Annotated in this window: 98 protein-coding genes and 1 tRNA gene; 77 read left to right on the forward strand and 22 right to left on the reverse strand. The window is 66.5% G+C overall.

The window, feature by feature from the left end; all coding sequences use genetic code 11:
• Positions 1–517: 517 nt before the first annotated feature.
• Complete coding sequence (gene argF, locus VFY73_RS05980) at positions 518–1459, reverse strand: ornithine carbamoyltransferase (protein ID WP_329717009.1); 942 nt, start codon at positions 1457–1459, stop codon at positions 518–520.
• Between the two features lie 17 nt (positions 1460–1476).
• Positions 1477–2679, reverse strand: coding sequence for an aspartate aminotransferase family protein (locus tag VFY73_RS05985; protein WP_329717010.1), 1203 nt, complete (start codon positions 2677–2679; stop codon positions 1477–1479).
• Between the two features lie 226 nt (positions 2680–2905).
• Between VFY73_RS05985 and VFY73_RS05990 the strand changes: the two genes are divergently transcribed.
• Positions 2906–3244, forward strand: a complete 339-nt coding sequence (locus tag VFY73_RS05990) for a DUF3579 domain-containing protein (protein ID WP_329717011.1) — start codon at positions 2906–2908, stop codon at positions 3242–3244.
• 243 nt (positions 3245–3487) lie between these two features.
• Here the strand turns inward: VFY73_RS05990 and rpsT are convergent, their stop codons facing one another.
• On the reverse strand, positions 3488–3784 hold the full coding sequence (rpsT, locus tag VFY73_RS05995; protein ID WP_329717012.1) for a 30S ribosomal protein S20: 297 nt from the start codon (positions 3782–3784) through the stop codon (positions 3488–3490).
• 154 nt (positions 3785–3938) lie between these two features.
• On the opposite strand from rpsT, the gene murJ reads away from it, so the two are divergent.
• Positions 3939–5495 (forward strand): murein biosynthesis integral membrane protein MurJ, encoded by a 1557-nt coding sequence (murJ, locus tag VFY73_RS06000; protein WP_329717013.1) that lies wholly within the window; start codon positions 3939–3941, stop codon positions 5493–5495.
• Positions 5496–5550: 55 nt separating this feature from the next.
• On the forward strand, positions 5551–6420 hold the full coding sequence (locus tag VFY73_RS06005; RefSeq protein ID WP_329717014.1) for a SirB1 family protein: 870 nt from the start codon (positions 5551–5553) through the stop codon (positions 6418–6420).
• Between the two features lie 12 nt (positions 6421–6432).
• On the opposite strand, the gene VFY73_RS06010 is transcribed toward VFY73_RS06005, so the two are convergent.
• Positions 6433–7761 carry a GNAT family N-acetyltransferase gene (locus VFY73_RS06010; RefSeq protein ID WP_329717015.1) on the reverse strand — a complete coding sequence of 443 codons (1329 nt, stop codon included), beginning with the start codon at positions 7759–7761 and terminating at the stop codon, positions 6433–6435.
• Positions 7762–7915: 154 nt separating this feature from the next.
• Between VFY73_RS06010 and VFY73_RS06015 the strand changes: the two genes are divergently transcribed.
• The 9 genes from VFY73_RS06015 (at position 7916) to VFY73_RS06055 (ending at position 16194) form a co-directional block, all read left to right on the forward strand.
• Positions 7916–8977 carry an AI-2E family transporter gene (locus tag VFY73_RS06015; RefSeq protein ID WP_329717016.1) on the forward strand — a complete coding sequence of 354 codons (1062 nt, stop codon included), beginning with the start codon at positions 7916–7918 and terminating at the stop codon, positions 8975–8977.
• Positions 8977–9651, forward strand: a complete 675-nt coding sequence (gene hda, locus VFY73_RS06020) for a DnaA regulatory inactivator Hda (RefSeq protein ID WP_329717017.1) — start codon at positions 8977–8979, stop codon at positions 9649–9651. Before VFY73_RS06015 ends, hda begins: the two co-directional genes overlap by 1 nt.
• Positions 9648–10346: an HAD family hydrolase gene (locus VFY73_RS06025; RefSeq protein WP_329717018.1), complete on the forward strand. Its 699-nt coding sequence runs from the start codon at positions 9648–9650 to the stop codon at positions 10344–10346. The genes hda and VFY73_RS06025 overlap by 4 nt, the downstream gene beginning before the upstream one ends.
• 112 nt (positions 10347–10458) lie before the next feature.
• Entirely contained in the window at positions 10459–11766 is a 1308-nt protein-coding gene (locus VFY73_RS06030; RefSeq protein ID WP_329717019.1) for a class I SAM-dependent methyltransferase, read from the forward strand.
• Between the two features lie 113 nt (positions 11767–11879).
• The gene (pcnB, locus tag VFY73_RS06035) at positions 11880–13514 is read left to right on the forward strand and encodes a polynucleotide adenylyltransferase PcnB (protein ID WP_329717020.1); all 1635 of its coding nucleotides are present in this window, start codon (positions 11880–11882) and stop codon (positions 13512–13514) included.
• On the forward strand, positions 13511–13999 hold the full coding sequence (gene folK, locus VFY73_RS06040; protein ID WP_329717021.1) for a 2-amino-4-hydroxy-6-hydroxymethyldihydropteridine diphosphokinase: 489 nt from the start codon (positions 13511–13513) through the stop codon (positions 13997–13999). The genes pcnB and folK overlap by 4 nt, the downstream gene beginning before the upstream one ends.
• Before the next feature lie 59 nt (positions 14000–14058).
• On the forward strand, positions 14059–14421 hold the full coding sequence (locus VFY73_RS06045; RefSeq protein WP_329717022.1) for a DMT family protein: 363 nt from the start codon (positions 14059–14061) through the stop codon (positions 14419–14421).
• 101 nt (positions 14422–14522) lie between these two features.
• Positions 14523–15170 carry a DUF47 domain-containing protein gene (locus VFY73_RS06050; RefSeq protein ID WP_329717023.1) on the forward strand — a complete coding sequence of 216 codons (648 nt, stop codon included), beginning with the start codon at positions 14523–14525 and terminating at the stop codon, positions 15168–15170.
• Between the two features lie 13 nt (positions 15171–15183).
• Positions 15184–16194 (forward strand): inorganic phosphate transporter, encoded by a 1011-nt coding sequence (locus VFY73_RS06055; protein ID WP_329717024.1) that lies wholly within the window; start codon positions 15184–15186, stop codon positions 16192–16194.
• Positions 16195–16198: 4 nt separating this feature from the next.
• Here VFY73_RS06055 and VFY73_RS06060 read toward each other — a convergent pair whose 3' ends face one another.
• Both VFY73_RS06060 and VFY73_RS06065 read right to left on the reverse strand, forming a co-directional pair.
• Positions 16199–16642, reverse strand: coding sequence for a hypothetical protein (locus VFY73_RS06060; protein WP_329717025.1), 444 nt, complete (start codon positions 16640–16642; stop codon positions 16199–16201).
• A gap of 67 nt (positions 16643–16709) precedes the next feature.
• Entirely contained in the window at positions 16710–17255 is a 546-nt protein-coding gene (locus VFY73_RS06065) for an N-acetyltransferase family protein (RefSeq protein WP_329717026.1), read from the reverse strand.
• A 230-nt stretch (positions 17256–17485) separates the two neighbouring features.
• Here VFY73_RS06065 and rpsP point away from each other — a divergent pair, with 230 nt between their 5' ends.
• The 6 genes from rpsP (at position 17486) to VFY73_RS06095 (ending at position 21570) form a co-directional block, all read left to right on the forward strand.
• A complete protein-coding gene (rpsP, locus tag VFY73_RS06070; RefSeq protein ID WP_329717027.1) occupies positions 17486–17746 on the forward strand; it encodes a 30S ribosomal protein S16 in 261 nt (86 codons plus the stop codon).
• Positions 17747–17778: 32 nt separating this feature from the next.
• Positions 17779–18396, forward strand: coding sequence for a ribosome maturation factor RimM (gene rimM, locus VFY73_RS06075; RefSeq protein WP_329717028.1), 618 nt, complete (start codon positions 17779–17781; stop codon positions 18394–18396).
• Between the two features lie 23 nt (positions 18397–18419).
• Positions 18420–19190: a tRNA (guanosine(37)-N1)-methyltransferase TrmD gene (trmD, locus tag VFY73_RS06080; RefSeq protein WP_329717029.1), complete on the forward strand. Its 771-nt coding sequence runs from the start codon at positions 18420–18422 to the stop codon at positions 19188–19190.
• A 146-nt stretch (positions 19191–19336) separates the two neighbouring features.
• Positions 19337–19690, forward strand: coding sequence for a 50S ribosomal protein L19 (gene rplS, locus VFY73_RS06085; protein WP_329717030.1), 354 nt, complete (start codon positions 19337–19339; stop codon positions 19688–19690).
• A gap of 135 nt (positions 19691–19825) precedes the next feature.
• Positions 19826–20557, forward strand: a complete 732-nt coding sequence (locus VFY73_RS06090; protein WP_329717031.1) for a CoA pyrophosphatase — start codon at positions 19826–19828, stop codon at positions 20555–20557.
• 23 nt (positions 20558–20580) lie between these two features.
• Entirely contained in the window at positions 20581–21570 is a 990-nt protein-coding gene (locus VFY73_RS06095) for a CobD/CbiB family protein (RefSeq protein ID WP_329717032.1), read from the forward strand.
• Between the two features lie 104 nt (positions 21571–21674).
• Here VFY73_RS06095 and rsgA read toward each other — a convergent pair whose 3' ends face one another.
• Together rsgA and VFY73_RS06105 are read right to left on the reverse strand one after the other, a co-directional pair.
• Positions 21675–22586 carry a ribosome small subunit-dependent GTPase A gene (gene rsgA, locus VFY73_RS06100; RefSeq protein ID WP_329717033.1) on the reverse strand — a complete coding sequence of 304 codons (912 nt, stop codon included), beginning with the start codon at positions 22584–22586 and terminating at the stop codon, positions 21675–21677.
• A 309-nt stretch (positions 22587–22895) separates the two neighbouring features.
• Positions 22896–24158, reverse strand: coding sequence for a M48 family metallopeptidase (locus VFY73_RS06105; protein WP_329717034.1), 1263 nt, complete (start codon positions 24156–24158; stop codon positions 22896–22898).
• A gap of 68 nt (positions 24159–24226) precedes the next feature.
• Between VFY73_RS06105 and orn the strand changes: the two genes are divergently transcribed.
• Complete coding sequence (gene orn / locus VFY73_RS06110; RefSeq protein ID WP_329717035.1) at positions 24227–24787, forward strand: oligoribonuclease; 561 nt, start codon at positions 24227–24229, stop codon at positions 24785–24787.
• A gap of 30 nt (positions 24788–24817) precedes the next feature.
• Here orn and VFY73_RS06115 read toward each other — a convergent pair whose 3' ends face one another.
• A complete protein-coding gene (locus VFY73_RS06115) occupies positions 24818–25192 on the reverse strand; it encodes a copper-binding protein (RefSeq protein ID WP_329717036.1) in 375 nt (124 codons plus the stop codon).
• Between the two features lie 129 nt (positions 25193–25321).
• Between VFY73_RS06115 and argB the strand changes: the two genes are divergently transcribed.
• From argB to tatC, 15 genes are all read left to right on the forward strand, one after another.
• Positions 25322–26230 (forward strand): acetylglutamate kinase, encoded by a 909-nt coding sequence (gene argB / locus VFY73_RS06120; RefSeq protein ID WP_329717037.1) that lies wholly within the window; start codon positions 25322–25324, stop codon positions 26228–26230.
• Between the two features lie 134 nt (positions 26231–26364).
• On the forward strand, positions 26365–27285 hold the full coding sequence (locus VFY73_RS06125; RefSeq protein ID WP_329717038.1) for a DMT family transporter: 921 nt from the start codon (positions 26365–26367) through the stop codon (positions 27283–27285).
• On the forward strand, positions 27285–27971 hold the full coding sequence (locus VFY73_RS06130; protein ID WP_329717039.1) for a pyrimidine 5'-nucleotidase: 687 nt from the start codon (positions 27285–27287) through the stop codon (positions 27969–27971). Before VFY73_RS06125 ends, VFY73_RS06130 begins: the two co-directional genes overlap by 1 nt.
• Complete coding sequence (gene slmA, locus VFY73_RS06135; protein WP_329717040.1) at positions 27971–28663, forward strand: nucleoid occlusion factor SlmA; 693 nt, start codon at positions 27971–27973, stop codon at positions 28661–28663. Before VFY73_RS06130 ends, slmA begins: the two co-directional genes overlap by 1 nt.
• A gap of 1 nt (position 28664) precedes the next feature.
• On the forward strand, positions 28665–29327 hold the full coding sequence (pdeM, locus tag VFY73_RS06140) for a ligase-associated DNA damage response endonuclease PdeM (RefSeq protein ID WP_329717041.1): 663 nt from the start codon (positions 28665–28667) through the stop codon (positions 29325–29327).
• A 162-nt stretch (positions 29328–29489) separates the two neighbouring features.
• Positions 29490–31346 (forward strand): bifunctional metallophosphatase/5'-nucleotidase, encoded by a 1857-nt coding sequence (locus VFY73_RS06145; RefSeq protein ID WP_329717042.1) that lies wholly within the window; start codon positions 29490–29492, stop codon positions 31344–31346.
• Between the two features lie 63 nt (positions 31347–31409).
• The gene (locus tag VFY73_RS06150) at positions 31410–32300 is read left to right on the forward strand and encodes an ATP-binding protein (protein ID WP_329717043.1); all 891 of its coding nucleotides are present in this window, start codon (positions 31410–31412) and stop codon (positions 32298–32300) included.
• Entirely contained in the window at positions 32297–32746 is a 450-nt protein-coding gene (locus VFY73_RS06155; RefSeq protein WP_329717044.1) for an NUDIX domain-containing protein, read from the forward strand. Before VFY73_RS06150 ends, VFY73_RS06155 begins: the two co-directional genes overlap by 4 nt.
• Positions 32747–32770: 24 nt before the next feature.
• Positions 32771–33163: a phosphoribosyl-AMP cyclohydrolase gene (hisI, locus tag VFY73_RS06160; protein ID WP_329717045.1), complete on the forward strand. Its 393-nt coding sequence runs from the start codon at positions 32771–32773 to the stop codon at positions 33161–33163.
• 8 nt (positions 33164–33171) lie between these two features.
• Positions 33172–33537, forward strand: a complete 366-nt coding sequence (locus VFY73_RS06165) for a phosphoribosyl-ATP diphosphatase (protein WP_329717046.1) — start codon at positions 33172–33174, stop codon at positions 33535–33537.
• Positions 33534–33923: a hypothetical protein gene (locus tag VFY73_RS06170; protein WP_329717047.1), complete on the forward strand. Its 390-nt coding sequence runs from the start codon at positions 33534–33536 to the stop codon at positions 33921–33923. Before VFY73_RS06165 ends, VFY73_RS06170 begins: the two co-directional genes overlap by 4 nt.
• A gap of 23 nt (positions 33924–33946) precedes the next feature.
• Positions 33947–34294, forward strand: coding sequence for a histidine triad nucleotide-binding protein (locus VFY73_RS06175; protein ID WP_329717048.1), 348 nt, complete (start codon positions 33947–33949; stop codon positions 34292–34294).
• A 109-nt stretch (positions 34295–34403) separates the two neighbouring features.
• Entirely contained in the window at positions 34404–34646 is a 243-nt protein-coding gene (gene tatA, locus VFY73_RS06180; RefSeq protein WP_329717049.1) for a Sec-independent protein translocase subunit TatA, read from the forward strand.
• 66 nt (positions 34647–34712) lie between these two features.
• Positions 34713–35222, forward strand: coding sequence for a Sec-independent protein translocase protein TatB (tatB, locus tag VFY73_RS06185; RefSeq protein ID WP_329717050.1), 510 nt, complete (start codon positions 34713–34715; stop codon positions 35220–35222).
• A complete protein-coding gene (gene tatC, locus VFY73_RS06190) occupies positions 35219–35989 on the forward strand; it encodes a twin-arginine translocase subunit TatC (RefSeq protein ID WP_329717051.1) in 771 nt (256 codons plus the stop codon). The genes tatB and tatC overlap by 4 nt, the downstream gene beginning before the upstream one ends.
• Positions 35990–36062: 73 nt before the next feature.
• Here the strand turns inward: tatC and VFY73_RS06195 are convergent, their stop codons facing one another.
• Positions 36063–37244 carry a trypsin-like peptidase domain-containing protein gene (locus VFY73_RS06195; RefSeq protein ID WP_329717052.1) on the reverse strand — a complete coding sequence of 394 codons (1182 nt, stop codon included), beginning with the start codon at positions 37242–37244 and terminating at the stop codon, positions 36063–36065.
• Positions 37245–37267: 23 nt separating this feature from the next.
• Here VFY73_RS06195 and VFY73_RS06200 point away from each other — a divergent pair, with 23 nt between their 5' ends.
• Both VFY73_RS06200 and pdxA read left to right on the forward strand, forming a co-directional pair.
• Positions 37268–38017 (forward strand): Nif3-like dinuclear metal center hexameric protein, encoded by a 750-nt coding sequence (locus VFY73_RS06200; RefSeq protein WP_329717053.1) that lies wholly within the window; start codon positions 37268–37270, stop codon positions 38015–38017.
• On the forward strand, positions 38014–39045 hold the full coding sequence (gene pdxA, locus VFY73_RS06205) for a 4-hydroxythreonine-4-phosphate dehydrogenase PdxA (RefSeq protein ID WP_329717054.1): 1032 nt from the start codon (positions 38014–38016) through the stop codon (positions 39043–39045). The genes VFY73_RS06200 and pdxA overlap by 4 nt, the downstream gene beginning before the upstream one ends.
• A gap of 82 nt (positions 39046–39127) precedes the next feature.
• Here pdxA and mscL read toward each other — a convergent pair whose 3' ends face one another.
• On the reverse strand, positions 39128–39553 hold the full coding sequence (gene mscL, locus VFY73_RS06210; RefSeq protein ID WP_329717055.1) for a large conductance mechanosensitive channel protein MscL: 426 nt from the start codon (positions 39551–39553) through the stop codon (positions 39128–39130).
• A 301-nt stretch (positions 39554–39854) separates the two neighbouring features.
• Here mscL and petA point away from each other — a divergent pair, with 301 nt between their 5' ends.
• The 11 genes from petA to VFY73_RS06265 all read left to right on the forward strand — a co-directional run bounded on the left by petA (position 39855) and on the right by VFY73_RS06265 (position 52665).
• Positions 39855–40451, forward strand: coding sequence for a ubiquinol-cytochrome c reductase iron-sulfur subunit (gene petA, locus VFY73_RS06215; RefSeq protein WP_329717056.1), 597 nt, complete (start codon positions 39855–39857; stop codon positions 40449–40451).
• Positions 40452–40482: 31 nt separating this feature from the next.
• Positions 40483–41910 carry a cytochrome bc complex cytochrome b subunit gene (locus tag VFY73_RS06220; RefSeq protein WP_329717057.1) on the forward strand — a complete coding sequence of 476 codons (1428 nt, stop codon included), beginning with the start codon at positions 40483–40485 and terminating at the stop codon, positions 41908–41910.
• Positions 41911–41935: 25 nt separating this feature from the next.
• Positions 41936–42700 carry a cytochrome c1 gene (locus VFY73_RS06225; protein WP_329717106.1) on the forward strand — a complete coding sequence of 255 codons (765 nt, stop codon included), beginning with the start codon at positions 41936–41938 and terminating at the stop codon, positions 42698–42700.
• Positions 42701–42838: 138 nt separating this feature from the next.
• Positions 42839–43450, forward strand: a complete 612-nt coding sequence (locus VFY73_RS06230) for a glutathione S-transferase N-terminal domain-containing protein (protein ID WP_329717058.1) — start codon at positions 42839–42841, stop codon at positions 43448–43450.
• Between the two features lie 25 nt (positions 43451–43475).
• The gene (locus VFY73_RS06235; protein ID WP_329717059.1) at positions 43476–44033 is read left to right on the forward strand and encodes a ClpXP protease specificity-enhancing factor; all 558 of its coding nucleotides are present in this window, start codon (positions 43476–43478) and stop codon (positions 44031–44033) included.
• A gap of 88 nt (positions 44034–44121) precedes the next feature.
• A tRNA-Thr gene (locus tag VFY73_RS06240) sits at positions 44122–44197 on the forward strand.
• A gap of 358 nt (positions 44198–44555) precedes the next feature.
• Positions 44556–45587 carry a M23 family metallopeptidase gene (locus tag VFY73_RS06245; RefSeq protein WP_329717060.1) on the forward strand — a complete coding sequence of 344 codons (1032 nt, stop codon included), beginning with the start codon at positions 44556–44558 and terminating at the stop codon, positions 45585–45587.
• Between the two features lie 236 nt (positions 45588–45823).
• Complete coding sequence (gene secA, locus VFY73_RS06250; RefSeq protein ID WP_329717061.1) at positions 45824–48559, forward strand: preprotein translocase subunit SecA; 2736 nt, start codon at positions 45824–45826, stop codon at positions 48557–48559.
• Positions 48560–48614: 55 nt separating this feature from the next.
• Positions 48615–49178 (forward strand): GNAT family N-acetyltransferase, encoded by a 564-nt coding sequence (locus VFY73_RS06255; RefSeq protein WP_329717062.1) that lies wholly within the window; start codon positions 48615–48617, stop codon positions 49176–49178.
• A 94-nt stretch (positions 49179–49272) separates the two neighbouring features.
• Positions 49273–50538, forward strand: coding sequence for an HlyD family secretion protein (locus VFY73_RS06260; protein WP_329717063.1), 1266 nt, complete (start codon positions 49273–49275; stop codon positions 50536–50538).
• Between the two features lie 6 nt (positions 50539–50544).
• Positions 50545–52665: a peptidase domain-containing ABC transporter gene (locus VFY73_RS06265; protein WP_329717064.1), complete on the forward strand. Its 2121-nt coding sequence runs from the start codon at positions 50545–50547 to the stop codon at positions 52663–52665.
• 528 nt (positions 52666–53193) lie between these two features.
• Here the strand turns inward: VFY73_RS06265 and VFY73_RS06270 are convergent.
• Positions 53194–55326: a tetratricopeptide repeat protein gene (locus tag VFY73_RS06270; protein ID WP_329717065.1), complete on the reverse strand. Its 2133-nt coding sequence runs from the start codon at positions 55324–55326 to the stop codon at positions 53194–53196.
• A gap of 290 nt (positions 55327–55616) precedes the next feature.
• On the opposite strand from VFY73_RS06270, the gene VFY73_RS06275 reads away from it, so the two are divergent.
• From VFY73_RS06275 to VFY73_RS06310, 8 genes are all read left to right on the forward strand, one after another.
• Complete coding sequence (locus VFY73_RS06275) at positions 55617–57203, forward strand: clostripain-related cysteine peptidase (RefSeq protein WP_329717066.1); 1587 nt, start codon at positions 55617–55619, stop codon at positions 57201–57203.
• A gap of 198 nt (positions 57204–57401) precedes the next feature.
• On the forward strand, positions 57402–57734 hold the full coding sequence (locus VFY73_RS06280; RefSeq protein ID WP_329717067.1) for a hypothetical protein: 333 nt from the start codon (positions 57402–57404) through the stop codon (positions 57732–57734).
• A complete protein-coding gene (locus VFY73_RS06285; protein ID WP_329717068.1) occupies positions 57731–57928 on the forward strand; it encodes a hypothetical protein in 198 nt (65 codons plus the stop codon). The genes VFY73_RS06280 and VFY73_RS06285 overlap by 4 nt, the downstream gene beginning before the upstream one ends.
• Before the next feature lie 114 nt (positions 57929–58042).
• Complete coding sequence (gene argJ / locus VFY73_RS06290) at positions 58043–59272, forward strand: bifunctional glutamate N-acetyltransferase/amino-acid acetyltransferase ArgJ (protein ID WP_329717069.1); 1230 nt, start codon at positions 58043–58045, stop codon at positions 59270–59272.
• A gap of 88 nt (positions 59273–59360) precedes the next feature.
• Positions 59361–60188 carry an ABC transporter substrate-binding protein gene (locus VFY73_RS06295; RefSeq protein ID WP_329717070.1) on the forward strand — a complete coding sequence of 276 codons (828 nt, stop codon included), beginning with the start codon at positions 59361–59363 and terminating at the stop codon, positions 60186–60188.
• Between the two features lie 48 nt (positions 60189–60236).
• Positions 60237–60935 carry an amino acid ABC transporter permease gene (locus VFY73_RS06300; RefSeq protein ID WP_329717071.1) on the forward strand — a complete coding sequence of 233 codons (699 nt, stop codon included), beginning with the start codon at positions 60237–60239 and terminating at the stop codon, positions 60933–60935.
• A 288-nt stretch (positions 60936–61223) separates the two neighbouring features.
• On the forward strand, positions 61224–61931 hold the full coding sequence (locus VFY73_RS06305; protein ID WP_329717072.1) for an amino acid ABC transporter permease: 708 nt from the start codon (positions 61224–61226) through the stop codon (positions 61929–61931).
• Entirely contained in the window at positions 61928–62662 is a 735-nt protein-coding gene (locus VFY73_RS06310) for an amino acid ABC transporter ATP-binding protein (RefSeq protein ID WP_329717073.1), read from the forward strand. Before VFY73_RS06305 ends, VFY73_RS06310 begins: the two co-directional genes overlap by 4 nt.
• Before the next feature lie 80 nt (positions 62663–62742).
• On the opposite strand, the gene VFY73_RS06315 is transcribed toward VFY73_RS06310, so the two are convergent.
• The 5 genes from VFY73_RS06315 to VFY73_RS06335 are packed head-to-tail and all read right to left on the reverse strand — an operon-like array spanning position 62743 to position 64936.
• On the reverse strand, positions 62743–63159 hold the full coding sequence (locus VFY73_RS06315; protein WP_329717074.1) for a polymer-forming cytoskeletal protein: 417 nt from the start codon (positions 63157–63159) through the stop codon (positions 62743–62745).
• A gap of 1 nt (position 63160) precedes the next feature.
• Complete coding sequence (locus VFY73_RS06320; protein ID WP_329717075.1) at positions 63161–63541, reverse strand: hypothetical protein; 381 nt, start codon at positions 63539–63541, stop codon at positions 63161–63163.
• Positions 63516–64091 (reverse strand): polymer-forming cytoskeletal protein, encoded by a 576-nt coding sequence (locus tag VFY73_RS06325; protein WP_329717076.1) that lies wholly within the window; start codon positions 64089–64091, stop codon positions 63516–63518. The genes VFY73_RS06320 and VFY73_RS06325 overlap by 26 nt, the downstream gene beginning before the upstream one ends.
• A gap of 49 nt (positions 64092–64140) precedes the next feature.
• Entirely contained in the window at positions 64141–64575 is a 435-nt protein-coding gene (locus tag VFY73_RS06330) for a polymer-forming cytoskeletal protein (protein ID WP_329717077.1), read from the reverse strand.
• A gap of 31 nt (positions 64576–64606) precedes the next feature.
• Positions 64607–64936, reverse strand: coding sequence for a hypothetical protein (locus VFY73_RS06335; protein WP_329717078.1), 330 nt, complete (start codon positions 64934–64936; stop codon positions 64607–64609).
• Between the two features lie 376 nt (positions 64937–65312).
• Between VFY73_RS06335 and VFY73_RS06340 the strand changes: the two genes are divergently transcribed.
• Positions 65313–66632, forward strand: coding sequence for an MFS transporter (locus VFY73_RS06340; RefSeq protein WP_329717079.1), 1320 nt, complete (start codon positions 65313–65315; stop codon positions 66630–66632).
• 49 nt (positions 66633–66681) lie between these two features.
• Here the strand turns inward: VFY73_RS06340 and ugpQ are convergent, their stop codons facing one another.
• From ugpQ to ugpB, 5 genes are all read right to left on the reverse strand, one after another.
• The gene (gene ugpQ / locus VFY73_RS06345; RefSeq protein WP_329717080.1) at positions 66682–67458 is read right to left on the reverse strand and encodes a glycerophosphodiester phosphodiesterase; all 777 of its coding nucleotides are present in this window, start codon (positions 67456–67458) and stop codon (positions 66682–66684) included.
• Positions 67459–67462: 4 nt separating this feature from the next.
• Complete coding sequence (locus VFY73_RS06350; RefSeq protein WP_329717081.1) at positions 67463–68530, reverse strand: sn-glycerol-3-phosphate import ATP-binding protein UgpC; 1068 nt, start codon at positions 68528–68530, stop codon at positions 67463–67465.
• Between the two features lies 1 nt (position 68531).
• Positions 68532–69386, reverse strand: a complete 855-nt coding sequence (gene ugpE / locus VFY73_RS06355; protein ID WP_329717082.1) for a sn-glycerol-3-phosphate ABC transporter permease UgpE — start codon at positions 69384–69386, stop codon at positions 68532–68534.
• A gap of 105 nt (positions 69387–69491) precedes the next feature.
• On the reverse strand, positions 69492–70373 hold the full coding sequence (ugpA, locus tag VFY73_RS06360; RefSeq protein WP_329717083.1) for a sn-glycerol-3-phosphate ABC transporter permease UgpA: 882 nt from the start codon (positions 70371–70373) through the stop codon (positions 69492–69494).
• Positions 70374–70423: 50 nt separating this feature from the next.
• Positions 70424–71734 (reverse strand): sn-glycerol-3-phosphate ABC transporter substrate-binding protein UgpB, encoded by a 1311-nt coding sequence (gene ugpB, locus VFY73_RS06365; protein WP_329717084.1) that lies wholly within the window; start codon positions 71732–71734, stop codon positions 70424–70426.
• Between the two features lie 323 nt (positions 71735–72057).
• On the opposite strand from ugpB, the gene VFY73_RS06370 reads away from it, so the two are divergent.
• From VFY73_RS06370 to VFY73_RS06470, 21 genes are all read left to right on the forward strand, one after another.
• A complete protein-coding gene (locus VFY73_RS06370) occupies positions 72058–75975 on the forward strand; it encodes an FAD/FMN-binding oxidoreductase (RefSeq protein WP_329717085.1) in 3918 nt (1305 codons plus the stop codon).
• Complete coding sequence (locus VFY73_RS06375; RefSeq protein WP_329717086.1) at positions 75975–76448, forward strand: HIT family protein; 474 nt, start codon at positions 75975–75977, stop codon at positions 76446–76448. Before VFY73_RS06370 ends, VFY73_RS06375 begins: the two co-directional genes overlap by 1 nt.
• 43 nt (positions 76449–76491) lie before the next feature.
• Entirely contained in the window at positions 76492–77859 is a 1368-nt protein-coding gene (locus VFY73_RS06380; protein ID WP_329717087.1) for a hypothetical protein, read from the forward strand.
• A 19-nt stretch (positions 77860–77878) separates the two neighbouring features.
• The gene (locus VFY73_RS06385) at positions 77879–78289 is read left to right on the forward strand and encodes a DUF971 domain-containing protein (RefSeq protein WP_329717088.1); all 411 of its coding nucleotides are present in this window, start codon (positions 77879–77881) and stop codon (positions 78287–78289) included.
• Between the two features lie 39 nt (positions 78290–78328).
• Positions 78329–79060: a bifunctional demethylmenaquinone methyltransferase/2-methoxy-6-polyprenyl-1,4-benzoquinol methylase UbiE gene (gene ubiE, locus VFY73_RS06390; RefSeq protein WP_329717089.1), complete on the forward strand. Its 732-nt coding sequence runs from the start codon at positions 78329–78331 to the stop codon at positions 79058–79060.
• A 56-nt stretch (positions 79061–79116) separates the two neighbouring features.
• Positions 79117–80103 (forward strand): VirK/YbjX family protein, encoded by a 987-nt coding sequence (locus tag VFY73_RS06395; protein ID WP_329717090.1) that lies wholly within the window; start codon positions 79117–79119, stop codon positions 80101–80103.
• A gap of 25 nt (positions 80104–80128) precedes the next feature.
• The gene (gene galE / locus VFY73_RS06400; protein ID WP_329717091.1) at positions 80129–81145 is read left to right on the forward strand and encodes a UDP-glucose 4-epimerase GalE; all 1017 of its coding nucleotides are present in this window, start codon (positions 80129–80131) and stop codon (positions 81143–81145) included.
• A 125-nt stretch (positions 81146–81270) separates the two neighbouring features.
• Complete coding sequence (locus VFY73_RS06405) at positions 81271–81792, forward strand: hypothetical protein (RefSeq protein ID WP_329717092.1); 522 nt, start codon at positions 81271–81273, stop codon at positions 81790–81792.
• Between the two features lie 14 nt (positions 81793–81806).
• Positions 81807–83372 (forward strand): ubiquinone biosynthesis regulatory protein kinase UbiB, encoded by a 1566-nt coding sequence (gene ubiB / locus VFY73_RS06410; protein ID WP_329717093.1) that lies wholly within the window; start codon positions 81807–81809, stop codon positions 83370–83372.
• 67 nt (positions 83373–83439) lie between these two features.
• Positions 83440–84894, forward strand: a complete 1455-nt coding sequence (locus VFY73_RS06415; protein WP_329717094.1) for a sodium:solute symporter family protein — start codon at positions 83440–83442, stop codon at positions 84892–84894.
• A 95-nt stretch (positions 84895–84989) separates the two neighbouring features.
• Positions 84990–85319 (forward strand): FmdB family zinc ribbon protein, encoded by a 330-nt coding sequence (locus VFY73_RS06420; protein WP_329717095.1) that lies wholly within the window; start codon positions 84990–84992, stop codon positions 85317–85319.
• Between the two features lie 36 nt (positions 85320–85355).
• Positions 85356–86027, forward strand: coding sequence for a DUF502 domain-containing protein (locus tag VFY73_RS06425; protein ID WP_329717096.1), 672 nt, complete (start codon positions 85356–85358; stop codon positions 86025–86027).
• A gap of 145 nt (positions 86028–86172) precedes the next feature.
• Entirely contained in the window at positions 86173–87963 is a 1791-nt protein-coding gene (aspS, locus tag VFY73_RS06430; protein ID WP_329717097.1) for an aspartate--tRNA ligase, read from the forward strand.
• Between the two features lie 168 nt (positions 87964–88131).
• A complete protein-coding gene (gene nudB / locus VFY73_RS06435; RefSeq protein WP_329717098.1) occupies positions 88132–88623 on the forward strand; it encodes a dihydroneopterin triphosphate diphosphatase in 492 nt (163 codons plus the stop codon).
• A complete protein-coding gene (locus VFY73_RS06440) occupies positions 88620–89432 on the forward strand; it encodes an endonuclease/exonuclease/phosphatase family protein (protein WP_414654414.1) in 813 nt (270 codons plus the stop codon). The genes nudB and VFY73_RS06440 overlap by 4 nt, the downstream gene beginning before the upstream one ends.
• Positions 89429–90715: a cardiolipin synthase ClsB gene (clsB, locus tag VFY73_RS06445; protein WP_329717100.1), complete on the forward strand. Its 1287-nt coding sequence runs from the start codon at positions 89429–89431 to the stop codon at positions 90713–90715. Before VFY73_RS06440 ends, clsB begins: the two co-directional genes overlap by 4 nt.
• A 138-nt stretch (positions 90716–90853) precedes the next feature.
• Positions 90854–91312, forward strand: a complete 459-nt coding sequence (locus tag VFY73_RS06450; RefSeq protein WP_329717101.1) for an MOSC domain-containing protein — start codon at positions 90854–90856, stop codon at positions 91310–91312.
• A 6-nt stretch (positions 91313–91318) separates the two neighbouring features.
• Positions 91319–91840 (forward strand): class IV adenylate cyclase, encoded by a 522-nt coding sequence (locus tag VFY73_RS06455; RefSeq protein WP_329717102.1) that lies wholly within the window; start codon positions 91319–91321, stop codon positions 91838–91840.
• Positions 91841–92013: 173 nt separating this feature from the next.
• Positions 92014–92727, forward strand: coding sequence for an MgtC/SapB family protein (locus tag VFY73_RS06460; RefSeq protein WP_329717103.1), 714 nt, complete (start codon positions 92014–92016; stop codon positions 92725–92727).
• A gap of 26 nt (positions 92728–92753) precedes the next feature.
• Entirely contained in the window at positions 92754–93134 is a 381-nt protein-coding gene (locus VFY73_RS06465; RefSeq protein WP_329717104.1) for a polyhydroxyalkanoate granule-associated phasin, read from the forward strand.
• A 103-nt stretch (positions 93135–93237) separates the two neighbouring features.
• On the forward strand, positions 93238–96053 hold a 2816-nt coding region (locus tag VFY73_RS06470; protein WP_329717105.1), incomplete at its 3' end, for a KAP family P-loop NTPase fold protein.

Here is a 96053-nt window from a genome sequence, read left to right on the forward strand (position 1 = left end):
TCGCCCAGGAACGCGTAGCGACCGGCACCCTGGCCACGGGCGTGGTCCAGCACCGATTGCACCGCCTCGCGGTTGGCGTGCAGGTCGGTGATCAAGGCGAGTTTCATGAGCCGATTGTCTCCAGCGCACCATGTTGCCGAGCGGGCCTGACGTCAACCTGAGCCTTCGGTGTCGTGCTCACGCGACTGGAGCAATGGGTGTGCCGCGCGGTCTGGGAGGCCGAGGCTGGCGGTAGCCAACCCGCCTGGGCGGTGTATCGGCCGGCCAATCGAAACGACGGCCCAAGGCCGCTTCACGTCTGCAAAACTGACATGAGCCACCAAAACAGAACGCCGGCACGGCGGGCCGCAGGAATGGCTGTTAGCCAATCCTGCCAAGCAAAAGGTACTCCATGAGTGCCTTTTGTACGTGCATCCTGTTCTGGTGTCGGCCCGCCGCCTTTGGCGACTTCACATCGCAAGCGATGTGAGCCGACCCCGAATCGACTGCTGGCCCTAACGGGCCATCGGCTCGGCCTTCAGCCGATCCGACCGAGCAAAAGGTACTCCATGAGTGCCTTTTGCACGTGCATTCGATTCTCAGCCTCGTCCCACACGACCGATTGGGGCCCGTCGATCACCTCGGCGGAGACCTCCTCCCCGCGGTGTGCCGGCAGGCAGTGCATGAACAGGGCATCGGGCTGGGCGACGGCCATCATGTCGGCGTCGACACACCAGTCGGCGAAGGCCTTCAGGCGGGCTTCGTTCTCGGCCTCGTAGCCCATGCTGGTCCAGACGTCGGTGGTGACCAGGTGGGCGCCGCGGCAGGCCTCGAGCGGGTCCTTGAAGACCTTGAAGCAGCCGGGGTCGCTGATGCCCGCCACTTTCTGGTCGACCTCGTAGCCGCCCGGCGTGCTCACATGCACCTTGAAGCCCAGGATCTCGGCCGCCTGCAGCCAGGTGTTGGCCATGTTGTTGCCGTCACCGACCCAGGCGACGACCTTGCCCTTCAGGCTGTCCATGTCATAGCCGCGGGCGTTGATCGGGGCGCGGTGTTCGAGGTAGGTGAACAGGTCGGCCAGGATCTGGCAGGGGTGGTACTCGTTGGTCAGCCCGTTGATCACCGGCACCCGCGAGTTCGCGGCGAAGCGCTCGATCTTGGTCTGTTCGTAGGTGCGGATCATCACGATGTCGACCATGCGGCTGATCACGCGGGCCGAGTCTTCGATCGGCTCGGCGCGACCGAGCTGGCTGTCGCCGGTGGTCAGGTGCACGACAGAGCCACCCATCTGGTACATGCCAGCTTCGAAGCTGACGCGCGTGCGGGTGCTGGCCTTCTCGAAGATCATCGCCAGCGTGCGGTCGACCAGCGGCTGGTACTTCTCGTAGTTCTTGAAGCGCTGCTTGATGACGCGGGCGCGCTCGAACAGGTAGGCGTATTCCTCGGCCCGGAAGTCCTTGAACTGCAGGTAGTGCTTCATGAGGCTGTAGCCCGGTTTCATGGCGACGTGGCGGGGGCTTCGGCGAGGAAGGTTTTGATCAGCGGCGCCAGCAGCGCGACGATCTCGTCGGCCTCGGCGATGGTCAGGATCAGCGGCGGCACCAGGCGGATCACGCTGTCGGCGGTGACCGACAGCAGCAGCCCGGCTTCCATCGCGCGGGTCAGGATCGCACCGCACGGGCGGTCCAACTCGATGCCGAGCATCAGGCCCGCGCCGCGCACTTCCTTCACACCGGGCAGACCCTCGAATTCACGCTCCAGCGCTGCCTTCAGGTGCGCGCCGACCTTGGCTGCGTTGTCCAGCAGGCCATCGGCGATCATGATCTCCAGCGTCTCGATGCCGGCGCGCATCGACAGCGGGTTGCCGCCGAAGGTGGTGCCGTGGTTGCCGGGACCGAGCACGTTCTTGGCCTTGTCGCCGACCACGATCGCGCCGACCGGCACGCCCGAGCCCAGGCCCTTGGCCAGCGGCATCACGTCTGGCACGATGCCGGCCCACTGGTGGGCGAACCACTTGCCGGTGCGGCCGATGCCGCATTGCACCTCGTCGAGCATCAGCAGCCAGTCGCGTTCGTCGCACAGCGTGCGCAGCGCACGCAGGTAGTCCCAGCGCGCGGCGTGGATGCCGCCTTCGCCCTGGATGGTTTCGAGGAACACCGCGACCACGTTCGGATTGCTGTCGGCGATCTGGCGCACCGTATCGATGTCGTTCAGCGGCACACGCACGAAGCCCTCGACCAGCGGCTCGAAGCCGGCCTGCACCTTGGGGTTGCCGGTGGCCGACAGCGTGGCGATCGAGCGGCCATGAAAGGCCTTCTCGAACACGATGACTTCGGGCCTGGCGATGCCCTTGTCGTGGCCGAACTTGCGCGCGATTTTCAGCGCACCTTCATTGGCCTCCAGCCCGGTCGAGCAGAAGAATGCGGCCGAGAGACCCGACAACTCGCAGAGCTTGGCGGCCAGGCGTTCCTGCAGAGGGTTCTCGTAGTAGTTCGAGCAATGGATGAGCTTGGCGACCTGGTCCTGCAGCGCAGGCACCAGTTTCGGGTGCGCGTGGCCCAGCGTATTGACGGCGATGCCGCCCAGCCCGTCCAGATACTGCTTGCCGTTCGTGTCCCAGACACGGCAACCTTGGCCGTGCGACAGGGCAATCGGCAGGCGGCCATAGGTGTTCATCACATGCGGCATCGAGGCGGTCATCGCTCAGCTCCTGGCGTGCAAAAGACAAGGGCCGGTCGCGTCAGCTCGGTCGCGCGCCAGCCCTCGATCGATTCTAAAGGGGGGCTGTGAAGCAGGCCGGCGCCAGCGTGATCCATGTCCGCTCGCGAACGCTTGATTGCTGCGGCGCAACAACTCCGAGGCACAATACGCCTTTCGCCGCCGACGCCAAACGCTGCTGTCACTGGTGTCGCACACGCCCCTGCCGATGTCTTTGCCCAAGCCCCGCGAAGTCTTCATCCAAGGCCTGACCCAGGATGGCCGAGCGTTTCGACCCAGTGACTGGGCCGAGCGCCTGGCGGGCGCCATGTCGTGCTTCCGCCCGGGTGGTGTGGTGGGGGGGCCGGGCGCCCACATCGGCTATTCGCCTTACTGCGTGCCGACCGTGATCAACGGCGTCAAGTGCGTGATCGTCAACGAGGCGCTGCGCGAGATCGAGCCGATGGCCTGGGACTTCGTGATGAACTTCGCCCGCGACAACGGGCTGCAGGTGGCCGACGCCTGCTTGCTGCCGGATCCGCCGCCGAAGGCTCGTCCGGGCATGTGAGCCGGCGTACCGGCCATAGCGGAAAGGGCTCGACCGCATGGTGGGCCGTTGCATCCGAAGATCGTGTGCCCATGCTGGGCGCGTCGCGCAGGGTGAGCGAGCAAACGAGCGCGAAGCGCCTGTTGCCCAGGCGGCGTAGATGAACGCTGATCCCTGTCCTGATCAGGAGGGGAGGCCGTTGATCGAGCCCAATGAAAAAGGGCCCGCACTGCGAGCCCTTTGCATCCCACCAGGAAAAAGGCTTCAGGCGGCCAGCGCCTTGACCTTGGCCGACAGGCGGCTCTTGTGGCGAGCGGCCTTGTTTTTGTGGAACAGGCCCTTGTCGGCGATCGAGTCGATCACGCTCTGGGCGGTCTTGAACATCTCGGTGGCTTTGGTTTTGTCGCCGGTGGCGACAGCCTTCAGCACGTTCTTGATCGAGGTGCGGAATTTCGAACGCAGCGACGAATTGGCAGCGTTCAGCTTGACGTCTTGGCGGGCGCGCTTGCGGCCCGAGGCCAGGCGCACGGTGCGCTTCTTGGCTTTGGAGGAGGTGGCCATGGGTGTTTAAGGTTTTCCGGTGGGAAAAGACTGTCGAGTATAGCATTTTCGGCCGAGTGACCGCAAGAAGGCGGGGCGCATGGCGTCAAGTCGTATTGACCCGGTGGCTACAATCCGCCGCCTTTCCCGCCTGGAGCAAGCTGCTGGCCCGCCCATGAATCTCTTGAAGGCCGCATCGACGGTGTCGCTGTGGACGCTGTTGTCGCGGGTGACCGGCCTGGTGCGTGACCAGCTGATCGCCAGCCATTTTGGCGCTGGCGCCCTGACTGACGCCTTCCAAGTGGCGTTCCGCATTCCCAACCTGCTGCGCCGCCTGTTCGGCGAAGGGGCTTTTTCAGCCGCCTTCGTGCCGATTCTCGCCACTACCCGCGCCAAGGAAGGGGACGATGCCACGCGATCGCTGGTCGACGCGGTCGCCACCGTGCTGTTCTGGGCTCTGCTCGCGACCTGCGCGGTCGGGGTTGTCGGTGCGCCCGTGATCGTCTGGATGTTCGGTGCTGGCTTGCAAGAGCTGGATCTGGCGGTCGTGATGACGCGCTGGATGTTCCCGTACATCGGCTGCATGTCGTTGGTGGCGCTGTCGGCCGGCATCTTGAACACCTGGCGGCGGTTCGCGTTGCCGGCGGCGACGCCGGTGCTGCTGAACCTGTCGATGATCGGCGCGATGCTGTTGCTCGCGCCATGGTTCAAGCAGCGCGGCATCGAGCCGATCCACGCGTTGTCGGCCGGCGTGATGATCGGCGGCATCCTGCAATTGGCGATCCAGATCCCGGCGCTGCGTGGCATCGGCTGCCTGCCCCGCATCGGCTTCAGCCCGGCGGCATGGCGCCGGGCCTGGCACCACCCCGGCGTGCACCGTGTGCTCACGCAGATGGGACCGGCCTTGCTCGGGGTGTCGGTGGCGCAGTTGTCGCTGCTGATCAACACGCAGATTGCGTCGCACCTGGGGCCGGGTGCCGTGTCGTGGCTGTTTTTCGCCGACCGCCTGATGGAGTTTCCGACCGCGCTGCTGGGCGTCGCGTTGAGCGTCGTGCTGATCCCGGGCCTGTCAGCCAGGCTCGCACAGAACGACGATGCCGGCTACTCGGCCCAACTCGACTGGGGCCTGCGGCTGGTGGTGCTGCTGGCGTTGCCGTTCGCGGTGGCGATGGGGCTGTTCGCCAAGCCGCTGGTGGCCGTGCTGTTCCACTACGGCCAGTTCAGCCCCAACGCGGTCGAGATGACGATGCGGGCGCTGCAGGGTTATGGCTGCGGCTTGATGGGCATCATCGGCGTCAAGGTGCTGGCGCCCGGCTTCTTCGCCCAGCAGGACATGCGCACGCCGGTGCGCATCGCGGTGGCGGTGCTGGTCTTCACCCAGTTGATGAACCTGGCCTTCGTCCCGTGGCTGGGCCACGCGGGCCTGGCCCTGTCGATCGGATTGGGGGCGCTGGTCAACGCCGGCTGGCTGCTGTGGGGCCTGCGCCGTCAGGGCCACTACCGGCCGGGACCGGGCTGGTTCGCCTTCATTGCGCGCGTGCTGCCGGCCAACGTGCTGCTGGGCGGGGGGTTGTTCTTCGCGTCCACCGCGCTGGATTGGCTGGGCATGCAGGCCCAGCCTGGTTTGCGCGTGGCTTGGCTGGCCGGTGTGATCGCGGCTTCGGTGCTGGGTTACTTTGGCGTGCTGCGGCTCAGCGGCGTGGACCTGCGCCAGTTTGCACGGCGGGCCTGAACCCCCGGCAGCGCCCGCCCTGGGTCGGACGGGCCAAAAGTCCTACACTCAGGCCATGAGTTTCCCGCTGCGCCTGGAAGCCATCAGCCCGTTGGAGTATTTCGCGTCGCTGGTGGCCGAGGACGAACATTTCGCGCTGCTGGAGGCCGCCGTCTCGCTGGGGCAGGACGCCGAGCCTGACCTGGACACCCAGGCGGTGCTGGACCAGATCGAAGCCTTGGGCGACAAGCTCAAGCGCCGCCTGCCGGCCGATGCCAGCGCGATGCACCGGCTGCGCACGCTGAACCGCTACTTCTTCCGCGAACTGGGCTTCGCCGGCAATGTCAACGACTACTACGACGCCGGCAACAGCTACCTGCACCAGGTGTTGGCCAGCCGGCGCGGCATACCGATTTCGCTGGCGTTGGTCTACATCGAGCTCGCCGGCCACGCCGGCTTGGTGGCGAGAGGCGTGTCGTTCCCCGGCCACTTCCTCGTCAAGCTGCGGTTGCCGAACGGTGAGGCGGTGATGGATCCGTTCAATGGACGTTCGCTGTCGCGCGAGGAGCTCGAAGAGCGGCTGGAGCCGCTGCGCCGCAAGCAAGGGCTGGTCGGCGACTTCGAGGTGCCGTTGGGGCTGTTCCTGCAGTCGGCCGCGCCGCGCGACATCATTGCCCGCATGCTGCGCAACCTGAAGTCGATCCACCAGCAGTCCGAAGACTTCGCGAGCCTGCTGGCCGTGCAGCACCGCCTGGTCTGCCTGCTGCCCGACGCCTGGGACGAGCGGCGAGACCGCGGCCTGACCTTCGCCGAGCTGGGCCAGCCCGACGCGGCCGCCGAAGACCTGACGGCGTACCTCGACCATGTGCCCGATGCGGTCGACGCCGAGCCGATGCGCCAGATGCTGGCCGAGCTGCGCGACACGCCCCGGCCGCTGTTGCACTGAACGCGAGCGCGCTCAGGCCGCCTCGGCCGCGCCTTGTTCCTTCTTGAACGGGCTGCGCTGCGGCGGCTCGTCGTGCGCGGCGGTGCGCACCAGCGCGCTGACCAGCAGGTTCAGTGCGGACACACGGTGGCGCACCGCGCAGGCGAGCGGCTCGGGCTGGCAGCCCAGCTTGGCTTTCGGCTCCAGGGCCGTGCGGCCGAGCGACAGGCGCTGTGCACGAAAGCCGATCGCGTCTTCGACCGTCGACTGCAGCAGCGTCAGGTAGACCGGCGCCTCGGCATTGGTCGCGCGGTCGTAGCCGATGTAGTAGCCGATCGCTGTCGCACCGTCGGACACGCTGGTGACGAAGCCGACCAGCCGGCCCTCGCGCTCGGCAACACGGCAAACGAAGCGTGGCCCCAGCGCCTCGGCCAGGGCCGGCAGGTAACTGGGCTCCAGCGTCGCCAGCCGCAGCGACTGGCCATGGTGCACCTGCTCGTACAGCGCATGGATCTCGTCCTGCCGCGCCTGCATCTCGGTGGCGTCGATGACCCGCAACGCGATACCGGCGGTCGCGCAGTCCTTTTGCAGCTTTTTCGCGTTGCTGCGGTAGCCCGAGGTCAGGCTGGCCAGGTAGTCCTCGAAACGGGTCCACTCGGGCTTCAGGCTCAGCACCATGTCGGGCTCGGTCTCGACGCTGCGGTAGCCCAGGAGGCGCAGCGATTCCTTGGTGACGGCCTCGCCGGCCGCGTAGTCCTTGACCATCACGACGTCAGACTCGCCCAGCAGCTTGTCGGCACGGCGCAGGCGGTAGGCCGCCTCGCCGACGCCTTGCCACACCAGCGCTGCGTCCACTCCCGGTGCCAGCGCGATCGCTCGTGCGCCCCAGACCAGCAGGTTGCCGCACAGCAGCAGGTTCTCCTGCAGGCCCGCCACCGGCTTGTCCAGCAGGCTGCGTTTGGTGCGTGGCTTGCGCAGCTGCTCGCCATCGACGTTGACCCGTTGGAACAGCATGATCGCAACCGGCTTGCATGTGCTGTCGTAGGCCATCGCATAGCGCGGTTCGACGTTCCCGGGCCCGTGTTCCTCCAGAACCCGCAGATAGGGCCGCGAAAGAAACACTGTCTGTGCCGCCAGCGCATCCCAGTGCTGCGGGTTGACGAAGTCGATCCGGTCCGACAGCACCAGCCGCAAGCCCGAGGTGGTTCGCCGCGCCAGGCGGCGCTCCTTGAAGGTGGTCCCCGCGGCAGCCGGGCTGGGTGCCTGGACTTTCAGCCTCTTCAGCGCCGCGCCGGCGCGCCGGATCGATCCCATCGCGCTCTTGAGGCTCTTTTTCGCTCGGCTGGCAGGCACATCGGACATCGCGCTCGTCACAACTGTTTCAGATGCGTGGGAATCTACCCGATCGCGGTGCCGGGCCAAGAGCCACGCCACGGCCGGCGCCGACACCTAAAATCCGCCCGCCGTGGCCCGGTCCCCCGGCCTTGGCAACCGAAGGCCCTACGATGACCCCCCCATGACCTTGACCCCCGCCCAGCGCCAAACCCTCAGTTGGTTGCTGATCGCCACCGTCGCACTGGCCGTGCTGTGGGCATTGGCGCCGGTGTTGATGCCCTTCATCCTGGGTGCCGGCCTGGCCTACGCTCTGCACCCCGCGGTCGAGCGCCTGGCTGCGCGCCGTGTTCCGAGGGTGCTGGCCGTGTCGCTGGTCGTTGTCGGCACCGTGGTCATCGTGCTGGCGGTGCTGCTGCTTGTCGTGCCCATCCTGGCCAAGGAGGTGCCGCTGCTGAAAGCGCAGATTCCCCTGCTGGCCGATCGGATGAACCGCAGCCTGTCGCCCTGGCTGGCGCAGTTCGGCATCGACGTGTCGCTGGACGTGGCCGGCATCAAGGCGATGGTGCTCAGCGCGCTGGATGGCAATCTCGAAGAGTGGACAAGCACCTTGCTCAGTTCGGCGCGCATCGGCGGCAGCATCGTGCTGGCGGTTCTCGGCACTGCGCTGCTGGTGCCGGCGGTGTTGTTCTACCTGCTGATGGACTGGCCGCACCTGATCGCGAAGACCCTGTCGCTGGTGCCGCCGCGGCACCGGGGGCAGGTCGACAACTTCCTCGAAGAATGCGACGGCGTGATGGGCCAGTACCTGCGCGGCCAGGCGCTGGTGATGTTGATCCTGGCCGCCTACTACACCGTGGCGCTGGCGCTGGCCGGCTTCGAACTGGCGCTGCCGGTGGGCGTATTCACCGGCCTGGCGATCTTCATTCCCTACCTGGGCTTTGGGTTGGGATTGGTGATGGCCCTGGTGGCCGGCGTGCTGCAGTTCAGCGGCTGGTACGGGGCGATCGCCGTGGCAGTGGTCTACGGTGTGGGCCAGGTGGTCGAGAGCTTCTTCCTGACGCCGCGGTTGGTTGGCGAACGCATCGGGCTGCCGCCGCTGGCGGTGATCTTCGCGTTGCTGGCCTTTGGCCATTTGTTTGGTTTTGTCGGCGTGCTGGTGGCCTTGCCGCTGGCGGCTGTCGGACTGGTGGCCGGCCGGCGCATCACGGCCGCCTACCTGGGCAGTGCCTTGTACCGAGAATGATGAAACAGATCCCGTTGCCGATCGGCGTCGACGCGGAACCCGATTTCGACAACTTCGTGGCCGGCGACAACGCGGCGGCCGTCGATGCCATGCGTCGGCTGGCCGTCCCGTCGGCGCCGTTCTACCTGTGGGGGCCAGCCGGAGCCGGCAAGACGCACTTGCTGGCGGCGCTGGCGCGCCAGATGCGCGCCGAAGGTGCGCGGGTGGGCTGGTTCGATGCCGACACGCCCTTGCCCTGGGACTTCGACGAAGGCTGGTGGCTGGTCGTGATCGACGGTGCCGAGCGACTCGATGCCGAGCGCCAGCATGCTGCATTCGCACTCTTTGTCGAGGCCGCCACGCACGGCGCGCAGATCGCCGCGGCGGGTCGCTTCCCGCCGGTCGACCTGACCGTGCGCGACGACCTGCGCACCCGACTGGGCTGGGGCCAGGTGCATGCGTTGAAACCGCTGACCGAAGCCGGTACCCGCGCCGCGCTGCGCCGCGAGGCCGACCGGCGCGGCATCTTCTTGTCTGACGAAGTGATGGACTACCTGTTGACCCGATTTGCCCGCGACCTGGGCTCGTTGATGGCCCTGCTCGCCCAGCTCGACCGTTTCTCGCTTGCCGAGCGCCGCGCAGTGACGGTGCCGCTGCTGAAGAAGATGGTCAATGAAGAGGGCAGCCACGCATGAGCCACACAACGCCCACGGCCCGCAAGCTGGCTCTGTTCGACCTCGACGGCACCTTGCTGCCCAATGACTCCGACCACGCGTTTGCCGAGTTCATGGTCCAAATCGGCTGGGTCGACAGCGTGGCCTGGCGCGAACGCAACGACGTGTTCTTTGCCCAGTACCAGGCCGGTACGCTGAATCTGGCCGAGTACCTGGACTTCGCGACCTCCGCCTGGCGCACGCGCCCCGTGGACGAGGCCGAAGCCGCGCGGGAGCGCTTCATGCGCGAGGTGATCGAGCCCGAGTTGCATCCGAGCGCGCGGGCGCTGGTCGACGGCCACCTGCAGGCCGGTGACCTGGTGGCGGTGGTCACCGCGACCAACGAATTCGTCACCCGCCCGATCGCCAGCGCCTTCGGGGTCCAGCACCTGCTGGCGGTCGACCTGGAGCGCGACGACAATGGCCGGGTCACCGGCCGTGCACGGGGCGTGCCGACCTTCCGCGAGGGCAAGGTCGTGCGCGTCGAAGCCTGGCTCCAATCGCTGGGCCACCAATGGGGGGACTTCGAAGAGGTGCTGTTCTACAGCGATTCGACCAACGACCTGCCGCTGCTGGAGCGCGTGCAGACGCCGATCGCGACCAACCCGACCCCGGCCCTCGAAGCCATCGCCCGCGAGCGCGGCTGGCGCATCCTGAAGTTGCCTTGGTGTGCGTAAGTACCCGATGTCACCAAGCTGGGCCAAGATGGCTGCTTGATTCAATTGGCGTCATGGATGCGTGGCAGTATCGAGCGGAAATGACTCGTTGTCAGTTGCTCCTATGAAAACAATGCACACGCTGGAGACTTTGGGGAGATTGACCCGCGCCGCGGCGCGGCGTGCGCCGTGGCGATTCTGGCCACGCATCGTGCCAGCGCGGGAGGTTCCTGACCGCTCTGCGTTGGCTGTCGACGTGCAAGCCCTTATTGCCAGTCTTGATCCCCAGGAGCTGCGGGCCCATGCCGATGCCTATTTCTCGGGGATGACGCTGGCCAGCCCTCAGTGTCGCAAGCCTTTCATGGGGCCGGCAGAGAGCGTTCAGTTGTGTTCGCAGTTGGGTTTGCTGTTCGAAGCCGCGGCCCTGTCCAGAGATGCGGACGTTCTGGATTTCGGATGCGGCACTGGCTGGCTAACGATTGCGTTGGCGCGGCTGGGCTGCAACGCGACCGGGCTGGACATCTCGCCGGCCGCTGTGAACCTGGCGCGCCGCGCTGCTGAGCGCGAACTCGACAAGACGGACGGCTCCGCAACTTTTGCTGTCTATGACGGCATGAGTCTGCCGTTTGCCGATGCAACATTTGATCGCGTCGTGTGCTTTGATGCCTTCCATCACGTGATCGATCAGCGCGCCACGATCGCGGAGTTGGCAAGGGTATTGAGGCCGGGCGGACGCATCGCCTTTGTCGAACCGGGGCCGCATCACTCGACGACGCCGCAGTCTCAGCACGAAATGCTGCAGTTTCGTGTGATCGAGAACGACGTGTCGATGTCTGCCATTGCCCAGTACGCAGCGCAGAGTGGTCTGAAGCCTCCCGAAATGCTGGTGCAATTTCAACGGCCGGTGAGGATGCCGTTCGATCAATTTGCACGCTGGACGACGCAAGGCGTTGGCAGCCACGAGGCCCGTCGCTTGGTGCAAGGTCTCATCTCGGTGATGACCGATGGGCAGTGCTTCTACCTGTGCAAAGGAGACGAGCGTCACGACAGCCGACGAGCTGAAGGGCTTCGGGCTCATCTCACGCTCATCGAAGCCGCGCGCGACGCTGATCGCCGACTGCTACGGTTTCGTATCGCCATCCGCAACGACGGGTTCGCGCATTGGTTGTGCACCGAGCGCCGCTGCGGGGAAGTCCGACTCGGTGTCATGAAGATTGGCGCCGACGGCCGCGTGCTGCAACAGGACTACGCGCGCTTTTCATTGCCCGCCGACGAGGTTGCACCGGGTGCAGCGGTCGAAGTATCCGGAAGCGTTCGCCTGCCGGCCGATACGTCAGCAGCGTACAGCCTGCGGTTCGACCTTGTTTCCAGACGGGTGGCTTGGTTTGCCCAACAGTCGCCTGACACGGCGGTGGATTGGTCACCCGCGGGCGCCGGCTGAGGCCCCGTCGCGGCCGGCCGCGACGAGTCGGTCCAAGGAAGCGATTGGAATCTCGGTCGCTCGATCTGTCGAGCGAACGCTTCACTGATAATCACGCCTCTTACCGAAACTGCATGATCCGCAAATTCATCGACAAGCTGTTGGGCAAGCCCGCCGCCGGCGACAAGCCGGCCGCCGGTGCCAAAGTGGCGCGCATTCCGCTGGGCAAGCGGGTCGAGGTGCCAGCCGCCGAGCACGGCATCGACCCGACGCTGCTGGACGAGCGCGCCGTGCGCGTCGTCACCACGCTGCAGGACGCCGGCTACGAGGCCTACATCGTCGGCGGCGCCGTGCGTGACCTGCTGGTGGGGCGTCGGCCCAAAGACTTCGACGTGGCGACCAACGCGACGCCCGAACAGGTCAAGGGCCTGTTTCGCCGCGCTTTCATCATCGGCCGGCGCTTCCGCATCGTCCACGTGATCCACGGCCGAGGCCGCGACCATGAGGTGATCGAGGTCTCGACCTTCCGCGCCTACATGGACAACGCGGCGGCCGAGCAGGTCGAAGGCAACGAGAAGACCTCGAAGGAGGACATGGCCGGCAAGAGCCATGTCGTCGACGCCAGCGGTCGCGTGCTGCGCGACAACGTCTGGGGCCCTCAGATCGAGGATGCCGTGCGGCGCGACTTCACCGTCAACGGCATGTACTACGACCCGCGAAGCCAGATCGTGGTCGACTACCACCACGGCCTGAAGGACGCGAAGGGGAAGACGCTGCGCATGATCGGTGACCCCGAGACGCGCTACCGCGAAGACCCGGTGCGCATCGTGCGGGTGATCCGCTTCGCGGCCAAGCTGGGCTTCACGATCGAGCCGAAGACGCTGAAGCCGCTGCGCACGATGTCGAGCCTGCTGGCCAACGTGCCGGCTTCGCGGCTGTTCGACGAGATGATCAAGCTGCTGCAGACCGGCCATGCGCTGGCCAGCCTGGCCGAGCTGAAGAAGCACGGCCTGGACCGCGGCGTGTTCCCGGTGCTCGAAGCGGTGCTGGCCAATGCGCCCGAAGGCAGCGCACGTGAGAAGTTCGTCCACCTCGCGCTGGCCGACACCGACCGCCGCGTCGCGGAAGGCAAGGCCGTGGCACCCAGCTTCATGCTGGCCTGCATGCTGTGGCACGACGTGGAGGCCAAGTGGGCCAAGCTGCGCGAGCAGGGTGAGCACCCGATGCCGGCGCTCAGCCAGGCGATCGACGCGGTATTCGACGCGCGCATCGGCGACATCTCGGGTCGCGGCAAGCTGGCCACCGACATGCGCGAGATCTGGCTGATGCAGCCGCGCTTCGAGCGACGCAACGGCAACGCGCCGTATTCGCTGGTCGACCAACCTCGTTTCCGCGCGGGTTTCGACTTCCTGCGCCTGCGCGCCGATGCCGGCGAGATGCCTGTCGACCTGGCCGAGTGGTGGGAAGATTTCTCGCTCGGCACCGACGCCGAACGCGAGGCTCTGGTAGAGGCGGTGCGCGAAACCAGCCGGCCCAAGCGGGGCGCTGGTGGTGCGGGCCCGCGCCGGGCCGCGGCAGCGCCGGCTGCCACGGTGGCGGCGGCCCCTCAGGGCGACGATGCTGCTGACGACGTACCCGCCGGCGCCGAAGGTGGTGATGCACCTCGCAAGCGTCGCCGTCGGCGCCGCAAGCCGTCGGGCAACCGTGGCGGAGCGGACTCGGGTGGCGCGCCGCTGCCGGTGCCATCGCCGGGCCACGACGTCGATTGAGCACGACACCGGTACGCGCCTACGTTGGCCTGGGCGCCAACCTGGGCGATGCGCGGGCCCAGGTCGAAGCAGCTTTCGAAGCACTGGCCGCGTGCCCCGGGCTGCAGCTGGCGGGCCGTTCGTCGATGTACCGCAGCGCGCCGGTGGACGCTGGCGGCCCGGACTATGTCAACGCCGTCGCGGCGCTGGACTGCCGGCTCACCCCATTGGCGTTGCTGCATGCATTGCAGGCGATCGAAACCCGCTTCGGCCGCGAACGCCCGTACCCGAACGCGCCCCGCACACTGGACCTGGATCTGCTGCTGCACGGCGACACCTGCCTGGCCGCACCGCAGTTGACGCTGCCACACCCGCGTCTGCACCAGCGGGCGTTCGTGTTGTTGCCACTGGTCGAACTGGCCCCCGACCTGTCTTTGCCGGGCCAGGGGCCGTTGCAGCGGCTGCTGCCGGCAGTGGCTGATCAGGTCATAGAGCGCCTGCCCTGAAGCGGCGGAGCCGAACGCCGGGCCCAAGACCACGCCAGGCCCTTCGCCGAAAGCCTCCAATGAGTCAACTCACTGCATTGCCGATCTCGGTCCAGGCCTTTGGCTTGCTGGTGCTGTCGAACCTGTTCATGACATTTGCCTGGTACGGCCATCTGAAACACCAGGCGGGTCAGGCCTGGTGGATGGCGGCGCTGGTCAGCTGGGGCATCGCGCTGTTCGAGTACCTGCTGCAGGTGCCCGCCAACCGCATCGGCTACGCCGGCGGCCTGAGCCTGGCGCAGCTGAAGATCGGCCAGGAGGTGATCACGCTGGCGGTGTTTGTCGTCTTTGCCAGCGCCTACATGGGCGAGCCGCTGAAGCTCGACTACCTCTGGGCGGGACTGTGTCTGGTGGGTGCCGTCTATTTCATCTTCCGAAACTGATCGCCATCCCGGCTGCCTACAATCGCGCCCGGACACACCGATGACGCTTCGGTGACATATCTGTGAACGCACCCCGCGCGTCACCACGAGGAGAGACCCGAATGCTTTTCGGCAAACTGTTGCCCAAGGATGGCAACTTCTTCGAGCTGTTCAACCAGCACGGCAAGTACATCTCTGAAGGCGCCCGCGCCTTCATGTCGATGCTTCAGTACTACAGCACCGCCGATCTGCGCGAGAAGTACGCGAGCGAGGTGGATGTCGCCGAGCGCGGCGCCGACAAGATCACCGCCGAGGTCAACCGGCTGCTGCACCGCACCTTCATCACGCCGATCGATCGCGAGCAGATCCACGGCCTGATCAACGCGATGGACGACATCACCGACCTGCTGCAGGACAGCAGCGAGGTAATGGCGCTGTACGACGTGCGGCATGTGACCGAAGACGTGTTGCGCCTGGGCGAGATCTCGGTCAAGTGCTGCGAGCGGGTGCAGCACGCGGTGTCGCTGCTGCCGCGCCTGAACCAGGCCGAAGTCGCCGAAGCCGCGATCAAGACCTGCGAAGAGATCGACCGCCTCGAATCGGACGCTGACCGCGTGATGCGCAGCGCGATGTCGCGCCTGTTCCGCGAGGAAGAAGACGTGCGCGAGCTGATCAAGCTGAAGGCGATCTACGAGCACCTGGAGACGATCTCCGACCGCTGCGAAGACGTCGCGAACCTGATCGAGGGCATCGTCCTCGAGAACTCCTGAGCCCCGGCACGACATGGATGCAGTGTCCGTCTCGTTCTGGGTGGTGGCGATCCTCGTCCTGCTGGCGATCGCGTTCGACTTCATGAACGGTTTCCACGACGCGGCGAACTCGATCGCCACCGTCGTGTCCACCGGCGTGCTGAAGCCTCAGCAGGCCGTGTTGTTCGCCGCCTTCTTCAATGTGATCGCGATCGCGATCTTCCACCTGAGCGTGGCCAAGACCATCGGCAAAGGCATCGTCGAGCCGGGGGTGGTCGACCACCACGTGGTGTTCGGCGCGCTGGTCGGCGCGATCACCTGGAACGTGATCACCTGGTGGTACGGCATTCCGTCATCCAGCTCGCACGCGCTGATTGGTGGCATCGTCGGTGCGGTGATGGCCAAAGCCGGCGGCGCCAAGCTGATCGCCGGCGGCATCCTGAAGACCGTGGCCTTCATCTTCATCTCGCCGACGCTCGGCTTCGTGCTGGGTTCGCTGATGATGGTGGGCGTGGCCTGGGTCTTCCGTCGCACCTCGCCGCTGCGGGTCGACCGATGGTTCCGACGTCTCCAGCTGGTCTCTGCCGGGCTGTACTCGCTCGGTCACGGTGGCAACGACGCGCAGAAGACCATCGGCATCATCTGGATGCTGCTGGTCGCGTCGGGCTACGTGGCCGTCGAGGCCACGGCGCCGCCGGCCTGGGTGATCTGGGCCTGTTATGTCGCGATCGGCCTGGGCACGATGTTCGGCGGCTGGCGCATCGTCAAGACCATGGGCCAGAGGCTGACCAAGTTGAAGCCGGTCGGCGGGTTCTGCGCCGAGACCGGCGGCGCGATCACGCTGTTCATCGCCACCGGGATGGGGATTCCGGTGTCGACCACGCACACGATCACCGGCGCCATCCTCGGCGTGGGGTCGGTGCGCAGTGCATCCACCGTGCGCTGGGGCCTGGCCGGCAACATCGTCTGGGCCTGGGTCTTCACGATCCCTGCGGCGGCCTTTGTCGCCGGCGCCTTCTACTGGCTCAGCCTGACCTTGTTCTGATCGATCAGCGCGCAGCAGCGGCTTCGGACTGCTGCTGCCACTCGAAGAACTTCTGGCCGCCAAAGGCGATGGTGCCCATCAAGACCATGCCGCCCAGAAGCAGCGCAGTAATGACGCCCAGCACCGCGCCCCAGCCACTGGGGCGTTGTGCATGACCAGCCGCAAAGCGTGCTGTCCAGCGCTCGTCCGGCGTCAGGCCGATGACGATCGCGCTCAACATCGCGGCAGACAATGACAAGCCCAGCCATGGAATCAGGGCCCACGACAGCATATCGTCCTGGCCGAGGCTGCGCATGCGCAGCACGCCGACCACGCCGATCAGCGTCGGCGGCCAGAACGCCCAGGCCCACGGGTCGCGGCCGCCGTGCAGGTAGAGCCGGTGCAGGCCCAGGCCGCCACCGAGCAAGGCGATCCAGGTCGCCAGTGTTTTCGATTTCGCGCTGCTCATTGGCGCATCCTCCGGCCGGTGGCCGGCTCCGAAAGGCAATGAGCTTCAGCGGGCGGCCGGGCGGGACTCATCGGTCAGCCTCGGGTGGCTGGCTGTCACCCAGGCCCAGCGCCTTTTGCATCACCACCACGTCGAGCCAGCGCTCGAACTTCCAGCCGGCGCTTTTCATCGTGCCCACATGCTGAAAGCCCAGCCGTCGGTGCACGCCGATCGAGCCGGCGTTGGCACTGTCGCCGATCACGGCCAGCATCTGGCGCGCGCCGGCGGCTTCGCAGCGCCCCATCAACTCGGCCAGCAGCAAGGTGCCCAGTCCCTTGCCGCGGGCGTCGCGGTGCAGGTAGATCGAGTCCTCGACGCAGAAGCGGTAGGCCAGCCGCGGCCGGAAGTGGTTGGCATAGGCATAGCCCAGCACCTGGCCCTCCACTTCGGCCACCAGCCACGGCAGGCCTTTGGCCAGCACGTCAGCGCGGCGCTTGGCCATCTCGGCATCGCTCGGCGCTTCCAGTTCGAAAGTGCCGGTGCCGGTGAGGGCGGCCTCGCCGTAGATGGCGGCAATGGCGGGCAGGTCAGCGTCGGTGCTGGGGCGGATCAGCGTCGTGGCAGTGGCGGGCATGGGTGGCGCGGTTCGGTGGGAAGAGCAGGGTGCTTTCGCCGTTGAGGGTAAGCGCTTATAATCTCATGTTTCGGTCACGGTCGACCCCATCCGGGTGCGGCGTATCTACGGGGCCGAAGTGCGCCCACCGGGTCGGCTTGAAAGGCCAGCCGGGTGGGCAAGCAGACCGGCTGGCTCAGTGGTGTCTCCTGGGTTTTCAGCGGTCGCCCCACTTTTCAAGGAAACGACAAATGGTCGTGATTCGTCTGTCCCGTGGTGGTGCCAAGCACCGTCCCTTCTACAACATCGTCGTTGCCGACTCGCGCGAGCGCCGTGATGGCCGCTTCATCGAGCGCGTGGGTTTTTACAACCCGATGGCGTCCGAAGGCGAAGAAGGCCTGCGCGTCGCGCAAGACCGCGTGACTTATTGGGCCGGCGTCGGCGCCCAGCTGTCGCCGACCGTGCGCCGCCTGGTCGACACCGCCAAGGCCAAGGTCGTCGCCCCGGCCTGAGGGCTCGAGCGACTGCCAGCGGGGTGAGTGCCTTGTCTCAAAGTCTGCCGGTCGCCAAGACCACCGACTTCGACGACACCCCCGCCTGGCCCGACGATGCGGTCGAAGTCGGCTGCATCGTTGACGCCTGGGGCATCCAGGGCGGGATCAAGGTCAAGCCTTTCTCGTCGGATCCTCAGGCCTTGTTCTCTTCCCGTCGCTGGTTCCTGCAACCACCGGTGGGGCCGGCTCCCAAGACGAGCACGGCCAAGCTGCCGCGGGTATTGAAGATCACCCAGGTGCGCGAGCAAGGCGCTTTGGTGGTGGCCAGGGTCCAGGATGTTGACGACCGCAACGCCGCTGAGGCCTTGCGCGGTGCGCGCATCTTCATCTCCCGCCAGAGCTTCCCGACCGCCAAAGAAGGCGAGTACTACTGGATTGATCTGATCGGTCTGGCCGTCGTCAACCGCGAAGGCACGGCACTCGGCACCGTGATCGACCTGCTCGACACGGGTGCCCATTGCGTTTTGCGCGTGCAGCGGCGCCCGGATGCGCCGGCCGACGCCAAGCCCGACGAGGCCGAGCGCCTGATTCCTTTCGTCGACGCCTATGTCGACAAGGTCGACCTGACCGAGCGCCGTATCACCGTCGACTGGGGCTTGGACTACTGACGCCGGCTCCCGTCGTTTTGTCCATGCGCTTCGACGTCATCACCCTTTTCCCCGAGCTGTTCGCCCCTTTTCTGGTGCAGGGCGTGACCCGGCGTGCCTTCGAGTCGGGCCAGGTCGATGTGCAGTTCTGGCCATTGCGCGACTATGCCGAGGGTAACTACCGTCGCGTCGACGACCGGCCTTTCGGTGGTGGCCCTGGCATGGTCATGCTGGCTGAACCGCTGGAGCGGGCGTTGGCCGCCGTGCAGGCGGCGCGGGGCGCGCCGGCGCCCCTGATCCATTTCAGCCCGACCGGGCGGCGCATAGACCAAGCGCTGCTGCGCGAGATGGCCACGGGCCCTGGTGCGGTGCTGTTGTGTGGCCGCTATGAAGGCATCGACCAGCGCTTCCTCGATCGCCATGTCGACCAGGAGTTGAGCCTGGGTGACTTCGTGCTGTCCGGCGGCGAACTGCCGGCACTGGCCCTGCTGGACGGCATTGCGCGCCTGCAGGAGGGTGTGCTGTCCGACGCCCGCTCGCACCAGCAAGACAGCTTTGAAGAGGGCCTGCTCGACTGCCCGCACTACAGCCGGCCGGAGCTGCTGGACAGTGCCGAAGGGCCGCTGCCGGTGCCGCCGGTGCTGCTGTCCGGTCACCATGCCGACATCGCCCGCTGGCGTCGGGAGCGCTCGTTGGAGTTGACTGCCCGACGCCGGCCCGAGCTGATCGCAGCGGCACGTGCTGCTGGGCGGCTGAGCAAGGCCGACGAGCGTTTTCTGGCGCAGCTGCCGCCACTCGATCCAACTTCGATATAATCAAAGGCTTTTCGATCCTCTGCCGGGCAGCAGTGACCTCGCGAGCCGCCGTGCCCAATGGCTTCAACGCCAAGGGCTTCAACGGTTTCTCATGGGTGTCGCCTACTCAGTCCAAGCGCGCCGGCACGATCATTTTGGAGAACCCTGTGGACCTGATCCAAACCCTTGAGCAAGAAGAAATTGCTCGCCTGAACAAGACGATCCCGCCGTTTGCCCCCGGCGACACGGTGATCGTCAGCGTCAACGTCGTCGAAGGCACCCGCAAGCGCGTGCAGGCCTACGAAGGCGTCGTGATTGCCAAGCGCAACCGCGGTCTCAATTCCAGCTTCATCGTTCGCAAGATTTCGAGCGGCGAAGGCGTGGAACGTACCTTCCAGCTGTACAGCCCGCTGATCGCGTCGATCGAAGTCAAGCGCCGCGGCGATGTGCGTCGTGCCAAGCTGTACTACCTGCGTGAGCGTTCCGGCAAGTCGGCCCGTATCAAGGAGAAGCTGGCCTGATCTTTTGGTCAGCCTGCCGCGAAGTGGCAGGTCGTGCGAGGCGCGAAGCCAGTTTTCGACGGAGTCAAAAGCTGGCCCATTTCTGAAAGCCGCCCTCGAGGCGGCTTTTTGCTTCCTGGCGTAAGCTCGCCCGCCATGCCCTCTGACGAGTCTTCCATCACCGCCCGCTCGCCCCGAACGTCGATCCGCGACCCGCACCTGATCCCGGTGGTCGCTCATGATGCTCACCTGTCGCCCGTGGCGATGGACCGCCTCAGGCCCGATGCCCTGCGCCAACGCCTGGCGCAAATAGGCGATTGGCAACCACCCATCAGCGGCGATGGCGCGCGGCCGGAAGGGCTCAGCGAGCGCCAAGCCACGGCGGCTTCGGTGCTGGTGCCACTCGTGCAGCGACCGGGCGAGTTGCACGTGCTGCTGACCCGCCGCACCGACCACCTGCACGACCACGCCGGCCAGATCAGCTTTCCGGGCGGCCGCGCCGAGCCCAGCGACGCCGACGCGGTGGCCACTGCGTTGCGCGAAGCTGAAGAAGAGGTTGGCTTGAAGCACGAGATGGTCGAGGTCATCGGCCAGTTGCCTGTCTACACGACAGTGACCCGCTTCGTTGTCACGCCGGTGGTTGGGTTGGTCCGTCCGGACTACGTCCTCGCCCTCGACAGTTTCGAAGTGGCCGAGGCGTTCGAGGTGCCGCTGCACTTCCTGATGAACCCGGCCAACCACCAGCACCACGAGTTCGAGTTCGGTGGTGCGCGGCGCCGTTTCCTGTCGATGCCCTGGCGCCCCGGCCATGGCGACCCGCGCGAATACTTCGTCTGGGGCGCCACCGCAGCGATGTTGCGTAACCTCTACCACCTGCTTTCGGACTGACCCTCTGGGTATCATCCGCGGCGATGAGTTTCTTCGCCGTTCTTTTCGCGCTGCTGATCGAGCAGGTCAAGCCGTTGCCGCGCGACAACTGGGTTCACGACACGCTGGCCGATTGGGTCGGCTGGACCGGGCGCAACTTCGACGCCGGCAAGCCGCAGCATGCACGGGTGGTCTGGTTCGTCACCGTGATCGTGCCGGCGCTTTTGGCCTGGGGGATCCACTTCGGGATCGCCCATTTCAGCGTCATCGCAGCTCTGGTGTTCGATGTCGCGATCGTCTACCTGACCCTCGGATTTCGCCAGTTCAGCCACTACTTCACCGACATCCGCGAGGCGCTGGAGCGTGGTGACGAGGACCAGGCGCGGCGGCTGCTGGCCGAATGGCGGCACCTGGACGCGAGCGAACTGCCGCGCACCGAGCTGCTGCGCCATGTGCTCGAACACGCGTTGCTGGCTGCGCACCGCCATGTCTTCGGTGTCTTCTTCTGCTACGTGGTGCTGGCCGCGCTGGGCCTGGGCCCTGCCGGCGCGGTGGCCTACCGAATGGCGGAGTTCGCCAGCCGCTACTGGGCCTTCAAGAGCCGCTCGCTGGGTGTCGCGGTGAACGAGAACCTGAAGGACCTGTCCCAACGTGCCTTCAGTGTCATCGACCACGTGCCGGCGCGCCTGACGGCGTTCGGCTTCGCGGTGGTCGGCAACTTCGAAGAAGCCGTGGCCGGCTGGCGGCGCGACGCCGAGCTGTGGAAGCACGCCAATGAAGGCATCATCCTCGCGGCGGCCGCAGGAGCGGTTGGCGTGCAACTGGGTGGGGGCGCGGCACCCGGGGTCACGCCGGACCGTTCGAAGACTTTCGTCCAGGGCGGCGACGCCGAAGCCGCCGAAGCGGCTGGTTCCACGCCGGGAATTCCACCCCAATTGGGCCACTTGAGCAGCGTGGTGGGCCTGGTCTGGCGCTCGGTGGTGCTGTGGATGCTGCTGCTGGCGCTGATGAAGCTGGCCAACCTGCTTGGCTAGCCAAGCAGGTTGGCCTTCGGCCGACTGTGGCGCTTCCCCGGCCCCTTCCGAGCAGGGGCTCCAGCATGAGCATTGAAGGGTGTGTCGGCGCAGCAGCGCAAGATCTAACCCTTGCGCTGCCCTTGGTCCAGTTCGTCCCACAGCCCTTCGTACAAGCGCACGCGCGTCGGCGCGATCGCGCCGCGCTCGGCGGCCGCACGCACGCCGCAGCCGGGTTCGTGGCGGTGGGTGCAGTTGTAGAAGCGGCAATGACCCAGATGGGCACGGATGTCCGGCATCAGCTCGGCCAAGCGCTGCGGCGTGACATGCATCAGGCCGAATTCTTGGAAACCCGGTGAGTCGAGCAGCGCGCCGGTCCTGCTGTCGTCCAGCCAGTACCAGGTCGTGGTGGTGGTCGTGTGTCGCCCGGCATTCAGTGCCTGCGAAATCTCGCCGACCTGGGCATCGGCGCGCGGCACCATCAGGTTGATCAGTGTGCTCTTGCCCATGCCACTGGGGCCCAGAACCAGCGTGGCTTTGCCAGCAAGCAAAGGCGCCAACGTGGAGCGCGCCGCATCGGGGGCCGTCTTCAACGCGGCCTCGATGACCGGGATGCCCATCGCCCGGTAAGGTTGCAGGCGCTCGCGGGCCAGCGCGGCGGTGGGCAGGTCGATCTTGTTCAACAGCAACGCACTGGCGATGCCGGCATCCTCGGCCGCGATCAATGCACGCGTCAGCTGCGATTCGCTGAACATCGGCTCTCCGGACAGCACCACCAGCAGCAGGTCGATGTTGGCGGCGAAGGACTTGGTGCGCCACTCGTCCTGCCGTGCCAGCAGGTTGCGGCGCGGCTCCAATGCTTCGATCACCGCTTCGTCGCCCGAGACCTGCCAGCGCACCCGGTCACCGACGACGCATTGGCTTTTCTTGCCGCGGGGGTGGCCGATCAGGCGCCGGCCTTCCGGCGTCTCGATCATCACGTGGCGGCCATGGGCGCCGACGACCAGGCCGATGTCGAGTTCTGCGAATTTGCTCATCGTGCGCCTAGTGTCCTGTCCCGCAAATAACAGCCATTGAGATTCGACCAGATGGTGATGATCGTGCGTTCGGGCGGGTGGGCAGATACCGAGCGTATCTGCCCTGATGGCCGGGCGCGCGAGGGCGCCATCTGGTCGAACCTACTTTCGACATTTCTGGCGGGCCGAATCCGGGGCGCTCGCAGCGCCGCCAAGCCAGGCTGATACCGCCAGGTATCAACCTGGCTCGTCGTCTCGCGATCATTCCCATTGCGGACCGTCGCAATGACAGCTATTTGCGGGACAGGACACGGCGCGGCCGGGCGGCGCTCAAGTCTGCAACGCGGCCAAGCGCTCGCTGGCCGGCGGGTGCGAGTAGTAGAAGCGGGCGTACACCGGGTCCGGCGTCAGCGTGCTGCCGTTGTCTTCGTGCAGCTTCAGCAGTGCCGAGGCAAGATCGGCGCCGTCGGTCTGGGCGCGCGCGTAGGCGTCGGCTTCGAATTCGGCGCGGCGAGACCAGCGTGCCGACAGCGGCGAGGCGAAGAACAGGAAGGGCGGCGCTGCCAGCATGAACAGCAACAGCGCCAGTGCGTCGTTCGCCGCCTGCAGGTTGGGCTCGACACCCAGGCCGACGTAGAACGCGGGCTGGCGCGCCAGCCAGCCCAGCAGGGCCATCGCCAGCAGGCCGACGCCAAACGAACGCAGCGTCATCACCAGCACGTGCTTGTGGTGGAAGTGACCCAGCTCGTGTGCCAGCACCGCTTCGACCTCACGCACGCCCAGGCGGGCCAGCAGGGTGTCGAACAGCACCACGCGTTTGGCCTTTCCCAGGCCGCCGAAGTAGGCGTTGACGTGGCTCGAGCGGGTGCTGCCGTCCATCACGAACAAGCCGTTGGCCGTGAAGCCGCAACGGGCCATCAGCGCCTGCACACGCTCGGCCATTGCCGAGTCGGCCAGGGGCTCGAAGCGGTTGAACCAAGGCGCGATCCAGATCGGGTACACCACCTGCATCAGCAAGATGAAGCCGACCCATAGCGCCCAGGCCCACAGCCACCAGAAGTCGCCGGTGGCATGCATCACCCACAGCACCAGGGCGATCATCGGCAGACCGATGGCAATCGACAACGCGGTGCCTTTGGCCAGGTCGGTGAAGAACAACTTCGGCGTCATGCGGTTGAAGCCGAAACGTTGCTCGATGCGGAATACCCGCACCCATTCCAGCGGCAGGTCGATCAGGCCACCGATCAAGGCGAAGGCGGCAAAAAGCCCCAGCTGGTACACCAGGTCGCCGAACCGAGGTTGCAGTGCGTCGCGCACCAGCGTGTTCAGCGCGTCCAGCCCGCCGAGCAGCGTCCAGGCGAGCAACAGAACCGCGCCGACGGTTTCGGTGGTCATGCCGTAGCGCAGGCGCGCCAGCGTGTAGTCCGCCGCGCGCTGGTGGGCGCCCAACGGAATCGTCGAATCGAACGGGGCCGGCACGGCGCCGCGGTGGGCTTGTACGCTGCGCGCCTGGCGCCCCGCGAGCCAGAATTTCACGGCTTGCGAGGCGGCGAGGGCGGCCACCAGCGATAGCGATACGGTCAACGCCTGCATGGCAAAGAGTGTATGTTGTCGGACAATCGCCGACCCTTTCCTATCCTCAACCCGCCGGGCTACCCACCATGAGCGCCACGATGCTTTCGAAGAACGACCAGAACCTGATCTGGATCGACCTGGAAATGACCGGGCTGAAGCCCGAGTCCGACCACATCATCGAGATCGCCGTTGTCGTCACTGACCCTTTGCTGACGGTGCGTGTCGAGGGCCCCGTGTTTGCGATTCACCAGAGCGATGCAACGCTGGACGCGATGGACGCCTGGAACAAGGGCACGCACGGTCGCAGCGGGCTGATCGACCGGGTGAAGGCCTCGACCATCGGCGAACCCGAGGCCGAGGCCCGGGTGATCGAGTTCCTGGCCGGTTACGTGCCGGCCGGCAAGAGCCCGATGTGCGGTAATTCCATCTGCCAGGACCGGCGTTTCCTGGCCCGCCACATGGCCGGGCTGGAGGCCTTCTTCCACTATCGCAATTTGGATGTCAGCACGCTGAAGGAACTGGCGCGGCGCTGGAAGCCCGCGGCGATGGAAGGTTTCAAGAAGGCCCAGGCGCACACTGCGCTGGCTGACATTCACGAGTCGATCGACGAGCTGGCGCACTATCGCACCCATCTGCTCAACGTCTGAGCCGCGGGCGGACGACGGGCGCGCCGATTACTACTTGGTCTTGCGAACGGCCGTCACGACGTACTGACCATCGACCTTGTCGGCGCTGAACTCGATCTTGTCGCCGACGGTCAGGCCGTCCAGCAGCGTGTTCGGCTTGGCCTTGTAGGCCATCGTCATGGCCGGAATCTGCAGGTTCTTGATCTCGCCGTGTTTGATGGTCAGCTTGCCGTGGGTGTGGTCGATCTTGCGCACCTCGCCTTCCGTCGCGCCGGCGGGCGCGGCGGCCAGCAGGGCCAGCGTGGCGGCAATGCCGCTGATCACCGCTCCCAGGGTCGGGCTGCGCCCGGCCCGCCCCCGAAGGGGGGGCAAGACGCTCGGGAACGGCCCTTCGTGTCTCGAGGCGATGGTGAAGGTTCTGTTCATGGCGTGAGTCTCCAATGGCACCTCTACAACCCTTCAAGCGCCCTGGTGGATGACAGCCGCGGGCTGGGAACGGTTCCCTAGAATGCGTTGATTGCCCATTATTCACACCCTTCCACTTCGTTGCATGCCATGAGCCACGCCACCGCGCCCGCCAACGTCGACCACATCCTGCCGCGCGAAAAGGCCGAAATCCTGGCCCAGGCGCTGCCGTACATCCGTAAATTCCACGGCAAAACGCTGGTCATCAAATACGGCGGCAATGCGATGACTGATCCGGAGTTGCAGCAGGACTTCGCCGAAGATGTGGTGCTGCTGAAGCTGGTCGGCATGAACCCGGTGGTCGTGCACGGCGGCGGCCCGCAGATCGACGAGGCCTTGTCGCGCCTGGGCAAGAAGGGCACCTTCATCCAGGGCATGCGGGTGACCGACGAAGAGACGATGGAAGTCGTCGAGTGGGTGCTGGGCGGCGAGGTGCAGCAAGACATCGTCGGTCTGATCAATGCCGCTGGCGGCAAGGCTGTGGGCCTGACCGGGCGTGATGGCGGCATGATTCGCGCGAAGAAGCTGAAGATGGTCGACAAGGACGATCCGAGCAAGGAACACGACGTCGGCCAGGTCGGCGAGATCGATTCAATCGACCCGAGCGTGGTCAAGGCGCTGCAGGACGATGCGTTCATCCCGGTCATCAGCCCGATCGGCTTTGGCGAGAACAACGAGAGCTACAACATCAACGCCGATGTCGTGGCTGCCAAGCTGGCCACGGTGCTGAAGGCCGAAAAGCTGATGATGCTGACCAACATTGCGGGCGTGTTGGACAAGTCCGGCCAGTTGCTGACCGACTTGACAGCTCGCCGCATCGACGAGCTGTTTGCCGACGGCACGATCAGCGGCGGCATGCTGCCCAAGATCGCCGGTGCGCTGGATGCAGCCAAGAGTGGCGTCAATGCGGTGCACATCATCGACGGCCGGGTGCCGCACGCGATGCTGCTGGAGATCCTGACCGACCAGGCCTACGGGACGATGATTCGCTCGCATTGAAGGCCCACCCCCGAAGCGCCTGCGGCGCTTCCCCCTCAAGGGGGCGCCGCTGATGGACCGGCAGAGCCGGATCCACGGCGGCCGCTTGAGGCTGGTGCGCTGACGCGCGGCCAGGCTCTCGGGCAGTTCACATCATGACTCACTCTTCATCCACCGCTGCGATGGCGGCTGCCTGCGGCGCGGCCTTCTTGTGGGGCACCGGCGCGCTGGTGGTCAACCTGCTGATCGCCAAGTTCGGCCTCAGCCCGGAGAGCATTTCGTTCTGGCGCTTCGTGGTTGGCGCCGTCTTGCTGGTTGCCTTGTTCGGCCGGCCGGCGCATTGGCCGCGCTTGCGCAGCCAGGCATGGCTGCTGATCGGTGCCGGCGCCTGCATGGCGTTGTACGTGCTGTGCTGGTTCCTCGGCATCGCCCGCATCGGCGCGGCGGTACCGACGCTGATCGCCCTGTGCCTGCCGCCGGTGCTGGTGACGCTGGTTGCCGTGCTGCGCGGCCGTGAGACGCTCGACGTGCCGCTGGTGGCCACGCTCTTGGCCGCACTGGTGGGCACCACGCTGGTGGTGCTGCGCCATGGTGGGTTGGCCGCTGGGGCCGAGACCGGCACCGTGGTGGCAGGCGTGCTGTTCTCGGTCGCTTCGGCCGTGCTCTATGCAGGCTTCACGCTGGTCAGCGGCCGACTGTCGCAGGCGCTGGGCGCGGGCCCGGCAACCATGGGCCTGACCGTGGTGGCCGCCGCGGTGATGGGCCTGAGTGTGCTGTACGCCCCGCTCGCCTGGCCCGACGACATTCCACCCGAAGCGTGGTTGCTGTACCTGGGCCTGGTGACGGCGGCGCTGGCACTGCTGGCATTCAGCTGGGGCGCCGCGCGGTTGACCCCGACGGCGTTGACGGTGGCGACGTTGGTCGAGCCGCTGACCGCGGTGCTGTTGGCCGCGCTGCTGCTGGGCCAGGCCTTGTCGGCATCACAGTGGCTGGGCGCGGTGTTGATGCTCGCCAGCATCGCAGCGCTCGGCAAGCGCGACGCCGAGCGGTCGGCAGCGGTGCGTGCGAGCGCCTGATGGCCGCTGAACGCGTCTGGCTGTTCGACCTGGACAACACGCTGCACAACGCGGCGGCGTCGTCGTTTCGTCTGCTGGATGGGGCGATGAACGACTACATCGAGTGCGAGCTGCGTGTCAGCGCCGCCGAGGCCGACCATCTGCGCAAGCACTACTGGCACCGCTACGGCGCCACCCTGCTGGGCCTGATGCGGCACCATGGCGTCAAGCCGGCACACTTTCTGCATCACACCCACCTGCTGCCCACGCTGGAGCGTGAGGTGGCGAGCCACCCGCATGACGTGGCGGCGTTGCGGCACTTGCGTGGCCGCAAGTACATCCTGACCAACGCACCGTTGGCCTATGCCGAACGGGTCTTGCGCCAGCTCGGCATGCTGAAGTTCTTCGACGGCGTGATCGGCATCGAGCAGATGACGATGTTCGGCCAGTGGCGACCCAAGCCCGATGCGCGCATGTTCCGTGCGTTGGCGGCCAAGCTGGGCGTGTCGCCGCGCCGGTGCGTGCTGGTCGAAGACACGCTGGTCCACCAGAAATCGGCCTATGGCGTCGGCATGCGCACGGTGTGGATGCAGCGTTGGGCGAGACGGGGTTCACATGGTCCTGAAGTTGGTGTTTACCTGCACCGAAAGCCGGCCTATGTGTGTGCCAGAATCGCCTCGCTCCAACAGTTGCGCCGTGTGCCGTGATGCCTGACCTGCCCGAAGAAACCGAAGCGGCCCAGGCCGAGGCACCCCAGCCTGAAGCGGCTGCCGAGCCCCCCGCTGGTTCTTCCACCGTGGGTAACCCGGAGGCTCCCGCGCGCAAGCGCCCGAAGCCTGGCGAGCGCCGCGTGCAGATCCTGCAGACGCTGGCCTCGATGCTCGAGCAACCCGGCGCCGAACGCATCACCACCGCCGCACTCGCTGCCGCACTGTCGGTCAGCGAAGCGGCGTTGTACCGTCATTTCGCCAGCAAGGCGCAAATGTTCGAAGGGCTGATCGACTTCATCGAATCGAGCATCTTCGGCCTCATCAACCAGATCACCGAACGCGAGACCAGCGGCTCTGTGCAAGCCCAGCGCATCACCCAGGTGGTGTTGCAGTTCGGCGAGAAGAACCCCGGCATGACCCGCGTGATGGTGGGTGATGCGCTGGTGTTCGAAAACGAGCGCCTGACCGCGCGCATGAACCAGTTCTTCGACCGCGTCGAGTCGCAGTTGCGCCAGAGCCTGCGCCAGGCCGCCGGCGAGACCGGCTCGAACACGCCGACTGTCGAAGCCAATGGCCGGGCGTCGGCATTGACGGCCTTCATTGTCGGCCGTCTGCAGCGTTATGCCCGCTCGGGTTTCAAGCGCAGCCCGACCGAGCAGCTGGACATCGCGCTGGGCCTGTTGACCTGAGGTGCCCACCAGCGCGGACCTCGCGCTGAGCTGGGGCGGCGGCCAGCTTTGGCTGTGCCCCGAGCGTGCCGCTTACTGGCCTGGCGAGCGGGTGCTGCTGGTGGCGGATTTCCATCTCGGCAAGGCACACAGCTTTCGCCGTTTCGGTGTGCCGGTGCCCAGCGGCACCAGCGAAGCGAACCTGACGCGCCTGAGTGCGCTGATCGACCGGCTGCAGGCGCACGAGGTGGTCTTCCTTGGCGATTTCCTGCATTCGGCGCGTGCCCGCAGCGCCCCGGGTATCAACGCATTCGCGGCGTGGCACCAAGCCCGGCCTTCGCTGCCGCTGACCCTGGTGCGTGGCAACCACGACCTGCGTGCCGGCGACCCGCCTGCCGAGTTGGGCATTCGCGTCGTTGACGAGCCGTTTGCGCGGGGCTCGTGGTCGTTGTGCCACCACCCTGCAGTGCGTGAAGGCCAGGCTGTCGTAGCCGGCCATCTGCACCCCGGCGCGTTGGTGACCGGCACGGGCTTCGACCGCCTGTGCCTGCCGGCTTTTCACTGCACTGGTGCGGTGCTGGTGCTGCCGGCGTTTGGTGAGTTCACTGGCCTGAAGGCCGTGGCGCGCGAGGCCGGTGACCAATGCTTCGTGACCGATGGTGTGCAGGTGTTTCGGCTGCCTTGACGCCTCGCCATCACATTTGAGAATTAGGGGGGAAGCCGGTGTACTTCATCGAAAGGACACCAATCGATATTCCAATACAGGCCTCATCGAGCCCCGCCGGCGCGGCCATCCGTCCGGCGACGGCGCTCGCCCCCTTCAACTCCTTGTGAAGCGAGTCCCGAGATGCCCTCCCACCCCGCCAGTCACGTGCTGACCGCCGTCGCATTGAGCGCCGCCCTGGTCGGCTGCGCCAGCGCCGCCGCGCCGTCGAACTCAACGGCCAAGCAGGCCAAGCCTACCGGGGTCATCAAGATCTTGGCCCTGAACGACTTTCATGGCCAGCTCGAATCGCCGGGAACCTTCCGTGCGAACGTCGATGCGCCAGTGGTGCCCGCCGGTGGTGCCGACTATGCAGCCGGCTACATCGCCGCCGCGCGCGCCGCCAACCCGAACACCGTGGTCGTTTCAGCCGGTGACCTGATCGGCGCCAGCCCGATGGTGTCGGCGCTGTTCCACGATGAGCCGACGATCGAGGCGATGAACCGCGCCGGGCTGGACTTCAACGCGGTCGGCAACCACGAATTCGACGACGGCAAGGACGAGCTGCTGCGCATGCAGCGCGGCGGCTGCCACCCGACCGACGCCGCCAACTCGTGCCGAGGCGCGGACGTCGGCACGCCGGTGCCGTTCGAAGGTGCCAAATTCCGTTTCCTGGCCGCCAACGTGGTGCACAAGAACAGCGGCCGCACGCTGTTCGCGCCCTACGGCATCAAGAGGTTCGACATCGGCGGCAGGAAGGTCAAGATGGCCTTCATCGGCATGACGCTGAAGGACACGCCGCAGATCGTCACCCCGTCGGGCGTCAAGGGCCTTCTGTTCAACGACGAGGCGCAGACCGTCAACGCGCTGGTGCCGCAACTGCGCGCGCAAGGTGTCGAGTCGATTGTCGTGCTGATCCATCAGGGCGGGGTGCAGGCCGCGCCGTCGCCGGTCGACATCAACGCATGTGTCGGTGGCCTCGAAGGCTCGCCGATCAAGACCATCGTCGGCCAACTCGATGGCGCCGTTGACTTGGTCGTCACCGGCCATACTCACCAGGCCTACAACTGCCAGCTGCCGCTGTCCACGGGTCGTCTGGTCCCGGTGACCAGTGCCAACGCGCAGGGTCGGGTGGTGACCGAGATCGACCTGACCGTCGACACCGCGACGGACGACGTGACCAATGCGGTGGCGCTGAACAAGGTCGTCGACCGCAGCAATGTCAACATCACGCCGAGTGCCGAGATCGCGACGCTGGTCGCCAACTACAAGACGCTGGTCACGCCGATCGCCAACCGCGTGATCGGCAGCATTGCGCGCGATGTGCTCAACACCCGCGACGCCGCCTGCAACATGCCGGCCGGTGACCTGATCGCCGATTCGCAGCTGGCTGCCACCGCGGCGCCGGATTTCGGCGGCGCGCAACTGGCGCTGATGAACCCGGGCGGCGTGCGCAACCCCGGCTTCACCTATGCGAACAGCAGTGCCAATGAAGGCGACGGCAACGTCACCTATGGCGAAGCCTTCACCGTGCAGCCCTTCGGCAATAGCCTGGTGACGATGACGCTGACGACGCAGCAGATCCGCGACGTGCTGGAGCAGCAGTTCCCGAACTGCTTCGGCCAGACCGTCTTCGCCCGCGTACTGCTGCCGTCCAACGGCCTGCGCTACGAGTGGGACCACGTTCAGGCCTGCGGCGCCAAGGTGCGTAACGCCACGCTGACGGTCAACGGCGCCGCCGAGACGCTGGTCAGCAATGGCGAAGTCGTCAATGGCGCGCGGACCTGGCGGGTGACGGTGAACAATTTCCTGGCCGACGGTGGGGATGGCTTCAGCGTGCTGAAGGGCGGTGTGAATCGCCTGGGTGGTGCGCAAGACATCGATGCGCTGGAGCGTTACCTGGCCGATTTCAAGGCGCCGAACCCGCCGTACGACCCGCTGGCCGCCAACCTCGGCAAGCCGCGCATCGTTCGCCTGGACGGCGGCACCGCCTGTCCGTAAGCCGGGCGCCGGCCGGGGGCAGGGGGCACCGGGTGTTCACTACACTCGGTGCCCATGGATCCCGTGACTGCCCCTGTGACCCTCGAAGCGCTGCTGGCGAAAGCCGACCGCCTGCTGACGCGGCTTGACGCCGTGTTGCCGCACCCGCCGGCAGCGCCGGACTGGGCGGCCTCGATCGCCTTTCGCTACCGCAAGCGGGCCGGCTCCGGCGTGCTGGAGCCGGTGCGCCACGTGGCCACCATCCGTTTGAGTGACCTGAAGGAGGTCGATGCGCAGAAAGAACGGCTGGCCCGCAACACCGAGCAGTTCGTCGCTGGCGCCTCGGCCAACAACGTGCTGCTGACCGGCGCTCGCGGCACCGGCAAGAGCTCGCTGATCAAGGCCTGCCTGAACGAATACGCGCCGCGCGGGTTGCGGCTGATCGAGGTCGACAAGGCCGACCTCGTCGATCTGCCGGACTTGGTGGACCTGGTCGCCGGCCGGGCCGAGCGATTCATCGTGTTCTGCGACGACCTGAGCTTCGAAGAGGGCGAGCCCGGCTACAAGGCCCTGAAATCGATCCTCGACGGCTCGGTCGCGCAGGCATCTGACAACCTGCTGATCTACGCGACGAGCAACCGGCGCCACCTGTTGCCCGAGTACATGAAAGAGAACCTGAGCTACCAGCACACCGAAGATGGTGAGGTGCACCCGGGTGAAGTGGTGGAGGAAAAGATCTCGCTGTCCGAGCGTTTCGGGTTGTGGATCAGCTTCTATCCGTTCACTCAAGGAGAGTACCTGGCGATCGCGGCGCAGTGGCTGCGCCACCACGGGCTGAACGAGGCGCAGATCGAGGCCGCGCGGCCGGAGGCGCTGGTGTTTGCGCTCGAGCGCGGCTCGCGGTCGGGCCGTGTCGCGCACCAGTTCGCGCGCGACCTGGCGGGCCGGCTGGCCGTGGCAGGGAAGGGCGCATGAGCGGGCAAAGCGAGCGGGTGCCGGTCGACGTCGCCGTCGGCGTGCTGGTCGAGCGTGATGCAGCCGGGCGCGAAGGGCGTTTCCTGTTGACCTCGCGCCCGGAAGGCAAGGTCTACGCCGGCTACTGGGAGTTTCCGGGCGGCAAGCTGGAGGCGGGCGAAAGCGTGCACGACGCACTCGCGCGCGAGTTGCACGAAGAGCTGGGCATCACGATCGGCGACAGCCACGCCTGGCAGGAACTGGTGATGGACTATCCCCATGCCCGCGTGCGCCTGCACTTCCGCAAGGTCTACCAGTGGAGTGGCGCGTTCGAGATGCGGGAGGGTCAGGCCATGGTCTGGGAATCGCTGCCGGTGGCCAGCGCGCCGGTGCTGCCGGGCACCATCCCGGTGCTGCAATGGTTTGCTGCTGAGCGGGGCCACGACGGCCCCACCCACGGCAGCTAGGTTTCCAATCGCTACACTGCCCCCATGGATTGGCTGGATCACGTCCGATGGGACGACCAAGGCTTGGTGCCCGTCATCGCGCAAGAGGCGATCAGCGGCGACGTGCTGATGTTCGCGTGGATGAATCGCGAGGCACTGGCCCGCACGGCCGAGTTGCGCGAAGCGGTGTATTTCAGCCGCTCGCGCCAGCGCCTGTGGCACAAAGGCGAAGAATCCGGCCACACGCAAAAGGTGCACGAGATTCGCCTCGATTGCGACCAGGATGTGGTGCTGTTGAAGGTCACCCAACTGGGCCACGAGCCCGGGATTGCCTGCCACACTGGCCGTCACAGCTGCTTTTTCGAACGCCTGGACGGCGGGCAGTGGACGGCAATCGACCCGGTGCTGAAAGACCCCGGCCACATTTACACCAAGTGAAGCCTTTGATGTCTGCTGTCCCTGCCACTTCGAACGACACCTTGCAGCGCTTGGCCGAGGTGATCGAGTTGCGTCGCCAGGGCGACCCGGACAAGAGCTATGTCGCCCGCCTGTTCCACAAAGGCACCGACGCCATCTTGAAAAAGGTCGGCGAGGAGGCCACCGAGACGGTCATGGCGGCCAAGGATGGCGATCGCCAGAAGATCGTCTACGAGGTGGCCGACCTGTGGTTTCATTCGATGATCGCGCTGGCCCATTTCGGGCTGACCCCGGCCGATGTGCTGGCCGAGCTGGAGCGGCGCGAAGGCCAGTCCGGGCTCGAAGAGTTTGCCGCGCGCAAGGCGCAACAGCGTGAGCAAGGAGAACGTGGATGAACGACCTGAGCACAACCAACCCGCTCGACCCGAGCCGCGACGAAGGGCTGCGCACGGTGGGCCACATCAGCTATGCGCTGCATGCCGTCGTGGCGGTCGGCGCGGTGCTGCCGGGGTTCCAACCCGGTATCGTGCTGCTGCTGGTGGCTTTCATCCTCGACCTGGTCAAGCAGTCGGATGCCGCCGGCAGCTGGCAGGAAAGCCACTTCCGCTGGCGCATCCGCAGCGTGCTGTGGGCGGCGGGGCTGTACGTCGTGACGCTACCGTTGTGGGCGCTGTTCGTGCTTCCAGGCTGGATCGCCTGGACGGCGATCTCGATCTGGTTCCTTTACCGCGTCGTGCGCGGCTGGTTGGCGCTCAATGAGCGCCGGGCGATGCCGGTCTGAGCCGGCCAGGGAGAGACAACACCATGAGCACCGATCCCAACTGCATCTTTTGCAAGATCGTCGCCGGGCAGATCCCGTCCAGGAAAGCCTTCGAGGACGAAGACGTGCTCGTCTTCCACGACATTCACCCATGGGCGCCGGTGCACCTGCTGGTGGTGCCCAAGCGCCACATCGCGACGATGGAGGCGGTGACGCCCGAGGATCAGGCGCTGATGGGCAAGATGATGGTGCTGGCGCCGAAGCTGATGGCCGACGCCGGCGTCAGCGGCGGCTTCCGCCAGGTCATCAACACGGGCCGCGATGGCGGCCAGGAAGTGTTCCACGTGCACATGCACGTCTTTGGCGGGCCGCGCCCCTGGGCCAAAGGATGAGCTTTGCCCGGGCCTGCCACCTATTTGGGGACTTGGCGATCACTGTGGGTTGAACTGGCCACGGCCCGCCCCACTCTTACAATCTACCGTTGGTCTTTGGAGAAACGTCATGGGATCGTTCAGCATCTGGCATTGGCTGATCGTGCTGCTGGTCGTGGTGCTGATTTTCGGCACCAAGAAGCTCAAGAACATGGGCTCCGATCTGGGCTCCGCGGTCAAGGGCTTCAAGGACGGGGTCAAGGGCGGCGCCGAATCGGGCGAGCCGATGCCGCCGTCGCAGCAGGTGACCACGTCGTCGGCCAAGGCGAACGACGCCAATACCGTCGACGTCGAAGCCAAGAACAAGGTTTGAGCCGGTTTCCGGCCCGCCGCCTGACCGCCGCCGCCGGCGGTCGGGCGGCGGCTTGACGCGCGTCCCATGATCGATTTCGGATTCGACAAGATTGCCCTCATCGGGGCCGTGGCGCTGATCGTCATCGGCCCCGAGAAACTGCCGCGCGTGGCCCGCACGGTGGGCCATTTCGTTGGCAAGGCGCAGCGTTACGTGGCCGAGGTCAAGGCCGAGGTCAACCGCTCGATCGAGCTGGAAGAACTGCAGAAGATGAAGTCGCAGTTCGAAACCGCCGCGCGCGACGTCGAAAGCTCCGTGCGCAGCGAAGTGCAGGAAGCGTCGAACAACCTGTCGCAAGGCTGGAACGACGCCACCGCCGGCCTGGGGCAGGGGCTGGCCGACGCCACCGGCGACGGCAGCGTCGGCTGGACGCCCGCCCCGCCGGTGTACCAGCATCCCCACAAGAACTGGCGCCTGAAGCGCGGCGCGGTGCCGGCCTGGTACAAACAGCGTGAAGGGGTGCGGCGGCATGTGCAATCAGGCGCCGCGCGGGTCGCGCGCTTTCGGCCGCCGAAGAGTGGCGGAGCAGCCCGATGAGCGCCGAACCCAAGGATGAGCTGGAAGGTACCGAAGCCCCCTTCGTTTCCCACCTGATCGAGCTGCGCGACCGCTTGGTGCGGGCGTTGATCGCCGTGGGGATCGCCTTCGCTGCACTGTCGTACTGGCCCGGCCCCGGTGGGCTGTACGACCTGCTCGCATCGCCGCTGGTGGCGACGCTGCCGCAGGGCGCCACGATGATCGCGACCAACGTGATCTCGCCGTTCCTGGTGCCGCTGAAGATCACGCTGATGGCGGCCTTCCTGCTGGCGCTGCCGATCGTGCTGTATCAGGTCTGGGCCTTCGTGGCGCCGGGGCTCTACAGCCACGAGAAGCGACTGGTGCTGCCGCTGGTGGTTTCCAGCACGCTGCTGTTCTTCGGCGGCGTCGCGTTCTGCTATTTCTTCGTCTTCGGCAAGGTCTTCGCCTTCATCCAGAGCTTTGCGCCGAAGAGCATCACCGCGGCGCCCGACATCGAGGCCTACCTCGGTTTCGTGCTGTCCATGTTCATCGCTTTCGGGGCGGCGTTCGAGGTGCCGATCGTTGTCGTCGTGCTGGCACGCATGGGTGTGGTCAGCATCGAGAAGCTGCGGGCGTTCCGCGGCTACTTCGTGGTGCTTGCCTTCATCATCGCCGCGGTCATCACGCCGCCGGACGTCGTATCGCAGCTGGCGCTGGCGATCCCGATGTGCTTGCTGTACGAGCTGGGCATTCTGGCGGCCGGGCTGTTCAACAAACACACCCAGGCGCCTGAAACGAGCGAGTAGCGCTCGCAGCGCTGTTGCTCTGCGGGGCGCGAGAGGGCAGAGGGCGCGCGAATGTCGCCTCTGCTTGCGTGCATCAATCCGGGTTGCGCTGCGCGGCCATCGACTTGGGTCGCTGGGCCACGGTCACCTTCAGCTCCAGCGCCTTCTCGCCCCGCTGCACACCGACCAACGTCTCGGACTGCGGCTTCAGCGCCGCCACCGCGTTCATCAGCTGCGCCGTGTTGCGCACCGCCTTGCCGCCGATGCGCGTCACCACATCGCCCGGCTTCATGCCGGCGCTGCTGGCCGGGCCGTCTTGCAGCACGCCGGTGATCAGCACGCCCTCATGGATCGGCAGCTTGAAGCTCTGCGCAAACTCCGGGTCGAGGTCGCGTGGTTGAACGCCGATCCAGCCGCGGGTGACGCTGCCATCTCGTACCAGGCCTTCCATCACCTGGCGCGCCAGGTCGATCGGGATTGCAAAGCCGATGCCCATGCTGCCGCCCGACCGCGAGTAGATGGCGGTGTTGATGCCGACCAGGTTGCCGTTGACGTCGATCAGCGCCCCGCCGGAGTTGCCGGGGTTGATCGCGGCGTCGGTCTGGATGAAATTCTCGAATGTCGACAGACCCAGCCCGGTGCGGCCCATCGCGCTGACGATGCCCGACGTCACTGTCTGGCCGACGTTGAACGGGTTGCCGATCGCCAGCACCGAGTCGCCCACCTGGATCTGCTCGATGTTGCCCAGCGTCACCGTCGGCAGGCGATCGAGTTCGATCTTCAATACCGCGACATCGCTCTCGGGGTCGGTGCCGACCAGCTTGGCCTGCGCTTCGCGGCCATCGGACAGGCGCACCTGGATGTCGTCGGCGCCGTCGACGACGTGGTTGTTGGTCAGCAGGTAGCCCTCGGGTGACACGATGACGCCGGATCCCAGCCCGATCTGCGGTTCCTGCCGTGTCGGCTGCTGGCCGAAGAAGAAGCGGAACCACGGGTCCTGCAGGCGTGGGTCGTTGATGGCCGCTGGAGCCTTGCTGGCCGTCACGCTGACGACCGCCGGGGCGGCGCGTCGGGCGGCGGCCGTCAGCGGCTGGAGCGGCCCGCTGGTGGCGGCCAGCGCCACCGGTACGTTGCCTTCCGGGTTGATCACGGTGCGCGACGTCGCGCCCACGAGCACCCCGCGCTGCAGCCATTCCGGCTTGAAAGTGCCGACGACGAACAGCACTGCCACGGCGACGGTGACCGTCTGGGAGAATACGAGCCAGATTCTGCGCATGACGCTGAAGGGGTGGATGTCCGATGGCAACACGGGCCGAAGTCGAGAGCTTTCTGCAGCAACTGCTGGCACCGGAACGGTTCAAGGATTATGGGCCGAACGGTTTGCAGGTGGAGGGCCGCGGCGAGATCCGCAAGGTCGTGTCCGGGGTCACCGCCAGCCTGGCCTTGATCAACGCGGCCATCGAGGCCCAGGCCGACATGATCCTGGTCCACCACGGGCTTTTCTGGCGTGGCCAGGACGGCCGGCTGATCGGTTGGTTGAAGGCACGTGTCGAGCGCCTGATGGTGGCTGGCGTCAACCTGTTCGCCTACCACCTGCCGCTCGATGCGCACCCGCTGTTCGGCAACAACGCCCGGTTGGGCGCCGAGCTGGGGCTCGAGGCCGATGGCCGCTTCGGCGACCAGGAGCTCGGGTTCATCGGGCCGGCCGGCGGTGTCTCTTCAGTGCAGGCGCTGCAGGCGATCGTGCAGCAACGCCTGCGGCGCGAGCCGGTGTTGGCGGCGGGTGACGGTCGGCCATTGAGGCGAATCGCATGGTGCACGGGCGGCGCCCAAGGTTATTTCGAGGCCGCGATCGCCGCCGGGGCCGACGCCTTCCTGACCGGCGAAATCTCGGAGCCACAGGCCCACCTGGCGAGCGAAACCGGCGTTGCCTTCCTGGCCTGCGGCCACCACGCGACCGAGCGTTATGGGGCCCCGGCAGTGGCGGCGCACCTGGCGACGTCGCTCGGGTTGACGCACGAGTTCATCGACATCGACAACCCGGCATGAAGACCGACGAACTGCCGTTGCTGGTGACGATGGGCGACGCCTGCGGCATTGGGCCCGAGACCGTTGCGCTGGCCTGGGCGCGAGGCGCGTTGGGGCGCGCTGTCGTTTGCGCCGATGTGCACGTGATGCGTCGGGCGATGGCTGCCGCAGGCCTGCAGCGACCGGTCGCCTGCATCGACTCGCCGGGTGACTGGGCGATGGTCCCGGGCCATGCGCTGCCCGTCTGGCAGCCCCCCGGCTTGGCACCCGGGCTGCAGCAATTGCCCTGGGGCCGGATTTCCGCCGCAGCGGGCGCCGCTGCGGCACGGTGCATCGAAGCGGCTGTCAGCGAGGTGATGGCCGGCCGTGTGGCTGCCATCGTCACGGCGCCGATTCACAAGGAAGCCCTGGCCGCGGCCGGCGTGCCGTACCCGGGCCATACCGAGATGCTGCAGGCACTGGCGGCCGGGCATGCCGGGCAGGTCGAGGCGCCCCCGGTGCGCATGATGCTGGCCAACGACGAGCTGCGTGTGGTGCTGGTCACCATCCACGTGTCGTTGCGACAGGCGATCGACCTGCTCGACGTGCCCGGGATCCTGCAAACGCTGCGCATCACCCATGCGGCGGCACGTGGCTGCGGCATCGCGCGGCCGCGCATCGCCGTGGCCGGGCTGAATCCGCACGCCGGCGAGGGCGGGCTCTTCGGTGACGAAGAGCTGCGCATCATTGGCCCCGCCATTGCCGCGGCGCGGGCCGAGGGCATCGACGCGACCGGCCCCCATGCACCCGACACCGTCTTCATGCGCGCCCGCAATGCGCCAGGGCACGCAGGCGAGTTCGACTTCGTCGTCGCGATGACCCACGACCATGGGTTGATCCCGGTCAAGTACCTCGGCGTCGAGCAAGGCGTCAACGTGACCTTGGGCCTGCCTTTCGTGCGCACCAGCCCCGACCATGGCACGGCATTCGACTTGGCCGGCAGTGGCCGCGCCGATCCATCGAGCCTGATCGCGGCGGCACGCATGGCGCGCCGCCTGTCGGCCTGCTGAGCGCCCCAGGCGCGCCAGTCGAGCCCGTCCCCAAGAAGGGGATCCAGCCACTCGCGAGCGGCCGTCGTTTCCTTGAGAGGTGTCACCGGCTGCGCAGCGCGTCGCGAATCTCGCGCAGCAGCAACACATCCTCCGGCGGCGCAGCGGGGGGCGCCGGCGGCGGTGACGCTTCATGGTGGCGCTTGAGGCGGTTGATCTGCTTGATCATGACGAAGATGATCAGCGCCAGCAGCACGAAGTTGAGCGCCACGGTGAAAAAGCTGCCGTAGGCGAACACCGCGCCGGCCTTCTTCGCATCGGCCAGGTTGGTGGCCGTCTGGCCGGCCAGCGGAAGGAAGTAGTTCGAAAAGTCCAGCCCGCCGAAGATGACGCCGACCAGCGGCATGATCAGATCGCCGACGATCGAGTCGACGATCTTGCCGAACGCCCCGCCGATGATGACGCCGACCGCCAAGTCGACGACATTGCCCTTTATCGCGAATTCTCTGAACTCCGTCGCGAACCCCATGTGAAACTCCTTGTGGTTGGTGGTGCACCCTCTGGCAAGCGCCGGCAAGGGTGCCGCCCGGCGCAGTATTGCTGCTGAGCGGGCGCTGTCAATCGGCGCTGTCGCTTCGGCACCGGGTCTGGCCAATGTGGATCGGCTGCCGACGCCCCGTGGCGAGTGCGTGTTGCGAGTTGCGCCGCTGCAGCTTGGTCGGACAGCCGTGTCTTGTCCGCTAAAATGCCGGATTGCCCGAGACCGGATCCCCTTTTGGCAAGGCGATTGCTGCGTCTCCCAAGTCTTCAGAGCTCCAAGAAGGACCCCCATGAGTGATAACGCGGTGGACCAAGGCAAGCGCACGTGGTTGATCACCACCAGCTGCGCGGGTGCCGTGGGTGGTGTGGCGGCGGCCGTGCCCTTTGTCAGCACCTTTGCCCCGTCCGAGCGTGCGAAGGCTGCTGGTGCCCCGGTCGAGGTCGACATCAGCGCGCTGAAGCCCGGTGAGAAGCTGACCGTCGAATGGCGCGGCAAGCCGGTGTGGATCGTTCGCCGCACCAAGGAACAGCTGGACGCGCTCAAGACCGTCGAAGGCGAACTGGCCGACCCGAATTCGCAGCGCAAGGCCTACCCGACGCCCGAGTACGCGATGAACGCCCACCGCTCGATCAAGCCCGAGTACTTCGTGGCCGTGGGCATTTGCTCCCACCTGGGCTGCTCGCCGTCGGACAAGTTCGCCACCGGTGCCCAGCCTTCGCTGCCCGATGACTGGAAGGGCGGCTTCCTGTGCCCCTGCCATGGCTCGACCTTCGACATGGCCGGCCGCGTGTTCAAGAACAAGCCCGCCCCCGACAACCTTGAAGTGCCGGAGCACATGTACCTCTCCGACACCAAGCTGTTGATCGGCGTGAGCAAGACGGCCTGAACGGCGCGACAGGACCCCAAGAAAGGCAACCATGGCTGAATTCAAAGTCGCGCCGGCCGACGCGCCGATCGCCCAGAAGGTCTCCCTCTGGTTCGAGAACCGCTTCCCGACAGCGTTCGACGAATACAAGAAGCACATGTCGGAGTACTACGCTCCGAAGAATTTCAACTTCTGGTACTTCTTCGGCTCGCTCGCACTGCTGGTGCTGGTGATCCAGATCGTCACCGGCATCTTCCTGGTGATGCACTACAAGCCCGACGCGGCGTTGAACGCGGCCGGCGTGCCGGTGGCGTTCGCCAGTGTCGAGTACATCATGCGCGATGTGCCCTGGGGCTGGCTGATCCGCTACATGCACTCGACCGGCGCCTCGGCGTTCTTCGTCGTGGTCTATCTGCACATGTTCCGTGGCCTGCTGTACGGCTCGTACCGCAAGCCGCGCGAGCTGGTCTGGATCTTCGGTTGCGCGATCTTCCTGTGCCTGATGGCCGAAGCCTTCATGGGCTACCTGCTGCCGTGGGGTCAGATGAGCTATTGGGGCGCCCAGGTGATCGTGAACCTGTTCGCCGCCGTGCCTTTCGTCGGGCCGGATCTGGCGCTGCTGATCCGCGGTGACTACGTGGTGGGCGACGCGACGCTGAACCGCTTCTTCAGCTTCCACGTGATCGCCGTGCCGCTGGTGCTGCTGGGCTTGGTCGTGGCGCACTTGCTGGCGCTGCATGACGTGGGTTCGAACAACCCCGACGGCGTCGAGATCAAGGCCAAGAAGGACCCGAAGACCGGTATCCCGCTCGACGGCATTCCTTTCCACCCGTACTACTCGGTGCACGACCTGATGGGTGTGGGCGTGTTCCTGATCGTCTTCTGCGCGATCCTGTTCTTCGCGCCTGAGCTCGGTGGCTACTTCCTCGAGTACAACAACTTCATCCCGGCCGATCCGCTGAAGACGCCACCGCACATTGCGCCGGTCTGGTATTTCACGCCGTTCTACTCGATGCTGCGGGCCACGACCGACGACATGATCAAGGTTCTGAGCATCGTGGTCGGGGCCGGGGCGATCCTGACGGTGCTGAAGGGCCGCATCAGTGGCGGCGCGAAGATCGGTGTGTTGATCGCTGCGGCCGTTGGCATCGCACTGCTGAACATCTTCGATGCGAAGTTCTGGGGCGTGGTGGTGATGGGTGGTGCAGTCGTCATCCTGTTCTTCCTGCCCTGGCTGGATCACAGCCCGGTCAAGTCGATCCGCTACCGCCCGAACTGGCACAGCTACATGTATGGCGTGTTCGTCGTGTTCTTCCTGATCCTCGCCTACCTGGGCGTTCAGCCGCCGTCGAACATCGGCACCATCGTGTCGCAGATCGGGACTCTGTTCTACTTCGGCTTCTTCCTGCTGATGCCGTGGTGGAGCCAGCTCGGTACCTTCAAGCCGGTGCCCGAGCGTGTGACCTTCCACCCGCATTGACGAACCGGCAGGAGCTTCTCACATGATCAAAAAACTCATTGCCGGCTGGATCGCCGCCCTGTGCCTGGTCGGTGGCGCGTTCGCCTCGGAAGGCGGCATGCAGTGGGACAAGTTCCCCACTGAGCGCATGACCGACCTGTCGTCGCTGCAGAACGGCGCCAAGCTGTTCGTCAACTACTGCCTGAACTGCCACGGTGCCTCGTTCGCCCGCTACAACCGCATGCGCGACATCGGCCTGTCCGATGATCAGATCAAGGGCAACCTGATGTTCGCCGCGGACAAGGTGGGCGAGACGATGAAGGTCGTGCTCGATCCGAAGCAAGGCAAGGCCTGGTTCGGCGCCGCGCCGCCAGACCTGTCGGTGATCGCTCGCTCGCGCGCCGGTCAAGGCACCGGCGCCGACTATCTGTACACCTACCTGCGCAGCTACTACCGCGACGAGACGACGGCCACCGGCTGGAACAACCTGGTCTTCCCCAGCGTGGCGATGCCGCATGCGCTGTGGGAACTGCAGGGTCAGCAGCGCGCCGTCTTCGAGGACGTGGCCGATCCGCACGACCACGACAAGAAGATCCACCGCTTCAAGGGCTTTGAGCAAATCACGCCCGGCAAGCTCAACCAGGCAGAGTACAACCAGGCCGTTGCTGATCTGGTTGCGTACCTGCAATGGATGGGTGAGCCGGCGCAAGGCCAACGCGTGCGTCTGGGCGTGTGGGTGCTGATCTTCCTGGCCGTGTTCACCTTGTTCGCCTGGCGCCTGAATGCGGCGTACTGGAAAGACGTGAAATGACCTTAGCCCGGCTGCGACAACAGCGGCCGGGCCTGCTGCTCGCGCAGTGAGCGCCTTGTCGGCGCCACTGCGTTTTGCCTTTTTCCCTGCCGTTCTCGGCCGCTGTTCGACCCGCTTCTTTAAAGGGAGCCCACGCTCATGATGGTGCTTTACTCCGGAACCACCTGCCCTTACTCGCACCGTTGCCGTTTCGTCTTGTTCGAAAAGGGCATGGATTTCGAGATCCGCGACGTCGACCTGTTCGCCAAGCCGGAAGACATCGCGCTGATGAACCCGTACAACGAGGTGCCGATCCTCGTCGAGCGTGACCTCATCCTGTACGAATCGCACATCATCAACGAGTACATCGACGAGCGCTTCCCGCACCCGCAGCTGATGCCCGGGGACCCGGTGGCCCGCGCCCGTGTGCGCCTGTTCCTGTTCAACTTCGAGAAAGAGCTGTTCGCCAACGTGAACATCCTCGAAGGCCGCGGCATCAAGGGCAACGACAAGCAGCTCGAAAAAGCCCGGGCCCAGATCCGCGACCGTCTGACCCAGCTGGCGCCGATCTTCCTGAAGAACAAGTTCATGCTGGGCGACGACTTCTCGATGCTCGACGTGGCCATCGCTCCGCTGCTGTGGCGTCTGGATTACTACGGCATTGATCTGTCGAAGAACGCGGCGCCGCTGCTGAAGTACGCTGAGCGCATCTTCTCGCGCCCGGCCTACATCGAAGCGCTGACCCCGTCTGAAAAGGTGATGCGCAAGTAAGGCCGAGCCCCGCCTCCCGCTCACGATGACTGCCACGCCGCCGACCCCACCTTCCGCTCCGGACAACCAGGGCACTTCGACCCGGCCCTACCTCGTGCGCGCGCTGCACGACTGGTGCACCGACAACGGCTTCACCCCGTACCTGGCGGTGTTCGTCGATTCGAGTGTGCAGGTGCCGACCGAGTACGTGAAGAACAACGAGATCGTGCTTAACGTCGGCTTCGAGGCCACCAGCGGCCTGAAGCTCGGCAACGACTTCATCGAGTTCAAGGCCCGCTTCGGCGGGGTGGCGCGTGAGATCGTCGTGCCGGTGGACCACGTGGTGGCCATCTACGCACGTGAGAACGGGCAGGGCATGGCGTTCCCAATGCCGTCGAACGCCCCCGAGGAGGCTTCCGCCGGCACGCCACTGGCGCCGGACAGCGGTGGCACCGGCGCCGAACGCCCGATCCGGGGATTGCGCTTGGCGCGGACCGAAACGCCTTCCGAACCGCCCCCGGCGCCGCCCGCCCCGTCTGCAGACGCTACCGATGGTGACGAGCCGCCACCGCCGCCGCGGCCGGCGCTCAAACGCGTCAAGTGACTGCGGCGTCCTGCGCATTCGTTCCAGCCGCTGCGCAGCGACCGATCAGAAGACGCGGAAAGCGTCTAAAATCAATAGCTTAGGCCGTGCCGGCTTAGCTCAGCTGGTAGAGCACCCGCCTTGTAAGCGGAAGGTCATCCGTTCGATTCGGATAGCCGGCACCACCCAACTCCCTAGGCCCGATCCGATTGAACCTTCACTCGGACTGAAGTAGGCTTCCAGCCCCGCACTACCAGTGCCTGCTCAATGGCCGGCAAGCACTGTCGCAACTTGGCGGCCACCGCGCCGTTGGGCACCAGCAGGTTCCACCCCGTCTCATCCAGCACGCCCGCGCGGACATGGGTGCGGAGACCGGGAGGCAGCACTTCCCGCACGGTGTCCATTCGCGCTTCGGCTTCCTTCAGCCGCTGAAGCAGTTGAGCCAGGGTCGCATTGGCGCCCAAGGCTTCGTTGATCGGCCGCGTGTGCGGGCCGCCAGCCTGGGAGGGGGGCGGGGGTGACATAAGGCCAAGGAGTTTACCGATGCAGATTCTGATCACCCATGGCGGCTTGGCGCGCACTCGCGTGCTGAGCTTCAGTCGATTGCAGATCGTCCTGGGCCTGTGCGGCCTGGTGGTGACCTTGCTGCTGCTGTCTGGCGCCGTGTACCACTTCATTTTCCTGAAGGCCGCCCGTGACGGCTGGCCGGTCGTCAGCCAACTGGTCAAGCTGGTGGTGCGCGACGAGAACGCCCAGCGCGACAAGGTCTTGCGCGACAACCTGGACGCGATGGCGCGCAAGGTGGGCGAGATGCAGGCCCGCATGGTCAACCTCGAGGCCATGGGCGAGCGGGTGACCGGCCTGGCCGGTGTGAAGCCCGACGACCTGAAGGCGTTGCAACGTCCGGCTTCCGCGCCCGACCGTGCCGGTACACGCGCACCCGGCGGCCAAGGCGGCCCCTATGTGCCACTCGAGCACCCGAGCCTGGAGCAGTTGGACAAGACACTCGGTGTGCTGGAGCAACTGGCCGATCAGCATGGCGACATGCTCACGCTGGCCGAATCACGTTTGTTCGAGTCGCGGCTGAAGTCGCTGATGGTGCCCAACAGCCGGCCGCTCGACGCGCCCGTCGGCTCGGGCTTCGGCTTCCGGACCGACCCGATCACCGGCCGTCCCGCACTGCACACCGGGCTGGACTTCTCGGCCGACTCCGGCACGCCGATCCTGGCCGCCGCCGGTGGCATGGTCACCTCGACCGACTACCACCCGCAGTACGGCAACCTGCTGGAGATCGATCACGGCAACGGGCTGAACACCCGTTATGCCCACACCCAACGCATCCTGGTCAAGGTGGGCGATCTGGTCAAACGCGGCCAGCAGGTCGCCCTGGTCGGCAACACCGGCCGCTCGACGGGGCCGCATCTGCACTTCGAGGTGCTGGTCGACGGCTCGATGCAGGATCCGGCGAAGTTCCTCACCGACACACCGCCCCCGTCGGTTGCCGGGGTTGCGCAGGCCGGGTCGGCGGGGGTCCCCGCTGCGGCCGCCGCGGTGTCGCCGGTGCTGCGGCGCTGAGCATCACGCGCCGCACCCCGGTGCTAAACTCCCGCGCTTTCGCGCCTGTACTCGCGCGGCCTTCGCACGGCCGGTGACGCGACGGCGCGGCCAGAAGACGACATCCCCATCCTAGGGGGCGAACCCGCGCTTGCAATGCCGGTGTCCGGCCCCAAAGTCAGTCGACGTCGCGTGGCACTCCGTGTTGCGCCTCGCCCAGCCGACGCCCCACAGCCAGACATCAAACGCAGCGCCGCATGTTGCCCAAGCTCCTGACCCAGATTTTTGGCAGTCGCAACGACCGCCTGCTCAAAGGCTATCGACGCACCGTCGACCAGATCAACGAGCTGGAGGCCAGCTTCTCCAAGCTCGACGATGCGGCGCTGAAGGGCAAGACCAACGAGTTCCGCGAGCGCCTGGCCAAGGGTGAAACGCTGGATGACCTGCTGCCCGAGGCCTTTGCCGCGGTGCGCGAAGCCGGCAAGCGTGCATTGAAGATGCGCCACTTCGACGTGCAGCTGATCGGCGGCATGGTGCTGCATGCCGGCAAGATCGCCGAGATGCGCACCGGCGAGGGCAAGACGCTGATGGCGACGCTGCCGGTGTACCTGAATGCGCTGCCCGGCAAGGGCGTGCATGTGGTGACGGTCAACGATTACCTCGCCCGGCGCGACGCCGAGTGGATGGGCCGGCTGTACAACTTCCTCGGCATGACCGTCGGCGTCAACGTGCCGGGCATGGACCGGGCCGAGAAGCAGGCTGCGTACGGCGCCGACATCACCTACGGCACCAACAACGAGTACGGCTTCGACTACCTGCGCGACAACATGGTCCACGAGGTGACCGACCGCGTGCAGCGCCTGCTCACCTACGCCATCGTCGACGAGGTGGACTCGATCCTGATCGACGAGGCGCGCACGCCGCTGATCATCTCCGGCCAGGCCGAAGACCACACCGAGCTGTACGTGCGCATCAACGCCGTCGTGCCGAAGCTGAAGAAGCAGATCGGCGAGCTGGACGTGCGCACCGGCGAGGGCGTCGAGGTACCCGGCGACTTCACGGTGGACGAGAAGAGCCACCAGGTCTTCCTGACCGAAGACGGGCATGAGAACGCCGAGCGCATCCTGTCCGAAGCTGGCCTGCTGGTCGAGGGCGCCAGCCTGTACGACCCGGCCAACATCACGCTGATGCACCACGTGTACGCGGCGCTGCGGGCCAACCACCTGTACCACCGCGATCAGCACTACGTGGTGCAAAACGGCGAGGTGGTGATCGTCGACGAGTTCACCGGGCGCCTGATGACCGGTCGCCGCTGGTCCGATGGCCTGCACCAGGCAGTCGAGGCCAAGGAAGGCGTGCAGATCCAGAGCGAGAACCAGACCCTCGCATCGATCACCTTCCAGAACTACTTCCGCATGTACGGCAAGCTGGGTGGCATGACCGGCACGGCCGACACCGAAGCCTACGAATTCCAGGAGATCTACGGCCTCGAAACCGTGGTGATCCCGTCGAACAAGCCGACCATCCGCAAGGACGAGCTCGACCTGGTCTACAAGACTGCGCGCGAGAAGTACAACGCGGTCGTCGACGACATCCAGGACTGCCGCGAGCGCGGCCAGCCGGTGCTGGTGGGCACGACCTCGATCGAGAACTCCGAGCTGATCTCGGGCCTGCTGAAGAAGGCCAAGGTGCCGCACGAGGTGCTCAACGCCAAGCAGCATGCGCGCGAAGCGGAGATCGTGGCCCAGGCCGGACGCCCGGGCGTGATCACCATCGCCACCAACATGGCCGGCCGCGGTACGGACATCGTGCTGGGCGGCAACGTCGAGAAGCAGACCCAGTTCATCGAGGCCGACGACGCCATCCCACCCGACGAGAAGGCACGTCGCATCAAGCAGCTGCAGGACGAGTGGCAAGGCCTGCACGACCAGGTCAAGGCTGCCGGGGGCCTGCGCATCGTGGCGACCGAGCGCCACGAAAGCCGTCGTATCGACAACCAGCTGCGCGGCCGATCCGGCCGTCAGGGCGACCCGGGTGCCTCGCGCTTCTACCTGTCACTCGAAGACCCGCTGATGCGCATCTTCGCGGGTGACCGCGTCAAGGCCATCATGGAACGGCTGAAGATGCCCGAGGGCGAGGCGATCGAAGCCGGCATCGTGTCGCGCTCGATCGAGTCGGCGCAGCGCAAGGTCGAAGCGCGCAACTTCGACATCCGCAAGCAACTGCTCGAATACGACGACGTCAGCAACGACCAGCGCAAGGTCATCTACCAGCAGCGCAGCGAGATCCTCGAAGCCGAAACGCTGCACGAGCAGATCGCCAACCTGCGCAAGGCGACGATGACCGATGTGGTGCGGACCTACGTGCCCGCCGAGAGCGTCGAAGAGCAATGGGACCTGCCGGCGCTGGAAAAGACGCTGCGCGACGAATGGCAGCTCGACGTGGCGCTGCAATCGATGGTGCAGGCCAGCGATTCGGTGACCGACGACGACATTCTCGAGAAGGTCATCGAGGTCGCCAACGCCACGTTCCAGGCCAAGCTCGACATGGTTGGCGCGGAGCAGTTCACGCCATTCATGCGCATGGTGTTGCTGCAATCGATGGATTCGCACTGGCGTGAACACCTGGCCGCGCTGGACTATCTGCGCCAAGGCATCCACCTGCGTGGTTATGCCCAGAAGAACCCGAAGCAGGAATACAAGCGCGAAGCCTTCGAGCTGTTCTCTCAGCTGCTGGACGTGGTGAAGATGGAAGTCACCCGGGTGCTGATGACGGTGCGCATCCAGACCCAGGAACAGGTGAACGCCGCGGCCGAAGCGATGGAAGACAAGGCCGAGCGCATCTCCAACGTGACGTACACCCACCCGAACGAAGACGGCAGCGTCAGCCAGGAGGCCGACCGGTCGTCCGAGGTGCCGCGTGTTGGCCGCAACGACCCGTGCCCCTGCGGCAGCGGCAAGAAGTACAAGGCCTGCCACGGCCAGCTCGCCTGATCCCCTACCCGGCGGTCCTGCCGCCGGTACGTCGGTTCCGCTCGGCGACACCGCGATGAACCACCACACATTGGCTCGGGCGTCGCGCCGGCTCGAAACCGCACGGCTGCTGCTCGAGGCACCGGCTCGGGCCCATGCGGCGGCCATCTATGACAGCGTCAACACCAGCTTGCCGACGCTGGGGTTCATCGCCTGGGCGCAAGCCCCGTGGACGCTGGAGCGGGCGATCCGCTTCTGCGAGGGCGGGCTGAAGATGGTCGACGATGGTGAGTGCCTGATCTTCAATGCCTTTCGGCGCGACGACCGGGCTTTCGTCGGCCGCATCGATCTGCACACCTTCGATTTCGAAGTGCCGCGGGCCGAGATCGGCTATGTGGGCGACGCCCGCCAGACCGGTGCGGGCCTGATGCGTGAGGCGGTGCTCGCCGTGGTCGCGTTTGGCTTCAGGTTGGGACTGGCGCGCATCGAAGCGATCTCCGAAGTCGACAACCACCGCGCGCTGCACTTTGCCGAGCACGCGCTGGGTTTTCGCTGCGAGGGGCGGCTGCACCATCGCGAGCGCAATGCGCGTGGCGACCTGTGCGATCAGATGATGTTCGCGACCTTCCCATCGGGTTGATTCGGGCGTTCCCGGCGTGCATGGCCCGTGGCAAACTCGCCGCGACCTGATCACTTGGTGCGCAGCAACGCCGGCTTCCAGCACCACCCCGTCCATGAGCGACCTCTTTCGAGTCGAGGCAGTGGATCACCAGCGGCAACGCTTCCACGGCACGGTGGTGCTGGCGCGGCCCTGGTCGTTCGCGGCGTTGACGACGCTGCTGGCCGTGTTGGTGCTCGCGCTGCTCCTGTTCGCCTGGAACTTCGGCTTCACTCGCAAGGAGATGGTCAGTGGCATGGTGGTCCCTGACCGCGGCCTGATCCGCGTCGTGGCGCCGCTGGCCGGGCGGGTCAGCGAGGTGCGCGTCACAGCGGGCGATGCCGTCAGAGCGGGCGACGTGATGTTCATGATTCGGCGCGATCGGGCCACCGCGGCGGGCACGGACCAGGCCAGCATCAGCGGCGCACTGGCCAATCGCTTGCGCCGGCTTGAAAGCGAAGTCGCCCAGCAGGGGCGGCTGGCCGAGATGCGCGTGCAAGAGGCTGGCGCGCGCGCGCGCGGGCTGGAGGCCAGCATCGAGCAACTGACGCGTGAGCGTGGCCTGCAGGCGCAGCGCGTGCAGGTGCTGCGTGACATCGCCCAGCGTCACGCCGATCTGGCCCGCGAGGGCATGATGACCCGGCTGGCTGCCCAGACCAAGGCTGCCGAGGCGCTGGAAGAAGAGGCCAAGCTGGCGAGCATCGACAGGGGCCGGCTCGACGCGCAGCGTGAGCTCGCCACCGTGCGCGCGCAGATGGCGCAGATCCCGCTGCTGTCGCAGCGGGAGCAGTCCGAATCGCGGCGCGACATGGACGAGGTACAGCAACTGCTCGACGAGAGCGAGCTGCAGCGCGAGGTCAGCGTCCGCGCCGCCCACGATGGGGCGGTGGCCGCCGTGTTGGTGGATGCGGGCCAGGCGGTGAAAGACGAGGGTGAACTGGCCACCTTGGTGCCGCATGGGGCGACGCTGGAGGCCGAGCTGTACCTGCCGTCGCGGGCGGTGGGCAACCTGCACGAAGGCCAGGCGGTTCAATTGCGTTTCGAGGCTTACCCGTTCGAAAAATACGGCCTGTTTCCGGGTCGCCTGCGCACCGTGTCCTTGAGCCCGGTATCGAGCACCGAACTGGCCGCAGGCCTGCCGCCGCCGCCCGATGCAGCCGGCCCGGCACGCTCGTTGTACCGCGCGCGCGTTGCGGTGGATCTGGCCGCGCTGCGCAGCCGTACCGGCAACGCGCTGCCCTTGAAGCCCGGCATGCTGCTCAGCGCGAGCGTCGCGCTGGAACACCGCAGCCTGGTCGAGTGGGCATTGGCGCCGCTGCTGGGCGTGGGCAAGACCTTGTAGCACCGCATGTTCGAAACCTTCTTCGCAGGCTGGCGTCACCGGTTGCCCGTGTTCATCCAGACCGAAGCCACCGAATGCGGCCTGTGCAGCCTGGCGATGGTGGCCAACTACCACGGCTACCGCACCGACCTGGCCAACCTGCGGCTGCGGTTCTCGATCTCACGCAAGGGTGCCACGCTCGAAGCCCTGATGCGCATCGCCGAGGCGATGCGGCTGCAGACCCGCGCGCTGCGGCTGGAGATGGAGCACCTGCCTCAGCTGCAGCTGCCCTGCGTGCTGCACTGGGATATGAACCACTTCGTGGTGCTGAAGTCGGTCGACGCGCGCCATGCGGTGATCCACGATCCGGCGGTGGGCGAGCGTCGCCTGGGCCTGGCCGAATTCGGCAAGCACTTCACCGGCGTCGCGCTGGAGGTGTCACCCAGCCCCGAGTTCGTCGGCCAGGCGCCGACGCCCAAGCTGTCGTTGCGTGGCCTGATGGGACGGGTCACCGGCCTGCGGCGCGGGCTGGCGCAGATCGCCCTGCTGGCCGTGCTGCTCGAGCTGATCGCGATGGCGCTGCCGTTCTACCTGCAGTGGGTGGTCGATCACGTGCTCGTCACGGCCGACGCCGACATGTTGATGGTGCTGGCGGCCGGCTTCGGCCTGCTCGTGATCGTGCATGCCGTCATCTCGGCCACGCGTGGCTGGTTCGTCGTCGTGCTCAGCACGAGCTTGAACTTCCAATGGCTGGGCAATGTGTTCGCCCACCTGGTTCGGCTGCCGCTGGACTTCTTCGAGAAGCGGCACATTGGCCACATCCTGGCCAGCTTTGGCTCGGTCGTCATGATCCAGCGCACGCTGACCACGCAGTTCGCGCAGACGGTGGTCGACGGTCTGATGACGCTGGGCACGCTGACGATGATGCTGTTCTACAGCCCCAGCCTGACGCTGGTGTCGGTGCTGGCGATGCTGATCTACGCGCTGCTGCGGTGGGGGGTGTTCCGCGCGCTGCGCGAAGCCAGCGCCGAGCAGATCATCCATGCGGCCCGCCAGCAGACGCACATGATCGAAACGGCGAGCGGCATCCAGAGCGTGCGTCTGTTCGGCAAGGGCGATGTGCGTCGCGCCGGTTGGCTCAACATGCTGGCCGATCAGTTCAACGCCGAGTTGCGCATCCAGCGCCTGACGCTGAGCCAGGACACGGCGCGCGGCCTGCTCAGCGGGCTGGAGCGGGTGATCGTCGTCTGGCTGGCGGCGCGGCTGGTGCTGTCGCACGAGTTCACCGCCGGCATGCTGTTCGCCTTCATGGCCTACCAGCTGCAGTTCTCGACCCGCGTCTCGGCGCTGGTCGACAAGCTGGCCGAGCTGTCGATGCTGCGGCTGCATGGCGAGCGCGTGGCCGACATCGTGCTGCAGCAGACCGAGCGCGATGCGCAGGACCTGCCGGCCGAGGTGGACCTGTCGAAACTGTCGATGTCGGTCGAGCTGCGCAATGTGAGCTTTCGCTACTCGCCCACCGAGCCCTTCGTGCTGCACGGCGTGGACTTGCGGATCGAACCGGGCGAATGCGTGGCCATCACCGGCCCTTCAGGCTGCGGCAAGACGACGCTGGTGAAGGTGATGCTGGGCCTGCTGCAGCCGACCGAGGGTGAGATCGTCGTCGGCGGCATGCGGCTGGGCCAGCTCGGCCTGGCGAACTACCGCCGGCTGATCGGCACGGTGATGCAGGAAGACCGGTTGTTCTCCGGCTCGATCGCCGACAACATCTGCTTCTTCGACCCGGACCCGCAGTGGGAACGCATCGTCGAGAGCGCGCGCCAGGCCGGCGTCGAGCGCGAGATCACCGAGATGCCGATGGGCTTCCACACGCTGACCGGCGAATCCGGCATCGGCCTGTCCGGTGGGCAGAAGCAGCGCATCCTGCTGGCCCGCGCGCTGTACCACCAACCGCGCATGCTGGTGCTCGACGAAGCGACCAGCCACCTGGACCTGGGCAACGAACGCTCCGTCAACGCGACCGTGCAGGCCCTTGCGCTGACCCGCGTGATCGTCGCCCACCGCCCCGAGACCATCGCGATGGCTGAACGGGTGGTGGTGCTGGCGGCCGGGCGTCTGCGCCCGGCAGGGGATGCGCCGGCAAACTGAGTGCTTGTGGCGCAGCGAGGTTCGTTCAGCAGCCCTGTGGACGATCGGATTGAGTCGGCGGGGGCGGTGTGCCCAGCCCTGGAAAGCCGGCAGGACCACCTGAGACCTGTCTGAGTTCTTGTGTCGTCAACGGACGCATCGGCTGTTGTTGTGGCTTGTTCATTCGGTATTCCCTGTAGGTGGTGCGGCGAAACGCGGGCCGTGCTGTCAGCCGCCTTGCGGAGGGGACGGTGGTGTGCTGAGCACGGGGAATCCGCCGGGGCCGCCTGAAACTTGTCGGATCTCGGTCGGCGTCAAGGGACGCGGTACGGGGGCAGGGGATGGTGTCGTTGCCACGCTCATGGCATGCCTTTCTCTCGTGTTGGCGGTTCGATTGCCATCGGTGCCAAGGCCAGGTATGGCCGCGCGGATGGCAACGTGCGCTGCGTGTCGGTCGTTTCGTGAAGCCCCGTTCCGATGCGCAACGGGTTCATCTTTGCTAACGATCCAGTAGGCCGCCATCACCCATTGGGGGGATGCCATGCGGCGCTAGTGCGAAGCGTCGGGCAACAGATAGCGTGTGCTGGGCCCCTTGCCGGTCTGCACCAGCAGGCCCCGTTCAGCCAGCAGCCCCAAGTGCTTGGAGGCCGTGGCCAAGCTGACGCCGCAAAGCTCGGCATAGGCGCTCTTGTTGATGGCGCCGGTGGCTATCAGTCGTCCGAGTGCTGCAGCACGTTGTCCAGCCTGCAGCAACTCTCCGGCCTGCTGTTGCCAGCGTGCTGCCCATTGCTGCTCACGAGTCAGTTCGCGCTCGAAAGTCTGGCGCAGTGCATCGACCTCAGAGGTGAAGTCCTCGTCCAGTCCATGCCGCTGGGCGAGCGCCAGCGCGGCTTCGCGCTCCTTGGTGACGATGGCCAGGTAGGCGCGCGCAATGGCCAGGTGCGAACGCACTTGCTGCGCCGGCGGAGCCGGCACTGCCAACGCGGCGCGCAAACGATCGATCTCGGCCATCTCGTCGAAGTGCGCCACGTATTCGCCGGGCAGCAGGCGATCCGGGCTGCTGCCGGAGCCCAGTACTTCTCGCTTGAGTGAGCGGGCCGATTCGTTCAGTCCGCGGGCATTGTCCTGTGCGCTGATGCGAGCGGCCGCCGCTGCGTGCGTGTCGCCTTGGGCCTCATCTTCCGGGTCCTGGCTCTTCTGAAATCGCCGGTAGTACGCCTCAGCCAAGTTGTAGTGCGACATGCCGAGGTGGGTGCGAAGGCCAGCCTCCTGCTCGATCCGGAGCGCTTGTTGATATTCCTCGATCGCAAGGTCGATTTCACCGCGATAGAAGTGCGTGACGCCCAGGTTGCCATGAGCACCGGCCAGCACTTCAGGCTCTACCACCAAAGCCTTGGCGGCCTCGACCACACGTTGGCCGTATTCGAGCGCGCGAGCAAAATCGCGGGCCTCGCCATAGATCAGGCTGAGGTTGCGGTAGGTGTTCAGCACGGCTCGCTGGTCGCCCAATCGTTCGTAGACGATCAGGGCCCGATGCTTGTGCTCGAGCGCGCGGCGCGTGTCGCCGATGCAGCGCCAGTATTCGCCCCAGGTCTGCTCCAGCGGCGCGACGATGTCACCCGGCAGCGCAATCTCCTCGTCCATCCGCTGAACCTGGTCCAGCAAGGTCTTGGCCCGCGGGTTGTTCTGCCGAAGGTGCAGCCATGCCAAACGGACGATGGAATCCGCGTATGCGTGCACCGCACGTTGACGTGTTGACTCGTCAGTTTCGGTGATGGCCCGACGCAGGTGATCGATGCTTTCTTCATAGCTCGCGAACGCCCTGTCGCGGTCGCGCAGTTCATGAAAGCGCGCAATCGACGCGTGCGCCACACCGACCAGAAGCGCATGACCTTGCTCGTGGGCGCAGCGCAGCGCTCGGTGCAACGCCTCTTCTTCTCGAGAACTGTCATGGCGATAGCGCCAGATCAGCGCCCAACGCAGCGCCAGTTCGAAGCGTTGCTCGGGGGCCAGGGCCGTGTGGCTTTCCAACTCGTTCAGCAGGCCGTCAATCTCGGATGAGCCCGCTGCTTCAGTGCCGTAGCGCTGCAGAGCATCGAGCAGGCCCTGAACATCGCCAGCACGCCACAGGTGCCAGAGTGCGTCAGCGATCGCACCCGAGAGGATGGCGGCGTTGGCCTGGGTCCGGTGCCAAGCATCCCAGCCTTGAGCCGGCTCTGCGCTGGACGCGCAGGCAGCCTGGACATGCCATCTCAGACTCAGGCGCAGCTGACCGGTCGGCGCCGCGGCAAATACCTCACCCAGTTGGCGGCGACCTTTTTCCAGATAGCGGTAGAGCGTGCTGTGGCCGACCGCCCAGAGCCCGCAGAGGTTTTCGATCGGGGCTTCGTCGGCCCGCCGACGGTAGCGCGAGGGAAACGAGGGGACATTGAGCAACCCGTGATGGCAGGCAATGGCCAGCAGGGGGCGCCAGCTGGTGCTGTGCAGCCACGCGTGCTCGTCGATGCCGCTCAGGCCCGGCTGGCGGTCAGGACGCAACTGAGCCAGCCCCCAACTCAGCAGCAGCAACGCTGCCTCGGATCCGCGACGCGCCGGCGACACGACGTCACCCAGAGTGCCGGTGACCGTATTCAGCCAGCTCTGCTGCAAGGCCAGTCGCAAACGGGAGTGGCGCGAGGTCAACTCGCCCGCGCCTCCACCACGCCGGTGGGCGTTCAGGCCTGCGGCCAGCAGCGCTTCGACAGCGCGCCGCGAGGGATGAAGGCGAGGCGATGGCATCGGGTCCACTTCAAGCTAGGGGGAGCAATTCGCATGATGGACGAATCGTTCAGCGATCGTCTACACCATCGCGGGCGCAGGCCGTGAGCCATGCATGGGGATGGTAATGGCTGACGCGTAACGTGCGTCCGTCTGCCCAGGCCCGGTCTGCGCTGCCTGAACCCATTGATCCGATAGCAAGAGGAGAACCAATCATGTCCCTGCCAAACCTTTCTGATACTGCCCTCAAGACCGACGGCGTCGTGTTGGCGGTGTATGCGCCATTTGGCAGTGACGAGGTGCTCAGTGGTTTCCCGGAAGGTCAGACGACGACCGTGCAGACCCATCCCCTGGTCACGGCCCTGAAAGGGGTTGCCAGCGCGGGCACGCACGTCGTGGCGCTGGTCGATCGTGTCGAGGACAACACGTGGCTGATCGAGATCCCGGCGGGCGCTCCCGAATCGATGCAGGTGGTTTCGCGCTGGAAGCAGGACCTGTCTTCTGAACGAACGCTTGCCGGCCTGATGGCCCATGCGCATGAACGCTTCCCGCGCGCTGCGTTGGTGCTGTCCATCGAGGGGCATGGGGCCGGTTACCTGCCCGATGTCGATCGCCGATTCCTGACCTGGGGTCGTGTCACCGAAGAAGGCAAGTTCGAGTGGCACTTCTCGAACAAGGACTGCGCACCAGTGGATTCCGAGGGAAGTCCGGTCCTGCCTGGTGGCTATCCGGGATTGCCGGGTGGGTACCCCGGCCTGCCCGTCAACCGCAGCTATATGTCCACCTACCAACTCGGCCAGGCGCTGGCCATGGCGCAAAAACTCGGCGCCCCCCGGCCGGCGGTGATCCATTTCAACAACTGCTTCAACATGGCGGTCGAGGTGTTGCACACGGTGGCCCCCTATGCCGACTACGCCACCGGCTACTGCAACTACAACTTCTTCACCTCGGGCGCGGCCTATCCCAAGGTGTTCGGGCGCCTTCAGTCCGCCGGCAGTGCCACCGCCGCTCAACTGGCCACCTGGTTCGCGGAAGAGAACCACAGTGCACTGCTGGCGCGTCCCCGTCACCCGACAGTGGGTGGGGTTGTCGCCTTGTCGCGCATGGAAGGCATAGCCGACGGTGTCGATCGGTTGTCGGATGCCTTGCTCAAGGCGTTGCAGAGCGCGACGCCGGCGGAGCGTCCCAAGGTGATCGCAATGATCCAGAAGGCGATCGTCGACGCGCAGCAGTACGACTCCGAGCCCGGCTGGGACCTGGAGACCCCCGATCAGTTGACCGATCTGTGCAGCCTGGCGGCGGTGCTGCAAAAGCAAGCGGTGGGCTACCCGGCCATCCAGTCGGAAGCCGCTTACCTGGTGAAGCTGCTGAGCGGCATCAAGGCCTACGGCGACAACGATGTGCCTTGGCTGGACGGCACGGACAAGATCCGCTGGGACTTCCGTGCCGACACGTTGGCCATGAACATCTTCCTGCCCGATCCGATGCGTGATGGTGTCTGGGACTGGCGCTCGACCTACTACGTCGAGGTCAACCCCGAGTCGGACCCGCCTTTGCAGCGCGGGGTGATCGACTTCCTGAAGAACACCACTTGGGTCGATTTCCTCGTGGAATATCACAAGGAAGTGCCGTTCCGGTCCTTCCATCTCGGCTCGATCCCGCCGTTGCCGGGCTTCAACCCGCGTGCTGAGCCGGCGCCGGAAGGAGAAGACGGCTGCAAAACCCCGCGCAAACCCTGGCCATTCGGCCCCATCGCCCGCCGCCTGCTGGCCCTGATCGCCCGCCACGGGGATCGAACCTAGGGGGATGCGCGGCCGGCGTGTCCGGATGAATCGTCTGCGATTCGTCTGACACACCAGGCCAATGGGCGCGAGGCGTGCGTCGAAACGGGAAGCGTGACGCGGTGCAATGCAATCCATGCCGGGAACGACAAAGACCGGCAACCCAAGCCTGGTGCCGGCCTCGGCACCCCGAACAGCACAGGATAGGAAGGATTCCTTATGAATACGCTCGAAGACATGCTGCTTGCCGAACAAGCCCGTTGCCGTCAGCTGGCGCGCGAATACGCCGAGCTCGGCACCGCCTCCGCCTTTGCCCGCGCTTTGCTTGAAGACTGCCTGCGAGGCGCCGAAGAGGCGGTGCAGAACCGCCAACTGGTCGCGATGCAGCGTGCGCTGGAGCGACTGTTGCGCTTCCAGACACTGAACCACCTGGCGATCCAGATCTCGCACGGGGTGCAGCCGGGGCCGGCCCGGCGCGCGCCGGCCCCGGCGCAGCACCGGCCGATGCTGCACATGCAAGAGCAGTTCTTCACCTGGACGAGGGCGGCATGAATGCCTCGCTTGCTGCCGAAATGGCGGTCTGGGTGCCTGACGACCTGCCCAGCCCCAGCCCCGGCGCCGACCAGCCCGAACAAGCCCTGGCCACGCTCGACCGGCAAGGCCTGCGCATGAGTGGCACGGTGCTTGCCGTCGCGTTGCTGTCGTCGTTGGCCGCGACCGTGCTGTCCGTTTTTGGAACCATTTGATCGACGCTGTCAGTGGAGGATTGACCGGGGCGGCCAGGCGATTGTTTGGTCGCCCCGAGTTCATTGGGCCTCCCTACAATCCGCAGCCTCTCCTCCTGGATAGCGCCCACTGCCATGCCCGTCAACCTGACCGCCCCCGACCCCGCGCAACTGGCCCCCGTGGCCGGTGTGAGCCTTGGCATCGCTGAAGCGGGCATCCGCAAGGCCAACCGCAAGGACCTGGTGGTGGTCAGCCTGGCCGAAGGCTCGGCGGTCGCCGGGGTCTTCACGCAAAACCGCTTCTGCGCGGCGCCGGTGCAGATCTGCCAAGAGCACCTGGCCGCTGGTGCGGGTATCCGCGCGATCCTCGTCAACACTGGCAATGCCAACGCCGGCACCGGGGCCGATGGCCTGGCGCGAGCGCGCCGCAGCTGCGCCGCGCTGGCCACGCAGCTGGGCGTCAAGCCCGAACAGGTGCTGCCGTTCTCGACCGGCGTGATCATGGAGACGCTGCCGGTCGAACGCATCGAGGCTGGCCTGCCGGCCGCCTTGGCCGACAGCTCGCCGGCGAACTGGGCCCGCGCCGCGCAGGGCATCATGACCACCGACACGCTGCCGAAGGCCGCGTCGCGCACGCTGACCATCGGCGGCCGCGAGGTGCACGTGACGGGTATTTCCAAGGGCGCCGGCATGATCAAGCCGAACATGGCGACGATGCTGGGCTTCGTCGCCACCGACGCGGTGATCGACCCGGCGTTGCTGCAGCCGCTGGTCAAGGCCGCGGCCGACGCCTCATTCAACCGCATCACGATCGACGGTGACACCTCGACCAATGATTCGTTCGTGCTGATCGCCACCGGCCAGGCCGGCCACGCCCGCATCAACGCCCTGAACACCGACGATGGCCGGGCGCTGCAAGCGGCGGTGCTCGACGTGTCGCGTGAGCTGGCCCAGGCCATCGTGCGCGACGGCGAAGGCGCGACCAAGTTCATCAGCGTGCAGATCGACGGCGGCCGCGACGAGGCCGAGTGCAAGCAGGTGGCGTATGCCATCGCGCATTCGCCGCTGGTCAAGACGGCGTTCTTCGCCAGCGACCCGAACCTCGGTCGCATCCTGGCCGCGGTCGGCTACGCGGGCATTGGCGATCTCGACCAGAATTTGATCGACCTGTACCTTGACGACGTGCACGTGGCCCGCCAGGGCGGCCGCCACCCGGCTTACCGAGAGGAAGACGGCCAGCGCGTGATGAAGCAATCCGAAATCACCGTGCGGGTCGACCTTCATCGCGGCAAGGCCAGCTCCACGGTATGGACCTGCGACCTCTCGCACGACTACGTCAGCATCAACGCCGACTATCGCTCCTGATCGCCTGCGCTACGCCGCGCAACCACGCATAAGCACATTCGGCGCACTGCCGCTAAAGTCGGCTCTCTTCAAACCAGGAGAGAGCCCCATGACCCGTCGTATCCGCCTGCTCGCGCTCGGCCTGCTGGCTGCATTCGTTCCTCTGGCCCACGCCGACCAGGTGGCCGACATCAAGGCCAAGGGTGAGCTGGTTTGCGGCGTGCTCGGCACCGACGACCCGTTCAGCTTCGTCGACCCGAAGAGCCGCGAGATCGTCGGCTACGACGTCGACCTGTGCAACGCCGTGGCCAAGAAGCTCGGCGTGAAGACCAGCCTGAAGCAGCTCGCGGTGGCCGCCCGTGTGCCCGAGCTGCAGCAAGGCCGTGTCGACATCCTGGCCGCTTCCCTCACGCACAACAAGGAGCGCGAGGCGCTGATCGACTTCTCGCTGTCGACCTTCATCACTGGCCAGAAGGTCATGACGAAGAAGACCAGCGGCATCCAGCAGCCGGCTCAATTGACCGGCCAGAAGGTGCTGACGGTCAAGGGCTCGACGATGGAGCAGAACATCAAGAAGCTCGTCCCTGGCGCCGAGGTTGTCTCGTTCGACAACAGCCCGCAGGCCTTCCTGGCGCTGCAGCAGGGCAAGGGCGTGGCCTATGTCAACGACGAAACTTCGTTGATCGATGATTTCAGCAAGCTGGGCCCGGCGCAGAAGGACTACGTGATCCTGCCGACCAGCATCAGCACCGAGCACCTGGCGCTGGGCCTGAAGAAGGGCGAGGCCGGCATGAAGTCGCTGGTCGACGGCGTGCTGCGCGACATGGAGAAGTCCGGCGACGCGGAGAAGCTGTTCATGAAGTGGCTCGGGCCGGAGACGAAGATGAAGTTCCCGGCACGGCCGTTCAAGTTCGAGACCGACAAGATCGACGGCTGAGTGTTGCTGCAGTCCGCATCTCGGCTACGCCGAGGTGCGGATGATCGAATGTCGGACTTTGACCTGCACCTGCTGACCGCAGGGACTTATCACGAGCAACTCGTCGCCGGTTTCTGGCTGTCGATCAAGCTCGCCGCCGGCACGCTGCTGCTGGCGATGCCCCTCGCATTGTTGGTGGCGCTGCTGCGCATGACGCCGTCGCGGTTGCTGAACGGCGTCGGCTTCACCTTCGTCGAAGCGATCCGCAACGTGCCGCTGCTGGCCCACATCCTGTTCTGGTATTTCGGCGCGCCCGAGCTGTTGCCCGAGGGGCTCAAGCTGTGGCTGTACCGCGGCAACATCGAGGTGGCCGCTGCGGTGATTGCACTGACGTTGTACACAGCGGCCTACATGTCGGAAGACATTCGCAGCGGCGTGCGCAGCGTGCCGAAAGAGCAGTTGGAGGCGGCGAGGGCGCTGGGCTTCAACTTCCTCACCAGCATGCGCCTGGTGGTGTTGCCGCAAGCGTTGCGCATCACCGTGCCGCCGCTGATCTCGCAAGGCCTGAGCTTGTGGAAGAACACCAGCATGGCGATGGTGGTCGGCGTGGCCGAGATGCTCTACCAAGCGCAGCAGGTCGAGAGCGCTACGTTCCGCAGCTTCGAAGCCTTTGCTTTTGCGACGGCGGGCTACCTCGGTGTCTCGCTGGTGATCACCGGCATCGCGGTGCTGTACGAGCACCGCGTTCGCGGTGCGGTGGGGCACTGAGATGATGCTTCGGTTTGTTGGATGGTTTGCTCTCCGTCCGTTGCGGGTGTCTGGATGTTGCATTTCGTGCGTCGGTCTTGGCGGCAGGGTGGGGGCGGTGCCCCCGGTCGCCCCAACCGGCGCACGAGAACACGGTGTCGACCGAGAGCCTTTGGCGTGCGCACCCCGGCTCCCCGCGAGCCAGGCCGGAGAACGTGCCCCAAGCCGCCGGCCTTGCGCGACCTCGGCCCGCTCAGTTCTCGGACGCTTCACACATCGCGGATCACGCGGAAAGTGGTGGGGCCGCTGATGCTCGAGCTGATCCAGGACTATTGGGTCTACTTCCTGATCGGGCAGTATCCGAACGGCCCGCTCGGTGGCTTGGCGCTGACGTTGCTGCTGGCCTCACTCGGGCTGCTGCTGGCCTTCCCGATCGGTCTCGCGATGGCGTTGGCCCGCGTCAGCCCGTGGCGTGCGCTGCGTTGGCCGGCGATGGCGGTGATCTACGTCGTGCGCGGCACGCCGCTGCTGATGGTGGTGTTCTGGGCCTACTTCCTGATTCCGAGTCTCACCGGGGTGAAGACCAGCCAGTTCACGACCATGCTCGCGGCGCTGGTGGTATTCGATGGGGCCTACCTCGCCGAGATCATGCGTGCCGGCATCCAGGGGCTGCCGAAAGGGCAGATGGAGAGCGCGCGCTCCTGTGGCTTGAGCTGGCTGCAGGCGATGCGCTTCGTGGTCTTGCCGCAAGCATTGCGCCACATGCTGCCGTCGCTGATCAACCAGTTCGTCTCGACGATCAAGGAGACCTCGCTCGGGTACGTCGTCAGCCTGTCCGAGGTGTCCTTCATCGCATCGCAGATCAGTGCCCAGGTGCTGACCCGGCCAGCCGAGATCTACGGCCTGCTGGCGCTGACCTATTTCATTCTCTGCTTCGGGCTGTCGCGCTGGGCCTTCTGGCTCGAGCGCCGCCTGGCCCGGCGCGACCCGACCGTTCCCGCCGTGACACCGCCATGATCAAGTTCGAAGCCGTCAACAAGTGGTTCGGTGACTACCACGCGCTGGTGGATATCAACGAATCGGTCGCCAAGGGTGAGGTGGTCGTGGTCTGCGGGCCGTCGGGGTCCGGCAAGTCGACGTTGATCCGCACGTTGAACCGCCTGGAGCCGATCCAGTCCGGCCGCATCACGATCGATGGGCAAGACATCCATGCCCCAGGGTTGGACATCAACGAATTTCGCTCCCACATCGGCTTCGTCTTCCAGCAGTTCAACCTGTTCCCGCACCTCAGTGCACTGGGCAACTGCACGCTGGCGCCGGTCCAGATCCGTAAGCTGAAGCCCGCCGAAGCACGCGAACGCGCAATGGCGCTGCTGGACCGCGTGGGCTTGGCGCACAAGGCGAATGCGATGCCGTCGGAGCTGTCGGGTGGTCAGCAACAGCGTGTGGCCATTGCGCGTGCGCTAGCGATGCAACCGCCGCTGATGCTGTTCGACGAGCCGACCAGTGCGCTCGACCCCGAGATGGTCGGCGAGGTGCTGCTGGTGATGCGCGATCTGGCGCGAGATGGCATGACCATGGTCTGCGTGACCCACGAGATGGGCTTTGCGCGCGAGGTGGCCGACCATGTGTTGTTCATGGACGCCGGCCGCGTGCTCGAGCGTGCGACACCCGACGACTTCTTCAACCGGCCGCAGCACCCGCGGGCGAAGCAGTTCCTGGCGGACATCCGCTCGCCTTTTCACTGACTGCGCGCGCCACCGGGAATGACGACTCGAAGGCGGCTCGTGGGCTGCGCCTTGTTTCGGCCGCCATGATGCGGCGACGTCTATTCCAGGCCGGCGATATCCATCTCACCCCGGAATTCGATCTTGCCGCGCAGGCGGGCGCGCGGGTGAATGTCGATCAGCGCGTCGTAGACTGCGTCGCCCATCAGCGTGGCCGAGCCGGTGATCTCCAGCGTCTTGCGGGCGATCACGGTGCCGCGCACCTTGCCTTCGATCAGCACATGGTCGGCTTCGATCGTGCTGCCTTCGACAACGCCGGTGGCGCCGACATGGACCGTGCCGCCGGTTTCGAGCCGGATATCGCCCTTGAGCCAGCCGTCGACCTTCAAGCCGAGGTCGACCTTGGCGCTGAAAGTGCCTTCGAACAGGGCGCCTTCAGCGATCAGGCTGGTGATGCCGTTCAGCTGCTCGGCGGGCACCAGGCGGGCCGGTGCGCGGTGAGTGTCTTGGCCGTTCACGTCAAAGGTCTCCCGAGGTGGTGCTGGCGCCGGGCGCAGCGGAGGACGGCGATTGTGCCTGAGGGTTCGCGGCGGGCGCGAGCCGGTTCGCAATCGCTTGCAGATACGGTGGAAGCCTCGCCTGCCACTGCGGTGGCAAGGGGTGGTCCCGCAGCCAGAGCACCCACGCCAACTCGGCCAGCAACACCAGCGGCAAGGTGAACAGCAGCAGCTTGTAGAAGACCCAGATCACCCAACGGCGGCGCACGCGCTGGCGTGCCACTTGCGCATTGCGCACTGCCGAGCGCGCCAGCGCAGCACGGCGCAGTTCGTCACTGGTGGCGACCTGCGTTTGAGCGCTCGTGGCGACGTCTGTCTCAGGAATGACCGGACTTTGCGACATCGCCCTCGGGGCGCACGCGCTCCAGCTGGGCGTTGAGGTCGGCGCCGTTGACCTGAAGATGGGTGTAGCGGATGCGGCCCGACACGCTCGCGGTGTCGTGCAGCGAGACGCGGCCGCCGGCGGCATCGAGCGTGCCCACCGTCTGGCCGAGCACCGAGATGTTGCGGGCGCGGATGTCGCCCACCACGGTGCCGGTCTGGGTGATGGTCACGTGGCCGCTGCCGCTGCCTTGAAGCTCGATGTCGCCCTGGACCTCGCCCGACACGGTGAGCGAGCCATTGATGCGGGCCGAACCGATGAACGACAGACCCTGACCGAGTGTCGATACGTGCGCCCCCGTGCCCCCGGCTGCCAACGCCTGCGCGGTGGGCAGCAACGTCGGCAAGCGATGGGTTTCAGGCATGGCCTGACCCATCGGAACGTGGGGAACTACCGGTGCATCGGGGGCCTCGCGGGCCTCGGGGACCTCAGGGGCATCGGGTCGGGGCGACGGGGCGGTCGGGCTGCTGCTGTTGTCGTCGACCGGTTCGAGAGAGTCGTCGTTGTCCATGGGCAGGCGTCGCGTTGAAGGTGGAGCGCAGGGGCCCGCGGCCGCGGGCTCAGCCGCCGTGCAGTACCGGCAGCGACTGCGCGTTGCGCAAGGTCCTGAACGGCCCCTGGAGGACCGCCCCATCATACATGCGCAGTTTCGTGGCGATCAGTGTGCCGGTGCTGACGCCACTGCTGGCCACATAGGCGGTGCCCTGGACCTCGATCTCGGTCTGGTCGTCGACCTCGTCGTCAGTTTCGGTCGCCTCGCCCAGCTGACCCAGCAGGTAAAGATCACCCAACACACGGAAACGGCCGATCAGCCGCGCGTCGTGCCACACCACCAGCCGGCCGGCGATCTCGCCGACGCCTTGCAGCGTGCCCTGCAACAGCAGCCCACCCTTGAACAGGAAGTCGCCGGCCAGCACCGTGTCCGCGGCAATGCGGTTCACGATGTTCATCTTCACCGGGTCGATGACCAGCGTGTCCTGTGTCTTGTCCAGCAATCGATGGCCCTCGGCTTGGGGTAACGAACGATCAGTGCGCGAAGAAACGCTGGAAGACCCACCACAGCAGGGCCGACCACAGCGCCAGAATGCCCACCAGCGACCCCACCAGCAAGTGCCGCCGGGCGCGCGCCAGCGCCAGCGTCGACACCGGTTTGCCCAGGCCCGCGTCGCCCTGCAGCGGCGATACCAGCCCGCGCGCCGCATGGCCCAGCAACTCGGCGTGGCCTTCCAACAGATGCAGCTTCAGCCCGCGCGTGGGCTCGCGCCGTACGCCCACGCTGGGCCCCATCTCGATGACGAAGGGCTCGCCCACCACCTGCTCGGTGAAGTAGCGGTCGAGCGCGTCGCGGTCCTGCATGTTGATGAAATTATCCGTGATCGAACCCCCGTGAACGAGGGGCAACGAAAGCTCGGTGCTTGCGCGCCCCTCACCGGCGCTGCTAGGATGTGCCCACGCTTTTCGCGCACCCATGTAAACCTTTTCCGATGAAGCCCACCCTCGCCACCGTACGACGTTGCTCCGGTCACCGACCGGCAGCATTCGTTGCCATGGCGGGAGGCATCCCGCGCTAGCGGTCTCTCGGCTTGTCGCGCCCGTGTTGTGGGGCGCTCCGCCGGGTCTCCTCGGCGGAAGAATCGGAAAAACGGCCCTTCCTCTTTCGTCGCATTCCTCGTCACGGCCTGGCCTTTTTCCGGGCAGGCGTGATTCGTGGCCGAGAAAGAAGAAACGACCCATGAGGTCATTGATCCAAAAGCTGTTGAGCCGCCTGAAGCTTGCGCCCGACGACCTGTTGCGCGATGCCGTCTATCGACGTCTGTGGTCGTCGATCCTGATCAGCTCGCTTGGTGGGCAGGTCACGATGCTGGCCTTGCCGCTGACCGCGGTCATGCTGTTGCAGGCCACGCCAACGCAGATGGGCATGCTGACGGCGATGGAAATTGCGCCGTTCATCCTGTTCTCGCTGCCCGGTGGCGTGTGGCTGGACCGGGTGCGCAAGCTGCCGGTGTACATCGCCGGCGAAACGCTGCTCGCCTTCGCTGTGGCCAGCGTGCCGTTGGCCTGGTGGCTGGGCTGGCTCACGATGCCCTGGCTCTACGCCGTGGGCTTCTTCATCGGCACCGTGTTCACCGTTGCCGGCTCGGCTGCGCAGGTGGTGTTGACGCAGGTCGTCGCGCGCGATCGGCTGGTCGAGGCGCACGCGAAGAACTCGCTGGCGAGCTCGGGCGCCGAAGTGGCCGGCCCGGGCGTCGCGGGCGCGCTGATCCGCTTGCTTGGCGCGCCGGTGGCGCTGCTGGTCGACGCCTGTGCCTTGCTCGGCTCTGCGTTGATCCTGAGGGGTGTCCACGTCGAAGAAAATCGCGAGACGGCCGGGCGGAGGCGGGCGGCGTTCTGGGACGACCTGGTAGCGGGCCTGCGCTTCGTCATGCACCAGCGGCTGCTGGTCGCGCTGGCAACCTGCGTGGGTCTGCTGCAGATGTGCCACCACGCGGCGCTGGTCGTGCAGATCCTGTTCGCCACCCGCACGTTGGGCATGAGCGAGCAGGCCGTCGGCCTGAGCTATGTGGGCTTGGGGGTCGGCACGGTCGCCGCCAGCTTGCTGGGCGACCGGATCAGCCGCCGCCTTGGGCCGGGCCCGTGCCTGGTGCTGGGCTTCGCGATCACCGGCAGCGGTTGGGCGTTGCTGTCGATGGCGCCGGTCGGGCCGTGGGGCGTGGCGGCGTTTGTCGTCATGCTGGGCCTGTTCGGCTTCGGCGCAGTGCTGGTGTTCATCAACTTCCTGGCCCTGCGTCAGGCAGTGACCCCGGAGCCTTTGCTTGGTCGCATGACCAGCACGATGCGCTGGCTGACGCTGCTGCCGGCCGGCCCCGGCGCCTTGCTGGGCGGCTGGCTGGGCGAGCACATCGGGCTGCGCGCGGCGCTGGCGTTTTCGGGGATCACCGCGATGCTGCTGGCGATCGGTGCCTGGCAGTGGGCCACCATCCGTGGTGTGCGCAGCCTTCCGGAGGCCATCCGCGTGCGTGGCACCGAGGCGCTGGCCGAAGGCACGACCTGAAACGAAAGCAGCCGGCGATGGACTCGCCGGCTGCTTCCTTTCCGCGCTGCTACTGGGGCGCGAACGCGTCGACTGCGTCCGTGATGATCCCGTCGATGCCCATGGCCAGCAACTGCTGCGCCGGCGCCGGGTCGTTGACGGTATAGACCAGCGCCCGCAGCCCGCAGCCGTGCAGGTGCTGAACCAGCGCTGCGTCCATCAGGTGGTAGTTGGTGATGGCGGCAACGCAGCCCAGCTGCTGGGCCACGGCCACCCAGTTCGGCCAGTGGGTGTCGACCAGCAGCGCTCGGGCCAGGCCCGGCGCCGTCTGGCGCGCGCCGTCCAAGGCTTCGGGCCGGAACGACGACAGCAACGGCGGCATCAAATCACCGGCCCAAAGCCGCTCGACTTCTGCGGCCACGAGGCGGCCGGTGCGCTCCTCGTCGCCCTTGGTCGGCTTGATCTCAAGATCAAGCCAATAGCGATTGCGGCGCAAGAAGGTGGCCAGCGCCTGCAGGCTGATCGGCGGCTCCCCGGCGTATGCGCGGCTGTGCCAGCCGCCAGCGTCCAGTCGCGACAGCTCGCTCCACGGGCGATCGGCCGCGCGTCCGCGAGCGTTGGTCGTGCGGTCCAGCGTGCCGTCGTGCAGCAGGAACGGCACGTCGTCGGCCGCTAGCTTCACGTCGCATTCGAAGGCGCGGTAGCCATACGAAGCGCCGAGCCGGAACGCGGCCAACGTGTTTTCGGGCGCCAGCTTGCCCGCGCCGCGGTGCGCGATCCAGCGCGGGAAGGGCCACTCGGGCAGGGCCGACGGCGTGGGCGAAGCCGCAACGGCGGGAGCAACCATGCCTTCAGCCTGCAAGACGTTTGCCGGTGCCGCTGTCGAACCAGTGCAGGTGTTCAGGCGTCGCGGCCATCATCAACTGCTCACCGACCCGGGGCGGCGTCTCGGTGCTGGCCATGCGCAGCGTGAAGGCAGCACCACCCAACTTGCCGTGAACCAGGCGCTCGGCACCCAGCATCTCGACCAATTCCACCTGCAGCGGCCAGCCGCCTTGTGCGTGAGGCTCGGCGTGTTCCGGCCGCAGGCCCATCGTCACCAGGCCGTTGCGCGGCGCGCTGGGCGGCAGTGGCAGCAGCGTGTCACCGAGCTTGAAACCATCCGCGGTGGCTTCGCCCGCCAGCAGATTCATCGGGGGCGAGCCGATGAAGCTGGCGACGAAGGTGGTGGCCGGCCGCGCGTAGACCTCTTCGGGCGTGCCGATCTGTTCCATCACGCCGGCGTTCATCACGATCATGCGCTGTGCCAGCGTCATCGCTTCGACCTGGTCGTGAGTGACGAACAGCGAGGTGACCTTCAGCTCGGCGTGCAGCTTCTGGATCTCCAGCCGGGTCTGCGCGCGCAGCTTGGCGTCGAGGTTGGACAGCGGCTCGTCGAACAGGAAGACCTGCGGCTGCCGCACGATCGCGCGGCCCATCGCGACCCGCTGGCGCTGGCCGCCGGACAGCTGCCGCGGCTTGCGTTCCAGCAGGTGCGTCAGCTCGAGGATGCGGGCGGCCTTCTTGACGCGCTCGTCGATCTCGGCCTTCGGTCGCTTGGCGATCTTCAGCCCGTAGGCCATGTTGTCGTACACGCTCATGTGAGGGTACAGCGCGTAGTTCTGGAACACCATTGCGATGTCGCGTTCGGCCGGCTCCAGCTCGTTCACGACGCGCGGCCCGATTGCGATCTCGCCGCCGGTGATCTCTTCGAGGCCGGCCACCATGCGCAGCAGCGTGCTCTTGCCGCAGCCGGAAGGGCCGACGATGACGATGAATTCGCCGTCGGCGATTTCGGCGTTGACGCCGTGGATCACCTTGTTGGTGCCGGCGCCGTGGCCATAGTGTTTTTCAACCTGCCTGAGGGAAATGCTTGCCATGCTATTTCTCGGAATCGACCAGGCCCTTGACGAACCATTTCTGCATCAGGATCACGACGAAGGCCGGCGGCAGCATCGCGAGGATGGCGGTGGCCATCACGACGTTCCACTCGACATACACCTCGCCGAAGATGGCGCGTTTGATGCCCAGCACCACCGGGTACATGTCCTCGCTGGTGGTCACCAGCAGCGGCCAGAGGTACTGGTTCCAGCCGTAGATGAACTGGATCACGAACAGCGCAGCAATCGATGTGCGCGACATCGGCACCAGCACGTCCTTGAAGAACCGCATCGGGCCGGCGCCGTCGATGCGCGCGGCTTCGACCAGCTCGTCCGGCACCGTGAGGAAGAACTGGCGAAACAAGAACGTGGCCGTGGCGGACGCGATCAGCGGCACCGTCAGGCCCGCATAGGTGTTCAGCATGCCGAGGTCCGACACCACCGCGTAGGTCGGCGAGATGCGGACCTCCACCGGCAGCATCAGCGTGACGAAGATCATCCAGAACACCAGGCCGCGGAACGGGAAGCGAAAGTAGACGATCGCAAACGCCGACAGCAGCGAGATCGCAATCTTGCCCACTGCAATGATCAGTGCGCTGACCAGGCTGACCCACAGCATCGGTGCAACCGGTGCGATCGTCGCGCCGCCGCTGGTCTTGCCGCCGAACAGCGCCAGCCGGTAGGTCTCGATGAAGTTGCTACCCGGCCGCAGCGACAGCGGGTGGCTGCTGGAGATCTGTTCGGCCGTCTGCGTGGAGCCGACGAAGGCGATGTAGACGGGGAAGACGACGATCAGCACACCGAGTATCAACACGATGTGCGACAGCAATGTGAGACCGGGCCGGCGCTCAATCATGTGAATCCTCAGAATGCGCGGTGCCGCCCCAGCCAAGTGGCGTGCGGCCGGTCCTCTGGACCGGCGCGGCCTGCAAGGCGCTGACCGGAAGGGAGCGTGGGGGCATCAATACTGCACGCGCTTCTCGACGAAGCGGAATTGCACGACCGTCAGCGCGACGACGATCAGCATCAGCACCACCGACTGCGCGGCCGAGCCGCCCATGTCCAGCGCCTTGAAGCCGTCGTAGTAGACCTTGTAGACGAGGATCGCAGTGTCCTTGCCCGGGCCGCCATGGGTGGCCGCGTCGACGATCGCGAAGGTGTCGAAGAAGGCGTAGACGATGTTGATCACCAGCAGGAAGAAGGTGGTCGGAGACAGCAGCGGGAAGACGATGGTCCAGAAACGCTGCCACGGCGTGGCGCCGTCGATCGTCGCGGCCTCGACCAGCGACGGCGGGATCGATTGCAACCCGGCGAGGAAGAACAGGAAGTTGTAGGAGATCTGCTTCCACACCGCCGCCATCACGATCAGCGCCATGGCATGGGTCGGGTTCAGCAAGTGGTCCCACTGGATGCCCACGGTCTGCAGCGCATAGGCCAGCACGCCATACGGCGAAGCGAACATCATCAGCCACAGCACGCCGGCCACCACCGGCGCGACCGCGTACGGCCAGATCAGCAGGGTCTTGTAGACCATCGCACCGCGGACCACCCGATTGGCCATCACGGCCAGCAGCAGGGCGATGGCCAGGCCGCTCGCGGCCACCAACAGCGAGAACACCGCGGTGGTCTTGAACGAATCGAGGTAGCTGCTGTCGTTCCACAGGCGCTCGAAGTTCTCGGCCCCGACGAATTCGACCGAGGTGCCGAAAGCGTCTTGCTGCAGCACGCTCTGGTACAGCGCCTGCGCGGCGGGCCAGAAGAAGAACACCAGCACGACCGCCATTTGCGGGGCGATCAGCAGCCAGGGCAGCCAGCGGGAACGGAAACGGACGCGTTTTTCCATCGGCGGTCTTCAGCGCGGATGGGCATGAGCGCCCACCCGGTCCGGCGAACTCACGGCCTGGCCGATTTCTCGAAGCGCTCCAGCTGCTCGTTGCCGCGCTTGATCGCGGCGTCGATGGCTTCCTTCGGCGTCTTCTTGCCGGACCAGACGCCTTCCATCTCCTCATCGACGATGGTCCGGATCTGCACGAAGTTGCCCAGGCGCACGCCGCGCGACTTGTCGGTGGTCTTGCGGATCATCTGGGTCACCGAGACATCGGTGCCTGGGTTCTCCTTGTAGAAGCCCGACTTGTCGGTGAGCTCGAACGAGGCCTTGGTGACAGGCAGGTAGCCGGTGCGCTGGTGGCTCTTGGCCGCCACTTCGGGCTGCGACAGGTAGCTGAAGAACGCGGCCACCGCCTTGTATTCAGCCGGCTTCTTGCCGGACATCGCCCACAGGCTCGCGCCGCCGATGACGGTGTTCTGTGGCGCGCCGGTCACATCGGGGTAGTAGGGCAGGGTGCCGATGCCGGCGGCGAACTTGGCGTTGCGCTTGATGTTGCCATACAGCGCCGACGAGCCGGTCATCATCGCGCACTCGCCGGAAACGAAGACCGCATCCGCCGCGTTGCCGCGGCCCTTGTAGATGAACAGACCCTGCTTGGCCATGTTGGCCAGGTTTTCGATGTGGCGCAGGTGCAGCGGCGTGTTGAACGCCAGCCGCGTGTCCAGGCCGCCAAAGCCGTTGTTCTTGGTCGCGAACAGGGTGTTGTGCCAGGCCGAGAAGGTTTCCAGCTGCGTCCAGCTGATCCAGCTGGTCGTGAACGGGCACTTGTGGCCGCCGGCCTTGAGCTTGGCGGCGGCCAGGGCGACCTCGGGCCAGGTGGTGGGCGGCTTGTCCGGATCCAGCCCGGCGGCCTTGAAGGCATCCTTGTTGTAGTGGAAGACCGGCGTCGAGCTGTTGAACGGGAAGCTCAGCATCTGGCCGTTCGGCGCGGTGTAGTAGCCGGCCACGGCCGGCACGTAGGCGTCCTGGTCGAACTTCTGGTCGCCTTCCTTCATCACCTCGGCCACCGGCTTGATCGCACCCTTGCTGGCCATCATGGTGGCGGTGCCGACCTCGAACACCTGCAGGATGTGCGGCGCGTTGCCGGCGCGGTAGGCCGCGATGGCCGCCGTCATCGACTCATCGTAAGAGCCCTTGAAGGTCGGCGTGACCTTGTAGTCCTTCTGGCTGGCGTTGAAATCCTTGGCCAGGTCGTTGACCCACTCCCCCAGCGCGCCGCCCATCGAGTGCCACCACTGAACTTCGACCTGGGCCTGGGCAGAGCCGGCAGTGGCGAGCAGGGCCGAAGCAAGGGTGGCGGCAAGCAATGGACGCATGGAGTCTCCAAAGTGGTGAAGGGGCAGGCCGGCAGTGTGGCCGGCCCATGTGACAGTCCGGTTTCTGTCACAAGCCCATGCACCGTGGCAAGAGGGCAAGCCCTCGCGTGGTGCGCGGCGGACGCCGACGCGCTGGGCATGGCAGGCCCGACAAGCCGGGCAACTGCCACCGCCCCGCCGCGCCGCTGCCCTTGCGGATCCTGGGGATTGGTGGCCCTGCGGTAACATCCCTGCTGCGTCACACCCTGGCGCTCCCGCGTGTGATCACCATTCTCGGCGGGATGGCCTCCCCCAAGGCCTGACCGCCGGCTCGCCCCAGGCCGATGAACGCTCCTATCCCCGTGAACCTGCAGGCGACTGCCCTGCAGACGACCGACGCCGACGCGCCCCGTCTGCGCGAGATTCCGTACAACTACACGTCGTTGTCCGATCGCGAGATCGTGCAGCGGTTGCTGGGTGAGCGCGCCTGGGCGATCCTCGACCGGCTGCGCGAAGAGCGCCGTACCGGGCGCTCGGCCCGCATGCTGTACGAAGTGCTGGGCGACATCTGGGTCGTGCAGCGCAACCCGTACCTCGAAGACGACCTGCTGGACAATCCGAAGCGGCGGGGCTTGCTGATTGCCGCATTGCAGCACCGGCTGGCCGAGGTCGAGAAGCGGCGCACGCCGGCCGACGACGCCCAGCGCGATGCTCATGTCGGCGAGTTGCTGGCGGCGGCCCGCGATGCGGTGGAGCGTTTTGCCAGGCGCTTTTCCGAGGTGTGGGACCTGCGCCAGCGCACGCGCAAGGTGCTGGGCAAGCACACGGCGAAGGACAACATCAAGTTCGACGGCCTGTCGCGCGTGTCGCACGTGACCGACGCGACCGACTGGCGCGTCGAGTACCCGTTCGTTGTGTTGACGCCCGATACCGAGGCCGAGATGGCCGGCTTGGTCAAGGCCTGCATCGAGCTCGACCTGACGATCATCCCGCGCGGCGGCGGCACCGGCTACACCGGCGGTGCCGTGCCGCTGACGTGGAAGAGCGCGGTCATCAACACCGAGAAGCTCGAAGCGATGACCGAGGTCGAGCTGGTCGCCTTGCCGGGCGTCGAGAAGCCCGTGCCGACCATCTGGACCGAGGCCGGTGTGGTCACCCAGCGTGTGGCCGACGCGGCTGAGCGTGGCGGCCATGTGTTCGCGGTCGATCCGACCTCGGCCGAGGCCAGTTGCGTCGGCGGCAACGTCGCGATGAACGCGGGTGGCAAGAAGGCGGTGCTGTGGGGGACCGCGCTCGACAACCTGGCCAGCTGGCGGATGGTGACGCCGCAAGCGACCTGGCTCGAGGTGGTGCGGCTGAACCACAACCTGGGCAAGATCCACGATGTCGAGGTGGCGAGCTTCGAGTTGCGCCACTTCGATGCCTCGGGCAAGAAGCTCGAGCGCACCGAGCGGCTGGACATTCCGGGCCGTGTCTTCCGCAAGGAAGGGCTGGGCAAGGACGTCACGGACAAGTTTCTCGCCGGCCTGCCAGGCATCCAGAAAGAGGGCTGCGATGGGCTGATCACCTCGGCCCGCTGGGTCGTGCACCGCATGCCCGCGCACACCCGCACCGTCTGCCTCGAGTTCTTCGGCAACCCGAAGGACTGCGTGCCGTCGATCGTCGAAATCAAGGACTTCATGTTCGACGAGATGAAGCGCCCGGGCGGCGCCATCCTCGCCGGGTTGGAGCACCTGGACGATCGTTATCTGAAGGCGGTGGGCTACGCAACCAAGAGCAAGCGCGCCGGCCTGCCGAAGATGGTGCTGGTGGGCGACATCGTCGGCGACGATGCCGATGCGGTCGCGCGGGCCACCAGCGAGGTGATCCGCCTGGCCAACGGCCGCTCGGGCGAAGGCTTCGTGGCTGTCTCCCCCGATGCGCGCAAGAAATTCTGGCTCGATCGCAAGCGCACCGCGGCGATCAGCAAGCACACCAACGCCTTCAAGGTCAACGAAGATGTCGTGATCCCGCTCGAGCGCATGGGCGAATACACGCTGGGCATCGAGCGCATCAACATCGAGCTGAGCCTGCGCAACAAGCTGGCGCTGGTCGACCGGCTGGAAGATTTCTTCCTGCACGGCAAGCTGCCCTTGGGCAAGACCGACGATGCCGGCGAGATCCCCAGCGCCGAGTTGCTGGAAGACCGGGTGCAGCAATCGTTGGCGCTGCTGCGCGAGGTGCGTGCACTGTGGCTGGGTTGGCTGCAGGGGCTGGACGTGGTGCAAGCCGACATCCAGCGCAGTTTCTTCGACCAGATCCAGGACGGTTCGTTGCGCGCTTCGTGGAAGCGGCAGATCCTGAAGCCGTTCCAGTCGCTGTTCGCCGGTGCGGCCTTTACGCCGTTGCTCGAAGAGTGCAAGCGTATCCACCAGGAGGTGCTGAAGGGCCGCGTCTGGGTGGCACTGCACATGCACGCCGGCGACGGCAATGTGCACACCAACATCCCCGTCAACTCCGACAACTACGAGATGCTGCAGACCGCGCACGAGGCGGTCGCGCGCATCATGGTGCTGGCCCGTTCGCTCGACGGCGTGATCTCCGGCGAACACGGTATCGGCATCACCAAGCTCGAGTTCCTGACCGACGACGAGCTGGCCAACTTCACCGCCTACAAGCAGCGCGTGGACCCCGAAGGTCGCTTCAACAAGGGCAAGCTGCTGCGCGGGGAAGCCTTGCAGCGCCTGGGCGACGACGTGCATGCGGCCGATCTGTCGCGCGCCTACACGCCCAGCTTCGGGCTGATGGGGCACGAGTCGCTGATCATGCAGCAGAGCGACATCGGCGAGATCGCGAACTCGGTCAAGGACTGCCTGCGCTGCGGCAAGTGCAAACCGGTCTGCGCCACGCACGTGCCGCGCGCCAACCTGCTGTACAGCCCGCGCAACAAGATCCTCGCGACTTCGCTGCTGGTCGAGGCCTTCCTCTACGAAGAGCAGACGCGCCGCGGCGTGTCGATCAAGCACTGGGAAGAGTTCGAGGACGTGGCCGATCATTGCACGGTCTGCCACAAGTGCTTGTCACCCTGTCCGGTGAAGATCGACTTCGGCGACGTGTCGATGAACATGCGCAACCTGCTGCGCAAGATGGGGCAGAAGACCTTCCGCCCCGGCAATGCGGCGGCGATGTTCATGCTCAACGCGACCAACCCGCAGACCATCAAGTTCGCCCGCACGGCGATGGTGGGCGTGGGCATGAAGGCCCAGCGCATCGCGCACGATGTGCTGAAGCTCGCCGCCCGCAAGCAGACCAGCGCACCGCCGGCCACGGTGGGCAACGCGCCGATCAAAGAGCAGGTCATCCACTTCATCAACAAGAAGATGCCGGGCGGCCTGCCGAAGAAGACGGCGCGGGCCCTGCTGGACATCGAGGACAAGCACTACGTCCCGATCATCCGCGACCCGGCATCGACGACGGCCGAGACCGAAGCGGTCTTCTACTTCCCCGGCTGCGGCTCGGAGCGTTTGTTCAGCCAGGTCGGCCTGGCGACCCAGGCGATGCTGTGGCAGGCCGGAGTGCAGACGGTGCTGCCGCCGGGTTACTTGTGCTGCGGCTACCCGCAGCGCGGCTCGGGCCAGTTCGACAAGGCCGAGAAGATCATCACCGACAACCGGGTGCTGTTCCACCGCGTGGCCAACACGCTGAACTACCTGGACATCAAGACGGTGGTCGTGTCCTGCGGCACTTGCTACGACCAGCTGCAGGGCTACAAGTTCGAAGAGATCTTCCCCGGCTGTCGCATCATCGACATCCACGAGTTCCTGCTCGAAAAGGGCATCACGCTGCCTGGCGGCGGCACCTACCTCTACCACGACCCCTGCCACAGCCCGATGAAGCTGCAGGAGCCGATGAAGACGGTCAAGGCGCTGATGGGCGATGGCGTGGTCAAGAGCGAACGCTGTTGCGGCGAGTCCGGCACGCTGGGCGTCAGCCGGCCGGACATCGCGACCCAGGTGCGCTTTCGCAAGGAAGAAGAGCTGCGCAAGACCGAAGCGCAGCTGCGCGGCTCCGGCGCGGTGGGTCCGAAGGACGACCTGAAGATCCTCACGTCCTGCCCGAGCTGCCTGCAGGGCCTGTCGCGCTATGGTGACGACCTGCAGAACGGCCTGCTCGAAGCCGACTACATCGTCGTCGAGATGGCGCGCAAGATCCTGGGCGAAGACTGGATGGAGCGCTATGTCGAGCGCGCCAACGCCGGCGGCATCGAGCGGGTACTGGTCTGATGGCGGCGGTCGCAGGGTGCGAGCTGTGCGCCGCCGGCGCTTCGGCCGCTTGGGCCGAAGTCGCTGCCGATGCGCGGCTGCGCGTGGTGCGGGTGCTGGATGCACCGGAGTTTCCAGCCTTTTACCGCGTGATCTGGCGCGACCACGTGGCCGAACTGAGTGACCTGTCGGACGATGACCTGGCCCACTGCCTGGGGGTGGTGGTGTCGGTGGAGCGCGTGTTGCGCGATGAACTGGCGCCGACCAAGATCAACCTGGCAGCGCTCGGCAACATGGTGCCGCACCTGCACTGGCACGTGATTGCCCGCTTTGATTGGGACAGCCACTTTCCGCAGCCGATCTGGGGCGCGCGCCAGCGCGAGCCGTCGCCGCCTGCGGGCGTGCGCTTGCGCCAGCCGCTGAACAAGCTTGACGAGTTGATCCGGCACTCGGTGGCAACCATGACGCGGGGCTTGGGTAGCATCGGGGGGTAGCGCGCGTTCGCGCTGCGGCCTCTTTCTCTTGCCTGCACCCGCCATGATCCGCGTTGCCACTGCCTTGCTTCTTGCCCTGACCCTGGTTGCCTGCGGGGGCTCGGACGGGTCGACCGACCTCGGTGACAACGCGGATATTTCGGTCAACAGCAGCGGAACAGCCGAGGTTCATGCCGGCGAGAGCATGAGCTTCGTTGTCACGGTGGCCAACGAAGGGCCGGCGGAGGCGACCGACGTGGCGCTGACGCACCACCTCAGCGGCCCGGCCACATTCGGCAGCATCACCTGCGTATCGACCGGCGGGGCCTCCTGCCCAGCCGCGCTGGGCCAGTCGATGACGGTGGACAGTTTGCCGGCGGGTGGCGGCCTGGTGTTCCGTATTGGTGTATCGAGCGCGGCCGACCAGATCGGGTCGGTGACCAGCTCGATGACAGCCGTGGCGGCCGCTGACGAGAACCATGCCAACGACACCGGCGAGTCGACGACCACCGTGCTGGATCTGCGCAATGGCACCTACACGGCGTACGGCAGCAACGGCAGGCAATACGCGCTGACGCTCGATTTCAACCGGATGACCTACCGGATGGCGGGCCTGCAGATGGACAAGTCGGGCAACTTCATGCGAGACGCCGATGGCCTCAGCTACGTGTTTGAAGGCACCGCACGCTTTCGCATGGCGCAAGACCTGGTCGTCGGCGGCTTCAATTTCGATCTGAAGGACAGCGGCCACGTCTACGACCATGGTGTGCGGCCCTTTGTCGGCGCCCGCGTCTTCAACACCGATTTGCCCGGGTTGGCCGGAAAGAGCTTCAATGTCCTGGGTGTGAACCTGCGTCGCAACGACGTGCCGGAGTCCGCCGCCGTGCCGTCGACCTTCGGCGACGGCGTGCTGCGCAGCTGCCGGGCGCCGTTGCCGATCCGGGTTGACCAGTGCCCGGCCGACTTCCTGTACACCTACACCTTGACCGTGCGAGGCACCGAAATCACCGGCGTGGATCGGGACCATGGAGACCTCATCAACTTCCGCATGGCCCAATCCGGCGACTTGCTGGTCCTGTTGCGTGCCGAGGACGCCGCCGATTCGACCAGCCGCAATTTCCGCGTCGGCCTGGCTGACACCGTCGGGCTGGCCGGTGGCAGTTTCGCCACCAGCAACACCGACAGCGCCTGGGGCACGACGACGCTGACCGATGCGCGCTACGCCTTCACCGGCACGCTCACCGACGGCAGCGCCGTCAGCGATGCGGCCGACCTGGTGCCGCTGAGCGATGCCGGTCCGACCGGCTTGCGCCGCGGCAACCGGACCAGCGATGCCGCCCCGATCTACCTGGGCCAGAACGACGCGCTGATGCTGATGGTGGGCGCTGCCGACGGATTGGCCGAGGGCGTCATGGACATTGGCCTGCGCTGAGCACAGGCTGTCGAGCACGATGACCACCGCTGCACACCAACCCCAACCCACCGGTCTCACCGTTCACCAAAGCTCTCGAGTCCTCGAGATCACTTTTGACGATGGGCGCACGTTCCGCATCCCGTTCGAGCTGATGCGGGTCTTTTCGCCGTCTGCCGAGGTCCAGGGCCACGGGCCCGGCCAGGAAGTGCTGCAGACCGGGAAGCGCAACGTAGGGATCGACGCGATCGAGCCGGTTGGCCACTATGCGGTCCAGCCCCATTTTTCCGATGGGCACGACACAGGCATCTTCACCTGGGAGTTGCTGTACCGTCTGGGGGCAGAGGAAGCCGACTACTGGGCGCGCTACGAGCAAAGACTCAAAGAGGCCGGGGTGGAACGCGATTTGCCGATGCCCGCCAAGGGCGGCGGAACATGCGGTCACCACTGACCTGAACAGGAATGCCAGCATCCGGGCTGGAGGGAACAGATGTCTCAAACCCATTTCGGTTACCAACGCGTCGACGAGGGCGAGAAAGCCCAGCGCGTCAAAGGCGTGTTCGATTCGGTCGCGTCGAAATACGACGTGATGAACGACCTGATGTCCATGGGCATGCACCGCGCATGGAAGGCCTACACCGTGGCGGTGGCCAACCTGCGCGAAGGCGACAGGGTGCTGGACATCGCGGGCGGCACCGGCGATCTGGCCAAAGCCTTTGCACGGCAGGTCGGGCCCAGCGGCCAGGTGGTCCACACCGACATCAACGAGGCCATGTTGCGCACCGGGCGCGACCGGCTGCTCGACGATGGGCTGGCGCTGCCCACCTCGATTTGTGACGCCGAGCAACTGCCGTTTCGCAACGGCAGCTTCGATCTCGTCAGCGTCGCCTTCGGCCTGCGCAACATGACCCACAAGGAGCAGGCGCTGGCGGAAATGGCACGGGTGCTGCGCGAAGGCGGCCGGCTGTTGGTGCTCGAGTTCTCCAAGGTCGCCGCGCCGCTGCAGAAGCCGTACGACTGGTACTCGTTCAAGGTGCTGCCGAAACTGGGCCAGTGGGTGGCCGGCGATGCGGACAGCTACCGTTACCTGGCCGAGTCGATCCGCATGCACCCGGACCAGGCGACCCTGAAATCGATGATGAAGACCGCCGGCTTCGGCCATGTGGACGTGCACAACTTGACCGGCGGCGTGGTGGCCCTGCACGTCGGCATCAAGTGTTGACGCCGCGCCGCGGCCGGCAGCAAGCCACCTTCGGCGGGTGGCAGGCGTTGGGCTTGATGTCTGCCTTTGCACCCAGCGAGCTGACCGGCGTGCCGAGTTTCGTCGAACCGGTGTTGGCGGTGTGGATGATGATCTGGCAAAACGCCCGCCAGGCCTACCCCTCGATGAGCCCGCTGTCGCTGCTGCGTCGCGTGCGCTTCGCCTGGCAGGCCTGGACGCACCGCCGCGAATGGCGTGCGCTGCGCCACGTGCCGCCGCAGTCCCAACTGGGCAAGGTCATGCAGGCGCGCAAGAACATGGTCCACATCCTGGCGTGGCCTTACCTTCACCGCGCGTGGTCGATCCGTCATCGCGTCGAGACCGTGGTCTCGCACTACCGCCACATTGAACGTCAGCCGTGGTTGCAGGTGCCCATCGGCACGCGGGAGCTGCTGGCCACGATCGGCGCGGCCGAAGAGGGCTTGTCGCTGCAACTGGACCAACCCGATTGGATGGCGCAGGAGGGTGAACTCACGCTGAGCCTGTTCGAAGGCAACATGCGGCTGTACTCGGTCGCGTTCTCGATCGGTCGCCGCAAAGGCCAGCCGACGATGTACCTCGGCGCCATCCAGGGCCGCTCGACCGAAGGCATCAGCGAGCGCTACGCCGAGCTGACCAAGCGCCTGCACGGATGCCGCCCGCGCGATCTGGTGCTGCTGGCCACGCTGTTCCTGGCCGAGGCAATGGGCATCGAGCGTGTCCATGCGATCAGTGATTTCTACCGTCATCATCGCCATGCGCGGATATTCGCGCGCTACGACAAGAACATCCCGACCGCCGACTACGACGAGATCTGGCGCGATCGTGGTGGTGTCGAAACGGTCGACGGTTTCTTCGCGATCGAGACGGCCTTCAACCCTCGTCCGCTGGACAGCATTCCTGCCAAGAAGCGCGCGATGTATCGCCGCCGCTACGACATGTTGACCCAGCTGCGCCAGCGCATTCAAGCGGTGGCAGCGGCCAATCGGCCTCCTGCACAATTGCAGAGCGAACCGGCACTTTGACCTGCGGCCGGGCGCTGCCCGACCCATGACCACTGTTCTGTTGACCGGCGCGACCGGTTACATCGGCTCGCATACCTGGCTCGCTTTGCAGGCTGCGGGCTTCGCCGTCGTCGGCCTGGACGATTTCTCAAACAGTTCGCCCGAGGTGCTCAAGCGCTTGCACGAACTGGGCGGGGCCGCACCGGTGTTCGAGCGCGCCAGCGTCGCTGACGCCGCCGCCATGGAGGCGATCTTCAACCGCCACCGCATCGATGCGGTGGTGCACTTCGCCGCGTTCAAGGCGGTGGGCGAATCCGGCGAGCAGCCGCTGGCCTACTACGCCAACAACCTGGGCGGCCTGGTGACCACCTGCGAAGCGATGCGCCGGCATGGCGTGAAGACGATGGTCTTCAGCTCCAGCGCCACCGTCTACGGCGCCCCGCAATACCTGCCGTACGACGAGGCCCACCCGTTGTCGGCCATCAACGTCTACGGTCGCACCAAGCTCTATGGCGAGCAGATCCTGCGCGACCTCGAGGCGTCCGACCCGGCCTGGAAGATCGCGTGGCTGCGCTACTTCAACCCGGTCGGCGCGCACGAAAGCGGCCGCATCGGCGAAGACCCGCGGGGGGTGCCGAACAATCTGATGCCCTACGTGACCCAGGTCGCGGTGGGTCGGCGCGAGTTTCTGCAGGTGTTCGGTGGCGACTACGACACGGTCGACGGCACCGGCGTGCGCGACTACCTGCACGTGGTCGATCTGGCCGAAGGGCATGTCGCTGCGCTTCGCTACCTGCTCGATCAGCGTCAGTCGTTGACGGTGAACCTGGGTGCCGGGCGCGGCCACAGCGTGCTCGAACTGGTGCGCGCGTTCGAGCGCGCCAGCGGTCGCACCGTGCCTTACCGCATCGTCGATCGCCGGCCTGGCGACCTGGCCGGTTTCTGGGCCGATGCGACCCTGGCGCGCGAGAAGCTCGGCTGGCAGACCCGTCGTGATCTGGACACGATGTGCGCCGACAGCTGGCGCTGGCAGCAGGCCAATCCGAGCGGATTCGGCTGCTGACAGCCCACGCCGAGCGAGCCGCTGCCGCTGGTGCCGGCCGCAAGGCGCTGGCTGGATCAAGAGGCCCGGAGCAGCCTTTCGTTTCCTGGGTGGCGAGCCATGGACCGGCTCCTACAATCCGCTTCATGGCAAACCCTGTGACGGAGCTGCTGCTGCCCGCGGCGACCGACCGCTTCATCCTGCTGGCCAACCACGTGCTGCAAAGCGCGCCGGCGGCCACTGAGCGGCTGAAGACCCACGCCGGCCGCGTGCTGCGCATCGAGGTCGACAACTGGCGTGTGCCGTTGCCGCCGCCCCCGCCGCTGGCCTTGCGCATCACGCCGGCCGGCCTGTTCGAAGCAGCCGTCGTGGTCGGCGGCGCTGAACCCGAGGTAGACCTGCGTCTGCGGGTCGACGCCGCCCACCCGATGGACGCTGCCCGCCGCGTTGCCAGCGGCGAACTGCCGCCGCTGCAGATCGAAGGCGACGTGGCGCTGGCGTCGGACATGAACTGGGTCGTCGCCAACGTGCGCTGGGACATCGCGGCCGACATCGAGCGTGTCTTCGGCCCGCTGGTGGCCGGTGGCCTGGCCCAGGTGGGCGACAAGCTGGCGGCGACCGCGCGCACCTTGGCCCAGGGCGCAGCCAGCGTCTGGCGCAAGCCTTAGGGCTCGGCGGCCGCATGCGCTTCGTCCTGCGGCTGGTCCGCATCGTCTTCACGCTGCTGCGCTACGGCATCGACGAGCTGGCGCTGTCGGGCTTTCGCCAGCGCCGCATCCGTGCGCTGACCGGCGTGCTGACGCTGGGCCGCAGCTTCAGCCTGCCGCGGGGCGTGCGCCTGCGGATGGCGCTGGAGCACCTGGGCCCGATCTTCATCAAGTTCGGCCAGGTGCTGTCGACCCGGCGCGACCTGTTGCCGCTGGACGTGGCCGACGAACTGGCCAAGTTGCAGGACCGGGTGCCGCCGTTCCCGGCCGACCAGGCGCGGGCGATCATCGAGGCCGAGCTGCGCCGCCCGCTGGACACGGTGTTCGCGTTGTTCGACGACGTGCCGGTGGCCAGCGCTTCGGTGGCGCAGGTGCACTTCGCCACCTTGCTCGATGGCCGCGAGGTGGCCGTCAAGGTGCTGCGTCCCGGCATGTTGGCGGTGATCGACGACGACCTGGCGATCCTGCACATGCTGGCGCGCTGGGTCGAGCGCATCTCGGCCGATGGCCGGCGCCTGCGCCCGCGCGAGGTGGTGTCCGAATTCGACGTCTACCTGCACGATGAGCTCGACCTGGTGCGCGAGGCCGCCAACGCGGCGCAGCTGCGGCGCAACATGGCCGACCTGCCGCTGATCCTGGTGCCCGAGATGCACTGGGACCTGTGCACCCGCAACGTCTGCGTGATGGAGCGGATGAAGGGCCTGCCGGTCAGCCAGGTGGGCCGCTTGCGCGAGGCCGGCGTCGACATCAAGAAGCTGGCCCGCGACGGCGTCACGATCTTCTTCACCCAGGTGTTTCGCGACGGCTTCTTCCATGCCGACATGCACCCGGGCAACATCCAGGTCAGCGTCGCGCCGGCCACCTTCGGCCGCTACATCGCGCTGGACTTCGGCATCATCGGCACGCTGACCGACGCCGACAAGGAATACCTGGCGCAGAACTTCATCGCCTTCTTCCGCCGCGACTACAAGCGTGTGGCCCAGTTGCATGTCGAATCGGGCTGGGTGCCGCCGAACACCCGCATCGACGCGCTCGAGGGCGCGATTCGCGCGGTCTGCGAACCGCAGTTCGACCGGCCGTTGAAGGAGATTTCGCTCGGCCAGGTATTGATGCGCTTGTTCCAGACCTCGCGGCGCTTCAATGTCGAGATCCAGCCACAACTGGTGCTGCTGCAAAAGACGCTGCTGAACGTCGAGGGCCTCGGCCGCCAGCTTGATCCCGACCTGGATCTGTGGACGACGGCCAAGCCGTTCCTGGAACGCTGGATGGACGAGCAGATCGGGCCACGGGCGCTGTGGCGCCGCCTCCAGGACGAAGCGCCGCACTACGCCAAGCTGCTGCCCGAGCTGCCCCGCCTGCTGCACGATGCACTGTCGCATCGCGTCGCCGAGCGGCCGGACGAGCAGACCGCCGTGCTGACCGAGCTGCTACGTGAGCAGCGCCGCACCAACCGCTTGCTGGGTGGCCTGACCTGGGGCTTGCTGGGCTTCCTGGTCGGTGCGGTGGTCGCGCGCATCGTGCTGGTCAACCGGGGCTTCTGAGCACGGCGGCCGGTGTTGCCGGCCCGATAATGCCCGGCGCTGTGCAGCTGTTTATTGCTTCGAGCCCATGAACACCATCCTGATCACCTTTGTCGTGCTGTACCTGGCTGGCACCTTGGCGCTGGGCGTCTGGGCCGGCACGCGGATCAAGAACACCAGTGACTTCGCCATCGCCGGCCGAAGGTTGCCGCTGATCATGGTCGTCACAACCACCTTCGCCACCTGGTTCGGCGCCGAAACGGTGATGGGCATTCCGGCCAAGTTCGTGCAGAGCGGGCTGGGTGCGGTCGTCGAAGACCCGTTCGGCGCCGGCATGTGCCTGGTGCTGGTGGGCGCCTTCTTCGCTGCCAAGCTGTACCGCCAGAACCTGCTGACCATCGGCGACTTCTACCGCCAGCGCTACGGCAAGGGGATCGAGGTCTTCTGTTCCTCGGCCATCATCCTCAGCTACCTGGGCTGGGTGGCGGCGCAGATCACCGCGCTCGGGCTGGTGTTCTCGGTGCTGACCAACGGCGCGATGAGCGAGACCGCCGGCATGATCGTCGGCACGCTGGCGGTGTTGGTCTACGTCGTGATCGGTGGCTTCCTCGCCGTCGCCTGGACCGACTTCATCCAGATGATCGTGCTGGTGATCGGCCTGTCGATCATCGCGATCTTCGCCAGCGACCTGGCCGGCGGCTCCGACCAGGTGCTGGCGATGGCCAGCAATGCCGACCTGTTCAAGTTCCTGCCGCCACCGACCTTCACCGACATCGCGATGTTCGTCGGCGCCGCGTTGACGATGATGCTGGGCAGCATCCCTCAGCAGGACGTATTCCAGCGCGTGATGTCGGCCAAGGACGAAAAGGCCGCTCGCCGGGGCGCGATGATCGGCGGCGTCAGCTACATCCTGTTCGCCTTCGTACCGATGTTCATCGTCGCCAGCGCGGTGGTGGTGATGGGCGACAGTGCGCTGGACATGGCGCAGAACGACTACCAGCGCCTGCTGCCAACCTTTGTGCTGACGAAGATGCCGCTGATCATGCAGATCCTGTTCTTCGGCGCGCTGCTGTCGGCGATCAAGAGCACCTCGTCGGCCACGCTGCTGGCGCCGTCGACCAGCTTCGTCGAAAACATCCTGAAGAACCTGCGCCCGGGCATGAAGGACCGCGAACAGCTGCTCGCAATGCGGGTGACGATCGTCATCTTCGCCGGCCTGGTGTTGTTGTACGCGATCGCGATGAAGGGCACGCCGATCTACGACTTGGTGTCGGCCGCCTACCAGGTCACCCTGGTCGGGGCCTTCGTGCCGCTGGTGATGGGCCTGTACTGGAAGCGTGCCAGCACCCAGGGAGCGATCCTGTCGCTGGTGCTGGGCATCGGCACCTGGCTGGTGTTCTTCCCGCAGGTGTCCACGTTGGGCGAGCACTTCCCCGGCCAGTTGGCGGGGCTGCTGGCGGCGCTGGTGGGCATGGTTGCCGGCTCGCTCGCACCCCAGGTGTTGAAGAGCCGGCACGAACAAGCTCAGACCCACGTCGCTTGAAAAATACACGGCCACGCTCTACATGAGGCGGTGCGCCGGGCGGGTGCCAGGAGGCACCCGCTTATAATTTCCTGTTTTGAATCAAGGGTTTGGTCATGCCTATTTACGCTTATCGCTGCGCGGCCTGCGGCCATTCGCGTGATGTGCTGCAAAAGTTGTCCGACTCGCCGCTGACGCAATGCCCGGCCTGCGGGGCCGAGCAATTCGCCAAGCAAATCACCGCCGCCGGCTTCCAGCTCAAGGGCTCGGGCTGGTACGCGACCGACTTCCGCAACAACAGCAGCGGCAGCGCTGCGGCCCCGGCCGCCAAGACCGACAGCCCCGCCGCCGGCGGCGATAGCGCGCCGGCGGCCGCCGCGAGCGCCAGCCCGGCCGCGGCCACGGGCGGCGGCACCCCCTGCGGCGGCTCCTGCGCCTGCCACTGAGTCGCCGGCCACGCCCGTCACGCCCCGGACCATCGCTTGAAAAAATACCTCATCGCCGGCCTGCTGACCTGGATGCCCCTGGCCATCACCATCTGGGTGTTGCTGTGGGTCCAGGGGCTGCTGGACGGCATGTTCAAGGGATTTCTGCGGCTCGCCCAGGCCGTGCTGCCGGTGGGCGCCGCCGAGACACTGCAGGCGCTGGGCCAATGGCCGGGCCTGGGTGTGGTGGTGATGGTGGCCCTGATGTTCATCACCGGCGTCTTCGTCACCAACCTGTTCGGTCAGTGGTGGCTGAAGCAGTGGGATGCGCTGATGAACCGCATTCCCATCGTCCGGTCGATCTACAGCTCGGTCAAGCAGGTCTCCGACACGCTCTTCTCCAGCAACGGCAACGCCTTTCGCGAAGCGGTGCTGGTGCAGTACCCGCATGCCGGCTCGTGGACGATCGCCTTCGTCACCGGCAAGCCCGGCGGCGAAGTGGCCGACAAGCTGCAGACCGAGCACGTCAGCCTGTACGTGCCGACGACCCCGAATCCGACCTCGGGCTTCTTCCTGATGATGCCGCGCTCGGCTGTCCACGCGCTGGACATGAGCGTCGACGAGGCCTTGAAATACATCATCTCGATGGGCGTGGTGGTGCCGCCATTGCACGCCACCCCGGCAGGCATCCTCCTGCCGGAGGGGGCCGACCCCAATCGGGCGGGCTGAGCAGCCGCCGCGTCCGGCGCTCAGTCCTGAGGGTTGACCACCCCGCCCCGACAGCCTTCAATCGCGGGTTCCACCGCATCCCCGCGCGCCGACGCTCATTCATGCGGGCGCGACCACAGACACCAAGAAGCACCGGAGTGCATCCATGAGAACCACCTACTGCGGCCTGGTCAGCGAAGCGCTGATGGGCCAGACCGTGACCCTGATGGGCTGGGCCCACCGCCGCCGCGACCACGGCGGAGTGATCTTCATCGAACTGCGCGACCGTGAAGGCCACGTGCAGATCGTCTGCGACCCCGATCGACCCGAGATGTTCAAGACGGCCGAAGGCGTGCGCAACGAGTTCTGCCTCAAGGTCGTCGGCCTCGTGCGCGCCCGCCCGGCCGACAAGGAGAACACCAACCTCGCCAGCGGCAAGGTCGAGGTGCTGTGCCATGAGCTCGAAGTGCTGAACCCGTCGGTCACGCCGCCGTTCCAGCTTGACGACGAGAACCTGTCGGAAACCACGCGCCTGACGCACCGCGTGCTGGACCTGCGCCGCCCGCAGATGCAGAAGAACCTGATGCTGCGCTACCGCGTCGCGATGGAGGTGCGCAAGTTCCTCGACGCGAACGGCTTCGTCGACATCGAAACCCCGATGCTGACGAAGAGCACGCCCGAAGGCGCGCGCGACTACCTGGTGCCCAGCCGCGTGCACGACGGCCACTTCTTCGCGCTGCCGCAGTCGCCGCAGCTGTTCAAGCAGCTGCTGATGGTGGCCGGCTTCGACCGCTACTACCAGATCACCAAGTGCTTCCGCGACGAAGACCTGCGCGCCGACCGCCAGCCCGAGTTCACGCAGATCGATATCGAGACCTCGTTCCTGAACGAGGAAGAGATCCGCGGCATGTTCGAAGGGATGATCCGCACGGTGTTCCGCAACACCATCGGCGTCGACCTGCCGGGCTACCCGGTGATGACCTACGCCGACGCGATGCACCAGTACGGCTCGGACAAGCCCGACCTGCGCGTCAAGCTCAAGTTCACCGAGCTGACCGATGTGATGAAGGACGTCGACTTCAAGGTCTTCTCGACCCCAGCCACGACCAAGGGCGGCCGCGTCGTCGCGCTGAAGGTGCCCGGCGGCGGCGAGATGAGCCGTGGCGAGATCGATGGTTACACCGAGTTCGTCAAGATCTACGGCGCCAAGGGCCTGGCGTGGATCAAGGTCAATGACGTTGCCAAGGGCCGCGAGGGCCTGCAATCGCCGGTGGTGAAGAACCTGCACGACGCGGCGCTGGCCGAGATCATCGCGCGCACCGGTGCCTGCAACGGCGACCTGATCTTCTTCGGCGCCGACAAGGCCAAGGTCGTCAACGATGCGATCGGCGCGCTGCGCGTGAAGGTCGGCCACAGCGAGTTCGGCCGCACCCATGGCCTGTTCGAGGACAAGTGGGCGCCGCTGTGGGTGGTCGACTTCCCGATGTTCGAGCATGACGAGGAAGGCGACCGCTGGAACGCGGTACACCACCCGTTCACCGCGCCGAAGGACGGCCACGAGGACCTGATGGACACCGACCCTGGCGCCTGCATCGCCAAGGCCTATGACATGGTGCTGAATGGCTGGGAGCTCGGCGGCGGCTCGGTGCGTATCCACCGCGCCGAGGTGCAGAGCAAGGTCTTCAGCGCGCTGAAGATCGGCCCGGAAGAGGCGCAGCAGAAGTTCGGCTTCCTGCTCGACGCGCTGCAGTACGGCGCGCCGCCGCACGGTGGCCTGGCCTTCGGCCTGGACCGCATCGTCACGATGATGACCAAGGCCGATTCGATCCGCGACGTGATCGCCTTCCCGAAGACCCAGCGGGCCCAGTGCCTGCTGACCGGCGCGCCGAGCGCGGTCGACGAGAAGCAGCTGCGCGAGCTGCACATCCGGCTGCGCAACGCGGTGGCAGCGGGCTGATCGAGCCGGTTCGCTTGACGCCATAGGGCCCCTCGGGGCCCTTTTTCATGCTGGCCGAGGCACGGTGCTTGGTCGCCGGGATCCTGGCACAGGGTCGGCGCAGCGGCGACGCCACGGCAGCCACCCGCGGCACCGCATGGCCAGGCCCGGCTGCACTACCATCGATGCATGCAAGCTGATGCCGTGGCGGGCCCGTTCAAGATCCCCGAGTCGGTGCTCGTCGTCATCCACACACCGGCCTTGGAGGTGCTGCTGATCGAGCGCGCCGATGCCCCGGGTTTCTGGCAAAGCGTGACCGGCTCGAAAGACCTGGTCGACGAACCGTTGGCACTCACTTGCGCCCGCGAAGTGGCCGAAGAAACCGGCATCATGATCGGCAGCGCCGCGGTGCCGGCCGATGCGCTGGTTGACTGGAACCTCGCCAACCACTACGAGATCTACCCTCGTTGGCGGCATCGCTATGAACCAGGCGTGACCCACAACACCGAGCATGTCTTCGGCCTGACCGTGCCGGCGGGCACGCCGGTTCGCCTGGCGCCGCGTGAACACACGGGCCACTGCTGGCTGCCATGGCGCGAGGCGGCCGATCGCTGCTTCTCGCCGTCCAACGCCGAGGCGATCCTGCTGCTGCCACGGTTCGTCGGGGTACCGCAAACATGAACAGCCGCGTGACGCGCCCCGGGGGCCTCGGCCCCAGCACCGTCTACAGCACCCAGGTGCTGCGCGTGGCGACCTACAACATCCACAAGGGCGTGCGGGGCATGGGGCTGCGCAAGCGGCTGGAGATCCACAACCTCGGCCTGGGCATCGAGGCGCTGGACGCGGACCTGGTGTTCCTGCAGGAGGTGCGCCTGTTCCACGCCCGAGAGGCGCGCCACTTCGACCAGACCCACCTCGGTTGGCCCGATGGCGGCCAGGCCGAATTCCTGGCACCGCAGGGCTATGAATCAGCCTACCGCACCAACGCGGTCACCCGCCACGGCGAACATGGCAATGCCCTGTTGTCGCGCTGGCCGATCGGCGACATCGGCCACCACGATGTGTCGGACCATCGCTTCGAGCAGCGTGGCTTGTTGCACGTACCGGTGACCTGGCAGGGCCTGAAGTTCCACGCCGTGGTGGCCCATTTCGGCTTGATCCACTCCAGCCGGGTGCGGCAGGTGCAGCGTCTGGCCGAGTTCATCGCGGCCGAGGTGCCGGACGGCGAGCCGGTGCTGGTGGCAGGCGACTTCAACGACTGGGGCGAGCGGCTGGACGGCCTGATGGTGGACGCCGGCTTGCAGCGCGCCATCGCGCCCGCGGGCCAGCCGGGTGCCCGCGTCACCTTCCCGTCACGCGTCCCGGTGTTTGCGCTGGACCGCGTCTACATGCGCGGCTTTCGTTGCCTGTCGACGATGGTGCCGCGTGGCGCGGCCTGGGCCCGCATGTCCGACCATTTGCCGCTGGTGGTGGAGCTGGAGTCCGCGTGACTGGGACCAGCGACGAGGGGCGCAGCCACCCCGCGGCCTGGTATGCGTTGCCCCAGCCCCAGTTCCTCGGTGGCAACGACGCGCAGTTGCTGCGCGGTGGCGACGAGTACTTCCCCGCGCTGATCGCTGCCATCGACGCGGCGCTGCACGAGGTCTGGCTGGCCACCTACATCTTTCACCATGACACCGCGGGCGAAGGCGTGGCCCGGGCGCTGGTTCGGGCCTCGCGCCGCGGCGTGCGGGTGCGGCTGGTGGTCGATGGGTTCGGTACCCACCGTGCGTTGCCGCAGCTGCAGCGCTGGCTGGCCGGCAGCGGGGTGTCGCTGGCTGTCTTCCGTCCCGTCGAGCGCTGGTGGAACTGGTTTCAGCCCGGCCAGCTGCGGCGCCTGCACACCAAGCTGTGCGTGGTCGATGGCACGCACGGTTTCGTTGGCGGCATCAACATCATCGACGACCGCAATGACCTGAGCCACGGCTTCGGCGACGCGCCGCGGCTGGACTTCGCGGTGGCGCTGCGGGGCCCGGTGGTCGCACCGATCGAGCAGACGGTGCGCGCGATGTGGACCCGTGCGGTCTTCGGCCACGACTGGCGGGCCGAGGTGCTGTCGGTGGCGCGCAGCGCCGAGCCGTTGACGCAGGCGCGGCGCCTGCTCAGCCGGCTGCGCATCCTGCCCGCGCAGGCCCCACCCAGCGTCGATGACCCGCACCCGGTGCGTGCGGCCTTCCTGGTGCGCGACAACCTGCGCCAGCGGCGCTCGATCGAGCGGGCCTACATCGAGTCGATCCGCAACGCGGTGCGGCGGGTCGACCTGGTCTGCCCCTACTTCTACCCGGGTCGCTCGTTTCGTCGCGCCTTGATCAAGGCGGCGCGCCGAGGCGTTCGCGTTCGCCTGCTGCTGCAAGGCAAGGTCGACTACCGCTTTGCCGGCTTGGCGGCGCGGGTGCTGTACGACGAGCTGCTGGCCGAAGGCGTGCACATCCACGAGTACCAGCCGGCCTTCCTGCATGCCAAGGCGGCGGTGGTCGACGAAGGCTGGGCCACGCTCGGCAGTTCGAACATCGACCCGCTGTCGCTGTTGCTGAACCTGGAAGCCAACGTCGCGATCCTCGACGAGGGCTTCGCCGCCGAGCTGGCACGGGCCTTCGAGACCGCGTTGGCACAGTCGCGCCAGATCACCGTGGCGCCCTTTCAGAAGGGTGCGTTCGCCGTGCTGGGCCGCGGCTTCGTGGCCTGGGTGGCGCATTGGTACCTGCGCATGGCGGGCTTGAGCGGGCGCTACTGAGCAGGCCCTGCCGGGCCCCGGCCTGGCGGCATGAGCAGCTCGGTATCCCCACGGTGAATGACGCAGCGCGCGGGGCGCAGCCTGCTCAACGAGCGCCCACAGTAAAGTCGGCGCCTCGCGAAGGAGCCACTGCCCGCCATGAACATCGAACACATCTTCCTTGCCACCGAGTCGGGTGGCCCGCAACAAGCGTGCGAGCGCATCTGCGTGCTCGCCGGCAAAGGCATCGAGGGCGATCGCTACTTCGACCGCCACGACGAGCCCGGGCAGAACCTGACGCTCATCGAAGCCGAAGAGATCGAGGCGTTCCTGAACGAGCATCAGCGTCCGATCGACCTGTCGGTCACGCACCGCAACCTCGTCACCCGCGGCGTGCGACTGAACGAACTGGTCGGGCGCGAATTCCTGGTCGGCGAGGTGCGCCTGCGCGGCGTCGAGCTGTGCGAGCCTTGCATGGGGATGGGGCAGGCCCTGGCCGGCGATTCGCTCACGCCGGCTCAGGTCGTCAAGCGCCTGGTGCAACGCGGGGGGCTGCGGGCCGACGTGCTCAGCGACGGGCTGATCGAACGCGGCGCGGTGCTGCGCCCACTGGGTTGAGCGGCCATGGCACGCAACATCGAGATCAAGGCCCGCATTGCCAGTGTGCAGCAGTTGCTGCCGCGTGCCGAAGCGCTGGCCGGACAGGTGCCGACGGAGATTCGGCAAGACGACACTTTCTTCGGCTGCCCGAACGGCCGGCTCAAGCTGCGCGCGTTTTCTGCCGAGCGCGGCGAACTGATCTTCTACCAGCGTGCCAACCAGCAAGGGCCGAAGGAATCGTTCTACATGCTTTCGCCGACCATGTCGCCCGACACGCTGCGCGAAGCGCTGACGCTGGCCTGGGGCCAGGTCGGTCGGGTGCGCAAGCGGCGCCTGCTGCTGCTCGTGGGACGCACGCGGGTGCACCTGGACGAGGTTGAAGGGCTGGGCGACTTCATGGAGCTCGAGGTGGTGCTGCGCGACGATGAGCCGGCCGATGCCGGCATACAGGAAGCCCATGCCCTGATGGCCCAACTGGGCATCGAACCCTCGGCCCTGGTCGAAGGCGCCTACCTTGACCTGCTGGCCCGGATCGACCCGGCATGAGCAGGACATGGCGCCGTCCGCCGGTCTCGCGCCGGCGACGATGCGGCGAAGCTGGCGGTGCATGGCGATGCCGATGCGCGCCGCTCTGACACGGCCAAAACCAGGGCATGCCTCTTGCCCAGTTGTCGCCGAGGAGGTAGAAGCAACTTGGCACAGTCACAAAAAGGCGCCGCATGATCTGGCCCGATTGGTCGATGGGGGGTGATTTCCTGAGGATCGCACTGCACCTGGTCGGCGCCTTGGCGGCCGGGGGTGTGATCGGCTTGGAGCGCAGCTTTCACGGCCGCCCGGCGGGGTTTCGCACCCACGCGCTGGTGGCGCTCGCGTCGAGCGTTCTGATGGCGGTGCCGATGTTCCAGGAACAGTGGCTGCCCACCGAGGCGCAGGAAAGCTTCCGCACCGACCCCACCCGCATGGCGCAGGGCATCATGACCGGTATCGGCTTCCTGGGCGCCGGGGTGATCTTCAAGGATGGTCTGTCGGTGCGCGGGCTGACGACGGCGGCGTCGATCTGGATCACCGCCGCGATCGGTATCCTGATCGGCATCGGCTTCTACGGCCCGGCGGCTTTCGCCACGATGCTGACGCTGCTGACACTGTCGTTGTTCCGCTGGATCGAGGACCGCTTGCCGTCGCACTACTACGCGCACCACTTCGTGCGCTTCCAGCGCGACCAGGTGCTGTCCGAGGCCGAGTTGCGGGCCTTCCTGAAGGGGCATGGCTTCGCGGTCGCGCAGATGAGCTACCGCGCGTACGACGACGAGCCCAACTTCGAGTACCGCATGGTGCTGCGGACTTCGCGGCAGCAAAACATCCCCAAGCTGGCCGCGGCGTTGCGTGAACGCACCGACGTGCGTGCATTCCGAATCTCGCCGACCGGTGACTGACCGGTGGGTTCAACTGGAGAAGTTCCATGGCCGCGCGCCGCACCCGTTCCAAGGCTGCATTGGCCACCCAGGCCACCGAGCTGGCGCTCGCGGTGCCCCAGGTGGTGGCGCACCGCGTCTGGCGCATGGCCGCTGCCGGCCACAGCCCGTCGGCGCGCGACCGCAAGGAGTTCGCGTTGATGAGCAATGAGAAGACCACGGCCTTCTTCGAGTCCTGGGCCGCGATGGGCTGGGCCATGTGGCGCATCCAGCAGCAGCTCTGGTTGTCGGTGTTCGGGCTGGCGATGTCGCCCTGGAGCCGCCAGGGCGCGCACCGCGCCGCGGTGGATGTGCTGGGCAGCGGCTTGGCGCCGGTGCGCCGGCGGGCGGTGGCCAACGCGAAGCGGCTGGCACGGGTCAAGTTCTAGGGGCCGCGGGCCTGCCGGCCATTGCAGCGCCGGCCGGCTGATCCCAGAATCCGCGCCACGCCCATCCCAGGGCGCGGGAGTGTCGATGCAGGCTGTGTCCCCTGTGCCTGTCCCCCAAGCCGGCGAGCCGCGCGATTGGCTGGGTTACCAACGTTATGCCGATGCGCTTTGGGCACGCATCGTGCACAACTTTGCCCTCGACAGCGATGCGCGCAGCGCGGTGGTGGCGGCGAAGAAGCCCGATGGCCGCGACCTGCCGACAGGCGACCCGCTGGTTGTCGGGGTCTACGGCGAGTGGGGCGTCGGCAAGAGCCGGCTGCTGGAGCTGATGTACCAGCTGGCCGCGCGCCAGAACGCGGAGGACTGTGCCCAGCGGGTGCGCGATCCGCACGCCTATGAAACCAGCCCGGCCTTGCGGTTGACGGTGCCGGTCTGGTTCCACCCCTGGAAATACGAGCATGAGCCGCACCTGGCGGTGCCCTTGCTGATGCACCTGGCTGAAGCCGTGCAGCGTACCCTGGGCGGCGCCGCTTCGATCGACGAACTGGCCAGGCAACTGCTGGCGGATCGTGGCGAAGAGGTCAACGCGACAGTCGAACGGGTGAAGCAGGTGGCGGCCACGTTCCAGGCCGCGGCCAGGATCGCGCACCAAGTGGCGGGCAACGGGCTGGTCAAGACGACCGCGAGCTTGGCCGCCGGCTACTTCGGCTTTGGCGTGGCTGCCGAGCGCTCGCTGACGTGGGTCGAACAGACGGCGGCGAAGTTCCTGCCGGGTGCGCAAGAGAGCGACGAGGCGGCTGGGAAAGCCGCCGCCAAAGACCCCAGCCTGCGCGAACGCCTGTTCGGCAAGTCCGCCGAGGTGCTGGCCCGGACCACGCCGGAGGCCACCGCCGATGGCCGCTACTACTACAACGTGCACCGTTACCTCAGCGAGCTGACGCACATCGGCCGCGACGTCGCCAAGCGACTGGGGCATGAATCGCTGCGCCACGACATCCACCTGAACTTCGTCGTCTTCGTCGACGATCTCGACCGCTGCCTGCCGGAAAAGGCAGTCGAGGTGCTCGAGGTGATCAAGACCGTGCTCAATGTCGAGAGCTTCGCCTTCGTGATCGCGCTCGACGACGAGGTGATCGAGCGCGGCATCAGTTACCGCTACCGCGAGTACCGCTTCCAGAACGCCAAGCCCGAGATGCCGATCACCGGCTTCGAGTACCTGGAAAAGATCGTCCACCTGCCGTTCCGGCTGCCGCAGCTGACGCGGGCCCAGGCGGTGGAGTTTCTGCGCCGGCAGGAAGAGCGACTGCTCGCGCCGACCGCGAGCGATCCGACGGCCGCGGCCGGCACGCCGGTGCGCCTGTGGTTCGTGCCGGACCCGGCCACCGGCGAGCTGCAGGCCTCGCCGCTGGTGCACCTGCTGCTGGACAGCTTCGACGCCTTCGTGCCGCGCAAGCTCGGCCGAACGCTGGAACTGATGCACCAGTTCCAGCAGCTGTTCACCGCCCGCGGCACGCCGATCCAGCCGCCGCCGACCGGCTTTGCGGCCACCGGCAACGCCGCCGATGCGCGCATGGTGTTGTGCTGCGTGTTGCTGCAGCTGTTCGCGCCCGAGATCTTCCGCCTGCTGCGCCGCCGGCCCGAGCTGTTCGGCCACTGGATGCGGGCCTACCTGGTGCAGGACCAGGCGCGCAACCCGGTGTTCATCTGGCAGAAGACGGCGGGCGACCAGTTGATGACGCTGGAAGTGTCCGATGCCGACCTGTACCGCTGGGTCGCGCTGGGGTCGGAAGCCGGGACGCCGCAGCAGCCGCCACCGCCGGGCGCAGCGTCCGCGCCCACCCTGCCGCTGCCATTCAGCCCGCAGCGGGATCTGTGGGGCGACTACCTCGGCCGCACGCAGCTGTCGGCCAGCGACCGCTACTCGGTCGAGCAGGTCCGCCTGCCGCTGGCCGCCGCATTGAGCGGCTTTCGCGAAATGCAACGCCACGCCTTCGCGCCGCTGCGGCTGGGTGGTGCGATGGCCTACGCCACCGGCTGGACCGCGGGCGCGGTGCCGCGGTTGCAGGAGTACCTGAACCTGTTCAGTGACCAGCTGATGGCGACGCCGAGTGCCGCGCCTGTGGTTCCCACGCCGGCCGCTGCGCCAGTCCCCGCCACGGGGCCACCGGTCGGGGCCGCGGTGGGGCCGCCGGTGACCGAGCCCGCCGTCGCCGGCCTGGATGAGTGGTTCGGCGCGGATTCGCCGGCCTCTCGGCCGGCCATGGCTGCTGCCAAGACGCGCGCAGCACGGCCGGTGCGGCAGGTGTCCTCGGGCCAATTGCTGGAACTGTTGGGCAGCTCGGACGCGTCGACCCGCGCCGCACTGCCGGATCGCCTGGGTTTGCAGCCGGGCGAGTTGATCGATGCTGGGGCAGTGATGCGGTTCGCTGCCGCCTTGCGAGAAGACGCGAACCTGGACGACCGCCGCGCGCTCGAAGCGCTCGCGGCGCTGGCGCCGTTCCTCGACGCGGTCACGGTTGAAAGCGCCAAACCCTGGCCCGGCTTTGCGCCGCCGGAGTTGCCGGTGATGGCGCCGGAAGCCTGCATCGAGATCGTCCAACCTTATGCCGCGCTGGCCGTCCACCGCCTCGACCAGGCCTTGGGCCTGGGCCCGGCGCTCGAAGCACTGCGACATGGGTTGCTGAGCATCGTCAACGATGTTGCTGTGCCATTGCCCTTGCGCTCCATGGCGACCGATCAGTTGGGCGCAGTGGGCGACCCTCGCTTCGACTTCGACCCCGACTTGGCCTGGTTGCCGCGGCGGCGAGCGCAGGTGCGGCCGTCCGACGATGAGCCGCTGCGCACGAGCACGCCGACAGAAGAGCCCGTACCTGGTTTCGTGCGCATCACCACGCGTGGCAAGACCTCACCCACCGAGCC

Origin of the sequence: Ideonella sp. (assembly GCF_036277275.1) — a bacterium.
Taxonomy (GTDB): Bacteria; Pseudomonadota; Gammaproteobacteria; order Burkholderiales; family Burkholderiaceae_C; genus Ideonella.

Excerpts from the sequence above, each read along its gene's own strand:
- VFY73_RS06380 (WP_329717087.1), top strand. The coding sequence starts at position 76,492 with ATGATCCGCGTTGCCACTGCCTTGCTTCTTGCCCTGACCCTGGTTGCC.
- VFY73_RS06170 (WP_329717047.1), top strand. The coding sequence starts at position 33,534 with ATGAACGACCTGAGCACAACCAACCCGCTCGACCCGAGCCGCGACGAA.
- ugpB (WP_329717084.1), bottom strand. The coding sequence starts at position 71,734 with ATGCGTCCATTGCTTGCCGCCACCCTTGCTTCGGCCCTGCTCGCCACT.
- argJ (WP_329717069.1), top strand. The coding sequence starts at position 58,043 with ATGCCCGTCAACCTGACCGCCCCCGACCCCGCGCAACTGGCCCCCGTG.
- VFY73_RS06105 (WP_329717034.1), bottom strand. The coding sequence starts at position 24,158 with ATGCAGGCGTTGACCGTATCGCTATCGCTGGTGGCCGCCCTCGCCGCC.
- slmA (WP_329717040.1), top strand. The coding sequence starts at position 27,971 with ATGCCTGACCTGCCCGAAGAAACCGAAGCGGCCCAGGCCGAGGCACCC.
- ugpA (WP_329717083.1), bottom strand. The coding sequence starts at position 70,373 with ATGGAAAAACGCGTCCGTTTCCGTTCCCGCTGGCTGCCCTGGCTGCTG.
- secA (WP_329717061.1), top strand. The coding sequence starts at position 45,824 with ATGTTGCCCAAGCTCCTGACCCAGATTTTTGGCAGTCGCAACGACCGC.
- VFY73_RS05990 (WP_329717011.1), top strand. The coding sequence starts at position 2,906 with ATGTCTTTGCCCAAGCCCCGCGAAGTCTTCATCCAAGGCCTGACCCAG.
- VFY73_RS06045 (WP_329717022.1), top strand. The coding sequence starts at position 14,059 with ATGAGTCAACTCACTGCATTGCCGATCTCGGTCCAGGCCTTTGGCTTG.
- VFY73_RS06385 (WP_329717088.1), top strand. The coding sequence starts at position 77,879 with ATGACCACCGCTGCACACCAACCCCAACCCACCGGTCTCACCGTTCAC.
- VFY73_RS06340 (WP_329717079.1), top strand. The coding sequence starts at position 65,313 with ATGAGGTCATTGATCCAAAAGCTGTTGAGCCGCCTGAAGCTTGCGCCC.
- VFY73_RS06060 (WP_329717025.1), bottom strand. The coding sequence starts at position 16,642 with ATGAGCAGCGCGAAATCGAAAACACTGGCGACCTGGATCGCCTTGCTC.
- VFY73_RS06285 (WP_329717068.1), top strand. The coding sequence starts at position 57,731 with ATGAATGCCTCGCTTGCTGCCGAAATGGCGGTCTGGGTGCCTGACGAC.
- VFY73_RS06450 (WP_329717101.1), top strand. The coding sequence starts at position 90,854 with ATGAACATCGAACACATCTTCCTTGCCACCGAGTCGGGTGGCCCGCAA.
- VFY73_RS06065 (WP_329717026.1), bottom strand. The coding sequence starts at position 17,255 with ATGCCCGCCACTGCCACGACGCTGATCCGCCCCAGCACCGACGCTGAC.
- pcnB (WP_329717020.1), top strand. The coding sequence starts at position 11,880 with ATGATCCGCAAATTCATCGACAAGCTGTTGGGCAAGCCCGCCGCCGGC.
- VFY73_RS06265 (WP_329717064.1), top strand. The coding sequence starts at position 50,545 with ATGTTCGAAACCTTCTTCGCAGGCTGGCGTCACCGGTTGCCCGTGTTC.
- VFY73_RS06005 (WP_329717014.1), top strand. The coding sequence starts at position 5,551 with ATGAGTTTCCCGCTGCGCCTGGAAGCCATCAGCCCGTTGGAGTATTTC.
- VFY73_RS06405 (WP_329717092.1), top strand. The coding sequence starts at position 81,271 with ATGGCAAACCCTGTGACGGAGCTGCTGCTGCCCGCGGCGACCGACCGC.
- VFY73_RS06420 (WP_329717095.1), top strand. The coding sequence starts at position 84,990 with ATGCCTATTTACGCTTATCGCTGCGCGGCCTGCGGCCATTCGCGTGAT.
- VFY73_RS06055 (WP_329717024.1), top strand. The coding sequence starts at position 15,184 with ATGGATGCAGTGTCCGTCTCGTTCTGGGTGGTGGCGATCCTCGTCCTG.
- VFY73_RS06025 (WP_329717018.1), top strand. The coding sequence starts at position 9,648 with ATGAGCCACACAACGCCCACGGCCCGCAAGCTGGCTCTGTTCGACCTC.
- tatB (WP_329717050.1), top strand. The coding sequence starts at position 34,713 with ATGATCGATTTCGGATTCGACAAGATTGCCCTCATCGGGGCCGTGGCG.
- galE (WP_329717091.1), top strand. The coding sequence starts at position 80,129 with ATGACCACTGTTCTGTTGACCGGCGCGACCGGTTACATCGGCTCGCAT.
- VFY73_RS06310 (WP_329717073.1), top strand. The coding sequence starts at position 61,928 with ATGATCAAGTTCGAAGCCGTCAACAAGTGGTTCGGTGACTACCACGCG.
- nudB (WP_329717098.1), top strand. The coding sequence starts at position 88,132 with ATGCAAGCTGATGCCGTGGCGGGCCCGTTCAAGATCCCCGAGTCGGTG.
- argB (WP_329717037.1), top strand. The coding sequence starts at position 25,322 with ATGAGCCACGCCACCGCGCCCGCCAACGTCGACCACATCCTGCCGCGC.
- VFY73_RS06195 (WP_329717052.1), bottom strand. The coding sequence starts at position 37,244 with ATGCGCAGAATCTGGCTCGTATTCTCCCAGACGGTCACCGTCGCCGTG.
- VFY73_RS06295 (WP_329717070.1), top strand. The coding sequence starts at position 59,361 with ATGACCCGTCGTATCCGCCTGCTCGCGCTCGGCCTGCTGGCTGCATTC.
- murJ (WP_329717013.1), top strand. The coding sequence starts at position 3,939 with ATGAATCTCTTGAAGGCCGCATCGACGGTGTCGCTGTGGACGCTGTTG.
- VFY73_RS06010 (WP_329717015.1), bottom strand. The coding sequence starts at position 7,761 with ATGTCCGATGTGCCTGCCAGCCGAGCGAAAAAGAGCCTCAAGAGCGCG.
- aspS (WP_329717097.1), top strand. The coding sequence starts at position 86,173 with ATGAGAACCACCTACTGCGGCCTGGTCAGCGAAGCGCTGATGGGCCAG.
- VFY73_RS06145 (WP_329717042.1), top strand. The coding sequence starts at position 29,490 with ATGCCCTCCCACCCCGCCAGTCACGTGCTGACCGCCGTCGCATTGAGC.
- VFY73_RS06325 (WP_329717076.1), bottom strand. The coding sequence starts at position 64,091 with ATGGACAACGACGACTCTCTCGAACCGGTCGACGACAACAGCAGCAGC.
- mscL (WP_329717055.1), bottom strand. The coding sequence starts at position 39,553 with ATGGGGTTCGCGACGGAGTTCAGAGAATTCGCGATAAAGGGCAATGTC.
- rsgA (WP_329717033.1), bottom strand. The coding sequence starts at position 22,586 with ATGAGCAAATTCGCAGAACTCGACATCGGCCTGGTCGTCGGCGCCCAT.
- ubiE (WP_329717089.1), top strand. The coding sequence starts at position 78,329 with ATGTCTCAAACCCATTTCGGTTACCAACGCGTCGACGAGGGCGAGAAA.
- hda (WP_329717017.1), top strand. The coding sequence starts at position 8,977 with ATGAAACAGATCCCGTTGCCGATCGGCGTCGACGCGGAACCCGATTTC.
- VFY73_RS06455 (WP_329717102.1), top strand. The coding sequence starts at position 91,319 with ATGGCACGCAACATCGAGATCAAGGCCCGCATTGCCAGTGTGCAGCAG.
- VFY73_RS06015 (WP_329717016.1), top strand. The coding sequence starts at position 7,916 with ATGACCTTGACCCCCGCCCAGCGCCAAACCCTCAGTTGGTTGCTGATC.
- hisI (WP_329717045.1), top strand. The coding sequence starts at position 32,771 with ATGGATTGGCTGGATCACGTCCGATGGGACGACCAAGGCTTGGTGCCC.
- VFY73_RS06175 (WP_329717048.1), top strand. The coding sequence starts at position 33,947 with ATGAGCACCGATCCCAACTGCATCTTTTGCAAGATCGTCGCCGGGCAG.
- VFY73_RS06465 (WP_329717104.1), top strand. The coding sequence starts at position 92,754 with ATGGCCGCGCGCCGCACCCGTTCCAAGGCTGCATTGGCCACCCAGGCC.
- VFY73_RS06090 (WP_329717031.1), top strand. The coding sequence starts at position 19,826 with ATGCCCTCTGACGAGTCTTCCATCACCGCCCGCTCGCCCCGAACGTCG.
- tatC (WP_329717051.1), top strand. The coding sequence starts at position 35,219 with ATGAGCGCCGAACCCAAGGATGAGCTGGAAGGTACCGAAGCCCCCTTC.
- VFY73_RS06350 (WP_329717081.1), bottom strand. The coding sequence starts at position 68,530 with ATGGCAAGCATTTCCCTCAGGCAGGTTGAAAAACACTATGGCCACGGC.
- VFY73_RS06395 (WP_329717090.1), top strand. The coding sequence starts at position 79,117 with ATGTCTGCCTTTGCACCCAGCGAGCTGACCGGCGTGCCGAGTTTCGTC.
- tatA (WP_329717049.1), top strand. The coding sequence starts at position 34,404 with ATGGGATCGTTCAGCATCTGGCATTGGCTGATCGTGCTGCTGGTCGTG.
- VFY73_RS06115 (WP_329717036.1), bottom strand. The coding sequence starts at position 25,192 with ATGAACAGAACCTTCACCATCGCCTCGAGACACGAAGGGCCGTTCCCG.
- ubiB (WP_329717093.1), top strand. The coding sequence starts at position 81,807 with ATGCGCTTCGTCCTGCGGCTGGTCCGCATCGTCTTCACGCTGCTGCGC.
- VFY73_RS06280 (WP_329717067.1), top strand. The coding sequence starts at position 57,402 with ATGAATACGCTCGAAGACATGCTGCTTGCCGAACAAGCCCGTTGCCGT.
- pdxA (WP_329717054.1), top strand. The coding sequence starts at position 38,014 with ATGAAGACCGACGAACTGCCGTTGCTGGTGACGATGGGCGACGCCTGC.
- VFY73_RS06050 (WP_329717023.1), top strand. The coding sequence starts at position 14,523 with ATGCTTTTCGGCAAACTGTTGCCCAAGGATGGCAACTTCTTCGAGCTG.
- VFY73_RS06275 (WP_329717066.1), top strand. The coding sequence starts at position 55,617 with ATGTCCCTGCCAAACCTTTCTGATACTGCCCTCAAGACCGACGGCGTC.
- ugpQ (WP_329717080.1), bottom strand. The coding sequence starts at position 67,458 with ATGGTTGCTCCCGCCGTTGCGGCTTCGCCCACGCCGTCGGCCCTGCCC.
- orn (WP_329717035.1), top strand. The coding sequence starts at position 24,227 with ATGAGCGCCACGATGCTTTCGAAGAACGACCAGAACCTGATCTGGATC.
- argF (WP_329717009.1), bottom strand. The coding sequence starts at position 1,459 with ATGAAGCACTACCTGCAGTTCAAGGACTTCCGGGCCGAGGAATACGCC.
- VFY73_RS06165 (WP_329717046.1), top strand. The coding sequence starts at position 33,172 with ATGTCTGCTGTCCCTGCCACTTCGAACGACACCTTGCAGCGCTTGGCC.
- VFY73_RS05985 (WP_329717010.1), bottom strand. The coding sequence starts at position 2,679 with ATGACCGCCTCGATGCCGCATGTGATGAACACCTATGGCCGCCTGCCG.
- VFY73_RS06200 (WP_329717053.1), top strand. The coding sequence starts at position 37,268 with ATGGCAACACGGGCCGAAGTCGAGAGCTTTCTGCAGCAACTGCTGGCA.
- VFY73_RS06235 (WP_329717059.1), top strand. The coding sequence starts at position 43,476 with ATGACTGCCACGCCGCCGACCCCACCTTCCGCTCCGGACAACCAGGGC.
- ugpE (WP_329717082.1), bottom strand. The coding sequence starts at position 69,386 with ATGATTGAGCGCCGGCCCGGTCTCACATTGCTGTCGCACATCGTGTTG.
- VFY73_RS06130 (WP_329717039.1), top strand. The coding sequence starts at position 27,285 with ATGGCCGCTGAACGCGTCTGGCTGTTCGACCTGGACAACACGCTGCAC.
- trmD (WP_329717029.1), top strand. The coding sequence starts at position 18,420 with ATGCGCTTCGACGTCATCACCCTTTTCCCCGAGCTGTTCGCCCCTTTT.
- rpsT (WP_329717012.1), bottom strand. The coding sequence starts at position 3,784 with ATGGCCACCTCCTCCAAAGCCAAGAAGCGCACCGTGCGCCTGGCCTCG.
- VFY73_RS06255 (WP_329717062.1), top strand. The coding sequence starts at position 48,615 with ATGAACCACCACACATTGGCTCGGGCGTCGCGCCGGCTCGAAACCGCA.
- VFY73_RS06440 (WP_414654414.1), top strand. The coding sequence starts at position 88,620 with ATGAACAGCCGCGTGACGCGCCCCGGGGGCCTCGGCCCCAGCACCGTC.
- VFY73_RS06095 (WP_329717032.1), top strand. The coding sequence starts at position 20,581 with ATGAGTTTCTTCGCCGTTCTTTTCGCGCTGCTGATCGAGCAGGTCAAG.
- VFY73_RS06320 (WP_329717075.1), bottom strand. The coding sequence starts at position 63,541 with ATGTCGCAAAGTCCGGTCATTCCTGAGACAGACGTCGCCACGAGCGCT.
- VFY73_RS06260 (WP_329717063.1), top strand. The coding sequence starts at position 49,273 with ATGAGCGACCTCTTTCGAGTCGAGGCAGTGGATCACCAGCGGCAACGC.
- VFY73_RS06335 (WP_329717078.1), bottom strand. The coding sequence starts at position 64,936 with ATGCAGGACCGCGACGCGCTCGACCGCTACTTCACCGAGCAGGTGGTG.
- rpsP (WP_329717027.1), top strand. The coding sequence starts at position 17,486 with ATGGTCGTGATTCGTCTGTCCCGTGGTGGTGCCAAGCACCGTCCCTTC.
- VFY73_RS06300 (WP_329717071.1), top strand. The coding sequence starts at position 60,237 with ATGTCGGACTTTGACCTGCACCTGCTGACCGCAGGGACTTATCACGAG.
- VFY73_RS06125 (WP_329717038.1), top strand. The coding sequence starts at position 26,365 with ATGACTCACTCTTCATCCACCGCTGCGATGGCGGCTGCCTGCGGCGCG.
- VFY73_RS06155 (WP_329717044.1), top strand. The coding sequence starts at position 32,297 with ATGAGCGGGCAAAGCGAGCGGGTGCCGGTCGACGTCGCCGTCGGCGTG.
- VFY73_RS06375 (WP_329717086.1), top strand. The coding sequence starts at position 75,975 with ATGGCGGCGGTCGCAGGGTGCGAGCTGTGCGCCGCCGGCGCTTCGGCC.
- VFY73_RS06460 (WP_329717103.1), top strand. The coding sequence starts at position 92,014 with ATGATCTGGCCCGATTGGTCGATGGGGGGTGATTTCCTGAGGATCGCA.
- VFY73_RS06415 (WP_329717094.1), top strand. The coding sequence starts at position 83,440 with ATGAACACCATCCTGATCACCTTTGTCGTGCTGTACCTGGCTGGCACC.
- petA (WP_329717056.1), top strand. The coding sequence starts at position 39,855 with ATGAGTGATAACGCGGTGGACCAAGGCAAGCGCACGTGGTTGATCACC.
- VFY73_RS06220 (WP_329717057.1), top strand. The coding sequence starts at position 40,483 with ATGGCTGAATTCAAAGTCGCGCCGGCCGACGCGCCGATCGCCCAGAAG.
- VFY73_RS06245 (WP_329717060.1), top strand. The coding sequence starts at position 44,556 with ATGCAGATTCTGATCACCCATGGCGGCTTGGCGCGCACTCGCGTGCTG.
- VFY73_RS06370 (WP_329717085.1), top strand. The coding sequence starts at position 72,058 with ATGAACGCTCCTATCCCCGTGAACCTGCAGGCGACTGCCCTGCAGACG.
- VFY73_RS06305 (WP_329717072.1), top strand. The coding sequence starts at position 61,224 with ATGCTCGAGCTGATCCAGGACTATTGGGTCTACTTCCTGATCGGGCAG.
- VFY73_RS06230 (WP_329717058.1), top strand. The coding sequence starts at position 42,839 with ATGATGGTGCTTTACTCCGGAACCACCTGCCCTTACTCGCACCGTTGC.
- VFY73_RS06030 (WP_329717019.1), top strand. The coding sequence starts at position 10,459 with ATGCACACGCTGGAGACTTTGGGGAGATTGACCCGCGCCGCGGCGCGG.